This window comes from Ningiella algicola, from assembly GCF_028401415.2.
Lineage (GTDB): Bacteria > Pseudomonadota > Gammaproteobacteria > Enterobacterales > Alteromonadaceae > Glaciecola.
In genome coordinates, this window is record NZ_CP171821.2 from 3,902,501 (window position 1) to 4,017,843 (window position 115,343).

Genomic DNA, 115,343 nt, shown 5'->3' on the forward strand with positions numbered 1-115,343 from the left:
GTAATCAATATTTAACGAAAGAGTAACTGATAGAACAGATTCGAAGCAATTCGAAAGACGTTCTTTCAAGAGAGCTACTCTATCTGACAAATAAAGCGTGTGCTTAGGCACATGTTGATTAGCAAACGTCATGCATATAGCTCAACGCAAGGTGAATTCAAAAGGCACCTTGCTAAAGTAAGCGAACCTACCTGCAAGTAAAGGGTGTGGTAAAAAGCCTACTTAGGGTTGTATGGTTAAGTGACAAAGCGTATACGGTGGATGCCTTGGCAGTTAGAGGCGATGAAGGACGTGTAAGTCTGCGAAAAGCTGTGGTGAGCTGACAAAATGCATTTGAGCCACAGATGTCCGAATGGGGAAACCCAGTCCTTAGGGACTATCTGCATCTGAATACATAGGGTGTAGAGGCAAACGAGGGGAACTGAAACATCTAAGTACCCTTAGGAAAAGAAATCAACCGAGATTCTCCTAGTAGCGGCGAGCGAACGGGGAGCAGCCGAATTGATATGAGTTAGTGGAATGCGTTGGGAAGCGCAGCGATACAGGGTGATAGCCCCGTACACGAAGGCTCATATTGGTCATATTAAGTAGGTCGGGACACGTGTTATCTTGACTGAAGATGGGGGGACCATCCTCCAAGGCTAAATACTCCTAACTGACCGATAGTGAAGTAGTACCGTGAGGGAAAGGCGAAAAGAACCCCTGTGAGGGGAGTGAAATAGAACCTGAAACCGTATACGTACAAGCAGTGGGAGCCCCTCACTTAAGTGGTCTTATAAAATGAGATTGCCTTAAGTGAGGGCATCGAAGAAAAATCTTTGATGTCTATAACTGAAGTAGCGCAGGACTGGCTAAGAAGGTTGTGAGTTAGTTTTGACCCGTCTCGCAGTGTACGTTTAAGTACATGAGAAACGGAAGCAAAAGTAACTCGCAAGATTCGACGGCAGGACAAGCGGGAGACTACTTAAGGAGGGGTGACTGCGTACCTTTTGTATAATGGGTCAGCGACTTAATTTTGGTAGCGAGGTTAACCGTATAGGGGAGCCGTAGCGAAAGCGAGTGTTAACTGCGCGTCTAGTTGCCAGGATTAGACCCGAAACCCGGTGATCTAGCCATGGGCAGGTTGAAGGTTGAGTAACATCAACTGGAGGACCGAACTCACTGATGTTGAAAAATCAGGAGATGACTTGTGGCTGGGGGTGAAAGGCCAATCAAACCGGGAGATAGCTGGTTCTCCCCGAAATCTATTTAGGTAGAGCCTCGGACGAACACCATTGGGGGTAGAGCACTGTTAAGGCTAGGGGGTCATCCCGACTTACCAACCCTTTGCAAACTCCGAATACCGATGAGTGCTATCCGGGAGACACACGGCGGGTGCTAACGTCCGTCGTGGAGAGGGAAACAACCCAGACCGCCAGCTAAGGTCCCTAAATATTGCTAAGTGGGAAACGATGTGGGAAGGCTAAGACAGCTAGGAGGTTGGCTTAGAAGCAGCCACCCTTTAAAGAAAGCGTAATAGCTCACTAGTCGAGTCGGCCTGCGCGGAAGATGTAACGGGGCTAAGCAATATACCGAAGCTGCGGCAAAGTCTTATGACTTTGGGTAGGGGAGCGTTGTGTAAGTGGATGAAGGTGGATTGAGAGGTCTGCTGGACATATCACAAGTGCGAATGCTGACATGAGTAACGATAATGGGGGTGAAAAACCCCCACGCCGGAAGACCAAGGTTTCCTGTCCCATGCTAATCAGGGCAGGGTAAGTCGGCCCCTAAGGCGAGGCCGAAAGGCGTAGTCGATGGGAAACGGGTTAATATTCCCGTACTTGTATAATCAGTGAAGGAGGGACGGAGAAGGTTATGCTAGCTTGGCGTTGGTAGTCCAAGTGAAAGTGCGTAGGGTGTTGGTTTAGGTAAATCCGGACCGACCATTTAAGAGATGAGCCTGAGACACGAGACGAGACTCTACGGAGTTGAAGTAGCAAATACCCGGCTTCCAGGAAAAGCTTCTAAACTTATGATTATACGAACCGTACCCCAAACCGACACAGGTGGTCAGGTAGAGAATACTAAGGCGCTTGAGAGAACTCGGGTGAAGGAACTCGGCAAAATAGTACCGTAACTTCGGGAGAAGGTACGCCCTTGGGTGTGATTGGACTTGCTCCATGAGCGCTTGAGGGTCGCAGTGACCAGGTGGCTGGGACTGTTTATTAAAAACACAGCACTGTGCTAAATCGAAAGATGACGTATACGGTGTGACACCTGCCCGGTGCCGGAAGGTTAATTGATGGGGTTAGCGTAAGCGAAGCTCTTGATCGAAGCCCCGGTAAACGGCGGCCGTAACTATAACGGTCCTAAGGTAGCGAAATTCCTTGTCGGGTAAGTTCCGACCTGCACGAATGGTGTAACCATGGCCACGCTGTCTCCACCCGAGACTCAGTGAAATTGAACTTGCTGTGAAGATGCAGTGTACCCGCACCTAGACGGAAAGACCCCGTGAACCTTTACTACAGCTTGGCACTGAACATTGACCCTACATGTGTAGGATAGGTGGGAGGCTATGAAACATTGTCGCTAGATGATGTGGAGCTGCCCTTGAAATACCACCCTTGTATGTTTGATGTTCTAACGTTGTCCCCTAATCGGGGATGCGGACAGTGTCTGGTGGGTAGTTTGACTGGGGCGGTCTCCTCCCAAAGTGTAACGGAGGAGCACGAAGGTTGGCTAATCCTGGTCGGACATCAGGAGGTTAGTGCAATGGCATAAGCCAGCTTAACTGCGAGACAGACACGTCGAGCAGGTACGAAAGTAGGTCATAGTGATCCGGTGGTTCTGAATGGAAGGGCCATCGCTCAACGGATAAAAGGTACTCCGGGGATAACAGGCTGATACCGCCCAAGAGTTCATATCGACGGCGGTGTTTGGCACCTCGATGTCGGCTCATCACATCCTGGGGCTGAAGTCGGTCCCAAGGGTATGGCTGTTCGCCATTTAAAGTGGTACGCGAGCTGGGTTTAGAACGTCGTGAGACAGTTCGGTCCCTATCTGGTGTGGGCGTTGGATGATTGATGGGAGCTGCTCCTAGTACGAGAGGACCGGAGTGGACGAACCGCTGGTGTTTGGGTTGTGATGCCAATTGCATTGCCCAGTAGCTACGTTCGGAACGGATAACCGCTGAAAGCATCTAAGCGGGAAGCCGGCCCAAAGATGAGTCATCCCTAGCGATTTAATCGCTTTGAAGGGTTGTTGAAGACGACGACGTTGATAGGCAGGGTGTGGAAGCGTTGTAAGGCGTTAAGCTAACCTGTACTAATTGCCCGTAAGGCTTAACCATACAACACCTAAGTAGGCTGAGGCTGAAGCGGGTAGTGTGTGAGGACGATTGTTAATCGTCGATAGAGTAGCCTCTTGCGTTAATGATGATAATTAGCAGTTTTTTCAGATGTTAAAGACATGCATTTAGGTGTATCTGCACTCGCGGATATACCGACAGTTTATGTCTGGCGACAATAGCGATACGGTACCACCTGACCTGTAACAGGGCTAGCCATTTCGAACTCAGAAGTGAAACGTATTAGCGGCGATGGTAGTGTGGGGTTTCCTCATGTGAGAGTAGCACATCGCCAGACTCCCAATTAAAGAAAGCCCTGGCGTGATGCTGGGGCTTTTTTGTTTTTGCTGAACGATAGTCTTATGAAGATAATCGTTTTGGAATATCACACTCCTACCTAGGTTTAAGTTGTTAAGACCTTCAGAAATGAATAGACTATAAGCATATTTAATATGGTTTCCAATTGCTTACTAACAGCAGTGCAAACGCAGTTTATATACACACTGAGGATATATTTTTTGCATTCATTTCGGTTTTTCGCTCTAGCCATAGCTTTAGTCACCAGTAATTTAGTGTTTGCTGAACTTCCTAAGACTCCCACCGATATAGATTTATTTATCTCAGAATCTAAAACGGTCACCTATGATTGTCCAAAGCCAGAGTCAGAAAAAAAGGTTGATGCTTTGCTTGAAGAAAATTCAATCAGTTTGGAGCAGCGAAACACCCTAACGACTATCAAGACACACAATTTAATTTGCCGTGGAAAAGAAGGACAAGCCAGAGACCTTCTTGTAGCGTTAACACAGCAATCCAATATAGACAAAAGCACGGAATACTATGCAAACGCGATATACCAAATTGGCTTTACCTATGATGTGCAAGAGAGAAGCGAACGGTGCGAATATTATTTACAGGCGCTAGAGCGCTCCAGAGGCAAGTTTGCGGATATCGAAATGAGTGCAAGTCTTGGTCTGATTAACTATTGTCCAAGTAGTGGTTATTCGACTGATAGTAAGAGACTTGCGGCTTTCTTCGAACTCGTTGAACAATTCGCAGGTTCAGATGATCGCAGAACGTTAGCGCACATTCACAATAATATTGGACTGTTTTTTGGTGAGCGGGAACAGCATGTGCTCGCTGCGGAGCAATTTCTTAAAGCGCACGAAATAGGCACAGATGTATATGAGGGTAGCAATAGGTTATCAATCTTGATTAGCGCAATATCTTCTCTCATTGCAAGTGGTCAATATGATCGCACAAAAGAGGCGCTTGACGAGTTTAAACGCATTAACAAAGATGTAAGCACGCAACTTACCAACTTTTGGTATTACTATGCAAAATCTGGATATCATTATAGGGTAAACGAAATGAACGAGTTGGCGGAGACGCTGCCATCGTTCAAGTCATCTATGCCGAGCAATAACGACCTATACGAGGGGCTTTATCGTTGGTATAGCGCTGTTCTTTGTGTACATAGAAATGATTTGGCCTGTGTACGAGAGTTTGTTGAAACGGAAAGGAAAGTCCCAGTCGGAAAGCGTCCCTATAGAAGTTATGATTTCTATAAGTTTTTAATCCGAGCAAACTTTGCATTGGGAGATATTGAAGCCGCCAATGAGGCTTTTGAGAATTCACTTATACACCTTGATAGGGTGAAATACAGATTAGACGGTTTTTCCAAAATTATTGGCGTGGCAAATCTTTATAGTCAAATCTACGTGCTAGAAAATGAGATTGCGGCTTCTGAGAGACGAAAACAGCAGTTGATATATGCAACTGTCGCAGCAGCAGCACTTACGTTTTTTATCTTGGTGTTACTTGTGCGCCGGCGCCAAATTGCTCGCCAAGCCCTCGATCCTGTTACATCGCTGTTCAATAACAAAACTGCTGTAGGGAAAATTAGTAGGGTCGAATCGCCAAGCAAAGGGAAAAGTAATGCAATTGCCATTTTCGACCTGGGCAACTTTCGAGAAGTCAATCGCCAGTTGGGTTCGACAAAAGGCGATTATGCACTGCAACGCATAGCAAACACACTGAAAAAAGTGACTCGAGATAAAGATATTTTAGGTCGATTCGCTCCTGAGCAGTTCATTTTATGTTTGCCTGATATTGAAGAGGAGTCGGCGAAATCGTTTTTTGAACGTGTGCAATCAGCTTTAGAAAGCACTTTCAAAGATGAGCAAAATGGCGAGAACGTCAGCATTCGTTCCAGTATGAGCATTTACATTAGCTCTGGAAAGTTTAACGACTTAGATACCGTTCTTGACGAAATGTTGCTTTCCCTTAGTATTAGCGCCTCTAAATAGGTGAGTGCTATTCCAAATAAGCATTACATTTTGTATGGCGCACAGGTTTCTCTTTTCAGTGGAAAAACCCGCTCATATCTAAAGTACAAGCAAATTCCCTTTCAAGAGCAAGTAGCAACGGCGAAAGTGGTAAATGGCGAGCTATATCAACAAACCGGTTTGCGGATGATCCCCGTTGTGAAAACACCAGACGGGAAATACATCCAAGATACGTCTGCGATCATGGACTACTTCGAGGAGCGCTTTTCAGACGATTCAATCTATCCAGCCTTTCCGCTACATAGGCTTATTGCCCATTACTTGGAACTATACGCCGATGAATGGTTGTTATTGCCTGCAATGCATTACCGCTGGCACTACAAACGAGAGAATCTATGGTTTATTCTAAAAGAATTTGGGGCGTCTGCTGTGCCAGAATGGCCTCGTTTTCTGCAGCCATTCGGAGCCTTAGTCCCTGCTATTTATTTTGGACGCTTATACAAACCTGTTTTGGGAATAAGTCAAAAGAATAGACATGAGGTGGAGCAGTTCTACAAAGGTTTTTTACGATACTTTGATGCCCATCTCGCCACGCAAGATTTTGTGTTTGGTCAAAGGCCTAGCGTAGCAGACTTTGCCTTTTATGGACCTTTGTATGCTCATTTGTATCGAGATCCCTACTCTGGAAAAATGATGCGAGAATCGGCTCCCAGAGTAGCGCAGTGGGTAATGCGAATGAGTAAACGACAAGATTGCTATGGTGAATTTACCGAGCAAGCTGAACAGTTACCTGAATTCATTTTAAAAACGCTTCAGCACATGGTGAAGACTCAACTGCCTGTGTTACTCGAAACAATCAAAAGAGTGGCGAGTCGAAGCGATGATAGGCCTAATGACAAGCTACCGAGATTTTTAGGCAAAACAGAATTCCGCTTAGATAAGGTAAGCGAAGAGCGTTATATAAATGTTTATGCGCAATGGATGTTGCAACGTCCGCTTGAGTATTTCAGTAGTTTGTCAGCTTCAGAGCAAGCCAGTATAAGAAAAGTCTTCGACGTAAATGGATTATCAGCCCTCTTGGACATTGATATTACGCACCCAATCCAGCGGAGAGATAATAAGCTCTATCCGGTCAACGCTGCGATTCAGCCCTAACTGGCGGCGTTTATATATTCCTGACGCTTTGCTTCAGCTTGTTCACCGAACAAAATCTCGCAGGCCTCGACCATCCCACGAGTCTCTATAATATCACTCTTGCGCAACACCATTTCTATTTTTGAACGTCTGCGCACAAAGTCTTCAAGCTTAGTAATCATTTCTCTTCGAGATGCATAATGTAGCTCAGCTCTCAAATACTCTGCATTTTCCATAAGTTGCTCTGCTTGGCTAGGATCTCTTTGTATTTCATCTAAAATCTGCAGGGCATGGATGTCGTAACGTCGCCACAAGCGCGTCGTGAGTTTTTCGGATGAGTATGCTGGTGTTTTGCTATCTAGTTCCAAAAGTTTTGCACGATACTCAAACTCAGCTTTTATCTCATTTGACGATTCGCCATACCAGATCCTTTCCATCTCAGGGAGCGCAATCCCCATATTTTGGATATGCTCACATACTTCTTCACCTACGTTAATGCAATCTGTAAGTTTACCGCCAAATATGCTCATATATCTCTTTTGTTTATCTACATCAATAGCATGCTTGCGTGAGAGCTGAACCCAGTCAGCGCTTGAGCTTGAGCCTTTTACCGCTAACGGCCGAACGCCACATCTTTCGGAAATAATATCTTCGGTGGTTAACGGAGCCGCGAGGTCAAGTAAGCTATTTACATTATCTAATATAAACTGTCGGTCTTCGTCGGTAACCTCTGTAATAGGATTTTCTACCTGGTCATCGGTGGTGCCTATACATGTTTTTTGACCCATGGGAATAACAAAAAATAGGCGTCCATCAGAGGCGAAAAATGCCAGGACTTTATCTACTTTTGTTAGCTTGTCGACAATTAAATGCACACCTTTTGAAAACAAATGATGGTGCTCTGTTTGTTGCGCATTTCCTTCATTAAATATATCTACCATCGGGCCACAAGCATTAATCACTGCTTTTGAGCGAATCGTAAATGGTGACGCTTCTGATCCATCAGTTTGCGCAACATCCAAGGCAGTCGTTTCCCACACACCGTCAACGAACTTGCTTTCTGAAGCGTTCACATAATTTGCAACTATCGCACCATTATCCATGGCGTTACGCACAAAATTAAACACAAAACGAGCATCATTGTCATAAAGAAAGGCATCAGAATATTCGAAACCGCCTTGCGAATTAGATACATCAATGACACTTTCCGTCTTTTTTATCGCAGACGCTTTTAAAAATGTTGGTTTTTGAGTGAAAAAGCGTCCCATTAACCAATAAAGCACGGTGCCTATGTAAACAAACCAAGCAGGAAATCTAAAGCCATTTTGTAAGGTTGTTAGAAATCGAATTTCTTTTACTGTAGAGGGATAGCTCCGCATCAGATGATTTCGACTTTTGCACAACTTATTGACCAATAGATACTCATGGTTTTCTAAGTATTTGATGCCACCCCAAGCGAGATTGGATGAATTAGACGAGGTATGCCCCGCAAAATCACCTTTGTCGATAAGCGCAACTTTTGCGCCCTTGCGAGTAAGCGCTGCCGCCGCGACCGCGCCGTTGATACCGGAACCGACCACTAATACATCAAATTCATTTTCTCGTAATTTATTAATGTTGGTGTGTCTTAATAGCATCGCTTATCGAGGTTTCCTTTTTTCATAGTGTTGTATTATCGCTAGTTGGTTTGCACGCTGGCGATTTACCAAAATGCAACGAGCACCCAAATCATCGAGATCATCAAAAGGACAGCATGTAAGCGGTAATCCGCGAGCATGCTAGTGCCTGTTTTTTCAGCGATTAAAGATTTATCGAAGACCAGAGCTGAGACATCCTTATTTAAATCTTGAGGCCCAAACTTTGATACAAGGACAAAAATAGCCGTACACACAACAAACATGATACCTACGCCAATGGAGAAGTGAATATCAAGTGCACCGCTTTGTCGCCCCAAGAACATAAAGATCCCAAGAACAAAGCCAAGTACCAAGGTATAAAAAGCCGCGCTTGGTGTGGCGCTACGATAAAACACACCGACTAAAAATAGCACTGCAATGGGCGGTACGATTATGGCAAACATTTGTTGTAAATATGACCACAGTCCGCCAAAATTCGCAATCTGCGGGGCCCACAAAGCAGCAATAACCATAATGATGAGGGTGGTGATACGGCCAATTTTTGCGACTTTCTCATCGCTTATTCCAGGCTTGCCAGGCTTAACAAAATCTACTACTACGAGAGTTGAGGCTGAATTTAGCGTGGAGTCAACGCTCGACATAATCGCTGATATCAGGCCTGCTAAAACAATGCCTACCACACCTACTGGTAACACTTCAGATATTAAGGTCGGAAACACCATATCGCCATTTTCAATATTCGGTAATATGCTGATCGCCATTGCGCCAGGCAAGACCATGATAAACAGTGGAAGAATTTTTAAGAATCCACCTAGCATCGCGCCCCAACGAGCATGTTGAACATTTTTAGCTGCTAATACCCGTTGCGTCACATACTGATTGGTTACCCAATACCAGAATCCTAAAAGCGGAACACCTACTAAAGTGCCTAGCCATGGAAGGGTAGGATCGTCCATAGGACGAATAACGGATAAATGATCATCGGGCACAGATGAGGATAGCATTGACCATGAGAAATCAAGTCGTTCAAACAACATGTAAGTCAAAATACTGCAACCAACCAATAGTATAATCGCTTGCAGCGTGTCTGTATAAGCAACTGCTTTTAAGCCACCAAACGCGGTATAAAATCCAGCTACGAGAGCAAGGCCAATTGCGGTATAAGAGAGCGGTAACTCGGGAAAAAACACCTGTAGCACCACGGCACCTGCATACAAGCCACCAGCCATATCGACCAATACGCTAGTAACAATAGTCACGGTCGAAAATATTTTTCGCGAACGAACATCGTATCGCAATTCTAAATATTCAGGCACAGTAGTAATTTGTGCTCGTAAATAGATTGGTATAAATATAGCGGCCATAATTATCAGAGGCAGTCCCGATAACCATTCATAGTTTGAGCTGGCTATACCGGTAGTGTACGCTGCGCCGGTCAGTCCAATGAGTGTGGTACTTGAAATATTTGAAGCAAACAAGCTAGCACCAATCACGCCCCATGTCAGCGTACGCCCGCCTAAGAACAAATCTTCGCCGGTCTTGGTTTTCATACCTACCCAGACACCAATAACTAAAACGACCATGAAATAAGCCGCAATAATTACCAAATCTATATTGTGAATTGAGTCCATGTAATGGCTCCCTGTAGATGTTTTACATCTTTTTTATTGTTGCTACGCTCATAGTAGCGTGAATGCCGAGCTGACAAAATGCACGCTCAAACATTTGTTAACTTAATTTTTACTTAATTTATTGAACATCAGCGAACAGTACTTGATATGGCGGCAAACTGAGATGCTGACCCTCCAAAACAGGTTGAAAGTCACTATTGGCATGAACATGAATGTTCGCAAACGGCAGCTCGACCTCGGCTTGCTCAGGGGTTAAATTAATCACTACCAACATTTGCTGGTTTTCGGATGTTCTTAGCCATGCAAGCACTTTGGGTAAGTCCAAGAGTGTAAATTCTCCGTCTCTCAAAGCGTTTTGCTGATTCCTCCATTTGACTAAACGTCGGGTTTTATTCAGCATGCTCGACGGGTTTTGTTGTTGGCGTTTAACCGACAATTGAAGCTGTTGTTTATCTATCGGAAGCCATGGTTTTACCTCGGAGAATCCGCCAAAAGCTTCTGCCTCGTCCCAAATGATTGGCGTTCTGCATCCGTCTCTTCCTTTATATTCAGGCCAAAATGGTTTGCCGTATGGGTCTTGTAGATCATCAAACTCAACATCTGATTCTGACAGGCCTAACTCTTCTCCTTGATACATGCAGACGCTTCCTTTTAAGCTGAGCAGTAAGGCCATTGCTGCCAAAGCAAAGTCTGGATGCGCATCCCCCTGGTTCCAGCGTGACACTACTCGCTGCACATCATGATTACTTAATGCCCAGCAAGCCCAGCCGTCTTTCAAGGTTTGATTAAATTCTTCTGCGACCGACTCAACTACCTGTTTCGAACATGCGTCGCCCAATAGGTCGAAGGTGTACGCCATATGCAGGCGTTTGTCACCGGCAGTGTAATCGGCCATGATGTCTAGTGAGTGCTCGCCGTTGATTTCACCCATCGTCGTAATGTCAGGATATTGCTCAGTCAAAGCGCGCAGCTTGGCAATAAATGCAATGTTCTCGATTTGCGTAATTGAGTGAATATGTGACTGTCGAGCATAAGGATTGCTGTCTGTGACACCGACTGTGCTGCGCTCGCCCTCAGGAAAAACAGGATTGTCTCTTAGCTGTTTATCATGGAAGTAGAAGTTGGCAACGTCCAGCCTAAACCCATCTACACCGAGGTCTAACCAAAATTTAAGATTTTCAAGTTGAGCGGCTTGCACTGCTTCGTTATGAAAGTTTAAGTCGGGCTGATTGCTTAAGAAGTTGTGCAGATAGTATTGCCCGCGACGATCATCAAAGGTCCATGCACTTCCACCAAAAAATGATAGCCAGTTGTTTGGTGGGCCGCCTTGCTCGTTCGGGTCGGCCCACACAAACCAGTCGGCCTTATCATTGGTTCTGTTTTGCCTGCTTTGAGCAAACCACTCATGCTCATTTGAGCAATGACTGATCACTTGATCAATAATGACTTTTAACTTGAGAGAGTGCGCCTTTGCTAGGAGGTTTTTGAAGTCATCTAAGCTCCCAAACAGGGGATCTACTTCTCGGTAGTCGCTTATATCGTAACCAAAATCATTCATCGGAGATTTAAAAAATGGGGAAATCCAAATTGCATCCACACCAAGCGATTGAACATATTCGAGCTTTTGGGTAATGCCTGTGAGGTCGCCAACACCATTATTATTGCTATCTTTGAAACTTCTTGGATAAATTTGGTAAATGACCGCGCCTTTCCACCAATCTGACATAAATCTTCTGCCTTACAACATGTTGTTTCGTATTAACGCGCAGATTTTACTGAAAAAGTAGAGCGGTGGAATCTAAAACGAAACTTAATTTAACTTAATTTTTACTTAAATTTACGTTTCGACCTTTGGACAGCTTTGCCCAACACGTAGAGGCGCATGTAAGATCAAGTTTTCTTCTTCGCGTTGTCCTAAGAAAATCTGTGCTGCCGCTCGTCCTTTTTCCATACTAGGCTGCTCGATGGTTGTGAGTGGAACAACAGAATGACGACCTTCATCAATGCCGTCAAAACCGGTGATAAGAATATCTTGGGGTACGGAAAAACCAAGGTCATGGGCGGCTTGCATTGCACTTAACGCAATTCGGTCGCTCATGCACAAAATTAACTCAGGTTTTTCTGGCCGCTGAAGTAAATAGCGCGCCATTTCGTAAGCATAAAAATGGGTATTATCTGGGATACTCCAAATTGCAGAGTCAGGGATATGGTGATCAAGCTTAAGTGCCGCATCCTGAAAACCAAGAAGACGTTGCACCATTATATTGTTAGATTCATCGAGTAAGGTCGCATCGACCATGCTTTTTGTTTCTTGTTCCTTTGTCATTCTAAGTCCAATAACCGCTGTTTTTCGAGGATTATGAGCAAAAGCAAATTCTGCGCAATCCCGTGCGGCTTTTCGGTTATCAATATTAATTGATACAGAGTTTTCCAGAGTGAAGTCGATAGCGATGATGGCTTTTCGATGATAGATAAGCTCGTTTAATCGGTCTTGTGAGGGGGGACCATAAATAATAAAGCCTTCAACAAATGCTTCTAAACCACTTAAGCCCTGAAGCTCGCGTCGAGAAGGTACAACCAGAATATTATACTCAGGCTCATCAAATACCTGCGAGATCCCTTGTAGGACAAAATTTGCAACAGGATCTGAAAAGCTATAGCTCAGCTGGTGGGATAGCATCACCGCAATGACTTTCGTTTTACTGGTTCGAAGTTGACGAGATTCTGCATGGGGACCTGCATATCCCATTTTTTTGCAAGACTGCAGTATTTCTTCCCGAAGCTCTAAGGATAGCTGCGACGGGCGATTAAATGCGTTGGATACTGTTGCGGTTGATACGCCTATTGCGTGTGCAACCTGTTTTAAAGTCAGGCGTTTTGCTCGTCTAATTGCCATAAAAGCCACTGCTGCGTCGATTGTTTGCTACCTTTACCTACCAAACAGATAGCAAGTAAAGACTTGGGTGACTTAAGTTACCTTGAATTTGTCATGAAGACTAGGGCTTGTTGTTCAAGCCCTAAATTTGAAGCAGCGTTTAGTGTTTTCTTTGTTTGCCCAAGGTAGCGTCACTGATGGACTTGAGCGTTTTTCCTAAAAATGTGCTGTGAGTGACTTCCAATAGTTCGCCCACTTCCAAAAGCAACTGCCGTGTTTTTTCATCTCCTAAAGACTCGCAGTGATCAACCAGCGTTTCTATTTCTTCTCGTAAAAACGTAAGTTTATCGTCGATTAGTTTCATATATGTCCTCCGAGCACGTAATGTATAGAGTTGCCGGCGTTTATTAAATCAGTGAATACTTGAAATGAGTTCGCAGTTAATCGGAAAAATCTGTTTAATTTTTAAGATTGCTGTGGGTGTGCGTGAAAATGCAAACATTCAGCGACGGCACAGGAGGCTGAATTTTTATAGCAAGCGCATAGCAATATTCCATTTTTTATGCATACTTTGTGGCATTCAGACATCATAAACTTATGTACTCAACTTGAGGTGGTAATGGCGAATTACGCAGGCACAATAAAAAAGATGCAAGTAAGCACAAATGACCATGGAGTAGCGCAATATCAACTCCCGATTGGTTCTGAAGAAGTGGACGTAAATGCATTAGTCGGGAGCACGGTAAGCGTTGTTTTTACCAACAGAATTGAATGCGTGCATTGCCAGCGCCCGACAAAAAAGAGTTTTAATCAAGGATATTGCTATCCTTGTCTTATGCGTTTAGCGCAATGTGATTCGTGTATCATTAAACCAGAGCTTTGCCATTACCAAGAGGGAACCTGTCGTGAACCTGAGTGGGGTGAGGCGCACTGTTTGCAAAACCACTTTGTTTACTTGGCCAATACTGGAGCGGCCAAAGTCGGAATAACGCGTCATGCCGTTCAGGGCGTTTCATCACGATGGATTGACCAAGGTGCCTCTCAGGCTTTGCCAATATTCAGGGTAAGTGAACGAAAACTAAGCGGTTTACTTGAAACAACCCTGGCAAAACACATAAGCGACAAAACAAACTGGCGCGTGATGCTTAAAGGGCAAATTACCCCCTTAGATTTATCTGCCATTAGAGATGAACTTCTCAGCCAAGCTAAAGTCGACATTGATGCGCTCACGCAAGAATATGGCTTGCAGGCAATATCGCCCGTGGAGGCAGAGCCAGTTGCTATCGACTACCCTGTTGAGCGTTATCCTGAAAAGATAAAGTCCATTAACCTTGATAAGACCTCAGAATTCAGTGGCGTCTTAAACGGCATAAAAGGGCAGTATTGGTTGCTAGATGAAGACAGAGTTATCAACATCCGAAAATACTCGGGTTATGAGTGGGAATTAAGTGTTCAGTGAATGCTGTATTAGGAGAGATTTAACTATGGTACCAGAGGCCGGACTTGAACCGGCACAGTGTTGCCACCGGCGGATTTTGAATCCGCTGCGTCTACCAATTTCGCCACTCTGGCATGCATAGCTAAGCCTCTTTCGAGGTGCGAAGCATTATAGCGGTATCATGCTTTGTATCAAGTCTTATTTACATTATTCATAAACAATCAATCCCATTTGTTATCCTTGCTCATAAAATTCACCAAATTAGTGATAAACTCTGTGCCACAAAGCCTTAAGTAGTTGGAAATTGCAATTTATGAATGAAAATCTAGATAAACGCGCTGGGTTTTTTCGAAGGCTCGCGGCAATGGTTTATGATGGTCTGATTGCCGTCGCAATTGGCATGCTCACTGCGCTTATTTTTATCGCGTGTTTAACGGCCTTAATTGAAAATAACGTGTTACCAGATTTCGGTTTTGAGCATGTAAGCGACCTAATGCAACAAAGCATGGCTTATAAGCTTTCCGTTCAAATTTGGGTGGGTTTTTGGATTTGCGCGTTTTTCTTATGGTTTTGGAAAAATGGCGGGCAGACCCTAGGTATGCGTGCTTGGCGAATACGAATATATAATCTGCAAGAAGATCATCCAGTTGGCTATGGTCGTTTGCTGTTACGTCTTGTTAGCGCCTTCGGGGGGCTTGGGACCTTGCTTGTATTACTTGACTATAAACATAAGCTCGCTTTACAAGACCGCGTTACTCACACTGAAGTGTTGCTGCTAAGTTCTGAGGAAAATCACCACCGAGCTTGGTAAACGCGATTTGCGTGTAGTCTAGTTTACTACTGGCGCTTGAGCAAATATATCGACAGCAGCGCAAACACCAAACTTGGCAGAATAGCACCGAATGCTGGCACAAGTTGAAACACTAGACTAACCTGTCCAAATACTTCATTGCTGATGAAAAACCCAAAGCCTGCCAACACGCCCATGATGGTTCTCGCCCCCATGGTCACACTCCTAAGCGGGCCGAAAATAAATGACATAGCCAAAAGCAGCATTACCCCGACCGAAATGGGCTGAAAAATCTTACGCCAAAGTGCGAGTTCGTAGCGGGCAGATTCTTGCCCATTGTTTTCTAAATAATTCACATAATCTATCAGACCTCTGATAGATAAAGCTTCAGGCTTGATTGCAACAATACCTAGCTTATCCGGGGTTAAAGTGCTGTTCCACGTTATACTTTGCACGTCACGATTGCTTATTTTACTCTCACTAAACTGCATTTCGTTTACGTCAGACATGGTCCAATTGTTGCCGCTAAAGTCGGCTGAAGCTGCTTTGATAATGCCGGTAAGATTCAATTCATCATCAAACTGATAGACTTCAATCTCTTGCAGCGTATCTTGGTCGAGCACATTACCAATACTTACAAAATCATTGCCATCTTTTGCCCAGGTGACTGAGTCAGAGGCGAGAAGACTGCCGCCTGAAAGTGCTTGGGTTCTCAACTCTTTCGCCTTACTTTCGCTTTGTGGCGTCACAAACTCGCCAATAGCCATCATCGCAATAATTACAACCACAATCGATTTCATTGCCGAGCCTGTAATATTCGCGCGGCTCATCCCAGAGGCCTGCATAACCACTAACTCACTGCTTTGCGCCAATAAGCCCATGCCGATTAATCCGCCTAATAATGTCGCCATAGGTAAAAACAGCTCAATTTCTCTTGGAAGACTCAAAAAGACATAAAGCGCGGCAACTGTCATGTCGTAGTCTCCTTGACCCACGCGGCGTAGTTGTTCAACAAACTTGATTAGTGCACTTAAGCCAACTAGAACAGAAAGCGTAATTGCAATAGTGCTCAGTAGCGTTCTTGCTATGTAAAAATCAAGAATTCTAAGCATGTTTTTGCCTTAAAAATATTTGCCGGATAAAGGCTCCAGTTTTTCTATCGCGCGCAATAAGCCCAAAGCCAATCAGCAGCATGACTACATGCACCCACCATAAGCCTAGGAAGCTAGGCAGTCTACCATCTTCCATAATTCGTCTTGAGGCGAGGAGCAGCAGAAAATACCCTAAGTAAAGGAGTAAGGCTGGTAGCATTTTACCAAAGCGCCCTTGGCGAGGATCAACAGCGCTCATTGGGACCGCAATGAGGACTAAGAATGGCAGTGAAAGTGGGATCGCAATACGCCACTGAAGCTCCGCAGAAGCTTCAATACCTTTCATTTGCACTAGCTCCATTGTAGATAGTGTGACTAACTTGCGTCTTTCTTCTTCGCGATTGGGTGGGGTGATTGTGACCGCGTATTCGTCAAAATTCACAATTTGATAGTCGTTTGCGCGCTTTTTACCATCGTATTGATTGCCATCTACCAGGATGAGTGTTTGTTCGCCAAAAGCACTTTGTTGTATACGGCCTTGCTTTGCGTAAATAAGATGAACTTCTTCCTCATCTTTAACCGCTTGCGATAAAAATACTTTTTGCAAAGATTCGGTATCGTTATCTGTATCGTGAACAAAAATAACCGCTTTACTATCACTAGTTTGTTGAAATCTTCCGGGAATAACAGCCGCAAGTCCGGAGTTAGCCGCAGCTTCTTCTTTGAGCTGGTGTTCTTTTTCTAAAGCAAGCGGAGCTAAGTACAGCGTAACGGTGGCAGTGATTGCCGCAATAAACAGCGAGAAAATTAAGGTTACTCTGGTGACATACCATTCGCTTACGCCACACGCTTTTAGCACGGTCATCTCACTGTCCACGTACATGCGACCATGCGCGAGCATCACGCCTAAGAATAAACTGATAGGCAACACTAAGGAGGCCAACACAGGGCTATAGAGTGTAATAAATCCCACAACCAAATCAGCAGGTACGTTGCCATCAGTAGCATCGCCTAAGACGCGCACAAACCTTAAGGTGATGAAAATAGACATTAATATGAAAAAAACGGCAATTTGAGATTTGAATGTTTCGCGCAGGAGATATCTAAAAATAAGCATTTCGGCCAGTTTCTTTTTTTTCTAAATAGTCGTTTTTGGTGGAAAGGCAGTGATATTTCGGTAAACTTAGTGTTTATCACACTTTTGCATGGTTAGCGTGTACTCAATTGAGCGTATAACCGTGCTTTTATCACTGCGCTTGCCGCGCTTTAATAGCCAAAGTGTAGCATATCATTCTAAATGGCTAATAGTGATAACAACGAATATCAATAATTAGCGGCAGTGCTTTTTAAGTGAATACAAGAGGTAAACATGGAATTTGGAGTGAAAAGTGGTAGTCCAGAGAAGCAGCGCAGCGCCTGTATTGTTGTTGGCGTATTTGAGCCAAGAAGACTAACGCCTGTTGCAGAACAGTTGGACGAAGTCAGCGAAGGTTACATTAGCAATTTAATTCGCCGAGGCGATTTGGAGGGCAAAGCTGGGCAAATGCTACTGCTGCATCATGTACCAAATGTATTGAGTGAGCGCGTGCTGTTAGTCGGCTGTGGGAAAGAGCGAGAACTGAACGAACGCCAATATAAACAAATTGTGGCTAAAACTATTCAAACGCTTAATGAAACCGGCTCTATGGAGGCCGTAAGCTTTTTGACCGAGCTGCACGTTAAAGGCAGAGACACGTATTGGAAAGTTCGCCAGGCGGTAGAAGCTGCCAGTGCTTCTGTGTATACCTTTTTGCAATTGAAGACGAAAAAGGGGGAGCCACGTCGGCCGTTGCGAAAGATGGTCTTCAATGTACCCACCCGCCGCGAACTGCCAATTGGTGAGCGCGCTATTGAGCATGCGCAAGCCATCAGCATTGGTGTTAAGGTCGCGAAAGATGTCGCCAATATGCCGCCTAATATCTGTAATCCACAATTTTTGAACGACCAAGCCGCTGAGCTAGTTGCCAATTACGACAGCTTAAGCCTCGAAACAATTAATGAAGCAAAAATGGCTGAACTTAAAATGGATTCTTACCTAGCGGTAGGGCGAGGTTCAGTGAATGAATCTATCATGAGCATCATTGAGCACAAAGGCGGTGAAAAAGACCAAGCGCCGATTGTGATTGTGGGTAAAGGCTTAACCTTTGATTCTGGCGGTATATCTATAAAGCCCAGCGAAGCCATGGATGAAATGAAATACGACATGGGTGGTGCTGCGGGTGTGCTGGGACTAATGCACTCTGTGGCAGAGCTTAATTTACCACTTAACATAATCGGCGTGCTGGCAGGTTGCGAAAACATGCCAGATGCGAATGCGTATCGACCGGGCGATATTCTGACGACTATGTCGGGTCAAACCGTCGAAGTACTTAACACGGATGCCGAAGGGCGACTGGTGCTGTGTGATGCACTTACCTATGTTGAGCGGTATGAACCCGAGGCTGTGATTGATGTGGCAACCCTGACCGGCGCTTGCGTGATTGCTTTAGGTAAACATGCTACTGCGGTTTTAAGCTCGCACAATCCGCTTGCCCATGAGATTGTTAATGCGTCTGAGCAAAGCTCCGACAAAGCATGGCGCTTACCGCTATGGGATGAATATCAGCAACAAATAGAAAGCCCCTTTGCCGACATGGCAAACATTGGTGGTCGTCCAGCCGGTACAATTACCGCAGCATGCTTTTTATCGCGCTTCACTAAAAAATATAATTGGGCACATCTGGACATTGCCGGCACAGCTTGGGTGGGGGGCGCGCAAAAAGGCGCCACCGGTCGTCCAGTCCCGATGCTTACACAATACCTAATGAATAAAGCCAATATTGTTTGTGATGAATAGTCATGAAGGTCAGTTTTTACGAGCTTGCTGCTAAAGCAGACCATGCGACTGACTCAGATGCGCAAGGGAATATAGATGATGTGTTATCTGAAAAAGGCATCGCATTAATCGCTGAGTTTTATAGTAAGCGTCAATACTTAACCCTTGTTTGCGCTGATAAAACGCAAGCGGAATGGGTTGATGAGTATATTTGGCGGCAACCTGCCGAGCGCTTTATTGCTCACAATTTACAAGGCGAGGGCCCAAAAAACGGCTCTCCCGTTGAGATAACTTGGTTGGAGCAGCTTGATACTCATCCTGTGAGAAACAAAAAAGTCGTTATCAACCTTGCAGAGTGTCACTTGGCGCAGTTTGCCGCATTTCATCACTTAATTGATTTTGTACCAAGTGATGAAGCACGAAAAGCTCAGGCAAGAGAGCGCTACAAGCAGTATAAGCAAGCCGGTTGCGATATGCGGTTTATCAATGCCTAAGCGCATGATTACTTGGCGTTAAACAAACATTTTCTAATGAATGATAAAGGGTCATTAAGACTAAGACTTAAGCCCTGTACTAAAGAGACACTTTAATGGAAAAAACATTTAATCCCAGTCAAATTGAACAAGCGTGTTATCAACATTGGGAGTCAAAAGGTTTATTTCGTCCAAGCGGGCAGGGCGACCCGTATTGCATTTTATTACCACCACCCAATGTAACCGGAAACCTGCACATGGGACATGCGTTTCAACATACTATTATGGACGCGTTGGTTCGCTACCGCCGAATGAAAGGCGACAATGTATTGTGGCAATGTGGAACCGATCACGCGGGTATCGCCACTCAAATGGTGGTTGAGCGGCAGCTCAATGCGAAAGGGCAAACGCGCCACGATTTGGGACGTGACAAGTTTATAAACAAAATATGGGAGTGGAAGGAAGAGTCTGGTGGGAACATTACTCAACAGATGCGCCGCTTAGGGGCGTCAGCCGACTGGGAACGCGAAGTGTTCACTATGGACGACAACTTATCTGCTGCGGTGCAGGAAGTATTTGTTCAGCTTTATGATGAGGGGCTTATCTACCGAGGTAAGCGACTGGTGAATTGGGATCCGGTATTGCTCACAGCTGTGTCAGATCTCGAAGTTGTCAATGCCGAAGAATACGGCCACATGTGGCACATGCGCTACCCCTTATCAGATGGCAGTGATTCTATTGTGGTCGCCACCACGCGCCCTGAAACAATGTTGGGCGATAGCGCCGTTGCTGTGCATCCTGATGATGAACGCTATAAACATATTGTGGGTAAAACTATTACCTTGCCCTTGAGCCAGCGCGAAGTGCCGATTATTGCTGATGACTATGTTGATCCTGAGTTCGGCACTGGCTGTGTAAAAATCACGCCAGCTCACGATTTTAATGACTACGATATGGGAAAACGCCATGATTTGCCTATGCTTAATATCTTTACGGATGAGGCAAAATTAAATGACTCGGTTCCCTCGCAGTATAGAGGTTTGGATCGTTTTGAAGCTCGCCAGAGCATTGTCGATGATCTAGAAAGCCAAGGTTTTTTAGTTGAAATAAAAGCGCATAAATTGAAAGTGCCACGAGGTGATAGAACAGGCGCAGTGATCGAACCCTACTTAACGAATCAGTGGTACGTTGCCGTTGAATCATTAGCTAAACCCGCAATTGCAGCTGTTGAATCGGGCGAAATCAGGTTCGTGCCAGAAAACTGGAACAAAACGTACTACCAGTGGATGCACAACATTCAGGACTGGTGTATATCGCGACAGTTATGGTGGGGGCACCGAATTCCAGCATGGTTTGACGAAAATGGCAAAGAATATGTGGGCAAGTCTGAACAAGAAGTGCGAGCAAAATACGCTATTGATGCCTCGGTAAGCCTCACGCGAGACAATGACGTGCTTGATACTTGGTTCTCGTCAGCGCTTTGGCCATTTGCAACGATGGGTTGGCCTGAAAAAACACCTGAGCTTGAGTCATTTTTGCCCAGCTCGGTATTGGTTACCGGTTTTGATATTATCTTCTTCTGGGTTGCCAGAATGATCATGATGACAAAAAAATTCACAGGGCAAATTCCGTTTAAAGATATTTATATCACTGGGCTTATTAGAGATGAAAACGGCGATAAAATGTCAAAGTCGAAAGGTAATGTGCTCGACCCAATTGATCTCATCGACGGCATTGAACTTGAGGCCTTAGTTGAAAAACGCACGACCGGCATGATGCAGCCGCACCTAGGTGAAAAAATTGCGAAAAGCACAAAGAAGCAATTTCCAGACGGCATTAACGCTTACGGAACTGACGCGCTTCGCTTCACTTTTGCGGCAATGGCGTCTGCTAGCCGCGACATTAATTTCGATATGAGCCGAGTAGAGGGATATCGAAATTTCTGCAATAAAATTTGGAATGCCACTCGATACGTTCTCATGAATTGCGAAGAGCACGACACTGGTTCAACGGGCGGTGATTTGGTTCTGAGTCCATTTGATGAATGGATTTGGACGCGCTTTGCGAGCACAGTGATGCAGTTTGAAGACCAAGTTGCTGGTTATCGTTTCGATTTAGCGGCGCAAACTCTCTACGAATTTACTTGGAATCAATTCTGTGACTGGTACCTTGAGTTAAGCAAAGCGGTATTAAATGAAGATGATGCAACTGAAGCAGAAAAGCGAGGAACCAGGCATACACTCATCAATGTGCTAGAGCAATTAATGCGTTTGCTGCATCCGTTTATGCCTTTCATTACCGATGAAATCTGGAAAAAGGTGCAAGGCTTGTCTGCTAATAAGAGCGCGGCTGAGAGCGTTATGATTGCAGCCTTTCCTGCCTTTGACGAAAGTGCATTAGATGAAAAAGCAGAATCGGATATTGAATGGCTGAAGAGTTTCGTTGTGGGCATACGCAATATCCGTGGCGAGATGGATATTGCGCCCTCAAAGCGACTGTCGGTGCTGCTTAAGAATGCTCAAACACATGATTTAGCGCGTTTAGAGACAATGCGAAGCTACCTACTGGCTATTGCGAAACTTGAAAATATTGAAGTGTTGAGCAAGGAACAAAGCGCACCTGCTTGCGCTACAGCGCTGGTGGGTGAAATGGAAATACTCATCCCAATGGCTGGCCTTATCGATAAAGACGCAGAACTTGCCAGAATAAGCAAAGCGGCCGACAAGCTAGAAAAAGACATAGCTCGAACCCAAGGCAAGCTAGGTAACGAAAACTTTGTCAGCAAAGCCCCAACCGCAGTTATCGATAAAGAAAAAGCAAAACTAGCAGATGCGCAGATGCAGCTCACTAAGCTTGCTGAGCAGCGTAAATCTATAGAGAGCCTCTAAGCAATGATGCCGATGCTAGCTGCAAGATAACGCTTGATGGAAGAATGAAGCTACACTGATGTTCTCATGTAGATGCAGGACGTGCTGGGCTATTTTCGGTCTCAAATAGCCTTGCGGTCGAGCATTGTGGTTTTTGCGCCTTTCAATCGCCGCAATCAACTAGTCTATTCACGCCGCTTCGGCAGAATATGGGTTACTGATTGGTCATATGCCAAAAGAACTCTATTTCACGCATGAGGTCGATTTTGAAGACCTCAAAAAGGGCTTTGGTTTCGAGGCGTTTAAAAAGCCAGTTCGAAATAGTCTAGATTAAACGAATACAAGTCACAAATTAAGTAGATGCCGCTCAATTGACAATCGTGTTGGGCAGCTAATAGTAATGAGTCTGGGCTTTTTTGCCTGCACCTTGCCATTTGTTAATTATCGAGTAGCAAAAGCTAGGGCCTTAGCTTGACTAATTTGCTGAGAGTGGCGTTATTTATTCTTCGTCAAACTCATCTTCATAATCAATGGCATCGTCGCCTACGTAGTAAGTACCCCAGCCGTCATAATGAACTGCATGCTTTTGTGCAAGTGCAAGTAGCGTTTGCGTATCTTTATTAAATGAAGTGACATCAAGCTTTTTTTCAACAACGGCATCGAAACAAAAAACCGTACCGCCATCGTCTAAAACTAATTCTTCAGCGTCAGTGACTTCGAATCCGGCTTTAAAAGCGTCCACCGCAGCCTTTTCTAATATTTCGAAGTGTTTGCTAGCAAAGTGGTGTTCAATGATATGCGGTTTGCTGATGTCGCTGCCGTCTTCTTTGAGCGCAGAGATAGTTTCTTCATTAAATTCGTACCACTGTTGAAGTTCTTCGTTATTCATTGTGTTTCCTATGACACACTCGCGCGCTTAAACTCCCGCTTAGTATAGTTAAGCATTGGTTTGAGCGCTAATTTCATCGTTCAAAGTATTGTATTTGTCTCTGATAATCGCTTCGAAAGTATTGGCTAATTCCCTTGGGTGACTGTCAGGAGAAATCGCGACAGGATCCATAATCTCTACGATGACTTTGCCATTCTTCCAGCGATTAAACTTGATGCTATGGTGATTATCACTTGCGCACACCGGCACAATCGTCAGTTGATTATCTAAAGCTAAGCGAAATGCGCCGGTTTTAAATGGCAAAATGCCCTTACCCCTAGAGCGCGTTCCTTCAGGAAACATCCAAATAGACAAACCTTTCTCACGCGCTTTTTTACCTGCCAGTGAGAGTGTGTTTCGCGCTTTTCCTGAGTCTTTACGGTCAATCATAATATTGCCTGACAGCCAGTAAATCAGGCCAAATATTGGAATGAACTTAAGGCTCTTCTTGCCTATGGTGACAACACCTGGGCGAGCAGCGTAACTAACTGTCGCTAAATCCCAAGTGTTTTGATGATTGGCAACATAGACGTAGGTTTCGTCGTCTTTAAGTTTGTCAGAAATTCGTAGCTCAAGTGATACGCCCAATATTTTTGCCATGCTTTTGTAAACCATCGCACCAATGTAAACATTGTTTTTATGCATTGGCCGAAAAATATAGACAAGAACAAGAAAGCAATTGATGAGAATGAAATAGACCAGCAGAACAATAGAACGCAGAACGCCAAGCACATCGAGTTCCTACAATTAAAAGTGACCCCGATTATACGCAGATTTAAATCAGAACAAAGCTTAGTAGTAAATTTTATTAGACCTTAGCCGATAGATAAGTATCACTATTTCACTTAGATTGGCACCTACTTACCGCTATGCAAACATTTATTCCTGAAGAGCTTGAGGACGATATTCTTAATGACTTACACGAAGAGATTCAAGAGCTCCATGAAGCGAGTGAACAAGCCCTAATAGAACTTGAGTTAACGCCAAACGACAATGAATTACAGCGGTCGTTATTTAGATGCGTACACACCATCAAGGGTGATTTAGGCCTAGTTGGCTTTATGCCTATGATTGAAGTACTTCAATACTTAGAAGATATTCTTGATTTACTGCGCAAAGGAGAGGCGCAATATACAAGTAATTTGAGTGATCTGGTACTAAAGTTGTTGGATCATGTTACCAAATTTGTGAACGACTGCATTCAATCTGGGAAAGCGGTATACGACAAATCAGCGCTAGATGCTACGATTGAAGTCATCAAAACCATCACCAAAGATAATCGCGATGAGCACGACAAGCGATTAGAGCAAGCTGTGCGCTGTCTCACGAAGGAAGAAGCACTCGACGATGATCCAGCGCTAGCGCCACGCATTGAGCTTGCGAAAACAGGTGTTCCAAAAGACTTATCGCCTGAAAAACAAGGTGATGTATTATTTTTCCGCGAGCTGATGCGTCCGATTGAAAAAAGAGCGGGTTATGTGGAGGGGCGTGGCGAGCGTATGGCGATTCTCGCTTTCTATATTAACAGCCTGAGTTCTGAGCCTCTTGCCGAGGATCAGCTTGCAGTCGCCTGTTATGTGCACGATTTCGGACTCGCATTTATGCCAAATCAAATTGTAACGAAGGAAGATGAACTGTCTGCCTTGGAGCAGAATTTACTGCGTTCACATGTTTACAAAAGTACACGTCTCATCGAGCACCTGAATGAGTGGGATGAGGCAAGAAAGATGGTCATGCAGCATCATGAAAACGTAGATGGAAGTGGCTATCCGCTTGGTATAGACGGAGATAAAATTTGTGATGGAGCGAAGCTTCTAGGGATTTTGGACCGCTATGATAACCTTACGCACATTGCACCGGCCAATGGTGAAGTCTTGTCTGAGAAGGAGGCCGTTATCGCTATCAATCAGCGTTACAAGGGCCAGCTTAGCGGCAAGTGGTTGAGGTTGTTCAATCAAGGTATGACAGCATTATTGAAACAGTAAGCTTGTCTGATTAATTGTTTAATATCCTTTTGAGAAATCGTGTTGATACATAAGCGCTTTTCCCGTGATGTGCAGATGCAAATTCGCCGTAAAAACATCAAACACGCTGGAAGGATCTGAAATCGCTGCGCTGTGATTTGTGATCCAAGCATTGCTAGCGGTGTACAACGAGCTGTTTTCCTCGAGTGGCTCCTGCTGACATACATCCAGCACAGCTGCACGCAAGTGCTTGTCATTTAATGCCTTGCTCAGTGCTTCTTCACTTTGAATTGCATCACCTCGTCCTGCGTTTATCAATACGGCGTGTTTGGGTAGCGCGGATAAAAAATCAGTATCGATTATGCCTTTAGTTTCTTCGGTGCTTGGCAGTAAGTTTACGCAATAATCACATTGCGCAGCGAAGCGCTCTTTTTCTTTAAGGGTAAAAAGCGCGATATCCTTGTTACGCGTGTCTGTGTGTGCAGCAACATCTCTCACAATTGCCCTCACATTCATTTCAAATGCGCGAGCGGTTTCATCCAGTGCTTTCGCGATGCAGCCATAACCCATTATGCCTAGCGTCTTTCCTGCTAAGGTCTCAAGACGTGGTTGCCACCAGACTTTCTTGCGTTGCTTAACTTCAAACTCAGCGATATAGCGCTGAAAATACAAGATATAGGCAAACACATATTCTCGCATTTTTGCTGAAAAGATGCCCTTGACGCCGGTCAGTGCATAGCCGCGTTTTGCACAAAGTTGCAGTTTTTCGTTGCCCGCCCAAGTTGACTGTAGCCACGTCAAGTGATGAGCACCTTCAATGACCTGGCTCGCTAAGTCTGGCTCGCTCAGCAGTATGTGTGCGTTTTCTATATAGAATGCAGCCTGCTCTAAATTATCACCTGCATATATGCATTCTACGTGTTCAAAGTCGTTTTGTATGGCACGCCAATGCTTTACATAGTCGCGATAATCTCGACTGAAAATCACAAATTTTTGCAAAGCCCGCTCCAATAATTTTTCGGTTTCTTGTGTTTATATTGTGGCATAAAAGCATCCAGATTTTGATGCCAATGCCGATATAAATAAAATCAAAGTTGATAATAAAGGACTCACAAATTTTATGTATGATTTCACTATCCAAGGTCTGTTTAATGCATCTCTTACTCAAGTATACGAGGCTTTTATCCGACCTGAAATCATCATAAAGTGGTGTGCGCCAGGCAATCTATCGGTCTCTCAATTTCATGCTCAAGTCCAAGAGGGGGGGAGTTATCAAATGGTATTGCAATCTCCAGATGGCTTTCAGCAGACCATTGTGGGAACTTATCAATGTATTGAGAGGCATGATTCGCTGAGTTATACCTGGCGATGGGAAGATACCAACGATGTTAGCAAGGTTGATATTAGCTTTAGCGAAAAAGCAAATGGCACAACTGCCATTAGCCTATCCCAGAGAGGTTTTAATAGCAAAAATGACATGCTGCAACAGCAATTTAGTTGGATGGCCTGCTTAGAAAAACTCAGTCTTGTCCTTAAGGACGATTACCATATGGTAAGTGAAAGCGTGAAGCACATATTCGCAGAAGAAGGTACTCACATACCCGCCTAAAAAAATGACGCCTTAAGGCGTCATTTCTCTTTTCATCACAGACCAATAAATATTAATTCATAGCGAGCATAATGCGCTTGTTATTATCGAGCAGTGTCAGAGTTTGCTGAGCAAGCGATAAAAACTTATCCTTTTCCTTCTCGTCTATAGGCTCGGCCTTTGGTAACTCTACCGTGCGCGGATTACGATGAACGCCGTCTACAAGGAATTCGTAATGCAAATGTGCGCCAGTCACCATGCCGGTGGAGCCAAGATATCCAATTACCTGACCTTGTTTTACCGTATCACCGCGTTTTACTGCTCGGTTTTTGAAGTGGAGATATTTTGTCTGATATCGCTCACCATGCTGAATGAAAACATGGTGCCCATTAAATCTATCGTAGGCGGCTTTGATAACCTTACCGTCACCTGCCGCTAATACTGGTGTGCCTACCGCAGCAACATAATCAACACCTCTATGAGGCTTTATGCGTTTTTGAACAGGATGGAAGCGTTTTGGATTGAAGTTTGAACTGACGTGACGGAAATTCACAGGTGCACGTAGAAAGCTCTTGCGCATGCTTCGTCCTTCAGGCGTGTAGTAATTTCCGTCGGAGTATTGAATGGCGGTAAAGGTATCACCCTGATTAACAAACTCAGCAGCAACAATATCGCCGTAGCCAATAAACTCACCATCAACATACAGCTCTTCAAAAGCCATATTAAATGAATCGCCAGAGCGTATTTCTTGAGCAAAATCGATATCCCAGCCGAATATACTGGCAAGTTCCATAATCTTGTTATCGGTTAAGCCAGCTTGAACTCCTGCATGCCAGAAGCTGCTGCTGATTGTTCCTTGGGCAAATGTAATTAATGATTCAACCGGCTTCTGTTCAATTGAGCTGATAAAACTATCTTCATCGCGCGTTAAATAAAGCGTTTCAGTGGAGCTAATGGGATATTTGATACTGGTAAGCGTTTGACTTGCGTCTATCTGTAAATAAAGGCTTTCGCCTACTCGGAGCTTGCGCAGACGTTTAGCTTCATCACCGGAGTGAGACACAAGGTGAGTCACGCGAGCTGACTGCCCATGACTAGATAATATTTTGCCTAGAGTGTCGCCGCTTCTTACAAGGTGTCTGATGTACTCTTCGCCCTTAAATTGTTCAGGATCGAAACTAATATCTTCACCGAAGCTAGGCATGGGTACGTCGTATTGAACGCCAGGAACGAGTTCAAGTACTTCTACGTTTCTGGATGCACGCACGCCATCATTTGGCCATAGCAACATAATGCATAAAATAGCAGCGAGCGCTCCCAAGGTGAGTCGATGGATTTTGGGGAGATGTTTTATTGTATTGTGGATCATACGCTCGTAAAATAGCTCATAGAAATAAAAGAATATAACGATTTTCGTCTCGTTTCCAGTTTAAAGCTTTACTTTGCCAACTCTTTTAATATCGGCAGTGTCTAGGGTTTCTGAAATTTCGGCAAAAACATCGTTAAACTTTCGTAAAAAGAGATATTTAAAGCCGTAAATGGCTATTTAGCGACAAATAATTAGGATGAATTATGGCAAATTGGGAAGCCGCTTTTGCTGAGATTAAGCGCGGTTCAGATGAAATATTAATAGAAGAAGAGCTTATTGAGCGCTTAAAGTTGGGAAAGCCTCTAAAAATTAAGGCTGGCTTTGATCCAACCGCGCCAGATATACATCTTGGACATACCGTTTTAATTAACAAGCTACGCACCTTTCAACAGCTTGGACATGAAGTGATTTTCCTCATTGGCGACTTCACCGCACTTATTGGTGATCCGACGGGCAAAAATGCGACCAGAAAGCCCCTCACACCTGAGCAAATCTTAGAAAATGCAAAGACCTATCAGGAGCAAGTATTTAAAATCTTAGACCCTGACAAAACCAGTATTCGATTTAATTCCCAGTGGATGGATAAACTAGGGGCCGCAGGGCTAATAAAATTAGCCGCGAGTCAAACCGTCGCCCGTATGCTAGAGCGCGATGACTTCAAAAAACGCTACGCGAACGGACAAGCTATTGCGATACATGAATTTCTTTACCCCTTGGTGCAGGGTTGGGATTCCGTTGCGCTTGAGTCTGATGTAGAGCTTGGGGGGACAGATCAGCGCTTTAATCTATTAATGGGGCGAGAGCTACAAAAGTCTCAGGGGCAGCCTCAACAAACGGTATTGATGATGCCGTTGTTGGAGGGGCTGGATGGCGTACAGAAAATGTCAAAGTCGCTCAACAATTACATCGGGATCACGGATGCACCAAACGAGATGTTTGGTAAAATTATGTCCATTAGTGACGAATTGATGTGGCGTTATTTCGATTTACTGAGTTTTAGACCCATTGCTGAAATAGAACAATTGAAATCAGATGTTGATGTAGGAAAGAACCCTAGAGACGTTAAAATTGAGTTGGCCAAAGAGATAATTGCACGGTTTCATTCACACGAGGCTGCTCAGGCTGCGCTTCAAGACTTTATTCAGCGCTTTCAAAAAAACGCCATCCCGGACGATATGCCAGAGCTGGAAATATCAGTAGACAAGCAAGACATTGGCATTGCTAATTTGCTAAAACAAGCTAACCTGGTCAGTTCAACATCTGATGCGATGCGAATGATTAAGCAGGGTGCAGTGAAAATTGACGGTGAAAAAATAAATGATACCAGACTGACTTTGAGCGCAGGTTCAACCGCTGTATATCAAGTCGGTAAACGCAAGTTCGCGCGCATCTCGCTGCAATAAAGGGTGTTAGTTCACCGACAGTTTTTCACGCAATGTGACTGCCGGTGACTAGATTCAGGTTATTTAGCTCTTCGGTATCTCGAGCGGTTTGTCGGCCTCTATCCACCCTGTTATATCCCCTTCCAAGTGATATAAATTGGTATATCCGGCATTTGCTAACTTTTCTAGCGCTTTGCCTGCGCGATATCCTGAGCGGCAGTACACCACAATCTGCTGCTCGTCGTTGCCAAACAGTGCCAGGCTATCTGAAACGGTAGCAAGTGGAATGTTAACTGCGCCTGGCACATGCCCTTTGGCGTATTCCTCTGGCGTTCTAACATCAACGATTAGGCTCTGCTCGGCGAGGCTTTCAAATTGCTCGTGACCGAGTTCAGTAATGACGTTGGCAAGCGCCGTATTGGTGATTAAAAGTGAAAATACTCCTAATACAAAAGCGACGGTTTGCCTGCTTAATCGATTGCTAATTTTCATCACATTACTCCCTTGTTAACTTTGGACGTCATAATTAATTGTATACGCTAATTCGCAAACTTTGGTCATTTCTTCTATGGCTCTTGGCGTAAAACGATGCAGCTTGTCTGGGTTGGCTTGAATAAAAGGCGCTAATATATGCTCTTTGTGCTCACTAAACTCATCGGGGATCTGAATTTGACGAGCCCTCAACTCGCTCGAAACGGACTTGTTTACCGAATCTAAAGTAGATTGTGCTTCATTCGATGCCTTGTTTTGCGCGTAAATAATGAGTTTAGCTTTACTTCGAAGGATGCGTTCAATACCAAGTTGAGGATAGGGAGATAAAGAGCTAAAAAAGACATTTTGTAGACTGCAAATACTGAGTAAATCGTTTAGCCATGGATCGTTGCCTAGCACCATCAACGGGAGCGGATTCATGACGTAAATTGCGTCTATGGGGGTTTTAAATTCAGACGCTCGTTTTAGATTATCGGAAAGTGTCTCAATAAGGGCTTGCGCTATTTCCTGATCAGCTTCGATGAACTTCGCTATGTTTTCTATATCAGCAATTAAACTGTCTACAGAATCCACTGATGATGCGTAAAGGTGTAGACTACTTGCGCGCATTTTGGCAATGTCAGCATCCTTGTTACCACCTTCCCAATACAATACATGACTTGGTTTAAGCCGCAAAATAGCGGGAATGTTAGCCCCCTGATAACTTGCAAGGCGAGGAATCGATTTAGCTGCTTGAGGATAGTCGCTGTAGTCACTCACGCCCACCAAGTTATGCCCTTCGCCCAGCGCAAATACAATTTCAGTCAAGTGCGGTGATAGCGCAATAATGCGTTTTTGTGCTGCTGACATGCCTTGGTCAGAAGAGTGGGGCGCAGTGTCTGATACTTTACCTACGCTAATTGTTGCACATAGCAACACGGTAAAAGCAGCGCAAAATGTCAAAGTTTTCATCATTAGTTGCTTTCCACAATACTCATGATTGTGTACGCCAGTAATAAGCTGACCAAGGCAGCAAGGGCAAGATTTTCAAGCTTAGACAGCCTAAGTGAATGCTCAAAACTAGGCTCGGGCGCCTTTGCCAATAAGATGTTTTGATTAGCATTATTCATTTCAAGTCTCGGCCTGCGCCGTTTTTCGCCAGCATACATGATTGAACCGCCAAGTCGGCACTTTAATGCAATGCTCATGTTGTAAAGAACAAATTGACCATGACTTGCGCACAGCGCTGTCTGGTTAAAAGACTGCTTGAGTGATGGTAACACTTGTGCAGGAGAAGCTAACCCAAGCATAAGAATTGAATAAGCTCTTACTGGTATAAACTGTAAAATGCGACACACTAAGTGAGTAGGGTAGGCAAAACGAGCAAACCTATTGAGTTTTACATTCCACGCCTGACTTGCCTCAAACAATAGGCGGTAGGACAGCGCGATAACGCCGCCAAATACTAAAAAACAAAATATAACGCATATTTGCTGGTACACCCGGCGCAGACTGCGGCTTTCTATATTAGCTTTAGTGATGCCCAGTGCAGATAGTTGTGCGGTGTCTCGAAGCACATTTTGTGAAAGGAGCTCTCTGGCGAGCTGCTTTTTGCCGTTTTCCAGTGCATTATTCACCTGCTGATACACGCGGGCATCTCGAGTAAACTGTATCGATACAAACAAAACAATTGCGTCAAACAGCCATGGCAAGGCGGCAATGCTCCTCACTAGGTAAACAATCACAATCACAGGAGCAATGAGCAAGATAGCGGATAGTGCACCAGAAATGTATTGCTGATTTGTGTCTTTTTGCGTCACTGAAGATGCAGGCAAGACCTTGTCGGCCATTTGTTGACACAGAAACCTAAACATTGACAAGGGGTCAATTGAGGATTTGATTGGGAATTTTTGCTCGATGGCAACAATCAGCGCCACGAGCAAGCAAGAGATGGCACTTTCGGGTATCACAAAGTTGTCAAAGGCCATTTTGTATTTAAAGTGCCTTTATTGTCTCTAACACTAAATTTGCAGAGTTTTTTGCTGCTTTTTCAAGATAACTTTCAAAAGACACAGTTGAGGTTTTGCCCGCAATATCAGAAAGACTTCGAATAACGACGCAAGGTGTTTCTAACATAAAGCAAGCTTGAGCAATCGACGCACCTTCCATTTCTACTGCTTTCATTTGTTCAAAGGCGCTGCGAATATCCTGAGCGGCTTCGTCGCTGCCAATAAAACTGTCACCGCTGCATATCAGGCCGCTGCGAGTTTGGATACCCTCTAACTTGCTCGCACACTGACGCGCGACCTCGCTGGCATGCTCATCGGTGAGATACTCTTTGGGCATCGACGGCACTTGGCCTCTTTCATAACCGAAATGACTCACGTCCACATCGTGATACATTAAGCTTGTCGCGATCACAATATCACCAATGCTTAAGTCAGGATCGAAACCACCAGCGGAGCCTGTGTTGATCAATAGATCTGCAGAATACTTGTGAATTAAAATCGTTGTAGCGAGAGCCGAAGCGACCTTGCCGATACCGCTTTGCACGAGAAATATTTCATGCTTGCCACCTGAATCGTTGCCGACAAAACCATGATGAATGTTCAAGTGATTGACCTTGATTGACTGTGCACCATCCAACTGCGATTGAAGCAGTAAGATCTCTTCTTCCATTGCGCCAATAATGGCAATTTTCATGCGATTTGCTCCGCGAAAAGGGTATTTTTGTCTGAGCGCAATCATAGTCACTCAGACGGTAAATACAAGTGGGGCTTAGAGAATTTGTTTAAGACTATGCGGCGGCGGCTCTGCGACTTGGGCTAAGCGGTCGAGTGGGGCGCTGATGTGTTTTGATGATACTCGGTTTATCTTGCGCATTGGTTGCGAAAGATAGTTTGCCCTGTCTGCGTCTCAGTGGAACCAGCTTTGCCTCAATACATTCTTTTATCTCTTGTACGCTGTAGCCACCTTTGGCCCTAATGCGCACATGCGGAATAGAAGCGGTGTCCAATGCGCCACTCACGAAAAAATCTCTTTGAGTATTATGTCCTGTCTGACCGTTGCCCATTACCAAATCGATTGCCATAACGGGTGACAAGTCTTTTTTATCGCACAATACAAAGTCAATCTGCTTACCACCGGCTCGCAGCACTGCGCTGTTAGCAATTTTTTTGTCGGTATTGCTTCTAAGTGATAGTAAATCGATAAGCTTTACACGGCACAATACACGAAATTCATCGCCTACGGATTGCTCAATTAAGCTAAGAAATTGACGTTCCGCTGCGGTAAACAACTGTTTTTTGACGGCAAAAGGAAAAACGATTTTGTTGTCATTGAGCTTTATAGCGAGCACAGAAACACAAATCAGTACGGCTAATAATATAATTGCTATTTCCATGAGAACTCCAACTTACTTACGAAATACAAGCTAATGTGTTTTCATGGAGTTAGCAAAGCTTGTGCCAATAAAATTACGCTATGCTGTTTTTTTGGCGCAAGCTTGTGATTTAGTTAATTCTTATGCTTCAAGATTTGCTTTTACAAGCACGTCTACCTGACTGCCCGAGCCGTCTTCTGAGATAATAATTGTGATATTGTTGTCATCGCTCTTCAAAATGAAACGGTTTTTGATTTCGCTTTGTTGGGGGTATTGCTTGTTTTTTTGATAGAACTCGATAACGCTTTGAGGAGAACTGGGTACAAAAAATATCATGCTGGCAGGCAATTCTGTGTCGAATACCTGACAAAGCTTGCCGCCTTGTGGAATTTCGACATTAAAGAATCGTTCAGGACAAACTTGCGCATGCATTAAATCTGTCGCATCCTGATTTATATCACCTTCACTTGCCATGAGCTTTGATGCGGCGAAAATAAGGATAAGCAGCAGCAGGTGTTTTGAACCCTCCCACAGCGCGTGTATTAGCATAATGATAAACTTCATATCGTTACCTGTTACTTCTAGCTTGTTGCCCGCTTTTAATTTAACAGAACAGGTGTGATTGACAATACGTAACATCGCTCAAAGGGTGTGTAATCCACACCCCAAGTATATGTTCTTATATTTAAGTCTCAGCCCCTAACTGATGGACCTGAAGCAACTACACTTCAAGATAGTCTAATATGCCTTCAGCTGCTTTTCTGCCCTCATCAATTGCAGTTACAACAAGATCTGAGCCTCTTACCATGTCCCCGCCAGAGAATATTTTTGGATTGGATGTTTGGAATGGGAATCGACCAGCGGCAGGGGCGCGCACTCTGCCTTTCTCATCCAATATAATGCCTTGATCCGAAAACCAACTAGCTGGACTTGGTGAAAATCCAAAAGCAATGATCACTGCATCTGCTTTGAGAATATGCGCCGAACCCGGAATTTCAACAGGGCGCCTACGTCCTTGCGCATCAGGTTCACCCATTTCGGTCTTCACCATTCTCACGCCGATAGTCTTTCCATTTTCATCCACGGCAATATCGATCGGCTGCATATTAAATTGGAACTGTACTCCTTCTTCTCTTGCATTCACCACTTCACGACGTGAACCAGGCATGCTCTGCTCGTCACGACGATATGCGCAAGTGACAGACGCTGCACTTTGTCTTATCGAAGTCCTGACGCAGTCCATGGTGGTATCTCCACCGCCAAGCACAACCACGTGTTTGCCCGACATGTCGATAAAGTCTTCAGGAGATTTTTCAATGCCCATTACGCGATTGGTGTTTGCAATTAAAAAGGGCAGGGCTTCGTAAACGCCTTGGGCATGTTCATGTTTGAAGCCGCCCTGCATCGCTTTGTATGTCCCCATGCCAAGAAAGACCGAGTCGTATTCATTCATCAGGGTGTTGAATTCGATATCCTTTCCAATTTCAACATTCAAGCGAAACTCAATGCCCATTTCGGTGAAGATTTTGCGTCTGAGCTGAATCACTTCTTTCTCTAACTTAAATGATGGGATCCCAAAGGTCAGTAAACCGCCAATCTCTTCATACTTATCGTATACAACGGGCTTCACGCCATTACGCACTAAAATATCGGCACAAGCTAAGCCTGAGGGACCGGCGCCTACAATGGCGACTTTCCTGTCAGTCCATTCAACACCTGACATATCTGGTCGCCAGCCCATTTTAAACGCAGTGTCAGTAATGTACTTCTCGATGCTGCCGATGGTCACAGCGCCAAAATCCTCGTTAAGCGTGCAAGCTCCTTCGCATAAGCGGTCTTGCGGGCAAACCCGTCCACACACTTCTGGCAAGCTGTTAGTCTTGTGCGATAGTTCAGCTGCTTCTATGATTTTTCCTTCATTGGCCAAATCTAGCCATTGAGGAATATAGTTATGCACCGGACACTTCCATTCACAATATGGGTTGCCACAGTCTAGGCAACGGTCAGCTTGTCCAGCAGCCTGAGAAGAGGTCATCGGCTGATAAATTTCGCCAAACTCTTCTGTTCGCATGATAATCGGTTTTTTGGGTGGGTCGATACGAGCAACGTCCACGAATTGATATACATTTTTAGCCATAATTCATATGCTCCTTGGCTATTGCGCTTGGATGCGCAGTTCAGCGCTTGAACGACTAATGTGTCCGAGCAGGTTTTTCACATCGCTGGTTTTCGGCTTCACCAATCTGAATTTCTGCATCTCTTGGGCGAAATGTGTCAGCAAATGCAGCGAATGCGCGCTTCCTGTTTCTTCGTAGTGTTCATTGATTAAGCCCCTGAGATGCTCAGACAATATCACTTTGTCTTGAATACCTTGTACATCAATCAGCTCATGGTTGACGCGCCTTTCAAGATCATCAAATTCATCGTAAAGGTAAGCAAATCCGCCGGTCATGCCTGCACCAAAGTTAACGCCTACGCTACCCAGCACTGCAACAATTCCGCCTGTCATGTATTCACAGCCGTTGTCACCAATGCCTTCGACCACCGCTATTGCACCAGAGTTTCGAACTGCGAAACGTTCACCCGCTCGGCCTGCGGCATAAAGCTTTCCGCCAGTCGCGCCATATAAGCAAGTGTTACCCATGATGGCACTGGCGTGTTGGTCGAAGGTGACTCTGCTGGGTGGATTAATGACTAACTTGCCGCCGGTCATGCCTTTACCCACGTAATCATTCGCATCACCAATTAGGTGCATATGAAGACCGCCTACGTTAAATACTCCGAAGCTCTGTCCAATGGTGCCCTCAAGTCTAATCTTAATTGGGTTGTCGTCTACACCAGAGTTGCCAAAGCGTTTTGCAATAAAACCAGATAAGGTCGCGCCGACCGAGCGGTCGGTGTTGCGAACAGGATATCTCAAGTGTATCGAACGCTTTTCATATACTGCGTCTTGCGCATCGTTAAGTATGCTTAAGTTCAGTTCGCCTTTATCGATTGGGCTGTTGGTCGTTTCCGAGCAAAACAGCTTGGTATGATAGCCCGCTTCAGGTTTTTCGAGTAAGGGCGACAAATCTAGCTTAGCTTGTTTAGCGGTCTGCCCTTCTAATAGTGCAAGGAGCTCTGTACGGCCCACTAAGTCTTCAAAGCGCGCAATACCAAGACTCGCCATGATTTCTCGTACCTCTTGCGCAACAAACTTAAAGTAGTTCATCACCATCTCGGGCAGTCCAATGAAGTAATTATCACGCAGTTTAGCGTCTTGGGTGGCAACGCCGGTGGCACAGTTGTTCAAGTGGCAAATCCGCAAGTATTTACACCCCAGTGCAACCATGGGACCTGTGCCAAAGCCAAAGCTTTCAGCACCTAAAATGCCAGCTTTGACAACATCAAGGCCGGTTTTCAAACCGCCGTCGGTTTGCACTCGCACTTTATGTCTCAAGCCGTTTTCGACAAGCGCTTGTTGCGTTTCTGCCAGTCCTAGTTCAAATGGGCTGCCAGCATACTTAACTGAGGTCAATGGACTTGCACCGGTGCCGCCGTCGTAACCAGATACTGTGATAAGGTCGGCATAGGCTTTTGCCACACCCGTTGCAATAGTACCTACACCAGGTTCAGATACCAATTTCACTGAAATCAGCGCCTCAGGATTGACTTGTTTTAAATCGAAAATTAGCTGCGCCAAGTCTTCAATTGAATAAATATCGTGATGTGGAGGAGGCGAAATCAAAGTCACGCCAGGCACTGAAAAGCGAAGCTCTGCAATATACTTATTGACTTTATCGCCTGGTAATTGACCACCCTCTCCAGGTTTAGCGCCTTGTGCCACTTTGATTTGGATAACGTTTGCATTGACTAGATAATGCGGCGTCACGCCAAACCTACCAGAGGCGACCTGTTTGATTTTGGAGTTTTTCTCTGTGTTAAATCGCTTTGGATCTTCTCCGCCTTCACCGGAATTTGATTGACCACCAAGTCGATTCATTGCAATGGCTAAGGCTTCATGCGCTTCAGGGCTCAGTGCGCCGATAGACATAGCGGCGGTATCAAAGCGAGGATAAAGCTTTTCAGCTGCCTCGACTTCTTCAATATCAATTGGATTGTCGGAAACTTTCAACTGCATAAGGTCGCGAAGGTGACTTGGATTTCTGCCGTTTACCAAAGATGAAAAGCGTTGATAGTGTGCATACTCACCGCTGACAACAGCATCTTGTAGGGTTTTCACCACATCTGGGTTATAAGCATGGTATTCGCCGCCATGCACAAACTTAAGTAATCCGCCATGAGATATACTCTTACGTTTTAGCCAAGCGATTCTGGCAGCGTTGATCAAATCTTGCTCAAAATCTTCAAAACTTGCGCCTTGAAGACGGCTGGGAACGCCTTTAAAACAAAGCTCGGTCACGTCATCACTAATGCCTACTGCTTCAAACAGTTTTGAACTGCGATAACTTGCAACAGTGCTAATTCCCATTTTGGACATAATTTTGAAAAGGCCTTTGTTGATGCCTTTTCTATAATTTAAAATCGCGTTCATAGGCGATATATCGAGATCTTTGTGGTCAACCATTTGCTCGATAGTCTCGTAGGCCAAGAATGGGTAAATCGCAGTAGCGCCCAAGCCAATTAAGACTGCAAAATGATGGGGGTCGCGCGCAGATGCTGTTTCAATCACAATGTTTGCATCGCATCGAAGTTGTTTTTCGACTAAACGGCGCTGCACAGCACCTACTGCCATTGCTGCTGGAATAGGGAGCTTGTCCTTTGCAATATGACGGTCGCTTAAAATGACAAATGCAGCGTTATTGTCTTTTACCGCTCGCTCAGTTTCGTCACAAATACGGACAATCGCATCTTCGAGTCCTTCATCTAGATGGTAGTTGATATCAATTTGTTCGTAATGGTAATACTTTGAATCGTACTCTTTGAGCTGTTTAAGATCCGTGTACACCAACACCGGAGAATCAAACAGTACTCGATGTGCATAACCACTGGTCTCGTTGAAGACATTTTGCTCACGACCAATACAGGTAGCAAGTGACATGACATGGTTCTCGCGCAGTGAATCTATAGGTGGATTGGTGACCTGAGCAAACTGCTGTCTGAAATAATCGTAAACCGTTCTTAGTTTTGATGACATTACCGCCATTGGGGTGTCGTCACCCATTGACCCGACGGCTTCTTGCCCGTCTTTCGCAAGCACTTTAATCACCTGCTGCATTTCTTCGTAGCTGTAATTAAAGAGCTTATGAAAGGTTGCCATTTGATCGTCACTGAATACACGATTACCAATTTCAGAGGCATCAACCTGCTCAATTGGCGCAAGCCGTTTAATGTGGGACGTAATCCAGTCGGCATAAGGATGGCGAGTTTTTAAATCTTCATCAATTTCATTTGAGCGCCAGATTTTTCCGGTATGCGTATCTACCGCTAGCATCTCACCTGGGCCAACGCGTCCTTTTTCAAGCACGTCTTCTTGTTTGTAGTCCCAAATTCCAATTTCGGACGCTAAGGTAATAAACCCATCTTTTGTGATCACGTATCGTGCTGGGCGAAGGCCATTTCTATCCAAGTTACATGCAACATGACGACCGTTTGTCATCACAATGCCGGCTGGCCCGTCCCAAGGTTCCATATGCATGGAGTTAAATTCGTAGAAGGCTCTTAAGTTTGGATCCATCGTTTTATTATTTTGATAAGCCGGTGGTACTAACAAACGCATCGCCCTGAATAAATCCATACCGCCTGCCAAAAATAGCTCTAGCATGTTATCCAAGGAACTAGAGTCAGAGCCTGTGGTATTTACAAACGGCGCCGCATCGCGAAGATCGGGAATAAGCGGGGTAGCAAATTTACTGGTGCGAGCGATGGCCCAATCACGATTACCTTTGATGGTGTTAATTTCACCGTTGTGCGCTAAAAACCGAAAGGGTTGCGCTAAAGGCCATTTCGGTAAGGTATTGGTTGAAAAGCGTTGATGGAATACACAAATAGAAGACTGCATATCGGGATCGGCGAGGTCATGGTAAAAGGCAGGTAAATCGCGCGGCATCACCAACCCTTTGTAAATCGTTACAAAGGTTGATAGACAGGCAATATAAAAATCTTCATCGTCCATCAAACGTTTTTCGGCGCGACGTCTTGCGACGTAAAGTCTGCGTTCTAAGTCGGGTAGTGACCATCCGCTGGGGGCATTGACAAAAATTTGTTCAATTTGAGGCACGCCCGTTTTAGCTAAATCGCCTAATATGTCGTTGCTTGTAGGTACTTCGCGCCATCCGACCACACTCAGTGTTTCTTTCTCTAGCTCTTGGTTAAGAACGTCGCGCGCGGCGCTGGCTTTAATCGGATCTTGATTGAGGAATATCATGCCAACGGCATAGTTTTTGTTCAGCGTCCACGATTTGTCATGCGCGACCTTGCGAAAAAAAGTGTCCGGTTTTTGTAGAAGTAGGCCACAGCCGTCCCCGGTTTTTCCGTCCGAAGCAACGCCCCCTCTATGCTGCATTCTATCGAGGCCTTCGATGGCGGTTTGCACTAGGCGGTGACTGGAGTCTCCTTGGGTATGGGCAATTAGTCCAAATCCGCAGTTGTCTTTCGAGTCGCTTACATTATATAAGGCCATTGTCCTAAACTCCTTCACATGCTTCATATCGCGCTAATCGCGAAAACGAAACGTGTTTTAATATGCGCAAATCTATATTGTTTGGATCGAGCTTAAACTACCGATACTTTTGTTGTTGTGTGATTCGCAGTGTTGTGTCTCTATTTCATAGCTATAATAATTGTCATAGCAGTCCCGCATGAGCATATGGAATTTTTATGCAATATTGCCATTGCATATGCGTTTTAATTGGCGGGTCAATGAAAGTACCTAGATCTGCTCATAAAATCAATCATCACTGATAATAATTAGCTCATTCATGAGAGTTATAATAGTTAAATTATTGATTTTTAAATTATTTTACTTTTCCCAAAAATATTTTTCCGTTGTAAAAGGTCGTTAACACGCAAAAAGTAGCTTGAATTCAACGCTTTATATTCAGCTTGATTCATCACCATAAAAAATGAAAATTGCCAGCCTTATAACGAATAATTATTCTATCTGCATTGTTGAAGTCTGAAGTCGCGCTACCCTGCAATTTGAATTCTTGGTACGATGCACTCAAGGCTTCTTCCCAATCAATATATATGCAATTTAAAACACCATCCGATTCATGGGCGATTAAGTTTGCCCAATTCGTTGATAAGGTCGGCACGTTTAAAGTGAGCGTGCTTTTTGTGCTGTTTACATTAATGTTCACTCTGCTCGGCTCATATGTGGTGAGAGCCAGTATGGGTAGTGATATTGAGGTTGATGATTTTATAGGCGCTTTGGTACTAACACTGATTAGCGCGCCATGGGTCCTGTACTTTTTTAGTGAACTTATCAAGCACCTAGAACATTCTAGAATTAGCTTAGAAGAAGCCGTTTCGCAATTAGAACGCCTGCGAAGACACGACGTCATTCTTAATCGAGAGCTTCAAAATAACATTCGTCAGCTCAACTATGAAATTGAGCAACGCAAAAATGCCCAGCTAGAGCGTGAAAAAATGTTTTCCGAACTAGAGCGCCAAATCAAAGAAAAGTCAGAGCAAGAGATGCAGGCTCGTCGCTTATCTACTCTCACGCGCTCCATCATCGATGCTTCACCAGATCTCATTTACTATCGCAACGAGGAAGGTAAGTTCGCCGGTTGCAACAAAGTTGCAGAAGAGCTTGTCGGTAAAACAGAAGAAGAATTGCTTGGACTCACGCCTCATCAAGTCTACGATGAGGAACTTGCGCGGCAAGTTGCGGCATCAGATCATGAAGTGCTTGAGCGAAATGCCTCCATTACTGAGGAGCTGTGGCTAAAATTCGCAGATGGTCGAAAACGCTTTTTTGAAATGCAAAAAGTCCCGTTTTACGACAGTGACGGTCATCGTTTAGGTCTGTTGGCCTTCGGGCGAGATATGACTGAGCGTAAGCAGTCTCAAGTTGCCATTGAACAAGCCAGTAAAGACAAAACAAAGTTCATAGCGACTATTTCCCATGAACTACGAACTCCGCTTAATGGGATTGTTGGTTTAAGTCGAATGCTTCGCGACACCAAGCTAGACAAAGAGCAATACGAATGGGTAAGCACTATTTATGCTAGTGCGATTACGCTTGGCAACATATTCAATGACATTATCGACTTAGACAAGCTCGATAGAGACAAGGTCGAAATACAGTTAAAAACCGTATCAACCACCGCTTTTGTAAATGAAATCGCCAGCATTATTCGCCTACTAGCAGAAGATAAAAATCTCAAGTTCAATTACGATATTGTAGAGCCTGTGCCAGCGGCTTTTGAGGCAGATGGAACACGTCTTCGTCAGGTTTTATGGAACATGTTGTTTAATGCTGTCAAGTTCACGCCAAAAGGCTCTGTCTCGCTAACCATGTCGGCGAGCAATACCAGTACAACTAGTGCAGAAATTCACTTTACCATCGTTGATACGGGCATCGGGATTGCCAAGGCCGAGCTCGACAAGATTTTTGCGATGTACTATCAAGTCCAGCGCGATGACCATAAATTTGCTACCGGCACTGGCATTGGCCTCGCCATCTGTAAGCAAATGGTAGATAAAATGGGCGGCAATATAAAAGTGAATAGTGAAGTAAACAAAGGCACATGTTTCGAAATCACCTTGCCGGTTAAAGTGTCAGAAGAGCGTGCTGTTTTAGAGGAGTTACAAGTCACTGGCCTGAATATTCTGTTAGTTGAAGATATTGAACTTAATGTCATGGTAGCTAAAGCATTGCTTGAAAAGCTCGGTCAAAAAGTGTCGGTCGCAATGACGGGGCAAGCGGCTATCGACATGATTCGAGAACAAACCTTCGATTTGATTCTGCTGGATATTCAGTTGCCAGATATGAATGGCTTTGATGTTGCAAGAACGGTACTTGAGGAAGATTTGGTGCTGCAGACTCCAATCGTAGCGTTGACTGCAAACGTGATTAAAAAGCGTGAAGAGTACTTGCAAAACGGTATGGACGACGTGATTGCGAAGCCAATTAAAAAAAGCAGAGTGATTAAAGTATTTAACGAACTGTTCGCAGGCAGCGATTCTGATCCGGTCACTTTGGTTCAAGACAAAGAGGACAAAGTCAAGATTCAAACAGAGGCGCCCGTTGTGCTTGATGCTGAATTGCTCAACATGCTAGTCGATACCATTGGCGATGCTATGGTGAAAACGAGTCTTGGTGTTTTTCAGGATAAGATCCCCGAATACGTTGAGATAATGAAGGTCGCATTGACTGCCCATGACAAGGATGAAGTGTGCTCGCAAGCACATAAAATAAAGGGAGCGGCCGGATCTGTTGGGTTATCCCGAGTGCAGGCGTCGGCAAACCTTATCCAGCAAGGTGATCATCCCGCATGGTGGGAAAATGTGCACGATTGGATGGAGCAATTGGAGATGGCTTTAGAACAAGATGTTCCTGCGCTTGAGCAATGGCTTTCTGAAAACGAAATAGATGACTAGCTTTAAGACCTTCTTAAAGCAAAAACAGGGTTGCGCTGCCCAAGAAAGCAAATATTCCAACTACGTCGGTTATAGTGGTGAGAATAACGCTGCCTGCAAGCGCCGGATCGATTTTCAGCTTTTTCATAATGATTGGCAAGGTTGCGCCTGCTAACCCTGCTGCAATCATATTCATCATCATGGCAAACGCAATGACGCCGCCCAGCATATAATCTTGTTTCCAGATGGCAATAACGCCGGCGATAAGGATTGCCCATATCATGCCGTTGAAAAATCCGATAGCAAGTTCTTTTCGCACCAGCCATAGGGAATTGCTGGCTGTTACGTGACCAAGCGCCATGCCGCGGATAACCAAAGTAAGGGTCTGATTGCCTGCGACTCCGCCCATGCTCGGTACGATGGTGTTCAATATTGCAAGAACGGCCAACTGACTTAAGGTAGATTCAAACATGTCGCTAACTGCTGCGGCGAGCAGGGCAGTGATTAAGTTCACACCCAACCAGACGCTTCGCCTTCGAGTACTTTGCCCTACAGGTGCGAAGGTATCCTCTTCATCATCAAGCCCCGCCATACTCATCATAGAGTGCTCAGCGTCTTCACGAATAATATCCACCACATCATCAATAGTGATTCGACCCACAAGCTTATTGTCGGCATCTACCACTGGCGCAGAGAGCCAGTTGTAACGTTCAAACATACTTGCGACTTCATTGTCGGGCATATCATCATGAATAGCCTTTGGCTCGTCGTCCATGATCTGAGCAACAGAAACATCTGAATTTGACGTTAGCAAACTGGAAAGTGATACGGTGCCAATGAGCACATCTTGGCGGTTGACGACATACAGTGTATCGGTGTTTTCAGGAAGTTCGGTTTTCAGGCGCAAGTACCGAAGCACTACATCAATATCGACATCAGGCCGCAAGGTCACCGTATCGGTGTTCATAATGAAACCGGCAGTCTCCTCACCATACGACAGTGCCTTTTCTGCTCGGTGTCTGTCTTGCGTATCCATTGATTTTAAGATGCTTTGCAGTACATCATCGGGTAGCGTACTTAGCGTTTCGGCTAAGTCATCGGTATCCATTTCCTCAAGTGCATCAACCACATTTGAGGGCACCATTTTGGCAATAATACCGTTACGGACGTCTTCAGAAAGCTCTTCAAGTACATCACCATGAAAATCTGCGTCGAGTAAACGCCATAGCTCGTCGCGGGTTTTCGTGGGTGAAGATTCTAGCAGTAAGGCAACATCTGAAGCAGGTAAATCAAGCAGCATTCGCCTGACGCGGACATAAGCGCCAGCGCCAAAGGAACGGTTGATTGACTCTAAACGCAGTTGCGTTGTAGATAATTCTGCTGTTTCAGACATGAGCTCTCCGCAGATGTGGACCTATTTTCCCAAGTTGGGGCGTATTATTCTTGCTCGTCGAATTTATTTTGTATAAGTGCGCAAATCGCTCGCATCGCCTCATGCGCATCACAACCGCTACATGTCACATTAACGGTTTTTCCCTGCCCGCTCTCAAGCATCATCAGCGCAAGGACACTGTCTGCAGGCGCGCTATTGTCTCCTTGGGTGAGTTCAATACTGGCTTTAAACTGATTGGCTAACTGAACCAATTTAGTTGCCGCTCTGGCATGCAGCCCAAGTTTGTTGACGATGGTTATTGAACGCGACAACGTTTGTGAACCTTCATTTGCACCATCACTCATCTTAAAGCGTCACTCTTTTATTATTGCTCAGAGCTTTCTTTGGCATCATTTTTTTGTTCTGTTGGTTTATGTAGTTTTAGTTCTCGATGTTTCACTTGTACATCACCATGTGTGGCCTTGAAGGTTTCAGATAGTGATTGCGCAACAAATACACTTCGATGCTGGCCACCTGTGCACCCTATAGCAATGGTAACATAACTTCGGTTGTTTCTTTCAAGATGAGGCAGCCAAGTCGTTATTAGGTTTTGTACTTGCCATATGAACTTCATCACCAGCGGTTGACCTGCTAAAAAAACCTCTACAGGGCTGTCGAGCCCGGTTAAAGGGCGTAGGTCAGGGTCCCAGTGGGGATTTGGTAAAAAGCGCACATCAAACACATAGTCAGCATCTTTGGGTAAACCATATTTAAAACCAAAGGACTCAAACAAGATAACTAAATCAGTGCTTTTTTTGCCCAGAACACGTTCTCGAATCAATTCTGCTAAATCATGTACAGAGAGTTGATCGGTATTGATGGTTAAGTCAGCTTTTTCTGCCACGGGGATCAGTATTTCGCGTTCGGCGTTGATAGCATCGGTAAGCGAATTAGACAATTTAAATAAAGGGTGTAGCCTGCGCGTTTCGCTGTATCGTTTTATTAATACGTCATCACTTGCGTCTAAAAATATGATCGTAATATCCCAAAATTCGGGCAGATATGCCAAAATCTCGGATATTTCCTGCTCTGCTTTTGGCATGTTCCTCACGTCTATGCTCACAGCAACCAATTCGTGTTCGTCAGCTAGGGCATGAGTTAAGGTAGGCAGCAGATTTACGGGAATATTGTCAACACAGTAGTAGCTTAAGTCTTCCAGTGCACGAAGCGCAATGGATTTGCCCGAGCCGGAACGACCGCTAATAATTAAAAGCTTCACAACTTACTCCTATGGGCACGCACAAACAGCGTATGAAACAGAGTTTAGAAAGCTTTAAGCTTAATGACCCAACGTGAACTAGGCAAGCGCACTGACGATTTCTTTTTTATCCTCTGCCTTTCTGATGGCTTTGACGATATCTTTGTCGCTGAGTTTTCTGGCAATGCCTGATAGGGCTTTAAGGTGTGTATCGGCTTCTTCGCTTGGTACCAATATCGCGAAGAAAATATCAACAGGTTTGTTGTCAATTGCGTCAAACTCTATGGGTTCGTCGCTGGTGACAATAATCGCCATAATCTGGTTGATGCCATCGATGCGACCATGCGGAATAGCAATGCCGTTGCCGATGCCAGTGCTCCCCATTTTTTCCCTGCTAAGCAAACTGCTCAATACTTCACTTTGGTTTAATCTGGGATTCTGTTTGACAGCAATTTCACTGATGACTTCAAAGATACGTTTTTTGCTATGACAGTCGACCGAACACTGTGTTCGGTCGAGTGAGATAATGTCGCTGATTATCATAGGTAGGAAGGCTCAATGTCGTCTTAATTTCTCTTTGTGCTTAATTACTTGCCGGTCAAGCTTATCAATAAGAGAATCGATGGCCGCGTACATATCGGTGTGTTCAGAATTTGCGAATACCTCTCCGCCATTGAGATGCACAGTGGCTTCTGCTTTTTGATTCAGTTTTTCAACATTCAAAATAACGTGCACGTTGTTGATATGATCGAAGTGTCGCTCTAGCTTTTCAAATTTTGTATCCACGTAAGTTCGCAATGAATCGGTAATTTCCACGTGATGACCGGTAAGATTAATTTGCATATGCTAGGTCCTCTTTTTGCTGTCTATATAAGACTCTTTCTTTGGTTGGATGGGGGAATGTTTAACGATTCCCGATATTTTGCAATGGTTCGCCGAGCAACCTGAATGCCTTGTTCAGCGAGCATTTGTGCAATTTTACTATCACTTAATGGCTTGCTTGTTGGCTCTACCGCAACCAGCTTCTTAATTAAGGCTCTAATTGCAGTAGAAGAACAATTTTCGCCTGATTCGGTTGCCACATGTGAAGAAAAGAAATACTTTAATTCAAATATACCGCGAGGCGTATGCATATATTTTTGCGTGGTTACGCGGGAAATAGTTGATTCATGCATATCCACCATTTCGGCTACGTCATTAAGCACCATAGGCACCATTTTCTCAGGGCCTTTTTCAAAAAACTCTCGCTGCCGTGACACAATACAATGAGAGACTTTGAGTAAAGTCTCGTTGCGGCTCTCTAAGCTTTTGATAAACCATTTTGCTTCTTGTAAATGTGACTTAATAAACTGAGAATCGTTCGGGTTTTTTGTTGTTTTTCCTAAGCTCGCATAGGTTTCGTTTACTGAAAGTGCAGGCAATGCATCGTTATTTAATTCGACCGTCCAAACACCGTTCTTTTTGTATACATTCACGTCAGGAATGACATATTCAGGCTCCTTCGCGGAGATTGCACTGCCTGGGCGAGGATTGAGCGTTTTTAGTAAGCGCATCACCTCTCGAAGGTCGTCCTCTTTGAGCTTCGTTTTTCGCATTAGCGTGCGATAGTCTTTACTCGCTAGCAAATCGGAGTATTCATTGATAATCGCTTTCGCTTCGTCTAACCAAGGCGTGTCTTTATCGAATTGCGCTAGCTGGACGCTGAGACACTCTTGCACAGAGCGAGCTCCTGCGCCTAGGGGATCAAACATTTGCACACGTTTGAGTACACATTCGACTTCGTCAAGCTCAACTTCTTCGTTGTCAATGCTTTCTAAAATATCTTCACTGCTGGTGGTCAGATATCCCGACTCATCAATCGAGTCAATAATTGCGATGGCAATAGAGCGGTCGATTTCTGAAAAGTGCGTGAGTTCCACTTGCCACATGAGGTGATCTTGAATGCTATCCGACGTTTCCCCTTGAAACACATAATCATCATCAGGATTAGTGCCCACCATTTTAATGGGCGCAGAGCTTGAGCCCAAATATTCCTCCCAAGAGCTATCAAGGGGTAGGTCATCCGGCAGATCACCTTTTTCAAGCGCGTCGTGGCTATCCATATTGTCACTGCCAGAGAGTACTTCTGTTTCGGCGCTAGAGGCAGAGTTTGCGTCTTGTTCTGAATTTGACTCTGACGCCTTTTCTTTTTTGGATTCGTCGCCTCGTGAATCATCACCATCTGAGAACTCTTGCTCAGTCATCTCAAGAAGGGGGTTTGATTCTAAAGCCTCTTGGATTTCCTGTTGTAAATCTAAAGTAGATAGCTGCAAGAGTTTTATCGCCTGCTGAAGCTGCGGCGTCATGGTGAGCTGCTGACTAAACTTTAGTTGTAACGAGGGTTTCATCTACTTCCTTTCGTTAATTCGCACTAACGTACAAGCGTATACACATTCACGTATACGTCTAGCACCGAGTTAAAGAGCAAACTGTTCGCCTAAATATACGTCTCTTACGGTTTGGTTCGCTAGTATCTCATCAGGCTTGCCCGATGCGATTAATTCGCCGTGACTGACGATATAAGCTAACTCGCAAACGTCTAAGGTTTCTTTCACGTTGTGGTCTGTGATTAAGACGCCAATACCACGCTCTTTAAGCTGATATATGATCTTCTTTATATCATTAACAGAGATTGGGTCAACACCTGCAAAAGGTTCATCAAGCAATATAAATTTGGGGTTTGCCGCTAGAGCCCGCGCTATCTCGACTCTGCGACGCTCTCCACCAGATAAACTCATGCCCAAATTATTTCTTATGTGATTGATACTGAAGTCATCTAGCAGTTCATCTGCATGCTGCTCCTGTTGGCCTTTGTTCAACTCTTTTCGTGTTTGCAATATGGCCATAAGATTTTCATACACGGTGAGTTTTCTGAAAATCGATGCTTCCTGAGGGAGATAACCTATGCCGTGACGAGCACGCTCATGCATTGGCAGTAAGGTAATATCGAGTTGGTCAATTTGAATCAAGCCAGCGTCCAGCGGAACAAGCCCAACGATCATATAAAAGGTGGTCGTTTTGCCCGCACCGTTTGGTCCTAACAGACCCACAATTTGACCAGTTGACACTTGTATACTGACATCGCGTACAACCTGCCGAGACTTATATGATTTTGCCAAGTGTTGCGCGCTTAAGGTGCTACTCACAGGGGATTCTCATCTTCATTGGTTTTCTTTTCTTTATCGCCATTTTTCTTTTTATCGTCGTCAGCTGTGCTGTCTTCGTTAGACTCAAGTTCTTCAGTTGAAAAGGCACCTGGGCTAATGACTGTTCTCACGGCCTCTTGGCTATTTTCGTCACTTGACGCCAGAATTTGTTCTTTAGTCATATCAAATACGATTAAGTCGCCGGTCACGCTAACCTCATTTTGCATTATCAGCGCGTCGCCATCCAGAGAAAGGCTTTTTGCAGCTACTTTGTAAATGATCTCATTAGCGCTTGCATTAACCCAGCTACCATCGTCTTTTCTTTGTCGATAGCTTGCTGGCTTGCCACTTGCAATAATGATTTCCTGACCACTACCTTGTGATGCGTCAACTTCAACTTTGTCGGCGGTAAGTTCTAAACTACCCTGGCGAATCACAACATTTTCGATAAATATTGACGTCTTATTTTTACCATCAATACTTTGGTCTCTTGAGTCAACAGTAACGGGTAGTGAGAAGTCAGTACTGATTGTTGATAACTCTTCTACTTGCTCTTGAGACTGCACTTGAGGTTGTGCGTTAGACTCTTCCGTTTGCGCGTAAGCTGCAGCGGTAACGCCCATCAGACAAGTGATACCTGCAAAGCATGCTAGAAAAAAGCTATTGGCGCGGGAAAAATTGTGTTCGAACATGTTCTTTGAGCTCATATTGTTGGTTGGCTAAATCGCCTTGTATTCCGACACTCGTGACGTGGTAATCGACGCCACTGATATTTACAACTTGGTCGGAACTCAATGTTTTGGATTGTAAATCAATTTCGATGAATTCGGTGGTAATTTGTTGGACATACTCATCAGTTCGTAAATTCACAATTTTCACATCTTTTTCTAATTGAATGCGATTATTGTCATATAAAGTCCCTTCAGCTGCGGTAACCTGCCATGGTTCACCGTTATCCAGATAGAGTGTATACACTGGGTTATCAAATACGGCGAAGCCCAATTCTTCATAGTGCTCCATTTTATCGGCAGCGACTTGGTGGGCAAGATTGCCCTGCTCATCATAAAGTTTACTGTTGAGATTAACTGCTTGATAGTTTGGCACCAATGGAGAGCCTGCGTCATCGTCGGGGGCTTCAGAGGATTCCTCAAATAGAATAGGGAGATAGAGTAACAATACACCCGTAAAGATGATTGCAATACTATAGCCAATACGGTTCAAAGACTGGCTCCGTGGATACTGTCTAACGCGCCTTTAGCTTGAAGCACGATGTCACAAAACTCGCGAACCGCTCCTTTACCGCCCGCAAGTTGAGTAACATAGTCAGCTTGGTTTTTAACGAAAGGATGAGCGTCTTGCACCGCGACTTTGATACCGCTAAGTGCAAACATGCCGATATCGGGCATGTCATCTCCAATGCTGGCAACATGATTTGCGCTCAAACCGTTTTGCTCCATCAGGGCCGCCAGGGCGTCTTGCTTGTTTTCTTCACCTTGAATAATGTACTTTGTGTTCAGTGCGGTCATGCGTTGCTCAACAATATTTGATTGTCGACCTGTGATCACTGCTACATCTACGCCCAGCTTAACTAATGCTTTTACCCCATACCCGTCTTTGGTGTTGAAGGTTTTTAGTTCTTCTTGGTTGTTACCCATGTAGAGCATTCCATCTGACAAAACACCATCTACATCCAAAACAAGCAATTTGAGCTGTTTGCATGCGTCGAATATTGAGTGTGAAACTTGACCGTATAACGTGTCGACTTGAGACATCTACACGACCCCGGCTTTGAGCAACATATGCATATTGATAGCTCCGACAATCGTTTGCTGGCTGTCAACGACAATAATGGCGGTAATGCGTTTTTCTTGCATAAGGTTAAGGGCATCAATGGCCAAGTCGTCAGGGTGCAATGAGACACCCCCTTTCGTCATTACTTCTCTTATCATGGTTTGGTGAATATCCACTTGTTGGTCGAATGCTCTGCGCAGGTCGCCATCGGTAAAAATGCCTAAGAGCTGTTTTTTATTTGCGATTGCAGTAATCCCCAGCCCTTTTGACGACATTTCCAATAAGGCCTTGCTAAGACTAACGGTGTCATCTACATAGGGTACTTCGCTTCCTGTCACCATGATATCACTTACTCTGAGCACCAGTCGCCTTCCAAGTGCACCACCTGGATGAGAAAATGCAAAATCTTCGGCGGTAAAGCCTTTCGCCTCAAGCAAAGCCAGCGCGAGCGCATCGCCCAAGACCAAAGTGGCCGTGGTACTGGTGGTTGGGGCAAGGCCCAGTGAGCAAGCTTCTTTTTCAATGTTTAATAACAATAAATGGTCTGAAAACCTCGCTAAGCTGCTAGAGGCATTGTTAGATATCGCGATTATTGGCACGCCGAGTCGTTTGACCGAAGGAAGCAATCCAATCAATTCGCTAGTTTCGCCAGAATTTGAAATCGCAATCATAATGTCATGTTTGCTTAGCATCCCAAAGTCCCCATGGTTTGCTTCACCTGGGTGCATAAAAAACGCGGGGGTTCCTGTGCTTGCTAAAGTGGCGGCAATTTTGTTTCCAATATGCCCAGATTTACCCATGCCTGATACAACCACTTTTCCTTCGCATTTGAGTAAGGTAGAGCAAGCGTCAGTAAAGCTAGCATCCAGTGCATCTTTAAGCGCAATTAATGCCTGAATTTCATTCGTAAAAGTGCTTTTTGCAGATTTTAAAAAAGTCATATCTATGCGAACAGCCAGATTTGATAGGCGATAAAGATGAGTAAAAATATCCCTCCCTCTAGGCGAGATATTTTTCGGGTGCCACGAATATTAAAGCAGAATACAAATAACAGCACACTCAAGCCGAGCATCACAAGTGCGTCTCGACTTGCTGCATTCTCGTCAAGAATACCAGGGTTAATGAGACCTGGCATTGCTAGTACGGCGAGTAAATTAAAAATGTTTGAGCCAATGATATTGCCTAGCGCTAAATCATCTTCACCCTTCATAACACCAGCGATACTGGCTGCTAACTCAGGAAGACTGGTACCAATTGCTATAATGGTGAGCCCAATAACCAATTCACTAATACCAAAATATCTAGCAATCTCTACCGCAGAATCGACTAAAAAATTTGCGCTTAAGGGCAATAACACTAAACCCACAATCACCCATAAAACGGCAACACCTGTGCTCACATCTGAAGGGATTTCGGTTTCAGTTTCAGATATGAGTGGATCATCTTTATCGACTTTGAAGGACAGCACCGCCATGCCTGCGATAACTAAAACGAACAAGGTGATGAGTACTATACCTTCAATACGAGATAAAAAACTATCGTCGATAAAATAGACTGCGAGCAAGGATATGATCAGCATGACTGGTAGCTCACGCTTTAGCGTTGAGGATGACACCAGTAAAGGCTTTATCAGGGCGGTAATACCTAATACCAGAGCAATGTTGGTAATATTTGAACCAAGCGCATTTCCTACCGCTGTATCACTGTTGCCCGAGAGTGAAGCGGTTGCTGCGACCACAATTTCAGGCGCTGAACTTCCCATCGCAACAATAGTGAGCCCAATCATCATTGGAGAAACGCCGATATTTTTCGCAAGTGCAGATGCGCCGTATACGAATCTATCTGCACTCCAACTCAAGACTACAAGTCCAACAACAAAAATAATTAAATTTATTAGCACAAACTTCTTCTATAGAAAAACCGCGCGAAAACTGACGCAAATTGTAACGTTTTGGTGTGAAGAAATCACAATTATGTGTTTTCAAATAAGGTATAACAACAAAATAGATCATTATTTACAGTTTTTATACAGCACCGCGCCTTGAAAAGGACTAAAATATACCTACTTATGGGGCTCGCGTAATTCTCGTTACTGTTGCTCTGGTATACCAAGACCTTACGGAAATTTAATGATCACTGCGCTTAGTGTGCAGGTAAAGACTATAATTACAAGGATTTAGAGCAGGCGCTCATTTTAAAAAGCCAATGCAAAATAATATCGTTTCAATTGACAGTATGCGTTTTAGTCGCGGAGACCGAGTGATATACGAAGATATATCGCTCGAAGTTGAGCGTGGCAAGATTACCGCCATAATGGGTCCAAGCGGTATTGGTAAAACTACACTGCTTAAGCTTATTGGTGGACAACTTCGACCTGATTCAGGAAATGTGCTTTTTCAAGGGGAGAACGTTCACCAAGTATCCCGTAATCGCTTGTATGAAATGCGTCGCAAAATGAGCATGTTATTTCAAAGCGGCGCTTTGTTTACCAATATTTCCGTGTTTGACAACGTTGCGTTTCCACTGCGTGAACACACTAAGTTGGATGAAGATATCATCCGAACGATTGTCATGCTAAAGCTTGAGGCGGTTGGATTACGCGGTGCCGCTGGTTTGCAGCCAAGCGAATTGTCTGGCGGCATGGCAAGGCGTGCAGCTCTCGCTAGAGCGATTGCTTTAGACCCTGAGTTAATCATGTACGATGAACCTTTTGCGGGACAAGACCCTATTTCGATGGGCGTTTTAGTTGCGCTGATCCGCTCACTCAATAAAGCCCTCAACCTGACGTCAATTGTGGTGACTCACGATGTAAGTGAGGTATTAACCATCGCAGATTATGTGTACATCTTGGCGAACAAGAAAATTATTGGTGAGGGTACGCCAGAAGAAATCAAGCATTCTAACTCTGAACTCGTGCAACAATTTTTAAACGGAGATGCAGATGGCCCTGTTCCATTCCACTTCCCGGCGAAAGACTTTGCCCAGAGTATGCTAGAGGTGGACTCATGAACTTTCTTCAGAGCTTAGGCCGCAGCACAATTGATAAAGTCACCGCCATTGGTGGCTCAAGTATCATGCTCTTTGGTGCTCTGTTTGCGATCCCCAAATTGAAAAATGTTTATTTGACCATCCAACAAATGTACGTCGTGGGTGTTCAATCATTATTAATAATCATCGTGTCGGGTCTGTTTATTGGCATGGTGATGGCGCTTCAAGGTTACACAATTTTAGTCAACTATGGCGCAGAAGGTAGCTTAGGTCCAATGGTAGCGCTTTCGATTCTTCGCGAGCTTGGTCCGGTCGTTACGGCTTTATTATTTGCTGGTAGAGCAGGTAGCGCGCTCACCGCGGAAATTGGTTTGATGAAGGCGACTGAGCAGCTGAGTTCATTAGAGATGATGGCGGTTGACCCGCTGCGTCGTGTTATTTCACCTCGCTTTTGGGCTGGTGTGATCAGCATGCCAATGCTAGCCGTTATTTTTTCAGCGGTCGGTATTTTGGGGGGGCATTTAGTTGGAGTGGATTGGTTAGGCGTTGATTCGGGCAGTTATTGGTCAGTTATGCAATCTACCGTTGAATGGAACGAAGATGTTGTCAATGGTGTCATTAAAAGTCTTGTGTTCGCGCTAGTAGTGGTATGGATTGCATTGTACAAAGGGTATGCGTGTATTCCTACCTCTGAAGGAATAAGCAAAGCGACAACTGAAACGGTTGTCTTTTCTTCGCTGTCAATTTTGGGCTTAGACTTTGTCTTAACAGCACTTATGTTCGGCATTAACTAAACAATAGAAAAACTAGGAATGGCAATAATGGGCAGACGAACGGAATTAATGGTGGGTGTATTTGTTGCGATGGCAATTGCGGCAACGTTGCTTTTAGCGCTAAAGGTCGCAAACCAAGGCATGGCTGGTAGCGGTGACACATACACACTTAATGCTCGCTTCGATAACATTGGCGGTCTAAAAGCTCGTTCTTCGGTAAAAGTGGGCGGAGTAGTTGTAGGACGGGTAGAGCGCATTTATTTGAATGAACAAGACTTGGTTCCCATGGTCGAACTAGCAATATCTGCTGAATATGCGCAGACATTTCCCGACACAAGCAGCCTTTCGATTTTGACTTCGGGTTTGCTTGGAGAGCAGTTTATCGGTTTACAGCCAGGATTTATATTTCCTGAGGACCAAGAGATAATTGAGGAAGACAAAGTCTGCGAGCTCGCGCCATACGAAGATTGCCCTTATTTAACAGATGGTGAGGAAATCTTTGATACCAAATCAGCATTGGTGCTGGAAGATTTGATAGGTCAGTTTTTATTCAATCAAGGAAATGAATAATTTATGAGATACGTAATAACACTTTTACGACAGATAACTCAATATTCAAGCATCAGTTTGGTCGTTGTATTGGGCTGCATGATTCACTTCTCGGCAAACGCTCAGCAACGAGTGAAAGTGGATAAAGAGGACCCTTATTTGATGGTGCAGGAGGTTGCTACAAATACATTTGCGCGAATAAAAGCGGAGCAATCTGCTATTGAATCAGATCCAGAAGTACTTCGCGTGATCATGGAGGAAGAATTGCTGCCCTACATCGATTACCGCTTTTCTGCATATAAAGTATTAGGAAAGTACGCACGTGGACTTGAGAAAAAAGACCTTTTGGAATTTATCACAGTATTTAGACAATATTTGATCACAAGTTATGCAGTTGCAATGGGGTATTATGACAACCAAGTCGTAGAGTTTGAGCCTATGCGTGGTTATGAAGACAGAACCGACGTAACCGTTAGGGCTGTGATTAAAGATGGCGCTAGACCAGACATCAAAGTTGCCTTTAAAGTTAGAAAAGATCGTCGCAGCGGTGAATGGCAAGCCTACGATATGATTGCGGAAGGGATAAGCTTATTATCTAGCAAACAAAGCGAATTTGAGGCTATATTGCGCAAAGATGGTATCCAGCAGGTTATCACCTTGATGCGCGAGAGCATAGACGAGCCAATTAGAATTGATGATGAGCCTTCAGAACCAGCAGTGAGTGAGTAAGTGAACATCAACATAAACTTCGATGATGCAGAATGTCCGGTCGTTTGCCCGTCGGGCACACTAGATAGAGACTCATTGACACAAAATCTATTGGAATTACTGGATAATGGCGCAAACAAAAGGCTTCGCCAAGCGCAGCAGATTCAAATTGATTTGTCCAAGGTAGAACGAACAGACACCGCTGGTCTCGCTTGGCTTATTAATGCGATACGCGATTTCTCAAAAGACTCAAAACAACTCAAAGTAATAAACATTCCGAATGAAGTGCTTGACTTGGCGCGCCTGAGCAATGCGCAACGGCTTTTAACTCCAACTGATTCAGGAAAAATATGACAGACGAAGATATTTCGAATTTAATCCGCGAAGCAACTGGCATATCCGAAGTGATTGTAAAAAGCGAAGGAAGCCACTATCAGGTTATCGCCATTGATGATCAATTTGAGACGATGAGCCGAGTTAAACGTCAACAAACTATTTCCGCCCCCTTGTCTGAAAAGATTGCAGATGGCACTATTCATGCGCTATCTATAAAAACCTTTTCCCACGCTCAGTGGCAAAAAGAAAAAGTTTTCAATCAATAATACGACAAGGTAAAGCACTTCGTGGATAAACTAATAATAAAGAAAAGTCCGCCGCTTTCAGGCACAGTAATTATATCGGGCGCAAAGAATGCTGCCTTACCTGTTCTAATATCAAGCCTTCTTGCTGATTCTGCGTGTACATACACAAATGTTCCAAACCTGCGCGACATCAACACAACCCTGTTATTGCTAAAGGATTTTGGCGCGACGACTAACCAAATTACGGCAAACTCGGTGGAGATTAATGCGAGTTCTCTGGAAAGTGTAACGGCTTCTTATGAGCTAGTAAGCACAATGCGCGCTTCAATTTTGGTACTCGGTCCGCTGCTTGCTAAATATGGACGAGCCAATGTGTCTTTGCCCGGTGGATGTGCGATTGGCGCTCGACCTGTCAATTTGCACCTAAATGGTCTAGAGAAAATGGGGGCAAAGATTGACGTCGAGGAAGGGTATATTCGTGCGTCAGTTAACGGGCGTCTTCAAGGCGCTCGCATCTTTATGGATATAGTGAGCGTGGGAGCAACTGAGAACCTCATGATGGCTGCTGCGCTTGCGCAGGGCGAAACGGTTATAGAGAATGCGGCTCGAGAACCTGAAATTGTCGATTTGGCGAATTGCCTTAACGCGATGGGTGCAAAGGTGAGCGGCGCGGGCACAGATAATATTCATATAGTCGGCGTTGAGGCCCTACATGGCTGCGAATATAGTATTCTGCCCGACCGTATTGAGACAGGTACGTTTCTAGTCGCTGCGGCTATATCGAGAGGAAAAGTGCGTTGTGAAAATGCAGCTCCTCACACCCTCGATGCGGTGCTAAGCAAACTTGAGCAATCTGGCGCAGATATTAAAACGGGTGACGACTGGATTGAGCTAGATATGCATGGCGCGCAACCAAAAGCGGTGTCGTTAAAGACCATGCCGCACCCAGGTTTCCCCACCGATATGCAGGCACAGTTCGTTACCCTTAACTGTGTTGCTGCCGGCTCTGGCGTGATTTCAGAGACTATCTTTGAGAACCGTTTCATGCATGTGCCTGAGCTGCAGAGAATGGGCGCAAGTATTGATTTAGAGGGGAACAATGCCTTAACCGAAGGCTCTTCGGCGCTTCGCGGCGCGCAGGTTATGGCAACTGATCTTCGAGCATCGGCAAGTTTGGTTATCGCCGGGCTGATTGCTGAAGGTACAACCACAGTGAATCGCATTTACCACTTGGATCGAGGCTATGAAAATATTGAGAAAAAGCTAAGTGGTTTGGGCGGCATTATTGCGCGAGAGTGCGAATAAGTTTAGTGTGACTGAGGTTTTAGTCTAAGTACTGAAATCAACTTCTCGCGAGTGAACCCACGTCAAACTCGCCTACTTGAACCGTCATTGAGATAGTCCTTTCGTCTCGCGTAACGACCAGTGTCATTTCAGTGCCAGGTTCGGTTTCTGCTATCATATCAAGTGTACTTGCAGCATCTGCAACTTCAATACCATCAACTGAGAGCAAAACATCATTTACTTGCAAACCGGCTGCAGCAGCAGGACTATCGGCGAGAACACGATCAACTATTATGCCTGCTCCGTCTTCCAATTCGGTCCCTGAAAAGCCGAGCTGCCCGCGCGTCACCTTACCATCGGAAATCACCTGCTCCATTACTTTGCGAGCAAGTGTATAAGGAACAGCAAAGTTCACGCCATCCACATTAGTCACTCTGCGACGATTATCGAGCGTTTTAAAGTTAGCATTGGTAATACCGACTAAGTAACCATTGCTGTCTACTAGCGCACCACCTGAGTTCCCTTGGTTTAACACAGCATCGGTTTGAATAAAATCAAAGAAATTTGCAAAACCATCGCGACCTGTGCGACTGACAATACCGGAGGTTATCGTCTGGCCTAAATCTAGCGGATTGCCAATTGCCATAACGACATCTCCAACCCGCAAATCAGGGTTTTCCATTTGTGGGATAACGGCCAAGTCTTCCGCAAAAACACGCAGCACAGCCAAATCTGTTATTTCGTCAAAACCAATAAGTTGAGCTTGTACTAGACGCCTATCTTGAAGGGCAACATAAATGCTATCTGCGTTCTGAATGACGTGATAACAGGTCAATAAATAACCGTCATCGCTCATTATGACGCCCGATCCTAATGAAGTACGCTCAAAGGGGGCTCGGTTACGAAAGATGCGATTACGGTTATCCAAGCTGATGCTGTAAATATTGACGACGGCAGGTGCGCTTTTAGCGAGGGCGTCGTAATAACTAACGCGTTGTGGTATGGCTTCGCTAGGCTTAAATATATTGATGTTGAGTCCGGCACCTTGCCTGAACTCGGGAAAAAATAATAAAAGTATGCTCGCAACCACCACGCCCAACATAATGGGTTTCAGTAATGCAATTGTGATTCGGCTAACTATATTCATTATTTCTGCAAAAAAGCTTATCTCACTGGATCATAGCAAATCCTGAGGTGATGTCACTGCAAAGTCGAGTTAAAGCTAGCGATAAGCGCTAACAAAAACGCCGTCAAGCTTAAATTGACGGCGTTGATAATGCCCGAATGCTTAGCTGTTTGTGATTATCATTTAAAGAAAACCACCTGAACAAGGTCCCGCTAGCGAATAATAACGAATAAATTACTATTACCGCGCTGGACGTTTAAAGCAATGACGCCATTGGCTTCTTTTATTCTTTCGCTCATCTGCGCAACGCTAGAAATTCGTTGTCTGTTAACGCCAACGATAACATCGTCTGTTTGCAGACCTATTCTTGCGGCGGGTGAGCCTTCTATAACTTCGTTTACTTCCACCGCATCGTTAGAGTTCCTATCCACGCCAGTGGTGAAGGTTGCGCCTTCTAATGCTGGATGAATTTCCTCGGCTGCTTCAGTGAGCGCCTCAGCTGCACCTAAAACAACGTCTACTTTTCGATTTTCACCATTTCGAATAATCGTCAGCTCAACCTCAGCACCCGCGCCTAAGCTCGCTATTTTTGCGCGAAGCTCATTAAAGCTATGGAGTTCATTTCCGTTGATTGCAGTAATAATATCGCCTGACTGAATGCCAGCAAGATCAGCTGCGGAGTCCGCTTGAACCTCATTAACAAAAGCACCTTTATTTGCCGAGGAATTCAATGCCTCTGCTAGCCCAGCATCGACATCATTGCCCAAGATCCCTAATAGACCGCGGCGTACTTCACCAAATTCTGCGATTTGGTCAACCAAACTTTTCATCATATTGCTAGGTATTGCGAACCCGATACCCACGTTGCCGCCGTTTGGTCCGAATATAGCAGTATTTATGCCCACTAGTTCTCCGCGCAGATTTACCAATGCGCCGCCAGAGTTACCTCGGTTAATCGCTGCGTCGGTTTGGATGAAATCTTCATAGCCGCCAATATTCAGGCCTGAACGCCCTAAAGCGCTTACGATGCCGGAGGTCACAGTTTGACTCAAGCCGAAAGGATTACCGATAGCAATAACGAAATCGCCCACTCGCAGCTGATCTGAGTTGGCTAGCTGCACTTCGGTCAAGTTTTCAGGGTCAATTTTTAACAAAGCAATATCGCTTTGTGCGTCCGCGCCGAGCTTTTCGGCGTCAAACTCACGCCCATCGGTCAGCTTCACTTTAATTTTATCTGCATTGTCAACAACGTGATTGTTGGTTACCACGTAGCCAAGCTCAGCATCAATAATTACGCCAGAGCCTAAACCGCGAAACGGTCTTTCTTGCGGCTGCTGACGCGGATTGCCGAAGAAATATCGAAACATTTCGGGCACTTGTTGACGCGATGTTTGCGTCCCCTCTACCGCAATACTAACAATTGCAGGAGTGGTCTCTTCCAGCATTGGCGCTAGAGAGGGCACTTCATCGTCGTTAAAAAATGGAATGGCAGCCTGCGTGCTGGCTGCACTCATAAATACGAAAAGGACGGTACTGATGCCGATAAGGCTACGGCGTATGAATTGCTTCATGTATTGCATCACTCCTAAAAAATCCTAAAAAAATACCCATTAGTGACTTAGATTTAGGGGCAATAGTTCACAATACAAGTTATTTATTTGCAGATTCGTCCTCTGCAACATTGCCCACAAACAGTCCGGAACTTTTATTTGCAAAATCCCGTGGCGGTGCATCACCAATTTTATTACGGTCGCCGCTTATTTTGGTTGTTTTGTTATTACGCAAAAACAAGCTTGCGTGTTCACCAAAAAAGCTTGTGCCTTGTGTTTCGTCTTCACCAAGCTGTAAAGATGCTTCGTAATGCTGCATATTTTGTGTGACTTGATCGAGACGAAGTTGAATCGCTTCAATAGCCTCGCGGGTCGAATCTAAATGGTGTTGAGCTTGTTGAGAAAGCATCACTTTAAGCTCTTGCTCTGAGCGAGATAACTGTGAGCTCTTTTTTTTGGATGAGGCCGCGCTTAAATTCCAAGCCACGATGGAGCCAACCGATAAGCCAATGATGATACCTAAAACAATACTCAGTAAATCCATTTTTCTTCCTCTTGGAAACGCCTTTCCTTGATCATTGAACATTCATCTGAAGCTTGCAAGGGTTTATTGCGTAAAAATGAGCATAGGCGCTATAATCGCCCATCTGTTAACAACGCGCTCTAGTAGTTAAGGCCTTTCATTTCCAATGACACCGTGGGAAAAATATCAGGATGATCTGACGCTTATCGAATTTCAATACGATGAAGCGCAAGAAAATGCAGTAAAGGAACTTCAACGTTTATTTGACGAGTTAACCCAGCCAAAGAAAAAACTCAAATGGCGAGTTAAACTGGCTCAGAAATTTGGCAAAGGTCTTAAAAAGCCAAGTATTCAGGGGATCTACTTTTACGGTGGCGTAGGACGCGGGAAAACGTATTTAGTCGATACATTTTATGAATGTTTGCCTTTTAAAGAAAAAATGCGGGTGCATTTCCACCGATTTATGCAGCGTGTGCATAAAGAGCTAAAGCTTCTTGACGGTAAGTCCGACCCCTTGCAAATCATTGCTAAAAAAATTGCGGGAGAAACTCGCATTATTTGTTTCGATGAATTTTTTGTATCGGATATCACCGATGCGATGATATTGGGCACGCTCATGGAGGCTTTATTTTCGCATGGTATTGTGCTGGTGGCGACCTCAAATATTATTCCTGATGAGCTTTACAAAAATGGCCTACAGCGCGCGCGATTTTTACCCGCAATCGAGCTTATTAACGAGAATACCCGTGTTGTGAACGTCGATAGTGGCAATGACTATCGTCTGCGTACTTTAGAAAAAGCCGAAATATATCACTATCCCCTCGACGATGAAGCGCAAAAGAATCTAGAGCGATATTTTGATCAATTAAGTGCCGAGAAAGGCACACAAAATTGCAGTGTGGAGATTGAAGGGCGCGATATACCGGTATTAAGAAAAGCTGAAAGCGTCATTATGTTTGAGTTTAGAGCATTGTGCGATGGACCTAGAAGTCAATCTGATTACATCGAATTAAGTAAGGAATACAACACCGTTTTGCTTGCCAATGTTGAGCAAATGGGCGCAAACATGGACGACATTGCCCGCAGATTTATTGCTATGGTAGATGAATTTTATGAGCGAAAGGTAAAGCTCATCATGTCCAGTGAGGTCGCGCTCGATTCACTATATTCAGACGGTCGCTTGAGCTTTGAATTCCAAAGATGCCTTAGCCGTTTGCAAGAAATGCAATCTAGAACTTATCTCGCGCAGCCGCATCTGGCATAATACAAGGAATGTTAAGGTATACGATTCGCCAGCAGGCGAGCGACTTGCACAATACAAAAAGAATGAGAGAAACATGGGAAGAAAATTTGAAGTAAGAAAAGTCGCAATGGCAAAAACAGCGGCACAGAAAACAAAAGTCTACTCGAAATATGGAAAAGAAATTTATGTAGTCGCCAAAAATGGTGGAACAGATCCTGTTGCCAATTTGTCATTAAAACGTTTGATCGAAAAAGCGAAAAAAGACCAAGTTCCTGCTCATGTTATCGAAAAGGCCATCGACAAAGCCGCAGGTGGCGGTGGAGAGGACTTTGCGCCTGCGCGTTACGAAGGATTCGGCCCTGGTGGCTGCATGGTCATCGTGGATTGCTTGACTGATAACGTGAATCGCACCATTACCGATGTTCGAAATTGCTTCACCAAAACAGACAGTAAGCTGGGCGCTCAGAATTCAGCCGCTTTTATGTTTGATCACCTAGCTATCTTCACCTTCAAGGGGGATGACGACGAAGTTGTGTTGGAAGCGTTAATGGAAGCCGATGTCGATATCCACGACGTTGAAGTGGATGATGGCATGGTGACGGCACTTGTGCCGCACACTGAGTTCTTTAAAGCGAAAACGGCGCTTAATGAAAGCTTTGACGGCATCGAGTTTGATGTGGAAGAAATTAGCTGGGTGCCTCAAGACACCAAAGACATCAACGAAGAAGATATGCCTACGTTTGAAAAGTTTATGGATATGCTCGAAGACTGCGAAGATGTGCAAAATATCTATCACAATGCAAATGTTTAATTGCTGTGTAAATCACAGTGCTATTAATCAACGTGAATATATGAAAAAAGAGCCAATTGGCTCTTTTTTATTACGCTAATGCGATATACTCATCCTTAGAGTCAGCCAAGGCAGTCGCTGCCTAAATTAGTGAGCAACTTTTGTTGCAAACCAAGATAGGGGGAGGAAAGTCCGGGCTCCACAGGGCAGGGTGCCAGATAACATCTGGGCGGCGTGAGCCGACGACCAGTGCAGCAGAGAGAAGACCGCCTGTATTCGTATAGGTAAGGGTGAAAGGGTGCGGTAAGAGCGCACCGCGTTGCTGGTAACAGTATACGGCAAGGTAAACTCCACTCGGAGCAAGACCAAATAGGTTCCCGAATGGCGCGGCCCGCGTTGGGAACGGGTAGGTTGCTTGAGCCAATGAGCGATTGTTGGCCTAGAGGAATGATTGCTATTCTTGCAAAAGAACACAGAACCCGGCTTACTGGCTGACTCTATTTTTTCAATTGGCACGTGCTTTAATTGGAACTTCAGTGGTGTATTTTAAACACTCCATTGCAAAGCTTGCGCTGACATCTGCAATATCTACATCACAGATGAGTTTTTTGTATACATGGTCATAATCGTGTACTGACGAGCAGGTAACTTTCAACACATAATCAACATCGCCTGCCATGCGGTAAAATTCCACCACTTGCTCTATTTGATTCACTTGCTTGGCAAAGCGTTCATACCATTGTTTGGAATGGTCATTGGTCTTTATCGCCACATATACAGTTAGTGACATCCCCAGCTTTTCTGCGTCAACTAAAGCCACACGAGCCTTGATCAATCCAGACTCTTCCAAACGTTTTACTCGGCGCCAACAGGTGTTCGTTGAAATAGACAACTGCCCCGCAAGCATTTCCAAGGATACGCCTGCATCTTTTTGAAGGCTTTTTAGTATTTCTCTGTCAATGTAATCAAGATTTACCATAATTATAAGTTTATTCGAATTTTTTAATTATTATAGCGCGTAAATTAGCAATTTACTTAATTGAGTTTAGGTAGGCTCAAACGTAGACTTTTGTGCAATTCAATTTGTCTTGGCGAGTAAAAGTTTATGTTGAAGCACTCTAATACCGTATCTGAATCAAAAAAAGATGGTTTTGCGTCAGATTTTTCGTCAACGCGTGACGACACCCAGTCTGTGAATAACGAGCCAGAGCTTGCTCATAAGATAAAGCAACGATTTTCGCATCTAGAAAAGCTGATTGGAAATACCCCGATGTTAGCGGTGCACCTGCGCTATAAAGGTGAACTACGTGTAGTATATGCCAAAGCAGAGTATTACAACCTAACCGGCTCAATCAAAGACAGAATGGCGTTAAACATCTTACGTGAAGCCTATGTTAGCCATGCCTTAAAGCCGGCTGATACCATAGTAGAGGCAACCAGCGGCAATGCAGGTATCGCGATGGCAGCGCTTGGAAAAGCACTTGGACATCGAGTTAAAATTTTTATGCCAGACTGGATGAGTGTTGAACGACAAAATCTTTTGCGGTCATTTGGCGCCGACTTGCATCTAGTGAGTCGTCAAGGGGGGGGATTTCTGGGCGCAATTGACCAAGCCAATGACTATGCTACGCAGTATCAAAATGTCTTTTTGACCCATCAGTTTTCCAACCAAAACAATGCGATGGCGCACAGAATAGGGACTGGCCCCGAGATAATCCAACAACTTTTGCAAATCAATAAAACCCCTGACGCATTTGTAGCGGGTGTTGGCACCGGAGGCACTATTATGGGGGTTAGCTTTGCTTTTTCACAGCTATGCCCTGAAGCCAAGTGTTTTCCGATGCAGCCGGCTGAATCGCCCACCTTGTCAACAGGCTATAAAGTGGGCTCACACCGTATTCAAGGCGTATCGGATGACTTTATCCCCGATATAGTGAATTTATCGACGCTCGATGAGATAATTTCAGTTAATGATGGGGACGGCATTATAATGTCGCAAATGCTTGCTCGTGAGTTAGGTCTCGGGGTGGGTATATCGTCGGGTGCTAATTTGCTTGCAGCGCTAAAAGTACAAGAGTCTTTAGACGGCAACAGCACCGTAGCGACAATATTTTGCGACGACAACAAAAAGTATCTGTCGACGGACTTAACTCAACAGGAACCCATCAAGTCAGGCTATCTGACACCTGATATTGAATTACTGGGGTATGAAGCTTTGAATTAGTAAGGCTCAGTCCCTAATGCCAAGATTGCGATAGCCATCTTACTATCTTTTGCATTTTTAGGTAAGCTAGCGCAACACTTTGCGAGCCAAGGTCATCACACGATGACTTTATCATCGCGGATTATCAAGAGGGGCTGTAAATGTCAGCGCAAACAAATACGCAAGATGCTCAAATGAGCGATACCTATTCCTGTTTTAAAGTTTCAGTTGAATTAGGTATAGCTCACATTCAATTATCTAGACCTGATGCCCTTAATTCCATGATCCCGGAGTTCTGGCGAGAACTACCCGCATTGGTTGATAGGCTTGACGAAACTGGCGATGTAAGAGTTGTTGTGATCAGCAGCACCGGAAAGCACTTCAGCGCAGGCATGGATCTGTCTGTATTTACAGAGATGGCCAAGAGATTCAAAGGTGAGCCTGCGCGGCGAGCCGAGAAAATGCGCCGAAGCGTTTTATCTTTGCAAGACTCATTTAGTTCCTTAGAGCGTGCCAGAATGCCTGTATTAGTTGCAATACAAGGTGGAGCCATTGGTGGAGCGGTAGATATGATTAGCGCAGCTGACTGCCGATACTGCACCAAAGACGCGTTCTTTTGTATAAAAGAAACACAAATTGGTATGACAGCAGACGTGGGCACATTGCAACGTTTGCCCAAACTTATCCCTGCAGGCCTAGTAAAAGAGCTGGCTTTTACCGGCCGCAATTGGCATGCAGACGAAGCATTGGCTCAGGGCTTTGTTAATCAAGTATTTGAAAACGAAGAAGCAATGCTTGAGGGCGTTATGCGCATTGCAAAATCCATTGCGATGAATTCACCGATGGCGGTTGCAGGTACCAAAGAAATGCTGAATTATGCGAGAGATCATAGCGTGCAAGAGAGCTTAAATTACATGGCAACTTGGCAATCTGGCATGTTCCAAATGCCTGATATTTTTGAGGCGCTTGAAGCCCAAAAAGAAAAACGAGTGCCGCGATACGAGGCCATACTATCAAAGGGTAATTCATTTGACTGAAGACAGACCCGCTAACCAAATAGAAGAAACAGAGCACCATTTTGAATTACGCCACCTCACTATGGACGATTTTGAAGCAATAAAATCGCTTATGGAAGTGGTGTACAAAGATGATGGCGGTGCATTCACAAAAAAGCGTTATCAAGCGCAAATTTCTACCTTTGCAGACGGTCAAATTTGTATTGAAGATAAGGGGCAAATCGTTGCTGCTGCCTTTAGCGTCATTGTCGATTACGACAAATTTGGTGATAAGCATACCTATGAAGAAATTACCGGCGATGCTTATATCACTACACATGATCCAAAAGGAGACGTACTTTACGGCGTCGATTTTTTTGTTAGTCCAAATTATAGAGGTTTACGGCTTGGTCGCCGTTTATATGAAGCGCGCAAAGAGCTTTGCCGCAATCTAAATTTAAAAAGTATTATGGCAGGTGGGCGCATTCCCAATTATTCAAAATATGCGCAAAAGATGACGCCGTATGAGTACATAGAACAGGTAAAAAGCAAAGAAATCTATGACCCTACTTTGTCATTCCAAATGAACCATGGATTTGAAGTGAAACAGGTCCTAAAGGCCTATCTTCCGGAGGACAAATCTTCATTGGGATATGCGACCCTGCTTCAGTGGCACAATATGTATTACGACGCCGACCAACCGTCACTGCTCGCAAGTAAATTTTCCAGTGCGAGGATAGGGCTGGTGCAATGGCAAATGCGTTACTTCGATGATGTGAGTGAGCTGTTGCAGCAAGTAGAGTACTTTGTGGATGCTTTGTCTGACTATAAGTGTGACCTAGCTGTACTGCCAGAGTTTTATAACGCACCGCTGATGGGATTGAGCGAATCAGACGCGCCCATCGACGCGATTTGGCATTTAGCCACCTACACAGAAGAGTTACTCAACGCCATTTCCGAACTGGCCATTTCGTACAATATCAATATTGTTGCCGGCTCCATGCCGTTAATAGAAGACGATGAGCTATATAACGTCGCTTATTTGTGCCATCGCGACGGCAGGGTAGAGAGTCAATATAAGCTTCATCCCACCCCTTATGAAAAAAACGGCTGGTTGATGAAGGGTGGAGATAGACTCACCGCGTTTGAAACAGATTTTGGCAAGATAGGTATTTTGATTTGCTACGATGTGGAATTTCCAGAATTGGCTCGCTTGCTTTCTGAAGAGGAAATTCAGATATTATGCGTTCCTTTTTGGACCGACACCAAGAATGGCTATTTACGCGTTCGTCGATGTGCTCAAGCTAGGGCGATTGAAAATGAATGCTATGTGGCCATTGCTGGGAGTGTGGGCAACTTACCTAAGGTCGATAATGTGGATATCCAGTACGGACAAACAGCGGTTTTTTCTCCTTCTGACTTCGCCTTTCCCCACGATGCCATTGTCTCTGAAACTACGCCGAACACTGAAATGATGTTAATAGTGGATTTAGACTTAGATAAGCTTGTCCAGCTTCAAAACGAAGGGTCTGTGCGCAATTATCTTGATAAGCGGCGAGATTTGTATCGCGTTCAGTGGATTGGACCTAAAGGATAGTATGAGCCAGGCAAACAATAATGTGTGCAGCATCCTTGTTGTCGACGATGGCGATATTGAACTAAAGCTCATGGGGCATTATTTGTCGCGCGTAGAATGTTCAGCGCTTAATTCAGCTAAGCTAAATATTGCTGAGCTGCGCATTTTCATGGCTAAGTCCATATCACAAGCGCTTGATATTGCACGCAAGCAAAGCATTAGTATCTGTTTATGTGATTACTATTTGGATAATGAACTGGGTACCGACTTATACAAATTAATGCTGAAGGAAGGTCTAGATATGCCGCTTGTTATGGTAACTGGACTTGAGCAACATGACATTGATGAGTTGCTTATTTCTCAAAATATACAGTACGTATTACCAAAAGAAGATTTGTCGGTACAGAGCATCACACAGTGTATAAGGCAAGTCCTTAGCAAGAGCACAGCTAGCTGAAGATGTTTAGATTATGCTGAGTTCTAATGCTTTTAACACCGCCCTGGTTCTATCTCTTACGCCTAGTTTACTGAGGATACTAGACACCTGATTTTTAATGGTTCCCTCTGAACGAAAAAGGCTATCTGCCATTTCTTTGTTACTGCAACCTGCCGCCATCAGACGAAGAATCTCAGTCTCGCGCTTACTTAAGGGGGCCGGGATGGGTGCAGCTTCAAAGTTGACCGATTTCCCGGTGACGCCTTCAATCAGGCTTTCAGTGATAGCAGGCTGTATAAGCGTATTACCCTGATAAACCGTCTCAATGCTTGCTACTAATGTGTCCAGCGATACATCTTTGAGTAAATAACCTTTGGCGCCAGCTTTTATGGCTTGCATGACAGATTCATGATCATCGAATGTTGTTAGCATGATCACAGGTACGCTATGCTCGGCGGGTAATTCACCAAGCGCTTCAATGCCTGACTTTATTGGCATGCGGATATCCATCAAAACGATATCAATATCAGCTCGTAAAGACAATATTTCCAGCGCCTTTGCACCGTTTTGCGCCTCAGCGACCACTTCGACCTTGTCAGAAAGCGACAATAGACTTTTTATTCCTTGCAGCACAAGCGTTTGATCGTCCACAAGCATGACTTTGATCATGCGAGCTTGCCAGATTCGAAGGGAATTTGAACGTAGGTATTAAGCGAACGCGAATCCATGGCAAACTCAATACTGCCTTTTAGCAGCTCAATTCGTTCTTGCATGCCCTTTAAGCCATTGCCAAGCTTAAGCTCTTTTGGCATGTCTCCGTCGCTTTGAATGTTCATTTTGATTTTAGCCTTCGTTTGTCGAATCGTGACACTTAGTTTTGAAGCTCTTGAGTGTTTAAGTGTATTAGTCACCGATTCTTGTATGCATCTTACAATTGCATCGGCAATTTGAATATCATCAATAAGTAAGTCTTCGTCCAGCGTTAAATCGATATTTAACGCTGGGAGTTGCTCTGCGATACTATTGATTGCGCTGCGTAAATCTACTTGGCTTTTATCACGAATGTCACTTACGGCTTCTCGAACATCGCTTAACAGAAGCTTTGCAAGCGCGTGACACTGTTCTATATTCTCTTTTACTTCGCCAGAGCTCTTATGTTGTGCGATCTGCAAATTAATCGTCAGGGCGGTTAGGTGATGGCCCAATAGATCATGAATATTACGAGCAATACGCACACGCTCACTTTGTTTGCTTGCTTCGGCCAGCAGTGCTTGAGTGCTCACTAGTTGCCGGTTTGCTTCCTCTGAGCTTTCTCTTTCCCTTTTTTCATTCAAAGTCGCGCTGACCATCACAATCGCGAAAACGTTGAAGGTCCAAAAAAGCATTGCACTGAGAAACATAGCGTCGTTTCCCCAATAAAACGTAAATACAAAATAAAGCGGTAATGACAGCGCTGAGCCAATCATCAGAGCTGGTTTTATTCGAACAAAATAGGGAAGTGTTCCTCCTACAATCCCCATTAAGATGCTATTAAAACTTAGCGGAACCGTGAAGAAAATTGATAGTACAATACCTATCAGCGTGATGAGTAAGACCAGGCGAGTTTGCCTGTCTCGCTGAAAGGAAGCGTCGCGAGCAAGGCTCAGCCAAAACACGATAAAACAGACGTATAAGCCTATGGCAAGGCTTAAGTGCACCAATGAAAAGTTGTTTTTTAGCATTACATGAATGCTCATACTAGCGACAACCGTCCATGTAATAATGACTGACAGTTTATCTATACTGAGATAATTCAGTAGTATTTTTGGTATTGGGTTTTTCAAAATGTGTGGTGCGCTGGATTGTTCCATTCGCACAGCATAACAGCATGGTGTTGAAAATCACCATAGGCAAAAAGTCACATAATACTCACGCGTGTTTTAAGCGACGAGACCTTTTGCTAGTACTCGGTTGGATAGCAGAGATAAAAGCTCTAACTCTTCGTCGCTGCGCTTGCCATCAACGGCAGTAATATCCATTGCGACTTCGAATGCTTTCGCTGGATTTAAGTTGAGTTGACCACCAAGCTCGCGCAAAAACTCTCTCGCGCGGTCTTGTGAAATTGCTTCACGCGCTTGATGAATGGCTTGATTAATAAAAGCGGGCAACACTATACCGCTTCTCCACTCAAGTGATTCTGTGAGTGCGTCAAAGTAGTCTTGCTCGGTTAAGGTGATTTTTCCGTCAATTTGATACAGAAGTACAGCCATCTTGATAAGTGCTTCATTAAACTTTTGCGTTCCGACATCGAGGCGTTCTATTGTTTCTGACATGCGCACATTCCGTTGGTGAATTGACTGATTTAAGACCTAAGCTTTGAAATCAGGTTCAGTTTAATTTGTTAAAAAAGTGAAAAGTTGAAAGATAATTATCGATACCCTGGCACTAATTGAGGGTTTTCAATGTCTTGCAATATTTCAATGTTTTGTAAGGCAAGTTGGCAACCCTGATTCAGTATTCTGGCATCAGCAGAGCAGTCGACTTGCCACTGCCTGAGGATGTATGCCGCAAGTGCGCAGCGCACCCGCATTATTTTCTTGCCATTGTCCATGGCATAGTCCATCTCGATAGCACGGGAGTTCGCTATGCTTGGGTGAGGAACGAGGACTACATCAACGAAGCGATTAAACTGAGAGTCAGCGCTTGCAAGCTCATTCGCTTCGCTAACTGCGCCTAATTCGGACACTTCGCTAAACCGGGTGCATACAAAATCGCGAAAAGACTTCGATTTGCCGTCGTAAGCTCTCACGTGCCAACGGTGGCCATTATTAATGATCGCATGAGGAACTAACCGCCGCTGGCTTTCCCCAGAACTGACTGACACATATTTTACGATACAAGCTTGCTGATTGTGAATTGCGCGCATAAGCGTTGCAATTATGTTGATGTCTGGATGGATAAGCTGCACTGCTTCAAAGCAATGAGCTGATGGTTGAATATCATTGGTAATACCATCACTGAATCCTTTACTGACCGACTGCAATATTGCATCAGCGCTGAACGAAAAAAGTGCTTTGAATTGTTCTGTGCGGAAATATTGCTTAGTAGAATGATCAAGGACTAAATTGTTTTCTGCTAACTCTTTATATGCGGCAAAGTCTCGCGTGCTTGCAGCAAGTCCGGTTTTGAATCGAGAGATCAGATCATTGCGCGAAATCTTGCCAAAAAATTGCAGATTGAAGTCAATAAAGGCTAGTCGCTCTCGCTGCGATAAAGAAATATTATCTAAATGCTGTTCGAGAAGTGCATGAGTAGATACGATGGTCATGATGATTTCTTTTAATACTGTTCATATGTACAGATTGTACTGGCTAAATAATCAGTATGCAATCAAAATGATTAGATTCGTTTGCACTTGTTAGGAGTCGATTGAATCAATACACACCGGCAGCTTTGAACAACTGCAAATGCACATCAACCAGCGCAGCAATGTTTCGCTGATAGCCGCCGCCTATTACCGCAGCAACGGGTAAACTGTTTGCTTTGCAGTGTTCAAACACAAGAGTATCGCGTTTAAAGACACCTTCAGTTGTAATATCCAAGTGGCCTAAGTCATCATTTATGTGGATGTCTACACCGGCATCGTAGATAACCGCATCTGGCTGAGCATAAGCTAAGGCCATATCCAGTGCCTGTTCAACCGTTTCAAGGTAGTGTGCATCTTGACTATGTTTCTCTAACGAGAAGTCTAAATCCGAAAGCTGTTTACGGTAGGGGAAATTTTTTTCTCCATGGATGGATACGGTATAAACTGCTGCATTGTTAGCTGCAAGCTTAGCGGTGCCGTCTCCTTGATGGACGTCGCAATCAAAAATGAGAACTTTATCAATATCGTCGTGACTTAGCATATTAAGCGCGGCTAGGTAGAGGTCATTTACCATGCAAAATCCGGAGCCAAAGTTGGCAAAAGCATGATGGTAACCCCCTGTTAGGTTAAGCGCTACGCCATGTTTAATCGCAAGTTCTGCTGTAAGCACCGTGCCAGAAGCGGCAGTAAGCGTACGCTGTATCAGCTGTTTAGACCACGGGAAACCAATCCGCCGCATTGCTTTGGCGTCCAAGCTACCTTTGCACAAATCAGTGATGTACTGAGGGTCATAGACTTCCTTGAGGACATCTTCTTGCAATGGTTCAGGCGTGTGAAACTGTTGCTCGCTCACGCCTTTGGCAACTAGCGCATCTTTTATACCTTGATACTTTTCGATTGGAAAGCGATGACGATGCGGTAAGTCTAACTGACTATAAATTGGATGAAATACCAGTGGTGGATGCATACCAGCCCTGACAGCTAAGCGTTAACTTGATTACTGTCAAAGTCTCTATTCAGATTGCTTTTTATAAAGTACTTGATGTTTATATGTCTAGCACAATTGTGTAATTGGTGCTCGCTCACTATAATTGAGCCATCTAATGTCCATGTATGTTTTGGCCAATTTTGCTCACCCTATCTGAAATACAGTCTATTAATTCTCGCAGGTACTTTCGCGCCGTAAAGCGATTATTTTGGCGCATTGTTGGATTGGCTTTTTGCATTACGGTGTTGGCTATTCTCATTTCGTTCACGCTAGAAAAAAAATATACTGCCAAAGCATCTTTATTGCTTGAGCCGCCGACTCCATTAACGCTCTCAACGGAAGCAAAAGAGACGGAACCAGAGCCGAAGGATTTGACGAAAAATGGCGCAATGAAAATAAAAAAGCGTGATATCAGTGGTGAAAGCTACTTGGATTTTCTCAATACACAATATCAAGTGCTAGCATCTCGGCCACTTGCTGAGCGTGTTGTAAAACGGATGAAGCTAGATCAAAATCCTTACTTTGATATCAGCAAATTCAACGACAACCAAGGCTTAGTTTTGCGCATTATCAATGATATTCGAGCATTATTGCGAACGGCGCTTCCTTTCTTGCCGGCACAAACGACTCCAAAGTTAAGCGATGAGCAGATGAGCAAACGGCTTATACAGTTCGCCACTGATCGTTTACTGGCGTCCATCAAGGTTGTTCCAGTTGAAAATTCACATGTGTTGACGCTTGAAGTTGAAACACCCGACCCGTCGCTTAGCCATCGCATAGCAAATAACTATCTTCAAACTTATATTAATGATGATTTACGCATTAAAAAGCGTATGGGTGAAAAAACACTCGCGTTCATGCAGGAGCGACTGACCGGGCTAAGCGCAAACTTAGAAGAGTCTGAACTTGCCTTATTGGAGTTCTATGATAAGCAACAGCTAGGAACTAAAAACGGCTCGATAGATTTAGGTATAAATACCAGTGATCCCGTAGGCGCAAAATTCCAGTTATCCCCTCAGTTGGTTCAGCAAATGCGGAGCTTGCAAAGGGAGGTAGAAATAAACCAACACCTGTATAAAGTACACCTTTCTGAACTGAAGAGTATGGAGAGGCTTTACCTGTTACAACCTTGGTACGCTCGTATTCTGGAGCGAGCAAGTCAGCCAGAATCTGCCTCTAGCCCAAATCAGGTTCTAATTGTGTTGGTCAGTTTTGTGTTGAGCGCCTTACTTGGTATTTTTTTGGCTTGTTTGAATGAATGGTTAAATAGCGTGATTCGCTCTGTTGAAGATGCCGAATATAAATTATCGCAGCGCTGCTTGGGTGCACTTCCATATGATGATGAACTACATGCGGGTCGTAGCGTTTCTGACATGCTTAAGCACGACACAAAAGCCCCTGGTGGTCAATTTTTTGCTAATTCTTTAGTAGACTTAAGCGAGGGCTTATACTCCTTGCTAAGTACAAAGAATACAGCGTGCATTCAAGTAACATCAACCTTGCCAAAAGAAGGGGTAAGTACAGTATCAATTGTGCTTGCTTTCTTATGTGGACAAAGGGCAAAAGTGCTGCTTGTTGATGCAAATTTACGTGAGCGTTCGTTGGCAAAAGTATTACGCTTGCCCAAACATCAAGCCGGTGTGGTTGACATACTCTGTGGAACTCATAGCGTGGAGGAATGTTTAGTAAAGAATGAAAAGCTTGGCATTCAGATTTTGAGCGCAGGTTCACCAACACCAAAGCCTGAGTCTTTATTAAAATCAGAAGCAATGGAGGGGTTAATCGAGAAAGTTCGCGACGCTTTCGACTATATTTTTATAGATAGCCCTGCAATGCACTCTTATGATGATAGTATAGCGCTTGCGCGACTATGTGATTCGACAATATATGTTGTTAAAGCAGATGGTACACACTACGAATTAATTCAGTCCATGCAGTACAAGTTGAAAGAGAGCGGCAACCGGATCGAAGGCACAATCCTCAATCAGGCGCGATTTGCGCAAAATGAGTCAGAAAATGATAGCGATTGACAAAACCACCATAATTGAATGGACAGCACTTTTAAAAAGGCAATTTAGCAAGACCAAACTAACGCGTACCATGTTGATTTGTTTTGCTGTGCTCGGTGCTTTGAGCGCGTTAAGATTTGGAGCCGCCAGTTTAAATTATCATCATGCTACTAACGGTTTAGCGCAATTAAAAGCAGACCGTAATGAACTGGATGCAGATGATTTTGAATCAATCAGAAATGCCGCAACACAAGCGGAGTTTTACCATGCAAGCCATCCGTTTTATGCCGATATCTCAGCCCAAGTGGACGAATGGTCAGTGGTGTTAGGCATTAATGAAGCATCAGCACTTGATGAGGCAAAAGACAAGTATCTTCGCGCAACCCATTTGCGTCCAAGCTGGCCTGTGACTTGGGGGTCGCTTGCTATGATTAAGTGGCGTAAAAAAGAATTCGACCAAGAAATGCTCAAATATCTTAAAAAAGCAGATAAACTTGGTCCACACAAACCTGAGGTTCATATCTTGTTTGCTCGACTTGGCCTTGCCCTTTACAGCGTTAATCACCCAATGTACAAAGAAATAAGAGAGCAGACTCAACGACGCGTTGTAGAGGGTTTGCGCCACCCTAAAAGTCGACGCGACGTTAGAAGAGCAATCAAGAACACAAAGTCGATGGACTTCGCCTGTGCTTGGTCAAAGCAGCAAAACCAGTACGTATTTGACCGAATATTAAAGTGTGCTTGATGGCTTATCAGAGGATTTTCTTGAACTCGGTTTTTTCAGTTTAAGAGAGTTTGATATCATCGCAAGGGCAATAAATACAACAAAATAGCAAGCATTCGCATAGCCTTGTAATGGAAAGTCTACGCTAATATGAATACACATTCCTAATACTGCCACCGCGACCGCAAATGATGTGCCTTTAAATATGGAGTTCTTTCGTAAATACATGGCCCTAAATGCTTTATAGAACGTAAAAAGGCATATTGCTAGTAGAATGAACGCACCGACTAAGCCAAACTCAATAACAAACTGCAGATAGTCGTTGTGAGCGTGATCATAAAATGCCGACACATAATTTTGCTGATATTGTGGGAAAATACTGTAAAAACTTCCTGCGCCACTGCCAAAAAGCGGAAAGTCCTGAATTATGGGCAATGCGTCAGCAACAATCTCATCTCGAGACTCGTTTGCCAGGCTCGTTTGTGCTAGACGGTCTTTCACCCGCTCCAGGCCGAAATACGCGCTAACAATAAACAAGTCAATAATAAACATACTAACGACGAAAATAAGTAGGCCGTTGCTCCTATTTCGAATCAGCATCAACGCTATTAATCCCACAATGGCGACCGATGCGAAAAACGCGACATTACCCATTCGAGAGCGTGACATCACCAAACCTATGACGATAATGGCAAGACCTATTCTTACAATAGTTTTGCTGCCTAACAGGGTCTCAATAAAGGTTCGGAGTCTATCTCTTTTTGACATTGACTTATCTTTTTCGAGTGCAGCAACGATGAGACCGATACCTGCAGCCAGAGAAAGCAACAAAAAGTTTGCAAAATGGTTGTGGTAAACGAAGCTTCCCGTTGCTCGGTTCTTTATATCCATGTCAAAAACTAAACTGGTCTGGGCACCAGACAAAATAGTGATTGTCCCATAGAGCGCTTGAAAAGTGCCAGCCGCTAGCATGGTCAATAGTAGGAGCTTAATTCGTTTCTCAGAATTAACTAATTGCATGATCAATGTCATTAGACAAAACAGGCTCAGCAACTTGATAAAATTAATTGTGCTTTGGCCTGAATCGATGGATAGATAAAAGGTGTCTGCATTGCTTAGACTATATAGCTCAGCAGAGGCGGGTGATAATAAAGATACGATAGCTTCAGGCAACGGGATGATTTGCAGCAGCGCCAAAAAAATGAATCCAAGCCACAAATAAATCATGCTCATGTACTTCGATAAACCGACATGCCTTGCACTAGGCATCTTTATACAGGTATAGATTGATAGGGAAAATATGCAAATTTCAAAAAAACTCCATGCCCATGGCCGGTTCGCACCCAAGGGGATAGGAAGTAAAAACAGTAAACCTAACAGCAGATAAAACGGCATATCCAGTCGGTCATGTGAGTGCTTCAGTAATTTGCTCAAAATGTGGCTTCTAAATAAGTATTGCGCGAGTTAAAAGTCGTGTTGATTATTTTTTGTAATGCTAAGATGAAAATTAGGCCTAAAAAAAGCCCCTTAAAAGGGGCGTTTTTGTACGTGATAATTAGTTATCAGACGCTGTGTCGTCACCACTGCCGGTGCCGCCACCGCCAATACCTGCGCCGAGCGGGTCAATATCCTGTACAGACAGGGCTGCAAGGAAATCATCGCTGACTGCGGCTGCTGCAAGTGCATCGAAACCATCGGTGGGAGGAAGCTCTACGGGTAATTCATTACCCGTTGCAGTTGCCTCACCGAATAAAGCTGGGTCAGCATTTGCGTCTAACATCGCTATCGTGAGCTCGTCAGAATCAAGTATTCCAGTAATTGCAACGCCATCATAAATCTCTTGAGCGAAATCAGGATACAGCGCAACGCCCAGTCGGATGGTCGCTTGAGCCTGTTCTGGCTGTGCTTCCACTAAGCGTTTTGTTACTTCAATTAAGCTGTTATGCTCAGTCATAAGCTCGTAGAACGTTTTAGCCAAGCCTGAGTCAGACGCTACCGTTACCTTCGCATCTACGTTCAAAATATTGCTGTCGTCTTCTAACGATTTCTCAACTGCTGAATCTATCGCAGCTTGTTCTGACAAACTGTCATTTAGATATAATGAAACGATGTTACCATGCAGTCTGTGACCAGGCTGTTCATCATTGCCAAACAAAGATTCCGTGTATGCTAGTCGAGCATGTGCAGAAGCTGCAAACATCGTTGCAACGACCAGTCCTACTATCATGTGCCTAATTGACATTTTCAATCTACTACTCCAATAATCAAACTCCGCTTCGTATTTTACTAGCAGTTTAATTTTTATTCAACTTAATCGTTTAATACGCTAATTATTCGCTTTCTGAGCAGCGCTTTGCACAGCGCTGGGTTGTGAAAGGTAAAACCCTTGGAAACCCTCTACGCCGCTGCTCTTGAGCCACAAATAGTCCTCTTCAGATTCCACTTTCTCAACTAAAACACGAATATCAAGGCCATGGGCTATGTTGATAAGCGAACCAACGAAAAGCTGATTATCTGCTTGATTATGAACGTCGTGAGTGAATCGACCATCTATTTTTAGGAAATCTGGCATAATTTGCCGAATGTGCGCTATCCCTGCTAGCTGAGCGCCAAAATGTTCGATACAAATATCGATACCATAGGACTTTAATCGGCTGGTTAATGTGGCTAGGGAGTGAATATCGTTCACTAGAGCGCGCTCGGGAATCTCTATTACAATATTAGGGCAAACTGAACGATAAACATCGAGTTTCTCAAACAACCACTCAATAAATTCACTGTTAAAAAGTGATATTCGATTGATATTTACACCTATGCGATTGTTCGTTTCAGCGGCTAATACAAACAAGTTTTGCACAATCAGTTTATCGATTTCTATTGAGTGATCTAACCTTATTGAGGCGGGAATCAATTGATTCATAGGAACGATATCGTTTGTCCGGCTGTCTTTTATCCGAGCAAACCACTCGGAATAGATAAGGTTTTTATTCTTGCTTAAAATATCTTGCGCAACAAAGTTTGCTCGTCCGTCTTCAACAATATGACGGATTTTGGTATTCCACTCCGCATTTGAAAATGATACTGACTCCGAGGAGGATATCTCCCAACGAGATTCGTTTTCCATTGCAGTAATTAAGGTAGTGTCAATACGCTCCATTACACTTTTATAAGAGTCTTGGTAACAAAAAGGTGCTGCGCTTATATGCGCAACGCCATCAACATGCTCATTGCGCTCAGCGCGTTTGGTATAAATTGCAAGCAGTTGGGCCATTGTCTTTGCATTTGCCTCACGTAAGTTTTCAATAATCAAGGCAAAGTCACTTCCGTTAAGTCGGTAAAGTGAGAAATGTTCATATTCAGCAGCCGCGGCTTCTTTTATCGATTGACAGATAGTCTTCAAGTATTTGTCACCAGCCTCACCACCAAAATTGGTATGAATACTTTTGAGGCTGCTGGCGCGTATTAAGAATAAATACCCTTGCGCACTTGCCTCGCTATCGTTAAGCAATCCCTTGATCGCAAGCTCGAACGCGCGGCGGTTGCCCACACCCGTCACAAAATCTGCATAGGCAAAGCGACGGTATTCTTCAGACTGATTGCTGAGCTTTTTAAACATAACATACAGCTTTTCTGACATGTTATTGATGGCTTTTACGAAGCGGCTTAGCTCGGTTGTAGTAGGCACTATTTGAATTTGTTGGAATTGTTTTTGACTGATTGCATCCGCCTGATTAATCACCGCATTAATGGGGCCGGTAATGACTCTTTTTACCAAAAACCATACGAAGACGAGCGAAAGACAAAAAGCGACAAGGATAACAATGAAACTCTGCACAGCATTCTGCCACAGTTGATCGTAGGCCTCGCTTTTATTGCTTTTTACTACCAGTGAGCCTTTAATGCTCCATCCATCATTAATCTGAGACACACCCTCGGCAACATCGAATTCGAACAGTTCCACAAACCACTTTGGCGCTTCGGTTTGAGACTGACTTCCTTTTTGAAGAATTACAGCGTCATCGGCATTGCTTAATGTAATAGACCGATAAAAACCTTGGTCGTAAATGGCATTTATCATCGTTTCAATAATAGAAAGGGAAGATTCCTCACCAATATGCGGCGAGATGGACAAGCCTAATGACGTTGCAGTGTCTTGAGCGTGCGAACTTAGTTGTTGCTCAATGAATGCGCGCGCGTTAGTTGTGTTCATCCACAATATACCGACTAGTGTAAATAAAAGGACAAAGAAAAATCCAAAACCTAATTGTTTAGACAAGGACATTTTTACTGTTCTCCTTTTCGCTATTTACCTTAAATAACATCAGTTTACTCATTAATGACCCTCCTGCATCCTTTTATTCAATTCAGCCCAAAGGGAATGATTGTTCTTATTTTGCATCTGTCTTCCTCGTCCTTGTGATTTAGCAAGCCACAGCCCATCGCCGTTAAAACTGTAAACTGGTCGAAGATCATCGCGTTGTGATGCGGGTAATATGCTTGTCTCAAGGTTGTCCAGTACTAAAGGAATGGATGTGGGTGTCTCATAATAGGCCAATACCATGTGAGCTTGGTCATATTCCAGCGCGGTCACATACATCAATCTCAATTTCTGTGTCGGTATACCGAGCTTACGCAGTGAAAAATATTTTGCGATCGTAAAATCTTCGCAATCACCAGCATTTCGACCCAAAAACTCAAGCGGTGTTGCCCAATAGTCAGCTTGCTGCCACAAGCTCGCATCGTTGACAAACCTGACTTGGTTAAAAAACTGATTTACCGCCTCTAACTTTTCGCTTACGCCTGAGCGCTGGTAGCCCTCAATAATGTCTTTCCATTCAAGCACGCGCGCTTTGGCTTCTTCGCCGTAGCGTGACTGAGCCCGTTCAAAAAGCGTTTCGTTAAACTCGATATCCGAAAGTGCAGTGCCATGCCAGCCTATTAAGCTTAAAAGGATAAAGCATCGAATCTTTACTACACGCAACATATAGAGAATGTGTTTGCATATGTTTTCATCCTTTATATCATCGTGCCGTAAACCATAAACCTTAGCTTTTTATTTGCTAATTGCTATTGTGCTATTTCACCCTTCCATAGCGATCTGAAAAACGAACAATATCGTCCTCCCCCAGATAGCCTCCAGACTGCACCTCAATAAGGTCTAAGGGTATTTTTCCCGGGTTCTCTAGGGCATGTATCTCGCCAACCGGTATGTAAACTGATTCGTTCTCTGTCACCAGTTGAGTGTTGTCGCCAATGGTCACACTCGCAGTGCCGCTTACAACAATCCAGTGTTCCGCGCGATGATGGTGCATTTGCACCGATAGCTTCTCACCTGGTTTTACCGTAATTCGTTTAACTTGATACCGCTTGCCATTATCAATTGAATCGTAGCTTCCCCAGGGTCTAAATACTTCTCTGTGAAACTCAAATTCAGGTCGGTGATTGCTTTTAAGTTCATTAACTACGCATTTAATGTCTTGCACTTTATGGCGATTTGCAACCATCACAGCGTCTTTGGTCTCAACCACAACAATATCATCTAAGCCAATCACAGAGACAAGCCGCTGCTCAGCGTTGATGTAGCTGCCACTCACGCCTTCAAGCATGACATCTCCAACACAAACGTTGTTGTTCACGTCCTTCTGTTTGCTGGTTTCCCACAGCGAGCTCCAACTCCCCACATCACTCCATCCAGCGTCCAAGCTGACCATGCAGGCAGCAGTGGTATTTTCCATTACTGCATAATCTACTGATTCATCGGGACATTTTTCAAAATCTGCCTGACTAATGCGAATAAAATCTAAATCGCTTTCTGTTTCGGTAATGGAGTCTTCACAGGCTTTAAAAATATTCGGTCGATGCTGTTTTAGCTCGCGCAAATATGCGCTTGCCTTGAACATAAACATCCCGCTATTCCAAAAATATTCGCCAGACTCAAGATATTTAAAGGCAGTAGAGGCATCTGGTTTTTCAACAAACTCGGCAACTTGCGACCCTTGCGCGAACGCTTCACCCGCCTTGATGTATCCGTAGCCGGTGTGCGCTTCAGTTGGAACAATGCCAAAGGTAACTAATTTATTTTGTTCAGCCAGAGACTGTGCCCTGGAAATCGCGCCTTCAAAGGCTTCGTGATCTTCAATTAGATGGTCAGCGGCTAATACTAATAAGATTGGGTCATGATCATTTTTTGAGGCAAGCATTGCCGCAAGCGCAATTGCAGGCGCCGTATTTCGGCCCACAGGCTCCAACAATATGCCATCATGCTTAATACCGGCGCGAAGCATCTGTTCCGCCGCTAGAAATCGATGGTCCTCATTGCAAATAATCATTGGATTGCTCACCGCGCTTGGGGGTAAACGCAAAATGGTATCTTGTAACATGGTGCGTTCGCTTGTGAGGGACAGAAATTGCTTAGGCAATGCAGCGCGTGATTTCGGCCACAAACGGCTTCCACTTCCGCCAGCGAGAACAATCGGCTTAATCATAAATATGTACTTCCTTGAAACTTTCTAAATTCTGAGGCGAATGTTAGCAAGGATTTTGGATAAGCAATAGGGCTTGTTTGAGCTTTTATTATCACTGCTTTATCGGGCGTGCTCTATCTGTTGCTTAGCTATTATCACGCAGCCATGTTTCAAATAAGTCAGCATCAATGGGTTTGCAAATAAAGTAGCCTTGTGCCCATTGACAGCCGATGGATGTTAGCACGTCTAGGCTTTTCTGATCTTCAACGCCTTCGGCAACTGAATCTAGACCAAAGTTTTCTGCAAGCGACATGATCGTCTTGCAAATGGTTATTTTTTCATCATTTTTTGCTAATTCGAATACAAAGCTTCGGTCTATTTTAAGGGTGTCCACAGGTAAGTCAGTCAAGTATGCGAGAGATGAATAACCCGTACCAAAGTCGTCAATAGCGATAGCGAAGCCCGCTTGTCTCAGTTTGCTTAAGTTACTAATTGCGATATCCGGGTTCTTTACAATGACACGCTCCGTGAGTTCAAGTACGCATACGTTTGTTGGCAAATTGAATCTGGCGAGAGTCTTGAGGGCGAAAGATTGAAATGTGGTGTCTAAAATGTCATCGGCACATACGTTTATCGCCATTTTGAGGCCTGGCTTAATTTTTAGAAATCTCAGCAGGTCTGAAAATGCTTGGTTCATCACCCATTTTGTTAGCAGTCGAATAAACCCGGCTTGCTCAGCAATCGCAACAAATTCGTCAGGCGGAACTTGCCCAAATTCAGGATGATTCCATCGAACCAGCGCTTCAAGTTGTAGCTGAGACTTATCAATCAAAGAAATTTTCGGTTGGTACACCAAACTCAGATACTCACCATGGTTGTCCAGTGACTGTTTGAGTTTGTTCATGATTGCTAAGCGCCTTAAGTAGCGCTCCTCTTGCGAGCTGTCAAACGCTAGTATCCGGCCTGTGTTTTGACTGGATTCGTCAAATAATATACTTAGTCGTCGAAACAGTCCCTCGGCATCGAGCGCATCTTTGGGGCAGCTCAGATACCCAATAGCAATTTTAAATTCGGTAGATATGCCATCATATGAAAACGATTCAGCGAGTTTAGTCTGGAGTGCTGTTAAGTCGTCAATCGAAAGCGCTTGTTCTGGAATAAATAATATCTTTCCCCCTGTGAGCCTGGCGCATAAGCCAGAGTATGAACCCATCCTTTGAGCTACGCATTTCAATGCTTCGTCGCCAAATTCAAATCCAAAGGTATCATTGATCCCACGAAAGCCTGAGATGTTAATTCCCACTGCCTGAAAAGACTGTTTTTTGTCGAATAATGCTTCAATTTCGTTTTTGATTTGAGCGCGATTGTACAAACCTGTGAGTGAGTCCACTTGCGCCTGATGGCGAATGGTAGCTTCGCGTTCCTTTATTGAGGTGCGCATCGTTTCAAAAGCACCTGCTAATTTGCCTACTTCAAATGGCTGATTGCTAAGTTCTAATGGAATTGAGTAATTCCCAGACGCAATGCTCTGAGCGGATGCTGCTATTTGCTTAATTGGGCGTGTGATACGGGAAGCTAGCACTGCACCCAGTACAATCGCGATGACAACTGCAATCATCGAAACCAAGGCAATAGTGGTATGAAGCGCAATTACATTGGTTGCGACTCGTTGTGCATTTATCATCAAGTAAAAATCGACAGGCGTAGTGCTCGTGTCGTAGCTTAAGGCTTCAGGTGCTTGTGTTGTCAGAATCTTAGCGTTTTGAATGTTCAATTGCTTAGTAAAATATGGCTGTAACCCAAGCATTACTCGCCAGTTAAATAGTCCTAGATAGTTGTCGTCTACCAGTGAGCGAATCAATTCTTGCGCGCTCACCGGCTCATTTGCAGACGTGATCGCAACTGGCCCGGAATGTGAATACTCTCCCTGCACGGAATGTTTATCGTATTCTGGATAATTTCCGTAGGTTAAGGCGATATTCATGCCTAAGTTTTCTGAAAACTCCAACACGATTTGTTCATCAACGTGAAATGCAAGCAGCAGTGCTTCACTGCTTTGAGGCGAAAGCTTAACAAGACTGGACCAAAAAAGAGAATCGTTCGAAACAATAAACGCGGAATTGTCTAGAGAGCTTTGTTTAAGACTGGTCTTGAAAGGCACAGAGTTAGATAAAACAGACAGCGCAGCATGACTAAGCTCATTGGCATAAGAAGCATCCTGCTGCACTGCAGAGTCCACCGTATCGGCGATAAGCTGTCCAGAGTTGAGCTGTAATTTGGCGACGATTGAGGCCTGCGTTTCAAACTTGATTGTATTTAATGCCTGCTGGACAGATTGGATCGAAGATGAGCCTAATTCGTCAGCAATACTTTGACTGTCAAGCAAAACAAAAAGCTGCTCTTGCTTGGCATTTCGATAATTATTAATGATGTTTTCAAGGCCTATTGACGCACCTGTCAGGCCTGTATTGATATTTTTATGCACCGTTTTGCTGAGGTTGTTGTAAACCACCGCCAGAATGAAGAAAGCAGTTAGAAAAACCAAGCTAGCAATAAGGGAAGCTAGTTTAATGTTTAATGATATTTTCATTCTTGTTCAGCAAAGGTCTCATTCCGTAATATTCTTCATTGCACAGAATTATCACTCAATAAATTAAGCACTCTTTAGACTAATTCCTCATAACGATAATGACTAATCGTCCAGCGATTGCAAGTAATTATGGGTATTAAGGATGAAAGGCTTGGTTTTTAGGGTTTTTAGACACGGTTGATTAGTGCTTTTTAGATGATATGACCGGTGCCATTCCTGAAACTGATGACGCGAAATCAAAAGGCTTACACAACCAATAATACCAAAATCAACTGTGTATAACGCAAGATGCTGCAGACGCGAGTCGTGAATTCAAGCAAAACGCACCAAGATAAAACGAAAAAAAATAATTTTATTTCATAAAAAGAGTATGCAATTAAACAACATATTCATCTTTGCTACTCTTCAGCGCTTTGATAATTTGCGAAGATAAGTCAAAAACTTGCCGGCAAAGTGGTTCATGTGAATTATCTAAATCAAATTAAACGTGTCAGTGCTTCTGACATAGCAGCATATCAACAAAATGGACACGTCCGAATTAATCAGGTGTGCGAGAAGAAAAACATTGATGATTTTCGACATCAAGTAAATCTGTCGGTTAACAAACGCAAAGAAATGATTAATCTTGCACCACTTGAAGAGCGTTCCACCTACGACAAAGCCTTTTTGCAAATTATGAATATTTGGGTTGAGAATCCACAATTGGCAAAATGGATATTAAGTAAGCGATTTGCAGGCGTTGCGGCGCAGCTAATGGGGGTGGAAAAAGTGAGGATTTATCACGACCAAGCACTATTCAAAGAGCCCTCTGGTGGTTTTACGCCTTGGCATCAAGATCAACACTATTGGCCGCTCGAGACTGATAACTGCATTACCATGTGGATGCCTCTGATGGATATTACAAGGGATATGGGAACACTAAATTTTGCTAGCGGCACGTCAAAAGTAGGGTACCTTGGCGATATGCCTATTTCAGATGATTCAGAGGCGTACTTAAGTAAACTCTGTGCAGAACAGGGCTTTGACATCGCAAACTATGGCAATATGGAAGCGGGGGACGCGACCTTCCATTCCGGTTGGTGCTTGCATGGCGCAGGGCCAAACTTAACGAATACGCTACGAGAAGTCATGACCATCATCTGGTATGAAGACAATACCAAGATAATAGCCAGACCAGACCCTCAAAATCGTTGGAATGCTTCGCGTGAGAATGATTTAGCAACGTGGTTGCCTGGCTGCTCTGAAGGCGAAGAAGCGGCGAGCGAGATTAATCCCCTCATTTCCCCCTTTTCATAGGATAGTTCTGTTGTATAACGCTTAAATTTATCTAAAAACCTCAATTTATTTTGAGCTTGAAGGATAAGTGTAGGATACTCTCGTCAAAAAAGCGGCAAGTTAGTCTATCTATGTCGGCACACATAGTGTTCAGAGCACTTAAACGCCAAAGCTAATGGTGAAATGGAAGTGTATGCTTAGTCAAATATTAATAGGTTCAGTGCTTATTTTTGCTACGGTATTTGTTCAGGCGGCGAGTATTTCCGCGCTCAATGCGGTCATAACACGTTTTTCGCTTCACATGACACACCCAATCAGTTTTTTGAAAAGCACGATATTACTTTCGTTTATCGTATTGTGGCTGGTGATTGGTTTAGTGATCACATGTTGGCTATGGGCCGGCCTGTATTTATACGTAGACGCCTTGCCGACGCTCGAAGAGTCGCTATATTTCTCAATAGTGACCTTTGCGACATTAGGCTATGGAGATGTTGTGCTTAATGAACAATGGCGAATGCTCAGCAGCATTACTGCATTAAATGGACTAATTTTACTTGGCGTAAACACGGCTTATCTGGCTCAGGTATTGTCTGATTATCGCAGCAAACAACAAAACTCAAGGACATAACATGATACATCAAGTCAGAAGGCTAAGTTTTTTAAGCGCTTCGTTGCTCATTTTAGGCGCTTGCAGTGACCCAGAGCCAGCGGTGCAAGAAGAAGTTGTTCGTCCTGCCAAAGTGATTGAAGTTGTTGCGTCGGATAATACTCGTGAATATCGATTTCCTGCCATTGTTGAAGCGATAAATTCAAAGGACTTAACGTTTCTGGTACAAGGACAAATTGTTGAACTCAATGTCCGAGAGGGAGATCAAGTTAAGCAAGGGGATATTATTGCTAGGCTTGATAAACGCGTATATCAAAATCAATTAGACTCTGCTGAAACACAATACAAGACGGCGCAAATCGAATTCGAGCGTGCCACCCGACTAATGGCTGCTGATGCGATAGCGAAAAGTATTTTTGATCAGCGAGAGAATGCACTTACACTCGCACAAAGTCAGCTAGACAATGCAGAAAAAGCGGTTGAAGACACCATACTAAGAGCGCCATATGATGCCGTCATTGCAGAAAAGCATGTTGAAGAGCTACAGGCCGTTGGCCCACAAAACCGCGTAGTCACCATTCAAACAGACGGCGCCGCAGAAGCGAAAGTTAAAATTCCTGCCAGCATTGTTTCGCAAATTAAACAAATCACACCGGTTTCAACCAAGGTAGTGCTTGATAATCAGCTTGCCAGCCCGCTTGACGCTAATCTTGCGGGTGCTATTGCTTTAGCAGACGAACGCTCACAGACCTTTGAAGCAAGCTTTAGCTTTACGCCCACGCCCGAAATGACCGTATTACCTGGGATGACAGGGATTGTACTTGCTACACTCGCTTTTGAAAACGAAGCAGACAGAATTGGAAGAGTACTCGTGCCAGTTAGCTCAGTGTTGACCGACTCCCAAGGTGAATTTGTGTGGTTGGTAGATGAATCGAGCAACACTGTGTCTCGTCAAAGCGTAAGCGTAGGTGAAATTGCTGATGACAAGATTACGGTAGAACGTGGTTTAACACCTGGCATGATCATTGTTGGTGCCGGTGGTTCATACTTGGTAGAGGGTGCAAAAATTCGCCCTCTACAAAGCTAGTCGAAATACAAAAGGACGACTATAAATGAACCCCGGAATTTTCGCTGTTAAAAACCGTCTGATCACAATGTTGGTGATCTTAGCTTCACTGTTTGCTGGCTATCATGCATATGAAACCATGCCTCGCTTTGAAGACCCTGAATTTACCATTCGAAAAGCGGTGGTAATCACTCCCTACCCGGGCGCGACGCCGCTAGAGGTTGCGAATGAAGTGACTGAACCTCTGGAGTCGGCTATACAGCAGCTGCAAGAAGTCAAAGAAATCGTTTCAACCTCCCAAGCTAACTATTCGCGCATTGAAATTGAAATCGAATACAAATTTTCTAAATCGAAAGAGGCGTTATCGGGCATCTGGTCGAAGTTACGAAATAAAGTAGACGATGCGCAAAGCGAACTTCCTCCTGGTGTGAGACCGTCAATCGTCAATGACGATTTTGGTGATGTGTATGGCGTCTATTACATTATTACAGGGGAGGGATATTCCTATAAAGAGTTGTTTGACTATGCTGATAACCTAAGAACGGACGTACTGTCGGTTGACGGTGTTGCGAAAGTGCAGCTCTCTGGCATGCAAGAGGAAGCTATTTACATTGAGATTTCTAGAGAGCGAGCGGCAACCTTAGGCTTATCGGTAGCGAAGATTTTTCAAGATCTTGCACAGCAAAATGTCGTTGCCCCTGCGGGTGATATCAAGCTTGGTAATCGTCGCTTAGTTATTCAACCTACCGGCACCGTCGACTCGGTGGAAGCACTTAAAAACATGCTGGTGTCGACTGACAACGCTGGTACTCTCGTGTATTTGCAGGACGTGGCTGATGTGCGGCGCGAGTATAAAACTCCTATAACCAATGAACTGCGCTATAACGGACAACCAGCCATCGGTTTTGGTGTATCAAATGTGACGGGTGCTAACGTTGTTGAAATGGGCAATGCGATAGGATTAAAGCTCGATGAGACCTTGAACAAACGTCCCGTAGGAATTGAGCTACATGAGTATTATCACCAAGGTAAAGTGACTCAAGCAGCGGTTGACAACTTCGCGCTGAACGTCCTTGCGGCTTTGCTTATCGTGCTGGTTACTCTGGTGTTTTTCATGGGAATCAAGTCGGCTTTGATCATTGGGGCGGTTCTGCTGCTGACCATTGCGGCCACCTTAGCAACCATGAACATGATGGCTATTCCAATGCATCGTATTTCGCTTGGCGCGCTGATTATTGCTCTAGGGATGTTGGTAGACAATGCCATTGTTGTCACCGAAGGGATTTTAGTTGGCACACAAAAAGGCGAAGATAAGCTAAAAGTCATAAAAGATATTATTGATCGCTCCATCTGGCCTTTGCTGGGCGGAACGCTCGTTGGCATTTTGGCTTTCGCACCTATTGGCTTTGCGCCTGGAGACACGGCTGAATATACCGGTCACCTATTCTGGGTGGTCATGATTTCCTTAATGTTTAGCTGGGTTTTTGCTATCACAATGGTGCCATTTTTAGGGGATTTACTGTTCAAACAAGGCGCTCCTTCTGAAGAGGCCGAGCAGGAAGGCAAGTTTTTACGTGGTTACAAATCGCTTATGCGTTTTTTACTAAAAATCAGATGGATACCCATTATTGCAGCCGCTGCGCTGTTTGTAGTATCCGTTTGGGGATTCCAATTTGTAAAATCTGGTTTTTTTCCGGCGTCAACAACACCTCAAATAGTGGTTGATTATTGGCTACCTGAAGGCACTGATATCTCTCAAACAAAGGCAGATATGCTTGAGATGGAATCAACGATGGCGGAATTTGAAGGTGTTGAGAACGTACAAACCTTGATTGGTGGCGGTGCCATGCGATATATGCTTGTGTATCAAGGTGAAGCAAACAACACTTCCTACGGCCAGTTTTTGCTACAAACTGAAAGTTACGAAGCTATTGCACCTTTACTTCCTCAAATCCAAGCTTATGTCGACAAAAATTTCCCCGACGCACAGGCAAAAGTATGGCAGTTCCAACTTGGGCCCGGAGGCGGTTCAAAAATTGAAGCTGAATTCACTGGAAACGATCCGGTTGTGCTTCGCCAGCTTGCAGAACAGGCTAAATCGATTATGCGTGCTGATGGCGGCGCCATTGCTATTAAAGATGACTGGCGACAACAGGTAAGCGTCGTGGAACCGGTGTATTCGTCTAATAGAGGTAGACGAGTTGGTGTATCTAAGGAAGATCTGTCTAACGCTTTATTGGCAAATTACACCGGCATGCCCGTGGGAGTCTACAGAGAAGGAGACGACTTGATCCCAATTATTGCCCGCGCACCTGAGTCCGAACGAGATGATGCGGCAACAATTGGTCAGGTTCAAATTATCAGCCCGCTTGATGGCAGCGTAGTACCTGTTGAACAAGTGGTGGATGAAATCAAAGTGGGTTGGCGGGACGCTTTGATCAAGACGAAAGATAGGGTGTTTAGAATAAAGGCACAATCTGACCCTGCCGATGGCGTACTCAGTGGTGACTTGTTCGCTAGAGTACGTCCACAAATAGAAGATATGGAGCTTCCTCCAGGCTACAACTTGACGTGGGGCGGGGAGTATGGTTCAAGTAGTGAGGCAAATGAGGCGCTAGGCAGCGTTATACCGCTTGGTTTTGGTGCGATGGTTCTGGTGGTGGTCTTATTATTTAATGCACTTCGTCAGCCGCTAGTTATTTGGCTGACCGTGCCGCTTGCACTCATTGGTGTAGTATTTGGACTGGTAGTTACCGGTACGCCTTTTGAATTTATGGCCATTCTCGGTTTGCTCTCGCTTTCTGGCCTGTTGATTAAAAATGCGATTGTACTTGTGGATCAAATGGACATTGAAATTGCTGAAGGAAAGGCTCGCTTTGACGCGGTGGTAGATTCTGCCGCCAGTCGCGTCAGGCCAGTGTTAATGGGAGCGATTACCACTATTTTGGGTGTGATTCCCTTGTTTGGCGATGCGTTTTTCAAGTCAATGGCCGTCGTACTAGTGTTTGGTTTAACCTTCGCAACCATACTGACCTTATTAGTGGTGCCGGCTCTGTATGCGGTGATATTCAAAATAGACAATACTGAGAGTGAGGTGTCGTCATGAGAATGAATAATTTGAGTCGACTCACCGCAGCAATGTTAGCATTGACACTCAGCGCTTGCGCAAATATTCCTCTGTTCCAGGACGCCAATGATTCCGAAGCGCTTGATTCGTCTCAAACTCAAGAGGCAATTGATGATAGTCTCGGTGTAGTAAATCCTACTTTCGCCATGCTTAACCAAAGTACATCGGGTCAGCGATTTAGCCAACTAAGTGATACTGTTTCGCTTAACACAAACTGGCTTGTACGCCTAGAAGACTCGACGTTGTTAACCTTAGTGCAAGAAGCGCAACGCAATAATCCATCGTTACAAGGTTTTGCCGCAAACGTAGAGCGAGCGCAAGCCTTACTTGTCCAAGCACGCGCGGCGCTTATTCCTGCTGTAGGGATTACATCGGGCGTCTCTACAGGTGGCTCGCTAGAATCAGACTCATCGAGTCTGTTTTCACTGGGTGCTGGCGTATCGTGGGAACTTGATATTTGGGGGCGGATACGTTCTGGTGAAATGGCAGCGCAAAACAATTTAGAGGCGCTAAAGCTAGACTATCAGTTCGCGCAATATTCCATTGCCGCAAACGTAGCACGTGCCTATTACCTCTTAATTGAAGCTAATCAGCAATACGACATTGCGCAATCGGTAATTGATGTTTTGACTGAGACGCATCGTATTGTCACTGTCCAAGTTGAAAACGGTATTGGCGATCAAGGCAGTTTGGCATTAGTGATGACTGACCTTGCAAACGCGCAAGACAGATTGCTTAGCGCAGAAGGTGCGAAGCGCAGTGCCACGCGAGCACTTGAGCTGTTATTAGGTCGTTATCCACAGGCCGAATTACTCACCATGACCAGCTTGCCAAAAGCGCCACCAGCCGTTCCGCCTGGTTTGCCATCAGCATTACTAAAGCGCAGACCCGATGTACTTGCAGCCGAAAGACGTATTGCCGCAGCGTTTAATCAAATAGATGCAGCTGAAGCTGCAACATTACCGGCTATTTCGTTAAGCGGATCTATTGGGGGGGCATCTAATTCGCTCTCTAATATTCTAGATTCAGACAACATACTGTGGCAGGCTGCAGCAAATCTGCTTTACCCATTAATTGATGGTGGCTTACTAGACGCTCAGGTTGACGTTCGCACTGCCGAGCAAGAAGCGGCCTTAGCCAGTTACGTCGCAACTGCGCTCACGGCATTTAATGATGTAGAGCAAGCTTTAGATGACAATCTTCTGATTACCAAAAGACAAGAAGCGCTATTACTTGCTCTTAATTCCGCTCAAAAGGCACTGGCGGTAGCTGACTTGCAATACAAGGAAGGCGAGATAGGTTTATTGGATGTGCTACAGATACAACAGAGAGTGTTCGCTGCACAGCGAAACTATGCATCTATTGAGCGAGCAAACCTAACACAATATATTGATCTGAATTTGGCGCTCGGCGGTCTTTGGGACGATAAACTTCCTAACTAGGAGGAATAATGGAACGGCGCAGTTTTGTAAAAGCTTTGGGGGCAGCTGCGCTATTCTCGAATGCTGGGTTGTCAAATAGCGCGTTTGCGCAACAAGATACCTCCACGACGGATGTGGATTCCACATTCACTCTCAATTATGCTCCTCATCTAGGCCACTTTGAGCACTCTGCAGGCTCAGATATCGTGAAGCAGATTCAATTTGCAGCAGCGCAAGGATTTAGAGGCTGGGAAGAAAATTTTATGGCATCTCGGCCCCTTGAGGAGCAAAAGCGCATTGGGCGTGCGCTTGTTCAGCACGGCATGCAAATGGGCGTATTCATAAGCGGGATGCAAAAAGACTTTTGGGAAAAGCGACCTGTACTCTCATCAGGAGACAAGGATATTGAGAATGCCTTTCTTTCCTTAATCGACAAGCAATCGGACACTGCGCGTTATATTAACGCGAGGTGGACAACCGTTGTTCCTGGGTTTTTAGATCCAAAACTGCCGATGGGTTTTCAAACTTCAAACATGATTAGTCTTTTGAATCGCGCTTGTGACATTTTTGAGCAAAAAGGAATCATAATGGTTCTAGAGCCGCTCAATACTAGAATTGATCACCCCGGTGTCTATTTACAAACTGTGTCACAAGCACATGCATTGTGTAGTGCTATTAATCGCCCCCAATGTAAAATTTTGTTCGACATTTATCATGAGCAAATTGAGAGTGGTAATCTGATCCCTACGATTGATAACGCTTGGGAGCACATTGCTTACTTTCAGGTTGGTGACACGCCCGGGCGTAAAGAACCTACAACAGGTGAAATTAACTATAAAAATGTGTTCTCGCACATCTACCAAAAAGGCTATGAAGGCTTAATAGGCATGGAGCACGGAAAGTCCATAAGCGGAATTGAGGGCGAACGAGCGTTGATAAATGCCTATAGAGCTGTAGATCCCTAACAATTTTCGTAACACCGCTAGCAAACTCTGGTTTTGGATATTTGACTTTGCCTGTGTCATTCTACTGGTATGAAACCTTCGGTGCTGCGCGCTTGAAAAGCAGCTATCGAAATGCCAACACATGCTGGAACTTATCATGGTCAATCAAATAGCACTTTCCAATAAACGCAGCATTATTATCGCACCCTTATTATGCGTGGTGCTATTCTTAAGTCTTGCAATGCCCAGCCAATCGCGCGCTCAATCGGGAGAGTCTCTCGCTGTATTATCTGATCATATGCCGCCTGAAACCAAAGTAAATATGTTTGTTCAAAACATGACTTCTCAAAATACCAGTGTGCACGGCTCAGATGATTTAGTGGCTTATCAATGGAAGAGGTCGCAACCCGGCCAATTTGATGAATTCGTTAGAGTTAATGTTAAAAAAATCGGGGAGAATCCTTGGTCAGCTAATTTTAAATCTGCCAGCAACGATGTTGCAATTAAGAAGGGTGAATGGGTATACGCAGGCTATTACGTTCGTGCAACTCCGGGTACTGCGCAAGCAAGCACTAGAGGATTTATTGAACGCGGTGGAAACGATTGGATGATGATTTCGGACGCAAGCGTTGCAACCGGTACGCAGTGGACGCGCGTGGTGGCGGTGGGTAAAGCTGAGCAAGACTTCGCGGTGGGTGAATTGCATTTATCGCTTCACCTTGCACATGCGGTGCAAAGCATTGATATCGCTGATTTAATATTTTTGTCGGTTGACGGTTCAGTATCAAAAGACAAATTTCCAGCAACTCAACTGGTTTATGAGGGGATGGATGAGGCCGCACCATGGCGGGTGCAGGCCAAAAAAATGATAGAGCAATATCGGCACGATGAGTTCTCTATCTTTGTATTAAATCGTGACGGTTCGCCCGCGCCTGAAACATCAATTCAAGTGGAGTTAGAGGATATTGACTTTGACTTAGGCAGCATGGCGCACGGTTTGTTGGTAGAAGATAGCGATTTAGGCAAGCAATATCGACGGTGGTTTAAACAGTTTTTCAATTATGCAACAGCAACCATCTACTGGGCAGACTGGGGATGGGAGAATCCCGAAGTGAGAGATGAATATCTCACGAAAATGGCCTACTTTCGCCAAGAAGGCATCGAAATGCGCGGCCATGTTTTACTTTATCCGGCGTTTAGATTTAGTCCGCAAGTGCTTAATTCACTAGAAGACGATCGCGACGCGTTTATTGCAAGAGTTAATCAACATATCGACGAAATGGTGCCCATATTGCGTGAACACGGCATGAATGAATACGATGTCATTAACGAGTTACGAGCAGAAAAAGAATGGCTCGATATTGTTGGCATAGATACCGTTGTTGATTGGTACAAGCGTGTGCATGCTTTGCACCCAGAAGCGGTGCTATACATAAACGAAAACTCAATTTTGACTGAAGGTGGGGAGAATACCGCCCAGAAAGACCATTATTACACGCTAATTGAATCACTGCTGAAAAAGGGTGCTCCCATTCATGGTATCGGTATGCAGGGGCATTTTAACGGCATTGTTACCCCACCAGAAAAAATGTGGGAAATTTTGGATCGCTTTGCAGCTTTCGATTTACCTATCAGAATCACAGAATACGATACCGATACTCGCGACGAAGAAGGACAGGGTGCATACGATACCGATTTTTATGAGGCGATGTATGCCCACCCGAATGTGTTGGGTGTGACTCGTTGGGGCTTTTATGAGCCGGTAATGTGGCGACCTTCTGGTGCACTTATAGACGCCAATAACGATTTGAAGAAAAACGCTAGCAAGTATCTCGATTGGTTGTCAGAAAAACGAAACTTTGATACTCAACTCAGCACCAACACAAAAGGTATGGCAACGTTTAATGGGAAGTATGGTCGTTATTCAGTAAACATTGGCGAACAAAGCTACAGCTGTTTATTCTCACAAACTATTTATCTCTCAGGGCGACAAAAAAGTAGTCAGGTACCAAGTTGTACGATCCGTTTACAATGAAAAACCTTGCTCTTAATGGAGCTGTAAACCCAAGCCTCTTATAAATCAGTAGCACGACTCAAGTGTAAATAAAACTATACTGAATTTTATCGTTATGTGGTGTCAGCATTCTTTACAAAAAGTTAACGTTCGAAGAAATGGAAGGGATAAACTTGAATGATTATAGTGGCTTACCTCTAGGGCATAATTTTTGCAAATGTGTTTGGCTAGCTATCACTTTCTTAACTCGCAATTAATTTTTTGGTCGCTGGCCTCACCACTGTGATCATGTGGTGTGCAAAAAATGTACTGTTTGAACCTTAAGAATAAGAACAGCATTGAAGCTGACGTATTTCAATCAATGGTTCAATTAAGTGCTAAAAATAATGTCAATGGGAGACGTAAATGAAGTTAAATAAATACCTAGGTGGTATTGCTTTATCGAGCATTGCTTTGAGCTGCATGGCGTCAGCTTCAGAGTATGTAGTGAATGTCGATAAAAGTCAGTTCACAGCGACAGGACCGGCGCCAGTTGTGGCGCAGCAAGGAAATGCATACATTGTTCAACTAAAAGGAGCGCCTGCAATCGCATTAGCCTCTGAATTAGGTGAACTTAAACCAAGTAACCAAATTGCAGGTCAGTTTGGAAACCAATACAATTCCAACTCTCCGAAAATTGCAGCATATGTAGAAGCTGTAAAAGACATGCAAGAATCTGTTGCGTCTTCAGTGGGTGCTAGTGACATTGTTTACAACTATGTTCATACGTTTAATGGCTTTTCAGCTTCATTAACGCCAGCTCAAGTTGCAGCCCTACAGGCTCATCCCGAAGTTGCCGCAGTTTTTGCAGACGAAGTACATCAACTTCAAACTTCAAATACGCCTGCCTTCTTGGGTTTAACTGGTCCAGACGGTCAGCATACCCTAGGTATAAAAGGTGAAGACGTAATCGTTGGTATTCTCGATTCTGGTATTTGGCCAGAAAATCCATCGTTTAGCGAAGACTCGTCAGTAGATGAAATGGCTTATGGCCCTGCTCCAGAGCGCTGGGCTGGTGAATGTAATGTAGGTTCAGTAGGTACATTTACCGCTGACGACGGCACAGTTGTTTACACAAATGACGAATTAGAAGTCGACGTCGTAGAGTGTGACAATAAATTAATCGGTGCACGTTATTTCGGTGAAACCTTCTCAAGCGTGTACGAAATGCGCTTTGATTTGGGCGAATTTGTGTCTGCGCGAGATGCAGACGGTCACGGCAGCCACACAGCTTCTACAGCGGCAGGTAATGCAGGCGTAACTGCAGTGCTTGGCGGAGTAGACGTAGGTACGGTTTCTGGTATTGCGCCACGTGCACGAGTTGCAGCATATAAAGTATGCTGGAACGCAAACTATGTATCACCAGAGGGTGTTAACGAACGTGGTTGTTTCTTCGGCGACAGCATGGCCGCAATTGAAGCAGCAGTAACCGATGGGGTTGATGTACTTAACTATTCTATTGGTAACTCAAACAACATTAACACGCCAGTCTACAACGCTGCGTTAGTCGCAGCAGATGCCGGTGTATTCTTTTCAGCGTCTGCTGGTAATAGTGGTCCTGGCCCTGAAACAGTAAGCAACATCGCACCTTGGATTGCTACCGTTGCAGCCTCTACTTACGATGGTACCTCTGCGGTCATCGGTACTGAGCTTGCAATCAACAGCGGTACGCTTGCAGGCGAGGGTATGTTTTCTGTTCCTGGTGGAATCACTACGCCTATCCCAGAAGAGGGTGTAACGGGTGATTTAGCGCTTGTAGAGCCTTTACTTGCGTGTGATCCACTAACCAACCCTGATGCAATTGAAGGTAACATTGCCCTTATTTCACGTGGTGCATGTAACTTCTCAGATAAAATACTTAACGCTCAAGCGGCCGGTGCAACTGGTGTAGTCGTGTATAGTGATTCGCGCACCCCTATCGCAATGGGTGGTGACGGAACAGGTATTGAAATTCCGGGTGTTATGGTAACCAACGAAGACGGACTTCGTCTTGTTGATAGTGTTGCTGCAGGCACAGTCAATGTCACAATGACACTCGACGGTGCTTCTACTACGGCGACAGAAGTCGGTAACATTATGGCTGGTTTCTCATCTCGTGGTGTTAACTCGCAGACCAATGATATTATTAAACCAGATATCACCGCGCCTGGTGTTCGCATCCTAGCGGCATCAAGTCCAGAGCAACTTGATTTTGGTGGTAATCCTCAAGGTGAAGATTTTGCCTATTTGCAGGGTACTTCAATGTCTAGCCCGCACATTGCCGGTATGGCTGCCTTACTCGCTGGTCAATATCCAGAGTGGACCCCTGCGCAAATAAAGTCTGCCATTATGACAACTGCTCGCCAGAATGTTGTAAAAGAAGACGGTACAACGCCTGCTGATCCGTTTGACTTCGGTGCAGGTCATGTTGATCCTGTTCCTGCTATGAATCCGGGTGTTGTATACAGTGCTAACACAGGCGATTACCTCGGCTTCTTATGTGGTCAAGGTGAAGAAGGCTTGGTAGCTGAGCTTGGTGGAACTGATTGTGCGACGCTAACAGCGGACGGTTTTGCAACGGATGCTACGCAGCTTAACTATCCTTCAATTGCGATTGGAGAGCTGTTAGAAGAAGGTGAAACAGTTTCGCGTACAGTTACTGACGTAACCGGTGAAGACGCAACTTACACAGTTGAAGTTGAAGCGCCTGTTGGCATTAACGTTTCAGTAGCAACCTTTGATGCTGACGGTGTAGAGACAGATTCTGACCTGTTAGAAGTAGCAGCGAACGGAACCGCCAGTTATGCGCTTACCTTTACCATCGATGAGGACACCGTTGTACCAGAAGTGTTTGCCTATGGTTCGGTAACGCTTGTGGGTGACAATGGCCTTGAAGCGCGTAGTCCGATTGCGATTAACCCTGCACGAATCACTACCATCGAAGTGCCTGAGACCTTAAGCTTAACGCTTAACAGAGGTCGCGCACCAATCTTTGTACAAACTCTGTATAACGGCAGCTTTGGTATGGAGTACGAAGGATTAACGCCAGCGGCAGGCATCTCAGATACTGCGATTTCACTGCCAGGTGCGTTTAACTTCAGTGCAAACCTTGACAGCTCAACATTCCTAACAATTCCAGAAGCCAGCTTAATTCGTTTTGCGCTTTCTGATGGACTGGTTGGAACTGAGGGTGCAGACCTTGATCTATACGTTTATCGCTGTGTTGATTTCTCTTGTAATTTAGTTGAGTCTTCAACCAACCCTGACTCAAACGAAGATATCACTTTGGTTAACCCAGTTGGAAATGACCCCGCTGACCCAGGTGCTTTATACATCTTGTTTGTTCAGAACAAGTCAGACGAGCCAGTAGATTATACAGTAGCAACTTGGATTGTAGATGGCGCAGAGAGTACAACTCGTATGTCAGCGTCTAGCCGTGCAGTTAACGGTCGATTCCAAAACATCTACTTAACCACTCGAGGCCTAGACCCAGATCAGTTATACATGGGTACTGTAACCTTTATTGATGATTCTGGTGACGCTCAAGGCACGACAGTGCTAGAAGTACAACCGTAACTTAGGGAACGACGGAAGAGCTGAGGCTCTTCCGTCAAATAGTATAAAATAGGAAGTAATTATGAAATCTCTAAAAAAACTAATAACAAGTACAGCACTCGTAGCGTCTATGCTGCTTGCTACATCATTTAGTGCCAACGCGATCCTAATTAAGCAAGAAATATTCGATTCTTTTGGGCTTATCGGCTTGATTGAAGTCGAAGTGGCTGATGAAGCAATCGGTACCGGTATCCTGGACTCTGCTTTTGGCGATCCGGTTGAAGTAACCAAGTTTGATTTAGGCGGATTATATCCATGGGGTGATAATCTTAATGTATTGTTTTCTCAGGTTGTTATTGATTCTGACAATTTGGAAAGAGGCATTGAGTTATTCTCTATCGATGCAGATGATGTTGGTTTCTCTCCTGCAGCCACATGGAGCTATCAAGCATTTTACGATGCGGCTTTCGACTTTGGCTTCTTAGAAGTCTTTACCGCGACCGGCTTCGATGTATTCGCTGATGAAATTAGTTTAGGCGCTGCAGTAGTGAATGCTCCTGCAACAGTAGCGTTGTTTTCGCTAGCGCTAGGTGGTCTGCTGGTTCGTCGCAAGCGTGCGTAATTGAATACGAAAAATTCGTTTTTCAAAAGCCCAGCATTTGCTGGGCTTTTTTATATTTATACACCTGAGATTGTTGTGCGATCTTTAAATGAAAAATCAGTCTTAAATGAAGTTATTCCAAAATAAACTAGAGTAATCAATAGCTTATTAGCTTCTTATATTTTCCTTATAGTTTTATTACATTTCTCACAGTCGTTAAAAAAATCATCATGTTAGCTTTATCGGGAAATGAACTTCATATGATCTAAAAGGAGATACTACGATGATTTTTGTATGTTTTAAAAGGTTCATAACAATCGCATGTGCAGCATTGATGCTGACAGGTTGTTTTTTGTTTGATGATGGAACCAAGGAGGGCTTCACGGTTGACGGTGTCTACGATGGTGACACATACAATAAGCTTTATTATTGCTCAGACCCTGCTCACCTAAACGGGTGGATGTTTGTAGTCCGTGATAGTTACAGTTTTTCGGATAATCCAGATTCAGGCTCTTTGAGAATGACTCTACCGTATTATTGTTTCTCAGGCATTGCACCATCGGGCTACATGCGTTTTGACTTTGTGTCCCCTGAGTTGAGTGAGCAAAACGACATGAAGCGCTATAGTTATGTGATCAAAACAAACATACCCGGTGTTCATGTTCAGTCCTTGCTCAAAGTTAAGAAAGCGGATGGGTCTGTTGTGATGAAACGGGATGCAAGCAGCGCTGTCGATTTTCTAGCGCTTACGCCCGGTCCTTGGACACAGCGTGAGTTTGTCAGGCCACCTATTATAGCAGGTGAAGAGGTACTTGCTGTTCATGTACGTGTGTTTGTTGAAAATGCGAGCACCTTGTATACTGGCAACGAAGCGGTGGTTCAATTGGATCAAGTGGTGTTTCCTGACGACTAAGCTACGTGCTCTCCCTTAATCGGTGATGCAATCTGTATCACCGATTAAAACAACTTGCATACATCTAGAATAACCTGAATCCTGTTTAAGGAATGGTGCAACTGCTTGTTTCACCAGCTTAAATATAATTTTAACACTCAATTCTAGCGGTACTGAGCGCCGTTTCTTAAACACAGATTCAGGTTAAAATACTATCTCAGTTTTTGTTAGTGCTCGTCATTATTTGCGCGGAATGCAGCGAAATGCTTCCTTCACTTAGCTTCACTTAAGACCACTTAAGAACACTATAGAAGAGCTTAAGCGTTCAAGGCGTGCAAAGTACTATGCTTTGTATCAGTGTAATATAGGTGAGATTGATTTTTGTATACAGACGTTTCTGCGTTTTTATGCACGTAATTTCGTCTCGTTTGCTTCGACACTGGTGTCCATCTATTTGAGATCCAATGGGTCTGCTTTCAAATTAAAGAGTGTCTTTACATATAAACGTGCTCCAAAAGCAAAATTGCTTGTGATAGCCGTGAATGAAAAACTAAGGACTCGCTCATGACCTTACCGTCTTATATTCCCATTAAACTGTATTGCCTTGCGGCTGTATTAACTTTTCTCATATGCAGTGGCTTTTCATCCAGCGCTACTGCGCAATCGTTAGAAAACGGCGGTGTTGTATCCGGTGCAATTGATTTCCCCGGTGATGTCGACACATTCACTTTCTCGGCCAACGAGGGTGAATATGTTTTTATCAGCGTGGTCGACATTGGCGAGACAGCACTGTCGGCAGCCATTTCAATTAGCAGTGCCAGCGGTTCTGTTATTACAAGCGCTCAAGGGAACACTGTATCAAAAGTCTCTATGTTCGCTCCCGCAAGTGGTGTTTACACCTTGTCCATTCGAGACAACAGTTCGTCAGGGACTAACGATGATGCAACTGGCGCTTACAACGTGCATTATGTGCGCGTGCCGGATGCCAATGAGCACGGCAGCCTAGTCAGCGGGGATTTTGTAACTGAAACTGTGACGCTTGGCGATATCGATTCATGGACTTTTGATGTGTCCGAAGGTGAATATGCCTTTATTTCGCTTGTAGACATTGCACAAAACACCTTATCCGCTCGCATCGATTTGTATGATCCTGACGGCAATCGCGTAGTAGATGGACAAGGCAATACGGTCTCAAAAGTGAGTATGTTCGCCCCGAAAACCGGCACCTACACTTTGATTGTTGCTGACAATCGCAGCTCCACCGTAGACGATACCGGCGTAGGCGACTACCAGCTTCACTACGTTCGCGTGCCAGACGCCAATGAGCATGGCAACCTAGTCAGCGGGGATTTTGTGACTGAAACTGTGACGCTGGGCGATATCGATTCATGGACTTTTGATGTATCCGAAGGTGAATATGCCTTTATTTCGCTTGTAGACATTGCACAAAACACCTTATCCGCTCGCATCGATTTGTATGATCCTGACGGCATTCGCGTAGTAGATGGACAAGGCAATACGGTCTCAAAAGTGAGCATGTTTGCGCCGAAAACTGGCACTTACACTTTAATTGTTGCTGACAACCGCAGTTCTACCGTAGACGATACCGGCGTAGGCGACTACCAGCTCCACTACGTTCGCGTGCCAGACGCCAATGAGCATGGCAATTTAGTCAGCGGAGACTTTGTGACTGAAACTGTAACGCTGGGCGATATCGATTCATGGACTTTTGATGTGTCCGAAGGTGAATATGCCTTTATTTCGCTTGTAGACATTGCACAAAACACCTTATCCGCTCGCATCGATTTGTATGATCCTGACGGCATTCGCGTAGTAGATGGACAAGGCAATACGGTCTCAAAAGTGAGTATGTTCGCCCCGAAAACCGGCACCTACACTTTGATTGTTGCTGACAATCGCAGCTCCACCGTAGACGATACCGGCGTGGGCGACTACCAGCTTCACTACGTTCGCGTGCCAGACGCCAATGAGCATGGCAACCTAGTCAGCGGGGATTTTGTGACTGAAACTGTGACGCTGGGCGATATCGATTCATGGACTTTTGATGTATCCGAAGGTGAATATGCCTTTATTTCGCTTGTAGACATTGCACAAAACACCTTATCCGCTCGCATCGATTTGTATGATCCTGACGGCATTCGCGTAGTAGATGGACAAGGCAATACGGTCTCAAAAGTGAGCATGTTTGCGCCGAAAACTGGCACTTACACTTTAATTGTTGCTGACAACCGCAGTTCTACCGTAGACGATACCGGCGTAGGCGACTACCAGCTCCACTACGTTCGCGTGCCAGACGCCAATGAGCATGGCAATTTAGTCAACGGGGATTTTGTGACTGAAACTGTGACGCTGGGCGATATTGATTCATGGACTTTCAATGCAGAGCTTGGTGAGTATGCCTTAATATCTCTCGCAGATATTGAAAGAGACACGCTCTCTGCAAGACTAGATTTGTATGATCCTGACGGCATTCGCGTGGCAAACGGACAAGGCAATACGGTCTCAAGAGTGACTATGTTCGCCCCGAAAACCGGCACCTATACCTTGATTGTGTCCGACAACCGCAGCTCTACCGTGGACGATACCGGCGTGGGCGATTATCAGCTTCATTACATAAAAGCGCCCGGTGCAAACGAACATGGATTGCTCAGTGGTGTCGGGTCTACCCGTGAAACGATTACATTGGGCGATTTAGACTCATACACCTTTGCGGGTGAAGTAGGGGCTGAGGTAAGTTTTGTCATCACTGACGTAGATAGTACTGATCTTTCAGTGCTCTTTACAATTCAATCCCCAAGTGGCGCCAGAGCCGTTCAAACTCAAGATAATACACAGGCTCGCTTAATAGACTTTAGTCTTTTAGAAGACGGAGTACATACACTTGTAGTGCTGGATAACCGTTCTTCGACGGTTGATGACACTGGCACAGGCGATTATCTTATCGAGTACAATGTGCCAGAAGAAATCGACCCGCCTGAGGCGCCTATTGCTTCTATCAGCGCACCATCAACGGTATTTAGAAATGAAGACGTGAGACTTGACGGCGGTGCATCTATTGACCCTGACATGGGACCAGATCCACTATCATATAGCTGGAGACTGCTTGCAGTTCCTGATGGTTCAGACCTAACAAGCGATGACCTAAGCGATGCAGAGCTTGTGGTGTCTACCTTCTGGCCTGATGTACTGGGGGCATATCAAGTCGAATTAACCGTTTTCGATGGTTTGCTCACCGGCAGCGCTGAAACAACGATTATTGTTGAGAATCAACTGCCATTAGCTGATGCAGGCATCGATCAAAATGTGCTTAATGGCAATCTTATCGACCTTGATGGCTCGGCTTCATCTGACCCAGACATGGATATTATTACCTATGCTTGGACAATCGAGACGCAACCTGCTGGCGCAAGTGTAAGTCTAAGTGACGCTGCCTCAGCAATGCCTTCGTTTACGCCGAGCGTTGATGGAGTTTATGTATTTAGTCTCACTGTAAACGACGGTTTCGCAGATAGCTTGCCAGATACCGTTGAAGTTAGTGTGAGTACTGAGAACACCGTCCCTGTCGCCGTAGCAAGTGCCAGTGGTGTATTCCAAGTTGGTAATGAAATCACGCTGGATGCTTCACTTAGTTCAGATGCCGATGGAGGCCCAATGCCGTTGACATACACATGGCAGAGCATCGGTGATCAAAGCGCTGATATTGTGGATACCAATGCGGCACTTACTACTTTCTTCGCAGAAACCGCAGGCTCGTATTTGTTCCAGCTAACCGTATTTGATGGAGAGGCAAGCGACACTACTACGGTTGCAGTCACCATTGAAGCGCTACCGGCAAACATCGCGCCTGTTGCTATTGTGACTGAAGACATTGATATGAATCTAGGCGACAACGCAAGTTTAGATGGTACAGGTAGTTTCGATCCTGACTCAGGTCCTGATACGCTTAGCTATCAATGGAGTTTTGTTTCAGTGCCTTCGTCTAGCAGCATCACGGCAGACGATATCGTTGAGTTGACTTCTGCTTTAACTAGCTTTAATCCTGATGTAGCTGGCGTGTATATGGTCTCATTAAGAGTATTTGATGGCGAATTAGAGGATCAAGCCACCCTAAATGTTATTGTAAATGCACTTAATATCGCGCCCGTCGCTGATGCTGGTGAAGATCAATCTGTTGCCTTAGGAGACAGCGTAAATCTATCAGGAGAGGGCAGTATGGATCCTGATAGTGGTCCGGCCCCACTGACTTATCTATGGCAATTTATATCACTGCCAAGCACTAGTGATTTGGATAGCTCTGCTATTACTAGCGATGGCAGCTTAGCGTCCTTTACGCCAGATGCAGCAGGCACGTATGAAGTGTCACTTAGGGTAAGCGACTCAGAAGCGGACGATGTCGACACAGTGCTAATTACTGTGGAGCCTACGCCAATTGCAAGATGTGACCTTGACGACAATGGTGTGGTAGACAGGATTGATGTTGCCTCTATATTCTTGATGAATGGCGCAAGCGCAACAGGCCCAGATGATCCAGCAGATTGGAATGAAGATGGACTGATCAACATTTTCGATGCAAGAGGATGCGTGACAATGTGCAGCTTGCCCAGTTGTGCAACGCCCTAGGGTATAAGCGTATCCAAAAAATGCGTGGCGACATAAATTGTTGCCACGCAAAATTTAACTAATAATAACTACAGTCAGTAGCAGAACAAAAAAGGAAGTAATATGAAATATATACGGCATACACTTAAAACCTTAGGGCTGTTTCTCGCCTTAACCACAGGCTTGGCAAACGCAACACCAATTTTAAGTTTTGATGCAAGCGAAGCGAATCTAGTCAAAAATGTGGGCTTAGGAGACAGCTTCGTGATCGACTTGTGGATATCGAACTTGGGTGAGAACGACGATTTAGGCGGCTTTGATATTGACTTTGTTTCGACTTCAAATCCGGGGAATTTTAATTTGCTCGACGTCTATCTAGCACCAGGTTTGGAAGAATTTGATTTACTTAGTTTGATAATTGATGATGTGTCAAACATTTCAGGGCTGTCTTTCGCATTTGATTTGTCTGCGCAAGCTAATCAATTTCCGCTTGTGTCATTTGAGTTCGAAGCGAGCAGCTTTGGTACAACGGTGATTGAGGTGACCGACGCTATGCTTTCTGATGCATTTGGTTTGTCGTTAGGCTTTACTGCTTTTAGCGCAACGGTTAATGTCACCCCACCGCCTATCAGTGCAAGTGCCCCGGGTGCATTACTTAGCTTATTTGCCGCATTGACCGTCATATGCTTGCGCAGAAAACAAAACTGATTGCTTATGTTTCAATAGAAAGAGCGTAATTTACGCTCTTTCTATCAAAATAAGAAACACCTTCTGTGTGTCACTGAGGGACGCGTTTGCCTGGTAGATAGGTGTGAATGAATATACACACTTTCTTTTGTCTGCTAACATCACTGCAAAATATTTAAGGCTATTCATGCAGTTATGGATGAACGCAAACGAAAGCGTGGTATAAAAGCATGCCGACATAAACTCGAAAAGTGCATGCTGCAAAAAGGATTTGGTAGTCAATCAGCCCTGGCGCAGCATATTGCGCAAATCGAGTCTCTTTCTAAGCCACCGTACAATCTGGTAAATAAAGTATTCAGAGAACAACCGGTTTCTCTTAAAAATCTGCTGCGTATAGCAGCAGGACTGGGCGTTGAACTTCACGAGATTATTATCAACACCAATGAACAGACCTTAGATGAATTACAACAATCTCAATCTGAAACTCATGATGAAAATACGGAATTAGATTCATCAATCTCCAACACGGCCCAACAAGATACCAAAGCAAGCGCGAGCGACCACTCAGAGCCGAAAAAGAGCCGTACTTTATATTCAGCACTGGCTGCGATTTTTTTTATATCCGTGCTCGCCATGGTTGTTATTTTTTTGTTTGACGAACACGCTCCGCTCAGCGCAAATGAAAAACCAATGCACACTACCTTGCGTGTAGATCCCATTACACCTGTGCTTGGAAAAGTGCGGGTAAAAGTACTCTCACAAGAGCTCCCCTTGGAACTTAGAAAGGCGATTCAAAATTCACTGAATGAACTTGATAATGTTAACTTCGTTTTTTCTACCACTAGCGCTGACTTTTCTCTTTCCACAAGTGCCATGTATGAAAAATGGCCAGTGCAATTAATTCTTCGTCTGAACATGACCAAAGGCTCAGTGTTCGACTTGATGCAGATACAATGGATTGGCGAAAATCGTAGCGTGTTTATTGCTTATGAGTTGGCGCACCCTAAATGGTTGGATTTTGAAGCCAATGCTGTAGGCGATAGACTAAAGCAAAAAATTTCAACTTTATTAGAGCATAGTGAGTTACCGGCTACCATGGTGTCAAACAGAGCTTTGTTGTTAACTCAACAAGCGAAAGACCGGTTGTTTTTTAGCGCATCCCAAACAGAATACGAAGAAGCAGAGCTGATATTTCGTCAGGCCTTGCAAATATCTCCTAATTTGGCACAAGCGCACGCAGGCCTTTGCGACACATTAGTAAAAAGCCAGTGGTTTGACGATGAGCTTTCAACATGGATAGAAGCCGAAAACCACTGTGATGAGGCCATTGAGCAAGCGCCAGACAGCATTGATGCTAAACTTGCACTGGCACAGCTTTACTCGTTCACTGGCAGAGAAGCGCAAGCCTATGAGCTTATTGCACCCCTTTATGACAAGGATGGAGGTCACTACGAAATTGCCTTGTTATTAGCAAATATTTTGAGCAAATTAGGTGAACAATCGCAAACTGCCGCAGCTTTCGATACCCCTATCAATCTTGCCTTAGCCAGCATCGAATTTGAGCCCAGATATTGGCGGGCTTACAATTTTATTGGGCAACAATATTTTTCAACTGGCAATGTTGCAGGTGCTCAAAACTATTTTGCCGCGTCATACAAGATAAATCCGCAGGAAATAATTGGTGCAAATTTAGGCGTGATGCAAATTTGTCTAGCACAGCTTGAACAAGCGGAAAGAACGCTGCTATCGGTCATTGATCGCTTTGATAATAAATATTTTGCTTTTGAGAATTTGGCGACAATGCATTATTTAAATCAAGAATACCAAGCGGCGCTTGATAATATGCTAACGAGTATTTCGCTGCAGCCCGATCTTCGTGTTCATCAAGTCTGGGCGCAGCTGGCTTCCATATATGAAAAGCTGGATAACAGCGCCCTAGCAACTGAAAATTTTGAGAAAGCCTTGCAGTACTTGCAAGAAGATATGCTCAGGGAGTCGCGCAAGGCCTCGCTTGAGCTCTTTGAGTTTTACTATCAATTTAAACTAGATACATTAGCGAATAGAGAAATTGATATAGACCGCACAAAAGCACAACTTAAGGCCTTTACTGAACGAAGCGACGCTCATGGAACGCAGGAAAAAAGACGTTTAATTGAAATGGCGCAAAGCATCGGAGCGCACGAAACGTCTGAACGGGTGAGAGAGGAACTTGTTGAGCTATGTCCGGTTTATGGACTAGAGCAAAGGTTCTAGAACCACACTGACTAAGCAGGCTACTTTGGACACTGCTATGCCATCAGTGTAGTAACGAGGTTCATCAGTAAAAATCTATAAGCTCATCGTCTTTATTTACTCACAAGATCTCTATTTTCCATCAATGCTTAGTCGGCTTTAAAGCCGACTTGAGCATGAGTATTGTCGCAAAAAGGCTTATTTGCAGAATGTCCACAACGGCACAGGCGAACTGATTGTGTTCGCTCAACGTTGCGACCTGTTCCTGATAGTATCTCAAGGGCACCACTAATCTGCAGTGGGCCATCTTTCATGGTGTTGACTAATAAGGGGCCATCGCGCGTGTCCAGCATATCTATGTTACGGCTCGCAGGCTCGCCACTGGCCGAAAACTCCGCCTGTACATGGCTGCCATCACAATAAGGTTTCGCTTCTGACTTGCCGCATCTGCAGAGCGTGCGTCTAAAGCCGTCCTTAACGTCGTTAAGTGTAATATCAGCGTGCACCGCTAGCGGACCATCTTCCCTTATTTTTATGGTATTCACTTCAGGTGCGCCTTCGTCGGGTCGACCATCTATTCGAACGACTGTGATTGCGCCAGAGGGGCAGGCCAGGGCAATTGCGGCAAGTTTATCTGGATGGGTTTGGTTAGGATGTAACCACGGCCCTTCAACATTAGCCAAAAAGGTTTTAGGGGCGCCGATGACGCAAAATCTTGCGTGAATGCATTTGTTACCGTCAAAGCTGAGCGTTAAGTGTTCACCCTTTACGACTTCCTTTGCATCTTCATCAAGGTCCGACATAAGTGTTTTCTCCGCCGTATTTTCGTCATCTTTTTTAGATTCGGCGTTGTTTGCCTCATCGTTTATTTGCGCTAAGATTTTGTTAGACTCGCGTTCAAAATTGCTTACGGTCGTTTTTAACAACGCAACCGACTGTGCGATATCCGCACCAATCTCAGTAAGCGTCTCGGCTACTTCAACAATTTCTTTGAATCGGCTTTGTAACACTTTCCAGTCAGTCTGCTCCGGAAGGGGAGCGCTTGATCGCAAAGTGGCAAAACTCATACCTGCATTACAGTCATCTTTATCGTTAGCCTTAAGCTTTGTAAGGCCTTGCGCTGCAGGTGTCATTGCATACATCATTTCAGTCGCCGCATTTATTAGCACTCGTTTTTCCTGCTTTCCTCCCGAGCGACCGAATGCTTGTGCCAGCAGTCTGAGCATATGTGCATACAAGGCGTTCGTAAAATCGGCAATAGAGGCTGCGTCTGGCTGAGTTATCCACACCTTTCCTTCTGGCGTGGGTGGTTTGCGCATGACTGGATTTTCAGCAACAGGGCGCCCCGGCTCAAAATCAGGCTGATTATGTAGGATGTCCTTATATTCTTTTTTGATTGCCAGAAACCTCGCAAAATGCCCTTTACCGCAATCTTCTGGTGCACCTTCGCCTTGAGTAACAATGGTTTTTATTGCAGCTTTCGCATCTTGCAAATTATCAACCGTCATTAGTCCGGGTAAGGGCGTGATGTCAGGGCCTATTTGTCGGTCTTTGTTGCCTACAAATAAGCAATCTTCACCGTACTGCTCATTCAAGCGTTCAAGACAGTCAACTATCGTCTCATACAAATGCCCAACGGTTTCATAGTCGTAAGCAACTGGCATTAGCTTCGACTGTTTTATTGCACTTCGGGTATAATGGACACTTGATACAAATGGCTCACTGTCTTTAATATCGACATTTTCAGGGCGCTCCAAGAAAATAAAGTGATCAAGTGCCGCCATGTCGAAGGGAGCTAAACGAACAGACATGTTCGCAGGCAGTGCGCCAGCCGCGATAGGAAAGTTTAGTCGACCGAAATGAGGTGTTGCACCAATGGCGCTCATAATGTTAGCCACTATCGCCAGGTGACTCATCTCTTCAATGCTTACCGAGATAATTTCTGAACGCCAGCGTCGAGTTTTTTCTGCCTGCTCTGCTGTTAAGCCCTCAGATTCATCAGTCTTCATTGAAAACGCAGCGTATAAATAACAACACATTAAGTTATGCTCAATTTCGCAGGCTTCACTCAGCATGCCAATAAGTTGCTCACGCGATGGATTGTACAAATCGTCAAAGATGCTTTTACGATTTGCCGTGCTTGTGTCTTGAGAGTCAGGCAAACTGGGAACTCCTTATTACTTAATTAAATTGCAATGTCGGACATTTCTTCAATTTCTATGATGTTGCCATCGGGATCTCGAAAAGAGCAAGATGCAAACCCGCGGTCAGAATATGTGGTTGGCGAGGCGAGTAGCTCAACGTTTTTTGACTTTAAATACGAGATGCTTTTCTGCAAGTCACTTACTTTGAAGGTAAGCACTACCTGAGCAGAATGTGCCTCATATTTGAGTTCGTTTTCATCAGGGATAAACTCTCGCATTTTTGCGCGGGAGAACAGAGACAAACGGATGGGACCTGCATCAAGCTCGACATAGTCGTCGCTTTTATCTTCAAACACCGTCTCAAGCGCCAGCACGTCCTCATAAAACTTTTTAGAAACCGCTACGCTTTTTACATTCAAGCGGGTGTATAAATATTTAAATTGCATCTGTCATTCCTTACTAGCTAAGTGCTTGCGTGTTGTTGATTAAGTTAAGACTATTTTAAACGACATATCTAGTGTGCAGAGAGTCATCTCTGTAATGTAGCGTTTATTCTGTGCGACGTCGCTTTTAACGTTGCCGCTTTAACGTCAAAGTCTTTTATTTATAAACTCCTTTGCAGCCTCTCATTTTAAGCATCGGGGAGTAACACTACGGCGCATTGACCTAGCAAGTCTAAAGCGGCAGCACTGTATGTTCCGCAAGACCCAGTAAGTACAATTGCAGATGAGTCAGTGCGGCCACAGTAAATCACCTAAGTCACTCATCAACATGTGAATATTTAAAGATAGTAAACTTTTAAGAGCACTTCTATCAGAATCCTGCTTAAACACTATTCTGCGCGAACTTGCCCCAAAATATTCAGTTCTAACGGTTGTGAGTAAGGAAGTTTGGGCGATGCAGTATTTCCTTAAAGCCTAGCAGCTAGATGTTTGATATAGAATAGTGATGCGATGACAAATGCAGCCGGAGCTTAATTACGTTGACCAATTGTAAGAATTGGTAAGTGTTGTTATTAAGCAGTGAGAAAAATGGTGGCCCGACCCTCTCCTGAATAAGAGATTTAAACTATTGAAATTATTATTAAATATTTTTACGTTTTTTTCTGGTGTTACATTTAGTGTTGCAATGAGTTCGGGCTAGTGAGCTAATAAATTATTGCGGTGGAGCGGCAGACGAGAATACATTGCCAAATGTAAGGATTGCGTATGTTCGGTTTTGCTATGCAGTGTCAATACTTCGCAGTCATCTTTTAAGACTAGGCCTTTTCTTACTTGTTTTGGAGCGCTCTAGAGCATAGTGTTTAAGGAATATTTGAGGAAAAGTTGATGGGTGAATACATGCGAAAACATTTACTTTATATTTTTGGGCTCATAGTTTTTCTTGCTGGCTGCGCAACGCCATTGGATCTAGGGAACCATGAATATGAACTAGGTAATTACGACGCTGCTGCAAGTCACTGGAATAGAATCGCACTCCAAGGCGATATGTACGCACAATACAACGTGGGTTTGCTCTGGGAGTCTGGGCTAGGAAGTACTCCTTTGAATGTAAATGAGGCTTCACAGTGGTACATTCGAGCTGCTAAGCAGGGTTTTGTTCCTGCAATGGTGAAGCTAGCTAATATTCAGTTTCCGAAGGGTCACAAAGAGGCCGCCTTATCTTGGTATACCCTTGCGGCAAGATGGAACAATCTCGAGGCTAGGCAAAAACTGCTCTCACTAGGTATTAACCCGCCTCAACCTGACTTGTACAGCAGGCAAGTCCAAATACAGCAACAAAAGGACCTCGCGTTTGCTATTGGCTTTCTATCGGGAGTGAGTTCGCAACCATCCGTAACGTACCCAACGATTGAGGCATACAAGCAGCCCGAGTCTAACACGACAGCTTACAGCAATTCGACCTACGGTAAGGCTCAAGCTACTAACTCGTATAAAAGCACAAGTCGAAGCACGTCGATATATCGGCCAAGCACACATGTGCCTTTACAACTAGATGTCGGCAGCGGTTGTCTTTCAGATTATAACTGTCCTCTTGGGCAAAAGTGCATGAAAGGACCTATGCAAACGCAAGGGCAGTGCCTACTCCAGGTCAATGAATACAAAACTCCTATTCAAACTATGCCAGAGCCTGAAAGTGTTCTACCAAACACTAGTGTTATTGGAGCCTGTAACTTTGTGGGAGACTGTCCTATCGGTTTTAAGTGCAACGTTGCCCTCAAAATATGTATTTCAAACTAATTGAAAGGTACAGTATTTTGGACTACTCTAATTACCGGTAAACGAGTCTCACCCAAGGCGACCGATTTACGGTTGGGGAGCTTAGTTACGGCGATGCCTATTCTTGAATCTTGAATAGGAAAGCAAACATGAATCTTGAAACTGATAAACCTCTACGCGCAACACTCAAACATCTGCTTAAAGCACAGCGCTCCGCCGCAATACAACAAGATTTGATGCGCGAAATCGAATGCTCTGTATCTGAGCTAAACACCGACGAAGTTACCGAACGGCTAGATAAGCAACTGCGCGAACTGGCGGTGATGGTCGATCGAACACAAGATAGCTTAGACCGTTTGGTCTAAATGTTTAGACAGGCAGGCGCATGTATTGGGCGACCTTTTGCAGGGCAAGCATGCTAGCCGTGGCGATGCCTATTTTTTAATTATCGGAAATAGGACTACCAAATTATGAATACCGAATACATTGAGCAAGAAGTAAACACCGCCACCGGCTTTCTAGCAGATGGTGGGCAGTACATCGAGTTATTGAAACGAGAAATTAAATCAGCGGACATCACCGCGCTGGAGTATGAGCGCTTGAGCTTATTGCTGGGCTTAGTGCAAAACAACGCCAACGCCGCGAGCTCGGCGCTAGACCGGCTATTGGAAAGCGAAGGTATGTCGTAACGGTTATTCGTCGATACCGTTCGAATTGCTACAAAGTAACTAGTAGCTATTAGACGTTGAGACGGTAATTAATTGTAGTATCGATAGCTATTTTTACAGCAACAACGCGCCGTCGAATGTGGCTTTTTGTACGAAAAATAGGGTAGAAACACATTTTACTGTTAAGGATTATCGCATGCTTAAATTGCAATACAAGTTACTGAATATAGTAGCGGAATACGGTGAAACTTGGTAACGGGATGAGCGTAAGCACAATCACATTATCTTGGTTACGCATAACCTGCTAACTTCGGACGGCTATAGGAACGTTATGTCTATGGATCATCAACACAAAAATTCACCTAAGCGCGAGCAATTTAATACTGAGTTTGATTACAAAAAGGCGCTCGATGCTTGGATGGTCGCAACAGGTAAGAAACCACCACCGCTAAACCTTGCAGAAGCACAGTGTATTTTGCGGCGTGACGAGTAAACCATAATCTCAAACCCAGTAAAAATAGGAACAAAGCATTGAGTTTTATTGAAGCAAAACCAGTTATGTATATTGATATGGACAACGTTATAGTTGACTTTCCTTCCGCCTTTAAACACTTGTCAGATGAAACGAAGGCGCAGTACGCTGGCCGCTTAGATGAAGTGCCTAATATCTTTTCGATGATGAAGCCTATGCGCAATGCCGTTCAGTCTGTTGAGGCGCTCTCTAAGCAATTCGATGTGTATGTTTTGAGTACCGCACCATGGGAAAACCGTACGGCTTGGAGCGATAAGCTTGATTGGGTTAAGAAGTATCTAGGCAGTACAGTGTATAAGCGGCTCATATTGAGCCACAACAAGCATTTGAATACTGGGGCTTACCTAATTGACGATCGACTTGCGAACGGCGCAGACAGGTTCACAGGCGAGCATGTTCACTTTGGCACAGAACGGTTCCCTGATTGGGCAAGCGTGCTCGACTATCTTGGCGTCTAATTGGCCGTTTTTACCAAAGAGTGCTTCGTTTGACAGGGAAAACTTAAACACTCGAACTTTGTTCTACGACAAACTTGTCGTAGTGCTTGCTTTGTCTGACTATGGCCTCCGCTTGCTGGCCAAACATAGCTAGCGCGGCGGGGATATCGTCCTCATCAAACTTTAGGGGCTCACCGTCTATATCACGCACGTCGCAAAGTATGTTCATTGTTAATGCGTAAGCGCTTGCTATGTCAAAGAGCAAGTTTGGTATACCTGACTGTACCGTAACACTCGGATAAAGGCGCATAACCCTGCTGTTAATAATCTGTATCTTATGAAGTAATCTTTTTAATTTATGTCGTTTATCTTCGTCTGCGCTCGCTAAACAGCTCTTGAAAGTTGCTTGGTCATCGGGCACCAGTATTATCGGCTCTGGACGGTGCGATAGATTAAGCTGATTTACGTCTTTTTCAATATCGTCATGTATCTTAACGCAATAGGTGGCGGCGCTATGTAGGTTTTGCCCAAGCAATGAGAGAACGTTCGGTAGCATAGCTACGTTAGCGTCGAAGTCTCTTTTGAGCTTGTCCTTATATTGAAAATAGGCAAATAACACCGCCGTCAAAGCAGCGGTGAAACCGATTATCGCAGCGTTGAACGATTGCCAGTTTGCCCACGTGTCTAAGAGGTATTGTGTTCCATGTGTGAAGGGGATGATGACCATGCCTGCAATGTAAGCAAAGACTGCTACAGCGGGTATGGAGTAAGCAATACGCTTTGTGACCCTGATTATCTGCTTTTTAGGTTTTATATTTTTGAGTGCCGTAAACATTAAAACCCTTTCCACGCTTGAAAATCATACTGGTTTTTCTTCGGTGTAAATTTCTCGGCGTTGCGCTCGATGCCGGTGGAAAGCTTCGGCAGGCTGTCGGCGACGTACTCGTGAGGCCAATACAGACCGCCGTTTTCGTTCGGGCCTTCGGTAGGTGGAGCTTCTTGTTTAGGCGCTAACGAATATGGCGAGCCGATTTGTCTATTCGCTAAGCCGTCCGATACACTTTTTAATCGACTATGCTCAGAACCGAATCCAGCCACATTGCGGATATGTGCGGGTGCGTCGTCTAGCAAGCGGGCTTTGTCTCGGACGTAGCTTTCAAATACGGCTTCAAGTTGTTGCCGTGCGTTCGTGTCAAATTGCGCCTGCTCCTGCAACTGCGCGATCCGCCCAGTATATTGCTTATCTAATTCGCTTACTCGACGGGCGAGGGTGTCGGCTTGCCACCGCTGGTCTTGTGCGCTCATCTCGTCTCGTCTAAGCGCCATTAAGCCCGCCCTATGCTTTTGATCTTGCGTCAGCGTATCTCTGCGCAGAGCGTCATCGCTTTCGATTTGCTCGCGTTTAAGCTGTCGGTCTTTGTCGCGGGAGCTTTCTTGTCGCATCCAATTCTCGCGTAAATTCTTTTCGCGCATCTGCTCGATGCTCATTGTCGAAATAGCGCGGCTTGCGCTTTCACCTAACGCCATCAAACCTTGACCGAGTCCGGCGTAAATTGCTGCTTTAGACATGATAAAGTCCTCTATGTGTCGGCTGTCTAATTTGTGTACATGATCTCATTTGCGAGGATCGATGTCTAACCACAATGACTACTATTCCGAGTCCTTCAAAATAAGAAGAAAACGGACGGCCTTTCTTTCCATTCTCGGCGGCGGCTGATCGCCGCGAAATAATCTATATTTAGAAGCAAAACACACTTTTGCTTTCTATATATAGGGAGGCTGTGTTCTCGCAGCCCCCGCCAGCCGTGGCCTGTAGAATACATAGCACATTACAACTGTGCTATGGTTAATTTTTGTACAATTCAAGTCTTGCATGCCGATTTTAAAGGGCTGTAAGCCGGTTTTTGATAGCACAAACATAGCACGGTTTGAGCATGACTGTGTTAAAACCGTGCTATCGAAAATCACGCTAAATAATCCCTATTTTCGTCTGAATCAAAGTCATTTTTATCTGTGATAAGATAGCGTTCAGCACGCCCCTTTTTGACGGTAATTACTTCCCCTTTCTCGATAAGTTTATGCAAACTTTGAACGGCTTTGTCTCGACCTACACCTGCGCTTTTTCCGCCCGTCAGCTTTTTCGCATTCCGGTCTAAAAAAGTTTTAGTCAATGGCTTGCCATCGTTTTGCAATTTTTGGATAGACTTTACAAGCGCTTTG

At 44.5% G+C, this 115,343-nt stretch carries 95 protein-coding genes, 1 tRNA gene, 2 rRNA genes and 1 other RNA gene (1 of these 99 cut by a window edge); 47 read left to right on the forward strand and 52 right to left on the reverse strand.

What is annotated here, in order from left to right; translation table 11 throughout:
• The first annotated feature begins 234 nt into the window (after nt 1-234).
• The 4 genes from PN836_RS16955 to PN836_RS16970 all read left to right on the forward strand — a co-directional run bounded on the left by PN836_RS16955 (nt 235) and on the right by PN836_RS16970 (nt 6,765).
• Nucleotides 235-3,328: ribosomal RNA gene (locus PN836_RS16955) — 23S ribosomal RNA — on the forward strand.
• Between the two features lie 165 nt (nt 3,329-3,493).
• Nucleotides 3,494-3,623: ribosomal RNA gene (gene rrf, locus PN836_RS16960) — 5S ribosomal RNA — on the forward strand.
• Between the two features lie 220 nt (nt 3,624-3,843).
• Nucleotides 3,844-5,631, forward strand: a complete 1,788-nt coding sequence (locus tag PN836_RS16965) for a GGDEF domain-containing protein (RefSeq protein WP_395340540.1) — start codon at nt 3,844-3,846, stop codon at nt 5,629-5,631.
• Nucleotides 5,632-6,765 (forward strand): glutathione S-transferase N-terminal domain-containing protein, encoded by a 1,134-nt coding sequence (locus PN836_RS16970; protein WP_395340543.1) that lies wholly within the window; start codon nt 5,632-5,634, stop codon nt 6,763-6,765. It abuts the gene before it with no gap.
• Here PN836_RS16970 and PN836_RS16975 read toward each other — a convergent pair.
• The 5 genes from PN836_RS16975 to PN836_RS16995 all read right to left on the reverse strand — a co-directional run bounded on the left by PN836_RS16975 (nt 6,762) and on the right by PN836_RS16995 (nt 13,251).
• Nucleotides 6,762-8,381, reverse strand: coding sequence for a glycerol-3-phosphate dehydrogenase/oxidase (locus tag PN836_RS16975; protein ID WP_395340545.1), 1,620 nt, complete (start codon nt 8,379-8,381; stop codon nt 6,762-6,764). The two genes, PN836_RS16970 and PN836_RS16975, sit on opposite strands and share 4 nt — an antisense overlap.
• 65 nt (nt 8,382-8,446) lie before the next feature.
• Nucleotides 8,447-10,012 carry a sodium:solute symporter gene (locus PN836_RS16980; RefSeq protein WP_395340548.1) on the reverse strand — a complete coding sequence of 522 codons (1,566 nt, stop codon included), beginning with the start codon at nt 10,010-10,012 and terminating at the stop codon, nt 8,447-8,449.
• A gap of 118 nt (nt 10,013-10,130) precedes the next feature.
• Nucleotides 10,131-11,738 (reverse strand): alpha-glucosidase family protein, encoded by a 1,608-nt coding sequence (locus tag PN836_RS16985; RefSeq protein WP_395340550.1) that lies wholly within the window; start codon nt 11,736-11,738, stop codon nt 10,131-10,133.
• Between the two features lie 111 nt (nt 11,739-11,849).
• Nucleotides 11,850-12,908, reverse strand: a complete 1,059-nt coding sequence (locus tag PN836_RS16990) for a LacI family DNA-binding transcriptional regulator (protein ID WP_395340552.1) — start codon at nt 12,906-12,908, stop codon at nt 11,850-11,852.
• A gap of 139 nt (nt 12,909-13,047) precedes the next feature.
• On the reverse strand, nt 13,048-13,251 hold the full coding sequence (locus PN836_RS16995) for a hypothetical protein (RefSeq protein WP_395340554.1): 204 nt from the start codon (nt 13,249-13,251) through the stop codon (nt 13,048-13,050).
• Nucleotides 13,252-13,506: 255 nt separating this feature from the next.
• Here PN836_RS16995 and PN836_RS17000 point away from each other — a divergent pair, with 255 nt between their 5' ends.
• Nucleotides 13,507-14,346, forward strand: coding sequence for a DUF2797 domain-containing protein (locus tag PN836_RS17000; RefSeq protein ID WP_395340556.1), 840 nt, complete (start codon nt 13,507-13,509; stop codon nt 14,344-14,346).
• Between the two features lie 26 nt (nt 14,347-14,372).
• Here PN836_RS17000 and PN836_RS17005 read toward each other — a convergent pair.
• Nucleotides 14,373-14,459, reverse strand: a tRNA-Leu gene (locus PN836_RS17005).
• Nucleotides 14,460-14,638: 179 nt separating this feature from the next.
• Between PN836_RS17005 and PN836_RS17010 the strand changes: the two genes are divergently transcribed.
• Nucleotides 14,639-15,136 carry an RDD family protein gene (locus tag PN836_RS17010; RefSeq protein ID WP_395340559.1) on the forward strand — a complete coding sequence of 166 codons (498 nt, stop codon included), beginning with the start codon at nt 14,639-14,641 and terminating at the stop codon, nt 15,134-15,136.
• A 26-nt stretch (nt 15,137-15,162) separates the two neighbouring features.
• Here PN836_RS17010 and lptG read toward each other — a convergent pair whose 3' ends face one another.
• Together lptG and lptF are read right to left on the reverse strand one after the other, a co-directional pair.
• On the reverse strand, nt 15,163-16,227 hold the full coding sequence (gene lptG, locus PN836_RS17015) for an LPS export ABC transporter permease LptG (protein WP_395340562.1): 1,065 nt from the start codon (nt 16,225-16,227) through the stop codon (nt 15,163-15,165).
• On the reverse strand, nt 16,220-17,323 hold the full coding sequence (lptF, locus tag PN836_RS17020) for an LPS export ABC transporter permease LptF (RefSeq protein ID WP_395340564.1): 1,104 nt from the start codon (nt 17,321-17,323) through the stop codon (nt 16,220-16,222). The genes lptG and lptF overlap by 8 nt, the downstream gene beginning before the upstream one ends.
• Nucleotides 17,324-17,575: 252 nt before the next feature.
• On the opposite strand from lptF, the gene pepA reads away from it, so the two are divergent.
• From pepA to PN836_RS17035, 3 genes are all read left to right on the forward strand, one after another.
• On the forward strand, nt 17,576-19,081 hold the full coding sequence (pepA, locus tag PN836_RS17025; RefSeq protein WP_395340566.1) for a leucyl aminopeptidase: 1,506 nt from the start codon (nt 17,576-17,578) through the stop codon (nt 19,079-19,081).
• A gap of 2 nt (nt 19,082-19,083) precedes the next feature.
• A complete protein-coding gene (locus PN836_RS17030) occupies nt 19,084-19,554 on the forward strand; it encodes a DNA polymerase III subunit chi (protein ID WP_395340569.1) in 471 nt (156 codons plus the stop codon).
• A 95-nt stretch (nt 19,555-19,649) separates the two neighbouring features.
• On the forward strand, nt 19,650-22,421 hold the full coding sequence (locus tag PN836_RS17035; RefSeq protein WP_395340571.1) for a valine--tRNA ligase: 2,772 nt from the start codon (nt 19,650-19,652) through the stop codon (nt 22,419-22,421).
• Between the two features lie 478 nt (nt 22,422-22,899).
• Here PN836_RS17035 and rraB read toward each other — a convergent pair whose 3' ends face one another.
• Together rraB and PN836_RS17045 are read right to left on the reverse strand one after the other, a co-directional pair.
• Nucleotides 22,900-23,289: a ribonuclease E inhibitor RraB gene (gene rraB / locus PN836_RS17040; RefSeq protein ID WP_395340574.1), complete on the reverse strand. Its 390-nt coding sequence runs from the start codon at nt 23,287-23,289 to the stop codon at nt 22,900-22,902.
• 48 nt (nt 23,290-23,337) lie between these two features.
• Nucleotides 23,338-23,928 carry a 1-acylglycerol-3-phosphate O-acyltransferase gene (locus PN836_RS17045; RefSeq protein WP_395340576.1) on the reverse strand — a complete coding sequence of 197 codons (591 nt, stop codon included), beginning with the start codon at nt 23,926-23,928 and terminating at the stop codon, nt 23,338-23,340.
• A 269-nt stretch (nt 23,929-24,197) separates the two neighbouring features.
• Between PN836_RS17045 and PN836_RS17050 the strand changes: the two genes are divergently transcribed.
• On the forward strand, nt 24,198-25,313 hold the full coding sequence (locus tag PN836_RS17050) for an HD domain-containing phosphohydrolase (RefSeq protein WP_395340578.1): 1,116 nt from the start codon (nt 24,198-24,200) through the stop codon (nt 25,311-25,313).
• An 18-nt stretch (nt 25,314-25,331) separates the two neighbouring features.
• Here PN836_RS17050 and PN836_RS17055 read toward each other — a convergent pair whose 3' ends face one another.
• Nucleotides 25,332-26,291, reverse strand: coding sequence for an NAD(P)-dependent oxidoreductase (locus tag PN836_RS17055; protein ID WP_395340580.1), 960 nt, complete (start codon nt 26,289-26,291; stop codon nt 25,332-25,334).
• 121 nt (nt 26,292-26,412) lie between these two features.
• Here PN836_RS17055 and PN836_RS17060 point away from each other — a divergent pair, with 121 nt between their 5' ends.
• Nucleotides 26,413-26,901 (forward strand): SRPBCC family protein, encoded by a 489-nt coding sequence (locus PN836_RS17060; protein ID WP_395340581.1) that lies wholly within the window; start codon nt 26,413-26,415, stop codon nt 26,899-26,901.
• Between the two features lie 52 nt (nt 26,902-26,953).
• Here the strand turns inward: PN836_RS17060 and PN836_RS17065 are convergent, their stop codons facing one another.
• Complete coding sequence (locus PN836_RS17065; RefSeq protein WP_395340584.1) at nt 26,954-28,249, reverse strand: peptidoglycan DD-metalloendopeptidase family protein; 1,296 nt, start codon at nt 28,247-28,249, stop codon at nt 26,954-26,956.
• Between the two features lie 203 nt (nt 28,250-28,452).
• Here PN836_RS17065 and tyrS point away from each other — a divergent pair, with 203 nt between their 5' ends.
• Nucleotides 28,453-29,652 (forward strand): tyrosine--tRNA ligase, encoded by a 1,200-nt coding sequence (gene tyrS / locus PN836_RS17070; protein WP_395340586.1) that lies wholly within the window; start codon nt 28,453-28,455, stop codon nt 29,650-29,652.
• 63 nt (nt 29,653-29,715) lie between these two features.
• On the opposite strand, the gene PN836_RS17075 is transcribed toward tyrS, so the two are convergent.
• The 8 genes from PN836_RS17075 to gltB all read right to left on the reverse strand — a co-directional run bounded on the left by PN836_RS17075 (nt 29,716) and on the right by gltB (nt 40,106).
• A complete protein-coding gene (locus PN836_RS17075) occupies nt 29,716-30,123 on the reverse strand; it encodes a rhodanese-like domain-containing protein (protein WP_395340588.1) in 408 nt (135 codons plus the stop codon).
• Between the two features lie 15 nt (nt 30,124-30,138).
• The gene (locus PN836_RS17080) at nt 30,139-31,077 is read right to left on the reverse strand and encodes a helical backbone metal receptor (protein WP_395340590.1); all 939 of its coding nucleotides are present in this window, start codon (nt 31,075-31,077) and stop codon (nt 30,139-30,141) included.
• Nucleotides 31,077-32,090 (reverse strand): cobalamin biosynthesis protein CobD/CbiB, encoded by a 1,014-nt coding sequence (locus PN836_RS17085; RefSeq protein ID WP_395340592.1) that lies wholly within the window; start codon nt 32,088-32,090, stop codon nt 31,077-31,079. Before PN836_RS17085 ends, PN836_RS17080 begins: the two co-directional genes overlap by 1 nt.
• 7 nt (nt 32,091-32,097) lie before the next feature.
• On the reverse strand, nt 32,098-32,805 hold the full coding sequence (locus PN836_RS17090; RefSeq protein WP_395340595.1) for a 5'-methylthioadenosine/adenosylhomocysteine nucleosidase: 708 nt from the start codon (nt 32,803-32,805) through the stop codon (nt 32,098-32,100).
• 94 nt (nt 32,806-32,899) lie between these two features.
• Nucleotides 32,900-33,505 (reverse strand): DUF2726 domain-containing protein, encoded by a 606-nt coding sequence (locus PN836_RS17095; protein ID WP_395340597.1) that lies wholly within the window; start codon nt 33,503-33,505, stop codon nt 32,900-32,902.
• Nucleotides 33,506-33,625: 120 nt separating this feature from the next.
• Complete coding sequence (locus PN836_RS17100; RefSeq protein ID WP_395340598.1) at nt 33,626-34,048, reverse strand: hypothetical protein; 423 nt, start codon at nt 34,046-34,048, stop codon at nt 33,626-33,628.
• A 157-nt stretch (nt 34,049-34,205) separates the two neighbouring features.
• Nucleotides 34,206-35,621, reverse strand: a complete 1,416-nt coding sequence (locus tag PN836_RS17105) for an FAD-dependent oxidoreductase (protein ID WP_395340600.1) — start codon at nt 35,619-35,621, stop codon at nt 34,206-34,208.
• Between the two features lie 18 nt (nt 35,622-35,639).
• Nucleotides 35,640-40,106, reverse strand: a complete 4,467-nt coding sequence (gene gltB / locus PN836_RS17110; RefSeq protein WP_395340602.1) for a glutamate synthase large subunit — start codon at nt 40,104-40,106, stop codon at nt 35,640-35,642.
• A gap of 566 nt (nt 40,107-40,672) precedes the next feature.
• Between gltB and arcB the strand changes: the two genes are divergently transcribed.
• Nucleotides 40,673-43,033 carry an aerobic respiration two-component sensor histidine kinase ArcB gene (gene arcB / locus PN836_RS17115; RefSeq protein ID WP_395340605.1) on the forward strand — a complete coding sequence of 787 codons (2,361 nt, stop codon included), beginning with the start codon at nt 40,673-40,675 and terminating at the stop codon, nt 43,031-43,033.
• A gap of 13 nt (nt 43,034-43,046) precedes the next feature.
• On the opposite strand, the gene mgtE is transcribed toward arcB, so the two are convergent.
• The 12 genes from mgtE to PN836_RS17175 form a co-directional block, all read right to left on the reverse strand.
• Nucleotides 43,047-44,405 (reverse strand): magnesium transporter, encoded by a 1,359-nt coding sequence (gene mgtE, locus PN836_RS17120; RefSeq protein WP_395340608.1) that lies wholly within the window; start codon nt 44,403-44,405, stop codon nt 43,047-43,049.
• Nucleotides 44,406-44,449: 44 nt separating this feature from the next.
• Nucleotides 44,450-44,749: an HPr family phosphocarrier protein gene (locus PN836_RS17125; protein WP_395340611.1), complete on the reverse strand. Its 300-nt coding sequence runs from the start codon at nt 44,747-44,749 to the stop codon at nt 44,450-44,452.
• Between the two features lie 20 nt (nt 44,750-44,769).
• Nucleotides 44,770-45,663 carry an RNase adapter RapZ gene (gene rapZ, locus PN836_RS17130; protein WP_395340612.1) on the reverse strand — a complete coding sequence of 298 codons (894 nt, stop codon included), beginning with the start codon at nt 45,661-45,663 and terminating at the stop codon, nt 44,770-44,772.
• 78 nt (nt 45,664-45,741) lie between these two features.
• Nucleotides 45,742-46,185, reverse strand: a complete 444-nt coding sequence (gene ptsN / locus PN836_RS17135; RefSeq protein ID WP_395340615.1) for a PTS IIA-like nitrogen regulatory protein PtsN — start codon at nt 46,183-46,185, stop codon at nt 45,742-45,744.
• A 12-nt stretch (nt 46,186-46,197) separates the two neighbouring features.
• Nucleotides 46,198-46,485, reverse strand: coding sequence for a ribosome hibernation promoting factor (gene hpf, locus PN836_RS17140; RefSeq protein ID WP_395340616.1), 288 nt, complete (start codon nt 46,483-46,485; stop codon nt 46,198-46,200).
• Between the two features lie 23 nt (nt 46,486-46,508).
• A complete protein-coding gene (locus PN836_RS17145; RefSeq protein WP_395340617.1) occupies nt 46,509-48,029 on the reverse strand; it encodes an RNA polymerase factor sigma-54 in 1,521 nt (506 codons plus the stop codon).
• A gap of 69 nt (nt 48,030-48,098) precedes the next feature.
• Nucleotides 48,099-48,827, reverse strand: a complete 729-nt coding sequence (lptB, locus tag PN836_RS17150) for an LPS export ABC transporter ATP-binding protein (RefSeq protein ID WP_395340618.1) — start codon at nt 48,825-48,827, stop codon at nt 48,099-48,101.
• Nucleotides 48,824-49,519 (reverse strand): lipopolysaccharide transport periplasmic protein LptA, encoded by a 696-nt coding sequence (lptA, locus tag PN836_RS17155; protein WP_395340621.1) that lies wholly within the window; start codon nt 49,517-49,519, stop codon nt 48,824-48,826. The genes lptB and lptA overlap by 4 nt, the downstream gene beginning before the upstream one ends.
• Entirely contained in the window at nt 49,488-50,048 is a 561-nt protein-coding gene (gene lptC, locus PN836_RS17160; RefSeq protein ID WP_395340622.1) for an LPS export ABC transporter periplasmic protein LptC, read from the reverse strand. Before lptC ends, lptA begins: the two co-directional genes overlap by 32 nt.
• Nucleotides 50,045-50,599: a 3-deoxy-manno-octulosonate-8-phosphatase KdsC gene (kdsC, locus tag PN836_RS17165; RefSeq protein WP_395340624.1), complete on the reverse strand. Its 555-nt coding sequence runs from the start codon at nt 50,597-50,599 to the stop codon at nt 50,045-50,047. Before kdsC ends, lptC begins: the two co-directional genes overlap by 4 nt.
• Complete coding sequence (locus PN836_RS17170; protein ID WP_395340627.1) at nt 50,600-51,559, reverse strand: KpsF/GutQ family sugar-phosphate isomerase; 960 nt, start codon at nt 51,557-51,559, stop codon at nt 50,600-50,602.
• Nucleotides 51,560-51,561: 2 nt separating this feature from the next.
• Nucleotides 51,562-52,518 (reverse strand): calcium/sodium antiporter, encoded by a 957-nt coding sequence (locus PN836_RS17175; protein WP_395340630.1) that lies wholly within the window; start codon nt 52,516-52,518, stop codon nt 51,562-51,564.
• A gap of 305 nt (nt 52,519-52,823) precedes the next feature.
• On the opposite strand from PN836_RS17175, the gene PN836_RS17180 reads away from it, so the two are divergent.
• Genes PN836_RS17180 through murA form a run of 7 tightly spaced genes read left to right on the forward strand, consistent with a single transcriptional unit; the run spans nt 52,824 to nt 57,522 of the window.
• Nucleotides 52,824-53,627, forward strand: coding sequence for an ATP-binding cassette domain-containing protein (locus PN836_RS17180; RefSeq protein ID WP_395340632.1), 804 nt, complete (start codon nt 52,824-52,826; stop codon nt 53,625-53,627).
• Entirely contained in the window at nt 53,624-54,400 is a 777-nt protein-coding gene (mlaE, locus tag PN836_RS17185; protein WP_395340633.1) for a lipid asymmetry maintenance ABC transporter permease subunit MlaE, read from the forward strand. The genes PN836_RS17180 and mlaE overlap by 4 nt, the downstream gene beginning before the upstream one ends.
• 27 nt (nt 54,401-54,427) lie before the next feature.
• Entirely contained in the window at nt 54,428-54,949 is a 522-nt protein-coding gene (mlaD, locus tag PN836_RS17190) for an outer membrane lipid asymmetry maintenance protein MlaD (RefSeq protein ID WP_395340635.1), read from the forward strand.
• A gap of 3 nt (nt 54,950-54,952) precedes the next feature.
• Nucleotides 54,953-55,657 carry an MlaC/ttg2D family ABC transporter substrate-binding protein gene (locus PN836_RS17195; RefSeq protein ID WP_395340637.1) on the forward strand — a complete coding sequence of 235 codons (705 nt, stop codon included), beginning with the start codon at nt 54,953-54,955 and terminating at the stop codon, nt 55,655-55,657.
• The gene (locus PN836_RS17200; protein WP_395340639.1) at nt 55,658-55,990 is read left to right on the forward strand and encodes an STAS domain-containing protein; all 333 of its coding nucleotides are present in this window, start codon (nt 55,658-55,660) and stop codon (nt 55,988-55,990) included.
• Nucleotides 55,987-56,238: a BolA family protein gene (locus PN836_RS17205; protein WP_395340641.1), complete on the forward strand. Its 252-nt coding sequence runs from the start codon at nt 55,987-55,989 to the stop codon at nt 56,236-56,238. The genes PN836_RS17200 and PN836_RS17205 overlap by 4 nt, the downstream gene beginning before the upstream one ends.
• 21 nt (nt 56,239-56,259) lie before the next feature.
• Nucleotides 56,260-57,522 carry a UDP-N-acetylglucosamine 1-carboxyvinyltransferase gene (murA, locus tag PN836_RS17210; RefSeq protein WP_395340643.1) on the forward strand — a complete coding sequence of 421 codons (1,263 nt, stop codon included), beginning with the start codon at nt 56,260-56,262 and terminating at the stop codon, nt 57,520-57,522.
• Nucleotides 57,523-57,559: 37 nt separating this feature from the next.
• On the opposite strand, the gene PN836_RS17215 is transcribed toward murA, so the two are convergent.
• The 3 genes from PN836_RS17215 to PN836_RS17225 all read right to left on the reverse strand — a co-directional run bounded on the left by PN836_RS17215 (nt 57,560) and on the right by PN836_RS17225 (nt 60,763).
• Complete coding sequence (locus PN836_RS17215) at nt 57,560-58,648, reverse strand: trypsin-like peptidase domain-containing protein (protein WP_395340645.1); 1,089 nt, start codon at nt 58,646-58,648, stop codon at nt 57,560-57,562.
• 191 nt (nt 58,649-58,839) lie between these two features.
• Complete coding sequence (locus tag PN836_RS17220) at nt 58,840-60,141, reverse strand: DegQ family serine endoprotease (protein WP_395345723.1); 1,302 nt, start codon at nt 60,139-60,141, stop codon at nt 58,840-58,842.
• Nucleotides 60,142-60,277: 136 nt separating this feature from the next.
• Complete coding sequence (locus PN836_RS17225) at nt 60,278-60,763, reverse strand: ZapG family protein (protein WP_395340648.1); 486 nt, start codon at nt 60,761-60,763, stop codon at nt 60,278-60,280.
• A gap of 103 nt (nt 60,764-60,866) precedes the next feature.
• Here PN836_RS17225 and zapE point away from each other — a divergent pair, with 103 nt between their 5' ends.
• From zapE to rnpB, 3 genes are all read left to right on the forward strand, one after another.
• On the forward strand, nt 60,867-61,964 hold the full coding sequence (zapE, locus tag PN836_RS17230; protein ID WP_395340650.1) for a cell division protein ZapE: 1,098 nt from the start codon (nt 60,867-60,869) through the stop codon (nt 61,962-61,964).
• A gap of 73 nt (nt 61,965-62,037) precedes the next feature.
• Nucleotides 62,038-62,754: a YebC/PmpR family DNA-binding transcriptional regulator gene (locus PN836_RS17235; RefSeq protein ID WP_395340652.1), complete on the forward strand. Its 717-nt coding sequence runs from the start codon at nt 62,038-62,040 to the stop codon at nt 62,752-62,754.
• 97 nt (nt 62,755-62,851) lie between these two features.
• An RNA gene (gene rnpB / locus PN836_RS17240) (RNase P RNA component class A) lies at nt 62,852-63,236 on the forward strand.
• A gap of 2 nt (nt 63,237-63,238) precedes the next feature.
• On the opposite strand, the gene PN836_RS17245 is transcribed toward rnpB, so the two are convergent.
• Nucleotides 63,239-63,712, reverse strand: a complete 474-nt coding sequence (locus PN836_RS17245; protein WP_395340655.1) for an Lrp/AsnC family transcriptional regulator — start codon at nt 63,710-63,712, stop codon at nt 63,239-63,241.
• 126 nt (nt 63,713-63,838) lie between these two features.
• On the opposite strand from PN836_RS17245, the gene PN836_RS17250 reads away from it, so the two are divergent.
• The 4 genes from PN836_RS17250 to PN836_RS17265 all read left to right on the forward strand — a co-directional run bounded on the left by PN836_RS17250 (nt 63,839) and on the right by PN836_RS17265 (nt 67,964).
• Nucleotides 63,839-64,957 (forward strand): PLP-dependent cysteine synthase family protein, encoded by a 1,119-nt coding sequence (locus PN836_RS17250; RefSeq protein WP_395340656.1) that lies wholly within the window; start codon nt 63,839-63,841, stop codon nt 64,955-64,957.
• A gap of 173 nt (nt 64,958-65,130) precedes the next feature.
• The gene (locus PN836_RS17255) at nt 65,131-65,973 is read left to right on the forward strand and encodes a crotonase/enoyl-CoA hydratase family protein (protein ID WP_395345724.1); all 843 of its coding nucleotides are present in this window, start codon (nt 65,131-65,133) and stop codon (nt 65,971-65,973) included.
• A gap of 61 nt (nt 65,974-66,034) precedes the next feature.
• Entirely contained in the window at nt 66,035-67,528 is a 1,494-nt protein-coding gene (locus tag PN836_RS17260; protein ID WP_395345726.1) for a carbon-nitrogen hydrolase family protein, read from the forward strand.
• 1 nt (nt 67,529) lies between these two features.
• Entirely contained in the window at nt 67,530-67,964 is a 435-nt protein-coding gene (locus tag PN836_RS17265; protein WP_395340658.1) for a response regulator, read from the forward strand.
• Between the two features lie 6 nt (nt 67,965-67,970).
• On the opposite strand, the gene PN836_RS17270 is transcribed toward PN836_RS17265, so the two are convergent.
• The 5 genes from PN836_RS17270 to PN836_RS17290 form a co-directional block, all read right to left on the reverse strand.
• A complete protein-coding gene (locus PN836_RS17270) occupies nt 67,971-68,612 on the reverse strand; it encodes a response regulator (RefSeq protein ID WP_395340660.1) in 642 nt (213 codons plus the stop codon).
• Nucleotides 68,609-69,793 carry a sensor histidine kinase gene (locus tag PN836_RS17275; RefSeq protein ID WP_395340663.1) on the reverse strand — a complete coding sequence of 395 codons (1,185 nt, stop codon included), beginning with the start codon at nt 69,791-69,793 and terminating at the stop codon, nt 68,609-68,611. Before PN836_RS17275 ends, PN836_RS17270 begins: the two co-directional genes overlap by 4 nt.
• Nucleotides 69,794-69,862: 69 nt before the next feature.
• Nucleotides 69,863-70,255: a TerB family tellurite resistance protein gene (locus tag PN836_RS17280; RefSeq protein ID WP_395340665.1), complete on the reverse strand. Its 393-nt coding sequence runs from the start codon at nt 70,253-70,255 to the stop codon at nt 69,863-69,865.
• Between the two features lie 95 nt (nt 70,256-70,350).
• Entirely contained in the window at nt 70,351-71,250 is a 900-nt protein-coding gene (locus PN836_RS17285) for a WYL domain-containing protein (RefSeq protein ID WP_395340667.1), read from the reverse strand.
• A 106-nt stretch (nt 71,251-71,356) separates the two neighbouring features.
• The gene (locus PN836_RS17290) at nt 71,357-72,256 is read right to left on the reverse strand and encodes a histone deacetylase (RefSeq protein WP_395340672.1); all 900 of its coding nucleotides are present in this window, start codon (nt 72,254-72,256) and stop codon (nt 71,357-71,359) included.
• A 146-nt stretch (nt 72,257-72,402) separates the two neighbouring features.
• On the opposite strand from PN836_RS17290, the gene PN836_RS17295 reads away from it, so the two are divergent.
• Together PN836_RS17295 and PN836_RS17300 are read left to right on the forward strand one after the other, a co-directional pair.
• Complete coding sequence (locus PN836_RS17295; protein WP_395340674.1) at nt 72,403-74,307, forward strand: polysaccharide biosynthesis tyrosine autokinase; 1,905 nt, start codon at nt 72,403-72,405, stop codon at nt 74,305-74,307.
• Nucleotides 74,294-75,031 (forward strand): VpsP family polysaccharide biosynthesis protein, encoded by a 738-nt coding sequence (locus PN836_RS17300; RefSeq protein WP_395340676.1) that lies wholly within the window; start codon nt 74,294-74,296, stop codon nt 75,029-75,031. The genes PN836_RS17295 and PN836_RS17300 overlap by 14 nt, the downstream gene beginning before the upstream one ends.
• Here PN836_RS17300 and PN836_RS17305 read toward each other — a convergent pair.
• The 6 genes from PN836_RS17305 to PN836_RS17330 all read right to left on the reverse strand — a co-directional run bounded on the left by PN836_RS17305 (nt 75,017) and on the right by PN836_RS17330 (nt 84,064).
• Complete coding sequence (locus PN836_RS17305; protein ID WP_395340678.1) at nt 75,017-76,444, reverse strand: O-antigen ligase family protein; 1,428 nt, start codon at nt 76,442-76,444, stop codon at nt 75,017-75,019. The genes PN836_RS17300 and PN836_RS17305 overlap by 15 nt on opposite strands.
• A gap of 121 nt (nt 76,445-76,565) precedes the next feature.
• Nucleotides 76,566-77,258 carry a hypothetical protein gene (locus PN836_RS17310; protein ID WP_395340680.1) on the reverse strand — a complete coding sequence of 231 codons (693 nt, stop codon included), beginning with the start codon at nt 77,256-77,258 and terminating at the stop codon, nt 76,566-76,568.
• Nucleotides 77,259-77,336: 78 nt separating this feature from the next.
• Nucleotides 77,337-79,292 (reverse strand): EAL domain-containing protein, encoded by a 1,956-nt coding sequence (locus PN836_RS17315; protein WP_395340683.1) that lies wholly within the window; start codon nt 79,290-79,292, stop codon nt 77,337-77,339.
• 51 nt (nt 79,293-79,343) lie between these two features.
• Complete coding sequence (locus PN836_RS17320) at nt 79,344-79,994, reverse strand: transglutaminase-like cysteine peptidase (protein ID WP_395340686.1); 651 nt, start codon at nt 79,992-79,994, stop codon at nt 79,344-79,346.
• A gap of 91 nt (nt 79,995-80,085) precedes the next feature.
• Nucleotides 80,086-81,492 carry a mannose-1-phosphate guanylyltransferase/mannose-6-phosphate isomerase gene (locus tag PN836_RS17325; RefSeq protein WP_395345728.1) on the reverse strand — a complete coding sequence of 469 codons (1,407 nt, stop codon included), beginning with the start codon at nt 81,490-81,492 and terminating at the stop codon, nt 80,086-80,088.
• A 127-nt stretch (nt 81,493-81,619) separates the two neighbouring features.
• Complete coding sequence (locus PN836_RS17330; protein ID WP_395340688.1) at nt 81,620-84,064, reverse strand: putative bifunctional diguanylate cyclase/phosphodiesterase; 2,445 nt, start codon at nt 84,062-84,064, stop codon at nt 81,620-81,622.
• 462 nt (nt 84,065-84,526) lie between these two features.
• On the opposite strand from PN836_RS17330, the gene PN836_RS17335 reads away from it, so the two are divergent.
• From PN836_RS17335 to PN836_RS17395, 13 genes are all read left to right on the forward strand, one after another.
• A complete protein-coding gene (locus PN836_RS17335) occupies nt 84,527-85,360 on the forward strand; it encodes a phytanoyl-CoA dioxygenase family protein (RefSeq protein WP_395340690.1) in 834 nt (277 codons plus the stop codon).
• A 172-nt stretch (nt 85,361-85,532) separates the two neighbouring features.
• Nucleotides 85,533-85,967 carry an ion channel gene (locus PN836_RS17340; RefSeq protein WP_395340692.1) on the forward strand — a complete coding sequence of 145 codons (435 nt, stop codon included), beginning with the start codon at nt 85,533-85,535 and terminating at the stop codon, nt 85,965-85,967.
• Between the two features lies 1 nt (nt 85,968).
• A complete protein-coding gene (locus PN836_RS17345; RefSeq protein WP_395340694.1) occupies nt 85,969-87,033 on the forward strand; it encodes an efflux RND transporter periplasmic adaptor subunit in 1,065 nt (354 codons plus the stop codon).
• A 25-nt stretch (nt 87,034-87,058) separates the two neighbouring features.
• Nucleotides 87,059-90,118, forward strand: coding sequence for an efflux RND transporter permease subunit (locus PN836_RS17350; RefSeq protein ID WP_395340697.1), 3,060 nt, complete (start codon nt 87,059-87,061; stop codon nt 90,116-90,118).
• Entirely contained in the window at nt 90,115-91,581 is a 1,467-nt protein-coding gene (locus PN836_RS17355) for a TolC family protein (protein WP_395340700.1), read from the forward strand. Before PN836_RS17350 ends, PN836_RS17355 begins: the two co-directional genes overlap by 4 nt.
• A gap of 8 nt (nt 91,582-91,589) precedes the next feature.
• Nucleotides 91,590-92,525, forward strand: a complete 936-nt coding sequence (locus PN836_RS17360) for a hydroxypyruvate isomerase family protein (RefSeq protein WP_395340703.1) — start codon at nt 91,590-91,592, stop codon at nt 92,523-92,525.
• A gap of 136 nt (nt 92,526-92,661) precedes the next feature.
• Nucleotides 92,662-94,539 (forward strand): endo-1,4-beta-xylanase, encoded by a 1,878-nt coding sequence (locus PN836_RS17365; RefSeq protein WP_395340706.1) that lies wholly within the window; start codon nt 92,662-92,664, stop codon nt 94,537-94,539.
• A 384-nt stretch (nt 94,540-94,923) separates the two neighbouring features.
• Nucleotides 94,924-98,112: a S8 family serine peptidase gene (locus PN836_RS17370; protein WP_395340708.1), complete on the forward strand. Its 3,189-nt coding sequence runs from the start codon at nt 94,924-94,926 to the stop codon at nt 98,110-98,112.
• 61 nt (nt 98,113-98,173) lie between these two features.
• The gene (locus PN836_RS17375) at nt 98,174-98,713 is read left to right on the forward strand and encodes a PEP-CTERM sorting domain-containing protein (RefSeq protein ID WP_395340711.1); all 540 of its coding nucleotides are present in this window, start codon (nt 98,174-98,176) and stop codon (nt 98,711-98,713) included.
• 313 nt (nt 98,714-99,026) lie between these two features.
• On the forward strand, nt 99,027-99,605 hold the full coding sequence (locus PN836_RS17380) for a hypothetical protein (RefSeq protein ID WP_395340713.1): 579 nt from the start codon (nt 99,027-99,029) through the stop codon (nt 99,603-99,605).
• A 543-nt stretch (nt 99,606-100,148) separates the two neighbouring features.
• On the forward strand, nt 100,149-104,225 hold the full coding sequence (locus tag PN836_RS17385; RefSeq protein ID WP_395340716.1) for a PKD domain-containing protein: 4,077 nt from the start codon (nt 100,149-100,151) through the stop codon (nt 104,223-104,225).
• A gap of 102 nt (nt 104,226-104,327) precedes the next feature.
• Nucleotides 104,328-104,912 (forward strand): hypothetical protein, encoded by a 585-nt coding sequence (locus PN836_RS17390; RefSeq protein ID WP_395340719.1) that lies wholly within the window; start codon nt 104,328-104,330, stop codon nt 104,910-104,912.
• A gap of 174 nt (nt 104,913-105,086) precedes the next feature.
• Nucleotides 105,087-107,144, forward strand: a complete 2,058-nt coding sequence (locus PN836_RS17395; protein ID WP_395340721.1) for a tetratricopeptide repeat protein — start codon at nt 105,087-105,089, stop codon at nt 107,142-107,144.
• A gap of 128 nt (nt 107,145-107,272) precedes the next feature.
• Here the strand turns inward: PN836_RS17395 and PN836_RS17400 are convergent, their stop codons facing one another.
• On the reverse strand, nt 107,273-109,285 hold the full coding sequence (locus PN836_RS17400) for a ferritin-like domain-containing protein (protein WP_395340723.1): 2,013 nt from the start codon (nt 109,283-109,285) through the stop codon (nt 107,273-107,275).
• Between the two features lie 23 nt (nt 109,286-109,308).
• On the reverse strand, nt 109,309-109,713 hold the full coding sequence (locus PN836_RS17405) for a VOC family protein (RefSeq protein WP_395340725.1): 405 nt from the start codon (nt 109,711-109,713) through the stop codon (nt 109,309-109,311).
• Between the two features lie 882 nt (nt 109,714-110,595).
• Here PN836_RS17405 and PN836_RS17410 point away from each other — a divergent pair.
• From PN836_RS17410 to PN836_RS17430, 5 genes are all read left to right on the forward strand, one after another.
• Nucleotides 110,596-111,507, forward strand: coding sequence for a tetratricopeptide repeat protein (locus tag PN836_RS17410; protein ID WP_395340727.1), 912 nt, complete (start codon nt 110,596-110,598; stop codon nt 111,505-111,507).
• Nucleotides 111,508-111,635: 128 nt separating this feature from the next.
• Complete coding sequence (locus PN836_RS17415) at nt 111,636-111,851, forward strand: hypothetical protein (protein WP_395340730.1); 216 nt, start codon at nt 111,636-111,638, stop codon at nt 111,849-111,851.
• Between the two features lie 105 nt (nt 111,852-111,956).
• Entirely contained in the window at nt 111,957-112,175 is a 219-nt protein-coding gene (locus PN836_RS17420; RefSeq protein ID WP_395340732.1) for a hypothetical protein, read from the forward strand.
• 316 nt (nt 112,176-112,491) lie between these two features.
• Entirely contained in the window at nt 112,492-112,647 is a 156-nt protein-coding gene (locus PN836_RS17425; RefSeq protein WP_395340734.1) for a hypothetical protein, read from the forward strand.
• A gap of 38 nt (nt 112,648-112,685) precedes the next feature.
• Nucleotides 112,686-113,144, forward strand: a complete 459-nt coding sequence (locus PN836_RS17430) for a 5' nucleotidase, NT5C type (RefSeq protein WP_395340736.1) — start codon at nt 112,686-112,688, stop codon at nt 113,142-113,144.
• 43 nt (nt 113,145-113,187) lie between these two features.
• Here PN836_RS17430 and PN836_RS17435 read toward each other — a convergent pair whose 3' ends face one another.
• The 3 genes from PN836_RS17435 to PN836_RS17445 all read right to left on the reverse strand — a co-directional run.
• Nucleotides 113,188-113,958: a hypothetical protein gene (locus tag PN836_RS17435; protein ID WP_395340738.1), complete on the reverse strand. Its 771-nt coding sequence runs from the start codon at nt 113,956-113,958 to the stop codon at nt 113,188-113,190.
• Nucleotides 113,958-114,692 (reverse strand): hypothetical protein, encoded by a 735-nt coding sequence (locus PN836_RS17440; RefSeq protein WP_395340740.1) that lies wholly within the window; start codon nt 114,690-114,692, stop codon nt 113,958-113,960. Before PN836_RS17440 ends, PN836_RS17435 begins: the two co-directional genes overlap by 1 nt.
• 395 nt (nt 114,693-115,087) lie before the next feature.
• Nucleotides 115,088-115,343: the 3' end of an AAA family ATPase gene (locus tag PN836_RS17445; protein ID WP_395340742.1), read on the reverse strand. It continues 2,057 nt past the right edge of the window; only the last 256 of its 2,313 coding nucleotides appear in the window; the start codon falls outside the window, past its right edge; the stop codon is at nt 115,088-115,090.

Excerpts from the sequence above, each read along its gene's own strand:
- PN836_RS16975 (WP_395340545.1), bottom strand. The coding sequence starts at position 8,381 with ATGCTATTAAGACACACCAACATTAATAAATTACGAGAAAATGAATTT.
- PN836_RS16980 (WP_395340548.1), bottom strand. The coding sequence starts at position 10,012 with ATGGACTCAATTCACAATATAGATTTGGTAATTATTGCGGCTTATTTC.
- PN836_RS16985 (WP_395340550.1), bottom strand. The coding sequence starts at position 11,738 with ATGTCAGATTGGTGGAAAGGCGCGGTCATTTACCAAATTTATCCAAGA.
- PN836_RS16990 (WP_395340552.1), bottom strand. The coding sequence starts at position 12,908 with ATGGCAATTAGACGAGCAAAACGCCTGACTTTAAAACAGGTTGCACAC.
- PN836_RS16995 (WP_395340554.1), bottom strand. The coding sequence starts at position 13,251 with ATGAAACTAATCGACGATAAACTTACGTTTTTACGAGAAGAAATAGAA.
- PN836_RS17000 (WP_395340556.1), top strand. The coding sequence starts at position 13,507 with ATGGCGAATTACGCAGGCACAATAAAAAAGATGCAAGTAAGCACAAAT.
- PN836_RS17010 (WP_395340559.1), top strand. The coding sequence starts at position 14,639 with ATGAATGAAAATCTAGATAAACGCGCTGGGTTTTTTCGAAGGCTCGCG.
- lptG (WP_395340562.1), bottom strand. The coding sequence starts at position 16,227 with ATGCTTAGAATTCTTGATTTTTACATAGCAAGAACGCTACTGAGCACT.
- lptF (WP_395340564.1), bottom strand. The coding sequence starts at position 17,323 with ATGCTTATTTTTAGATATCTCCTGCGCGAAACATTCAAATCTCAAATT.
- pepA (WP_395340566.1), top strand. The coding sequence starts at position 17,576 with ATGGAATTTGGAGTGAAAAGTGGTAGTCCAGAGAAGCAGCGCAGCGCC.
- PN836_RS17030 (WP_395340569.1), top strand. The coding sequence starts at position 19,084 with ATGAAGGTCAGTTTTTACGAGCTTGCTGCTAAAGCAGACCATGCGACT.
- PN836_RS17035 (WP_395340571.1), top strand. The coding sequence starts at position 19,650 with ATGGAAAAAACATTTAATCCCAGTCAAATTGAACAAGCGTGTTATCAA.
- rraB (WP_395340574.1), bottom strand. The coding sequence starts at position 23,289 with ATGAATAACGAAGAACTTCAACAGTGGTACGAATTTAATGAAGAAACT.
- PN836_RS17045 (WP_395340576.1), bottom strand. The coding sequence starts at position 23,928 with ATGGCAAAAATATTGGGCGTATCACTTGAGCTACGAATTTCTGACAAA.
- PN836_RS17050 (WP_395340578.1), top strand. The coding sequence starts at position 24,198 with ATGCAAACATTTATTCCTGAAGAGCTTGAGGACGATATTCTTAATGAC.
- PN836_RS17060 (WP_395340581.1), top strand. The coding sequence starts at position 26,413 with ATGTATGATTTCACTATCCAAGGTCTGTTTAATGCATCTCTTACTCAA.
- PN836_RS17065 (WP_395340584.1), bottom strand. The coding sequence starts at position 28,249 with ATGATCCACAATACAATAAAACATCTCCCCAAAATCCATCGACTCACC.
- tyrS (WP_395340586.1), top strand. The coding sequence starts at position 28,453 with ATGGCAAATTGGGAAGCCGCTTTTGCTGAGATTAAGCGCGGTTCAGAT.
- PN836_RS17075 (WP_395340588.1), bottom strand. The coding sequence starts at position 30,123 with ATGAAAATTAGCAATCGATTAAGCAGGCAAACCGTCGCTTTTGTATTA.
- PN836_RS17080 (WP_395340590.1), bottom strand. The coding sequence starts at position 31,077 with ATGATGAAAACTTTGACATTTTGCGCTGCTTTTACCGTGTTGCTATGT.
- PN836_RS17085 (WP_395340592.1), bottom strand. The coding sequence starts at position 32,090 with ATGGCCTTTGACAACTTTGTGATACCCGAAAGTGCCATCTCTTGCTTG.
- PN836_RS17090 (WP_395340595.1), bottom strand. The coding sequence starts at position 32,805 with ATGAAAATTGCCATTATTGGCGCAATGGAAGAAGAGATCTTACTGCTT.
- PN836_RS17095 (WP_395340597.1), bottom strand. The coding sequence starts at position 33,505 with ATGGAAATAGCAATTATATTATTAGCCGTACTGATTTGTGTTTCTGTG.
- PN836_RS17100 (WP_395340598.1), bottom strand. The coding sequence starts at position 34,048 with ATGAAGTTTATCATTATGCTAATACACGCGCTGTGGGAGGGTTCAAAA.
- PN836_RS17105 (WP_395340600.1), bottom strand. The coding sequence starts at position 35,621 with ATGGCTAAAAATGTATATCAATTCGTGGACGTTGCTCGTATCGACCCA.
- gltB (WP_395340602.1), bottom strand. The coding sequence starts at position 40,106 with ATGGCCTTATATAATGTAAGCGACTCGAAAGACAACTGCGGATTTGGA.
- arcB (WP_395340605.1), top strand. The coding sequence starts at position 40,673 with ATGCAATTTAAAACACCATCCGATTCATGGGCGATTAAGTTTGCCCAA.
- mgtE (WP_395340608.1), bottom strand. The coding sequence starts at position 44,405 with ATGTCTGAAACAGCAGAATTATCTACAACGCAACTGCGTTTAGAGTCA.
- PN836_RS17125 (WP_395340611.1), bottom strand. The coding sequence starts at position 44,749 with ATGAGTGATGGTGCAAATGAAGGTTCACAAACGTTGTCGCGTTCAATA.
- ptsN (WP_395340615.1), bottom strand. The coding sequence starts at position 46,185 with ATGATAATCAGCGACATTATCTCACTCGACCGAACACAGTGTTCGGTC.
- hpf (WP_395340616.1), bottom strand. The coding sequence starts at position 46,485 with ATGCAAATTAATCTTACCGGTCATCACGTGGAAATTACCGATTCATTG.
- PN836_RS17145 (WP_395340617.1), bottom strand. The coding sequence starts at position 48,029 with ATGAAACCCTCGTTACAACTAAAGTTTAGTCAGCAGCTCACCATGACG.
- lptA (WP_395340621.1), bottom strand. The coding sequence starts at position 49,519 with ATGTTCGAACACAATTTTTCCCGCGCCAATAGCTTTTTTCTAGCATGC.
- kdsC (WP_395340624.1), bottom strand. The coding sequence starts at position 50,599 with ATGTCTCAAGTCGACACGTTATACGGTCAAGTTTCACACTCAATATTC.
- PN836_RS17170 (WP_395340627.1), bottom strand. The coding sequence starts at position 51,559 with ATGACTTTTTTAAAATCTGCAAAAAGCACTTTTACGAATGAAATTCAG.
- PN836_RS17180 (WP_395340632.1), top strand. The coding sequence starts at position 52,824 with ATGCAAAATAATATCGTTTCAATTGACAGTATGCGTTTTAGTCGCGGA.
- mlaE (WP_395340633.1), top strand. The coding sequence starts at position 53,624 with ATGAACTTTCTTCAGAGCTTAGGCCGCAGCACAATTGATAAAGTCACC.
- mlaD (WP_395340635.1), top strand. The coding sequence starts at position 54,428 with ATGGGCAGACGAACGGAATTAATGGTGGGTGTATTTGTTGCGATGGCA.
- PN836_RS17195 (WP_395340637.1), top strand. The coding sequence starts at position 54,953 with ATGAGATACGTAATAACACTTTTACGACAGATAACTCAATATTCAAGC.
- PN836_RS17205 (WP_395340641.1), top strand. The coding sequence starts at position 55,987 with ATGACAGACGAAGATATTTCGAATTTAATCCGCGAAGCAACTGGCATA.
- PN836_RS17215 (WP_395340645.1), bottom strand. The coding sequence starts at position 58,648 with ATGAATATAGTTAGCCGAATCACAATTGCATTACTGAAACCCATTATG.
- PN836_RS17220 (WP_395345723.1), bottom strand. The coding sequence starts at position 60,141 with ATGAGTGCAGCCAGCACGCAGGCTGCCATTCCATTTTTTAACGACGAT.
- PN836_RS17225 (WP_395340648.1), bottom strand. The coding sequence starts at position 60,763 with ATGTTCAATGATCAAGGAAAGGCGTTTCCAAGAGGAAGAAAAATGGAT.
- zapE (WP_395340650.1), top strand. The coding sequence starts at position 60,867 with ATGACACCGTGGGAAAAATATCAGGATGATCTGACGCTTATCGAATTT.
- PN836_RS17235 (WP_395340652.1), top strand. The coding sequence starts at position 62,038 with ATGGGAAGAAAATTTGAAGTAAGAAAAGTCGCAATGGCAAAAACAGCG.
- PN836_RS17245 (WP_395340655.1), bottom strand. The coding sequence starts at position 63,712 with ATGGTAAATCTTGATTACATTGACAGAGAAATACTAAAAAGCCTTCAA.
- PN836_RS17250 (WP_395340656.1), top strand. The coding sequence starts at position 63,839 with ATGTTGAAGCACTCTAATACCGTATCTGAATCAAAAAAAGATGGTTTT.
- PN836_RS17255 (WP_395345724.1), top strand. The coding sequence starts at position 65,131 with ATGAGCGATACCTATTCCTGTTTTAAAGTTTCAGTTGAATTAGGTATA.
- PN836_RS17260 (WP_395345726.1), top strand. The coding sequence starts at position 66,035 with ATGGACGATTTTGAAGCAATAAAATCGCTTATGGAAGTGGTGTACAAA.
- PN836_RS17265 (WP_395340658.1), top strand. The coding sequence starts at position 67,530 with ATGAGCCAGGCAAACAATAATGTGTGCAGCATCCTTGTTGTCGACGAT.
- PN836_RS17270 (WP_395340660.1), bottom strand. The coding sequence starts at position 68,612 with ATGATCAAAGTCATGCTTGTGGACGATCAAACGCTTGTGCTGCAAGGA.
- PN836_RS17275 (WP_395340663.1), bottom strand. The coding sequence starts at position 69,793 with ATGGAACAATCCAGCGCACCACACATTTTGAAAAACCCAATACCAAAA.
- PN836_RS17280 (WP_395340665.1), bottom strand. The coding sequence starts at position 70,255 with ATGTCAGAAACAATAGAACGCCTCGATGTCGGAACGCAAAAGTTTAAT.
- PN836_RS17285 (WP_395340667.1), bottom strand. The coding sequence starts at position 71,250 with ATGACCATCGTATCTACTCATGCACTTCTCGAACAGCATTTAGATAAT.
- PN836_RS17290 (WP_395340672.1), bottom strand. The coding sequence starts at position 72,256 with ATGCATCCACCACTGGTATTTCATCCAATTTATAGTCAGTTAGACTTA.
- PN836_RS17295 (WP_395340674.1), top strand. The coding sequence starts at position 72,403 with ATGTTTTGGCCAATTTTGCTCACCCTATCTGAAATACAGTCTATTAAT.
- PN836_RS17300 (WP_395340676.1), top strand. The coding sequence starts at position 74,294 with ATGATAGCGATTGACAAAACCACCATAATTGAATGGACAGCACTTTTA.
- PN836_RS17315 (WP_395340683.1), bottom strand. The coding sequence starts at position 79,292 with ATGTCCTTGTCTAAACAATTAGGTTTTGGATTTTTCTTTGTCCTTTTA.
- PN836_RS17320 (WP_395340686.1), bottom strand. The coding sequence starts at position 79,994 with ATGTTGCGTGTAGTAAAGATTCGATGCTTTATCCTTTTAAGCTTAATA.
- PN836_RS17330 (WP_395340688.1), bottom strand. The coding sequence starts at position 84,064 with ATGAAAATATCATTAAACATTAAACTAGCTTCCCTTATTGCTAGCTTG.
- PN836_RS17340 (WP_395340692.1), top strand. The coding sequence starts at position 85,533 with ATGCTTAGTCAAATATTAATAGGTTCAGTGCTTATTTTTGCTACGGTA.
- PN836_RS17345 (WP_395340694.1), top strand. The coding sequence starts at position 85,969 with ATGATACATCAAGTCAGAAGGCTAAGTTTTTTAAGCGCTTCGTTGCTC.
- PN836_RS17350 (WP_395340697.1), top strand. The coding sequence starts at position 87,059 with ATGAACCCCGGAATTTTCGCTGTTAAAAACCGTCTGATCACAATGTTG.
- PN836_RS17355 (WP_395340700.1), top strand. The coding sequence starts at position 90,115 with ATGAGAATGAATAATTTGAGTCGACTCACCGCAGCAATGTTAGCATTG.
- PN836_RS17360 (WP_395340703.1), top strand. The coding sequence starts at position 91,590 with ATGGAACGGCGCAGTTTTGTAAAAGCTTTGGGGGCAGCTGCGCTATTC.
- PN836_RS17365 (WP_395340706.1), top strand. The coding sequence starts at position 92,662 with ATGGTCAATCAAATAGCACTTTCCAATAAACGCAGCATTATTATCGCA.
- PN836_RS17370 (WP_395340708.1), top strand. The coding sequence starts at position 94,924 with ATGAAGTTAAATAAATACCTAGGTGGTATTGCTTTATCGAGCATTGCT.
- PN836_RS17375 (WP_395340711.1), top strand. The coding sequence starts at position 98,174 with ATGAAATCTCTAAAAAAACTAATAACAAGTACAGCACTCGTAGCGTCT.
- PN836_RS17380 (WP_395340713.1), top strand. The coding sequence starts at position 99,027 with ATGCTGACAGGTTGTTTTTTGTTTGATGATGGAACCAAGGAGGGCTTC.
- PN836_RS17385 (WP_395340716.1), top strand. The coding sequence starts at position 100,149 with ATGACCTTACCGTCTTATATTCCCATTAAACTGTATTGCCTTGCGGCT.
- PN836_RS17390 (WP_395340719.1), top strand. The coding sequence starts at position 104,328 with ATGAAATATATACGGCATACACTTAAAACCTTAGGGCTGTTTCTCGCC.
- PN836_RS17395 (WP_395340721.1), top strand. The coding sequence starts at position 105,087 with ATGGATGAACGCAAACGAAAGCGTGGTATAAAAGCATGCCGACATAAA.
- PN836_RS17405 (WP_395340725.1), bottom strand. The coding sequence starts at position 109,713 with ATGCAATTTAAATATTTATACACCCGCTTGAATGTAAAAAGCGTAGCG.
- PN836_RS17410 (WP_395340727.1), top strand. The coding sequence starts at position 110,596 with ATGGGTGAATACATGCGAAAACATTTACTTTATATTTTTGGGCTCATA.
- PN836_RS17415 (WP_395340730.1), top strand. The coding sequence starts at position 111,636 with ATGAATCTTGAAACTGATAAACCTCTACGCGCAACACTCAAACATCTG.
- PN836_RS17420 (WP_395340732.1), top strand. The coding sequence starts at position 111,957 with ATGAATACCGAATACATTGAGCAAGAAGTAAACACCGCCACCGGCTTT.
- PN836_RS17425 (WP_395340734.1), top strand. The coding sequence starts at position 112,492 with ATGGATCATCAACACAAAAATTCACCTAAGCGCGAGCAATTTAATACT.
- PN836_RS17435 (WP_395340738.1), bottom strand. The coding sequence starts at position 113,958 with ATGTTTACGGCACTCAAAAATATAAAACCTAAAAAGCAGATAATCAGG.
- PN836_RS17440 (WP_395340740.1), bottom strand. The coding sequence starts at position 114,692 with ATGTCTAAAGCAGCAATTTACGCCGGACTCGGTCAAGGTTTGATGGCG.